Source organism: Shewanella sp. N2AIL (genome assembly GCF_022690845.1).
GTDB classification, from domain to species: Bacteria; Pseudomonadota; Gammaproteobacteria; order Enterobacterales; family Shewanellaceae; genus Shewanella; species Shewanella baltica.
Window position 1 is genome coordinate 173,015 of record NZ_JALBYT010000002.1, and the last position, 115,343, is coordinate 288,357.

Here is a 115,343-nt window from a genome sequence, read left to right on the forward strand (position 1 = left end):
TGGACTCATTTGCCAGACCATGACCAAAGCCCGTTGCCAGCAGTTAAATCTGCCCTTAATGGTGACGAATAACAACGCCCAGTTCTCGACTAACTTTACGGTTTCTATTGAAGCAGCCGAAGGCGTGACTACCGGTATTTCGGCCCACGACCGCGCGGTAACGGTAAAAGCGGCCGTGGCTAAAGAGGCTAAAGCGTCTGATTTAGTGCAACCTGGGCATATCTTCCCGTTAATGGCACAGGACGGCGGCGTATTAACCCGCGCAGGCCACACTGAAGCTGGTTGTGATTTAGCCCGTCTTGCGGGACTTGAGCCATCGGGCGTTATCGTTGAGATTTTGAACGAAGACGGCACTATGGCACGCCGCCCAGATTTAGAGATTTTCTCCGAGTTGCACGGTATCAAAATCGGCACTATCGCGGCATTGATCGAGTATCGCAACACTAAAGAAACCACGGTTGTGCGTGAAGCTAAATGCAAACTACCGACCCGTTTCGGCGAGTTCGATATGGTGACTTTCAGAGACACTATCGACAATCAACTGCATTTTGCCTTAGTCAAAGGTGAGGTGAAGAGTGATTGTTTGGTGCGCGTGCATCTGCAAAACACCTTCAACGATTTACTCCATTCAGAGCGCGATCAGCAACGCAGCTGGCCACTCGAAAAGGCGATGGAGCGTATTTCAGCAGAAGGTGGCGTATTGGTTTTACTAGGGAATCAAGAACATCCCTGTGAAATCCTCTCTAAGGTGAAAGCCTTTGAAGCCGAAGATCAAGGCCAAGCGCCTGCTTCTGCAAAATGGCAGGGAACGTCGCGCCGTGTGGGTGTGGGTTCGCAAATCCTCGCTAGCCTTGGCGTGACTAAGATGCGCCTGCTCAGCTCGCCTAAACGTTACCATTCACTTTCGGGCTTTGGCCTTGAAGTGACTGAGTATGTGGCGGACTAAAACCCAAAGTTACACTGAAGTAAAATTAACAATTTCTGATAATTTGCATAGGGCTCTGGGCAATTGGCTGTGATATCATGTCGCCACTTTTCGCCCCGAGCTGGGTGCTTTAGCTAAATTAGGTAAGATAATGAACGTAGTTCAAGGTAATATCGAAGCGAAAAATGCCAAAGTTGCGATTGTAATTTCGCGTTTCAACAGCTTTTTAGTTGAGAGCTTGCTTGAAGGTGCACTTGACACGCTGAAACGTTTTGGCCAAGTCAGCGACGACAATATCACTGTTGTCCGTGTACCAGGTGCGGTTGAGTTGCCGCTAGCTGCGCGTCGCGTAGCTGCCAGTGGTAAATTCGACGGTATTATCGCATTAGGTGCGGTGATCCGTGGTGGTACTCCTCATTTTGATTTTGTTGCAGGCGAATGTAATAAAGGTCTAGCTCAAGTTGCTTTAGAATTTGATCTGCCTGTTGCTTTCGGTGTTTTGACCACAGATACCATTGAACAAGCTATTGAACGTTCAGGTACCAAAGCGGGTAACAAAGGCGGCGAAGCTGCTTTAAGTCTGCTTGAAATGGTCAATGTTCTGCAAGAACTTGAACAACAGTTGTTATAGTAGGAAAAATAATGAAGCCTTCTGAGCGCCGCAAGGCCCGCCGTTTAGCCGTTCAAGCCATCTATTCATGGCAACTAAGCGGGAATAATATTGCCGATGTCGAGCATGAGTTTTTAACTGAACAAAGTCTCGACGGTGTTGATGTAGCTTATTTTCGTGAGCTATTTTCAGGCGTTGCAACGAAGAAAACCCAATTGGATGAGCTGATCATCCCGCATCTGGAACGCCCGATTGATGAAGTGTCTCCAGTAGAGAAAGCCATAGTTCGTTTAGCGACCTATGAGCTGACTTTCCGTAAAGATGTGCCATACAAGGTCGCGATTAATGAAGCGATTGAGTTGGCAAAAGCTTTCGGTGCGGACGAGAGTCATAAGTTTGTGAACGGACTGCTCGACAAACTGGTTGCACGCAAGTAATAAAGACAAACGGTATCTTAGGATACCGTTTTTCATTGCTAACAAAGGTGGCCGATGTAAGTCGTGCCAAACTGTACAGTGAAAGAATTCCAATTAATTGAATGTTATTTTAGCAACCGCGGCCCCACTCGCCGTGATGTGAAGCTTGGCATCGGTGACGATTGCGCTTTAGTGCAACCCGCAGAAAACAAGTCGATTGCTATCTCCTGTGACACCTTAGTCGAAAATGTCCATTTCTTCCCCGATATGCCTCCCGCTGCCTTAGGTTACAAAGCCTTAGCGGTAAATTTATCTGATCTGGCTGCCATGGGCGCTGAGCCCGCGTGGATGACGCTTGCCTTGACGCTACCTGAAGTCGATGAAACTTGGCTCAGTGGTTTTAGCGAAGGTTTATTTGAAGCGGCCGATTACTATGGCATCGCCTTAATTGGCGGCGATACGACTCGTGGCCCACGGGCGATTAATATCACAGTACACGGCCAAGTCCCACAGGGTAAGGCACTCACGCGTCATGGTGCTAAAGCCGGTGATTGGATTTATGTCACGGGCACGCTCGGAGATTCGGCCTTAGGTCTGGATATCATTCGCGGTGCGCAGCAAGCCAGAGCTGAGCACAAAGAATTCCTGATTAATCGTCATTATCGCCCAACACCAAGAGTCTTAGCGGGCCAAGCTTTGCGCTCGCTAGCCTCCAGTGCTATCGACCTTTCCGACGGGTTTATCTCGGATATCGGTCATGTCCTTAAGGCTTCGGCAGTTGGTGCGGTTGTAGATGTTAATTGCATCCCGCTTTCGCGTGCGATGCAAGATACCGTCAGCGAGGAGCATGCCTTAGGTTATGCACTGACAGGCGGCGAAGATTACGAATTGTTGTTCACCGTTCCTGAGGCGCAAAAAGGCGCGCTTGAGACAGCATTAAGCCATGCAGGAGCAAAGTTTGTTCGTGTTGGACAAATTTGTGCGGGCAGTAAGCTCAAGTTACAACTCAATGGTGAGCCGTTTACGCCGCCGTATCACGGTTTCGAGCACTTTTAAGCGAAGAGCATGTTAATGAAATGGTTGTCAAAGGATCAGGCGTTAACGCGCCTGTCATTAAAAAATCCTGTCCACTTTTTGGCACTCGGTTTCGGTAGCGGACTCGCCGCTAAAGCGCCCGGTACTTTCGGTACCATAGCTGCTATTCCCCTCTATTTACTGATGGCGCCATTACCACTTGCTTGGTATATCGGCTTAACTTTAGTCAGTGTATTTGCAGGATTTTATATCTGTGGTAAAGCGGCACATGACATGGGCGTACACGACCATGGCGCGATTGTGTGGGATGAAGTGGCTGGACTGTTGATCACTATGATAGCGGCACCTGCGGGCTGGATTTGGCTATTAGTGGGCTTTGGTTTATTTCGCTTTTTCGACATCATCAAACCTTGGCCAATCCGTTGGCTCGATGCCAAAGTCGAAGGTGGTTTTGGCATTATGATTGACGATGTCTTAGCGGGCGTATTTGCCTTTATCTGTCTGCAAGGGCTAGTCTGGTGTGTTAGCTAACATGGCATGATAGTTAACATGGCCAACAACTAACCCTTAGCTTTTGATTTCGCATTTTTCTGATTGAAGCTTGATTGAAGGGATTAGCTGAATATCCCTTATTCCTTTTCTGCTTGATTTTATTATTGCAGCAGTTCCCTTGCGTTTGCTAGGGTATTGCTGGTGATAGTATCGCCACCTAACAGTCTTGCAAGTTCTTGAATACGCTGCTCACGATCGAGCGACTTCATTGTAGTTTCTGTACTGCCCGCCTTATTAAACTTATCGACGAACATGTGTTGATGACCATTGCCCGCAACTTGCGGCAAGTGAGTCACGCACAGTACTTGGGTCGATTCCCCTAAGCTGCGTAGCATGCGGCCTACTACTGCGGCGGTGGGACCCGAAATCCCGACATCCACCTCATCGAAAATCAATGTTGGCGTGGCAACTTTCTTCGCGGTAATCACTTGGATCCCTAAGCCTATCCGTGAAAGCTCACCGCCAGACGCGACTTTCGAAATCGGTTGTAAGGGTTGGCCAGGGTTAGTGGTGACCATGAATTCGATGTTGTCACTGCCGTTGGCTGACATTTGTTCTGGGTGGAAATTGACTTCGATAGTAAATTTACCCTTAGGCATATTCAGTTCGTGGATTGACTGAGTCACCAGTTTGTCGAGTTCTTTGGCATATCTAGCGCGGCTTTGGCTGAGTTTTTGTGCGTTGCTAAGGTAAGCGGCTCTGCTGGCATCGACCTGTAGTTGAATTTCTTCGAGCTTGCTTTCGTCACTGTCTAAGGTGCTCAGCTCTGCCTTTAATGCCAAATGATGTTCGGCCAGTTTATTTGGGCTGACATGGTGCTTACGCGCCAGTTGCATGGCTTTTGATAGCCGTTCTTCTAAATAGGCAAAGTGGGTTGGATCGAGTTCAAGCTTACTCAAATAGTGCTGTAATTCGCCTGCGCTTTCTTGCACTTGGATTAAGGCATCATTGAGCATAGTGTTGATATTGCTTAATGCAGGATCGTAGCTTTGCAGATCTTCGGCGAGGGAAACGACTCGATTAAGCAGCGACTCTATATTGTTCTCTTCGCCTTCAGTGAGTATATCTAAGCTCGCCTGACAGGTATCAATCAACTCAGTGCCATTGGCAAGACGTTTGTGCTCTTGCTCAATTTCATCGAACTCATCGACTTTAAGATCAAACTCATCGAGTTCTTCTACTTGATATTGCACTAATTGCTTACGGGCAATACGTTCATGCTGGGAGGCTTCGAGTTGCTTTAGATCGGCCTCAATTTGTTTGCAGCGTTGAAAACTGGCGGCAACCGTATCGATAAGCAATCTGTGGTTGGCATAACTGTCGAGCAGGGTGAGTTGGTGTTCACTTTTTAACATCGCATGGTGCGCATGTTGGCCGTGAATACCGATGAGCAACTGACCCAGTAATTTGAGTTGCGTCAGCGGCACTGGATTACCATTGATATAGGCACGTGAACGGCCATCGCTACCAATAGTTCGACGTAGGATACACTCATCATCGAGTTCAAGATCGTTATCTTCTAACCAACGTTTTGCCAGTGGAATATCATCCAAGGAAAAGCGAGCGCTAACCTCGGTTTTATTGGCTCCGGGGCGAACACTGCTGGCATCGGCGCGATTGCCTAGGCACAGGCCTAGCGCATCGATGGCGATTGATTTACCCGCGCCGGTTTCACCTGTGATGCTGGTCATACCGGGGCGAAAATCCAGTTCTAAAAAACGGACGATTGCGAAGTTATTAATGCTGAGTTGGCAAAGCATAGTGAATTCCTGTCGAAAAACATACCAAACCACTGTATTGATAAACAGTATATACTGATTTTATATACAGTAAAGTGGCTTGGGTAAATAATCGGCATTATCGGCAGTAAATATTTTTAATTGACTGATTATGCATGGGTTCTTACTAAGCTTTCTAAGATAGGTAAACTGAAGAAAGTGACTAAGGTGCCAAATAGAATGCCCTGAGCACTGGTTGAAGCTTGAGTGTTATAGCGCTGGGCGAGCAAGTACACGCTAGCGGCTGTGGGCAATGCGCTCAAGATCACGCCCATGATCAGGTAGTCGCCGCTCACGCCAAAACGGCTAAGCATAAAGTAGACGAGTGCCGGTTGGACAACTAGCTTGAAGAGGTTAATAAGGCTCAGTTCGATAAAATTCTTGGGGCTAAATACGCTGCTATCTTTCTGGTATCGCATCGCTTTGGCGAGCACCATGCCGATGGCAAACAGCGCGCACGGGCTTGAGGTATTGCCAATTTGTTGGATCATTAGCGCCAGCCCTGAGGGCAGTTTTATCTCTAGCGCCGAAATGCCGACGCCAATCAAGCTACCAATAACGATAGGGTTTTTACCGACCGCCATCATCATTATGACTATGGCGTGGTGTTGTCTTTGGGTGTTTGTGGCCAGTTCCATCGAGACTAAGGCCACGGCAAACATCAGCACGGATAATAAGCTGGCAATCGCGGCGGCAACTAACGCACTTTGCTGCTGCGGGAATAAGATGATGAGCAGTGGAATACCAATAAATGCGGTATTACCAAAGGTGGCATTAAGGGCTCGAATGGCGGCAACCGCATGCTGTTTCGGGTTAGCAAGCAGCGAGAGCCCAAGGCAGACAAGATAAGTGATCACCATAGCCGTGCTGTAGCCCGCAATAAATCCCCATTGCAAAATCTCGCCAATTGGCTGCTGGGCGAGGGCGATAAGCATGATCGCAGGGAAAGCAATATAGTACACATACTGGTTTAGCACTTGATCCGTATCGACGGGCAAGAGTTTTAATTTTTGCACTAGTGTGCCGAGCAACATGATCCCGAAGACGGCAAACAGAGGGGTTAAAATGGTCATTTCCCTCACTCATCCTTACGATTAAATTTGAATAAACTCAGCCACCACCGTCATTTCTACTATCGCTATGATTTTAGGTGGGCGCTTGCCTTTTTTATGTCACGTTAGAACCAGAACTAGCGCCAGCGCAGTAAAACTCGCCACAAAATAACATATCATTTCAGTCTAAGGCTATTGCGCTATGGTCGTATAAGTGGATTAATTGATGTTTAAAACACAATGACTTAGCGTACGCTGTGATTGTTGATGACTTTATATAGTGCCTAAAGTGGGCAGCTAGAACAGAATTAGGACATGCAATGAGTGATGATTTAGGCGCTGAACTACAACTTGTCTATCTTTTTGTGCATTTAGTCAATGCGGGCAGTTTTTCACAGGCGGCGAAGGAGCTTGATATGCCCATTGCCACAGTGAGCCGCAAGTTAGCGAAGTTGGAAGACAAGCTCGATAAACAGCTCTTTATGCGCAGCACCCGCAAGTTACGATTGACGGAGGAAGGGTTGGCACTCTTTCAACGCTACCAGAGTGTGGTTGCCCAATTTGATGAACTGAGTGGTGCGGGCAGCGATAAACCCGAGGGCACCCTGCGCATCGCCGCGCCAATTTCGATTATTTCCATCGTGTTTATTCAAGCTTTGAATGAATTTGGCCGACTGTATCCCGATATCCGTTTGCACATTTCCCAGAGCAATGAGTTAGTCGATTTGATTGACAAGGGCATAGATGTGGCGATTGTCGGCGGGGCTCAGCCTGATTCTTCTTGGGTGTCGAGCACCTTAGGCGAGCTGGATTATTGCCTGTTTGCCACGCCAGAATACTTGGCTCAGGCACCTAAACTTGAGCATCCCGATGATCTCGAAGCCCATCAACTGATAAAAGTCTGGCCGCTGTTTAATTGGCATTTAAAGCATCCGAGCGGTGAGTCTTTTTATTTTAATGGCCCAACTAAGCTGACCCTCACGGATTTGCACGGTGCGATTCAGGCGACCTTAGGCCATGGCGGGATCTTGTATGGTCCCGAACTATTTGTAAAACAGCAGATTAAAGAAGGGAAACTTAAAGTATTACTGCCAGAATGGATTGGCGAGCAGAGGCGGATTTCGATTTTATATCATCAGCGCAGCCAGCAGCCGCTAAAGGTAAGAGTCTTTATTGAGTTTATGCAGTCAAAGGCGCCAGAGTTATTCTCTATGCGTTGATTTAACCGAGTTATTCTTTAATAAGGGAACTGATTTTTAGCGTCTTTTAGGTTTTACGGTGTTTTTGCTCATGGTGTTTTGCGTTTGTTTTGCGTCTTGCAGGCTGGAGCGTGTCGCGGGCAGTATGCCGAGTTCTAAGAAGTACCCCACTAAACGCCGCAGTTCGAATAAAGAACCGATACGCTGTTGATCTTTGATGGTCAGTTTCCAACTGTCGGTTCGTCCTTCGCTATTGGTTAAGACAAATCCTTGATAAACAATCTTTTTCATTGGAATAACTCAATATTGGCTGATGGAACTTGCTAGCTTTGGTTTTACTCGTTTTGGGCTTGCTTGAAAGTGATTGCAGTCGAGACTAGAGGCTTATTATTTATAAACATTGTTTAGAAATAAGGGTGCTTGAGTTACCCCAAGCACCCATCAATTAAGCGACGCTGATGCCGATATTTGATACGCCAGCTTCGATAATGTCTTTGCGTAAACCTTTAACCAGTTCCGCTGTGATCTTTGGATTTTCTTCGATAATTTCCAGCAGAGAATTTTGTAATTCTTTCTCTTCTTCCATAACTTCATGGGCAAAAACAAAATCATCTAATGCTTCATCGACTAAATCGACATCGCTGATGGCTTCGATATAGTTAGCCACTGTGCTCGATGACAGTTTGCTGATATTGACGATATCTTCTTCAATCTTGCCTTGAATCGCACCCAGTAAGGTCGATATGGCGACCACAGCGTCCATGGCTGGATAGACGCCATAGGCTTCAAAATCAGCGGGTTCTGGGGTGTTATCTTCAAGACGTTGCAGATGCACATCGATATTGAATTTAAGCTTAGGGTCGTACAGGGATTGCCAGAGTAGTTCTAACGCAGTACTCAACACTGCAGGGTCACCAAACTCACAGACTTCGGAAAACAGTTGATAGTTGGGCAACATGCGTTGGCAAAGTGCAGTGGCGAAGAGTTGTTTTTGTGGCAGTGTTAACGCCTTAAGACGTTTAAAGAAGCCCGTTTTTTTGGTCATCTGTTATTTCCGCTGATAGCTGTGATATCACTTGATTTGCCGCAGATTCTACCTTAGTTAACTCATCAAGTAACTCTAGTATTTCGGGTTCGAGATCTTCGACCGCTGTTTCACGTTTTAGTGCCGATTCAATTTCTTGGCATAATCTTTGGGTTGTAGGCACGCCGCAGTAACAACTGGCCCCATGCAACTTATGGATTGTACTGAGCATGACGGGGTGATCGTTTTGACTCAGCGCCGTCTGAATTGTTGTCACGGTTTGCGGTAAAGAGTCGAGCAACATTCTCAGCATATCTAAGGCAAGATCAGCCTTGTGATTAGCTTGGGTTAAGCATAAATCCCAGTTCAGCGTATGCAGGTCAAAATGGGTGAATTTAGGCCGAGTGATCCAGCGATGGATAACGTCTTTTAGCGCCGCTTCATCAATAGGTTTAGGCAAATATCCATCCATACCACTGCCTAAGATCAGCTCGCGTTCTTCGGCAATCGCATGGGCCGTCACGGCAATAATTGGCGTGTTACGGTTCATCGAGCCTTGGCGAATTTGCTTAGTGGCGCTGATGCCATCTGTGCCTGGCATCTGAATATCCATAAAAATCAAATCAAAGGTGCGCGTCTTTGCCTGTTTAACTGCTTCATCGCCACTGTTGACAGCAACTACCGTTGTCACTAACTCGCTGAGCAAGGTGTCGATTAGCTTTAAGTTGGCAAAGTTATCATCCACCGCCAGTACAGTTAATGATTGGCGCGCCGCCGGCGTGGCTATGGTCACTGGGGCTATGATGTCGTACTCCATCGGTGGATAGAGTAAGTTGCGGGCAAGCTGGTGCTCACTCACGGGCAGAGACAACACCACATCGGCATTCGGGCGGATAAACTGGGTTAAGGCGTCTTGTTCTTGGCAATCGTATAGCACCACAAGGCAATCGGTTTTGGTCTTTGCCAAGTTAAGTGTGCTTACCAGTTGTCCAGCATCGCTAAACCCATGGCAACTCAATAGAACATAGTCGTATGGCGCTTCGGCCGTGTTGAGTGTGGTGAGCAAGCTTGGGATATGCTGATGGTGAGTCACTTTGGTATCCCATTGATTCAATTGGCGACTCAAGACTGCATGAGTCAGCACTCTGGGCTCATAAAACAGTATGGTTTTGTCTTTGAGTTTTTCGAGCGGCAGTGAGTCACCGATTTGGAACTGACCTAAGCCGAGCGGCAAACTGAACCAGAAGTTTGAGCCTTTTTCTGGGGATGAAGTAAAGCCAATTTGGCCGCCCATTTGATTCACTAAACGCTTAGTGATCACTAAACCTAAGCCCGTGCCACCAAAGCGGCGTGAAATCGACGAATCGGCTTGGCCAAAGGCTTGGAATAAAAAGTCCTGCTGGCTTTCATCGATACCGATACCGGTGTCGACCACATCACAGCGCAGTACCACTTGTTCTTCCGACTGGCTTTGCAGTTCGATTTTGACCATCACACTGCCAGAGTCGGTGAATTTAATCGCGTTACCGACCAAGTTATTGATGATTTGGCACACGCGCATGGCATCGCCATTCACATTATCGGGCACGTTGGGGGCGATATCAACGACGAGTTCTAGGCCTTTGGCCTGGGCGCTGCCCGAGATTAGCGTGATGGTATCGCCTATGGTTTCCCTTAGACCGAAGGGCATGTTTTCCAACACCATTTTACCGGCTTCGAGTTTAGAAAAATCGAGAATATCGTTGATGATACCCAGCAGGTTAGTGGCGCTGCGCTCAATGGTTTTGATGTAATCCACTTGGCTCGAATGCAAAGGGGTTTTCACCAATTGCCGCGCAAAACCGATAACCCCATTGAGCGGCGTACGTAACTCGTGGGACATGTTGGCTAAGAATTCAGATTTAATTCGGCTGGCTTCTAGGGCGCGTTTTTTTGCTAAATCTAACTCGACGTTTTGGATTTCAATCTGCTCTAAGGTTTCCCGCAGATCCGAAGTGGCTTGGTCGATATTTTGCTGCATCTCATCATGGTATTCCGATAGCGACCCCGCCATGGCATTGATACCGCGTTTGAGTAAGTCGAGCTCACCAATCAAGTTGCCATCTAAGCGGGCGTCCAACTTACCTTCACGGATTTTAGCGACGACGCGCACCATTTCAGTAATGGGCTGAGTGACGTTTTTCACCAGCCGGAAAGTGAACAGCAGGTTCAACTGCACCCCGATCAACACGATTATAAAGGCGGCGACGGCGGCTCTATGCTGCTCGAGTAGGGCACGTTCTTTATTGATGATGATGGAGATATAACCTAACAGCTGACCATCGTCTGTTTGGATATCGTAATTAGCGGGAGCGGCGCTGGGCCCGGTGGAGAAAATCGGTGTCCGTAAAATCAGGCTGTCGCCCACATGCTCAATTTCGGTTTTATGCAGTGTGTTAAGCGCTTCTTTGTAGCGCATAATTTCAAAATCTTTGTGGTAATGCGAGGTCACAAAGAGCTGATTATTGGCATCGAAAATCGCGATGGATTTCACTAAGGTGGACTTGTTGAGCTGCGCCGCGGCGAGTAAGCGTTTGGTCGCCTCGCGATCATTGGCCACTAAACCGATTTCACTGGCAATCGACAGCGGCTCAATAATATTGCTGCCCTGTTCGACGAGCGTATCTTCGAGCTCATAAAAACGGTTTATGGTAAAGTAGCTGCCCAGAAGGATACCGACCAAGATTGTTGGCGCGAGCGCCAGTACAAGAACCCAAGAACGTAGGCTGTATTTGGTCATGTTGTTGACTGGGTTCATAGCAGCGGCGGTGTTTCCTGTGACAGAGACTAAGATAATTTTATAAGACTGCCAGAAAGAGGGCGGTCTTTGCCAGTATTTTATTGATTTAGAGGCCGAAATGGCGCAATTTTTTAAAGCAAAACCAAATAGTTCCAAACAGTTGTCGGCTAAGTTATCGCTGAGCGTGAATCAGCTCGATCACTTAGGGGCAGGTATAGCACAACATCAAGGTAAAGTCGTGTTTATCCCCGGCGCACTGCCCGATGAAACCGTGACGGTACAGTTCACCGAGCAAAAGAAAAATTATGCCCGCGCTAAGTTAATTAAAGTCGATACACCTAGCTCTGAGCGCGTCGAGCCTGAGTGTCCACACTATCACACCTGCGGCGGCTGCGACTTACAGCATATGTCATTATCGGGCCAGCGTGAGCATAAAGAAGCGGCGCTGCTGGATATTATGGCTAAGTTTGCCGGCGCCGAAGGCGGCACGTTATCGCCCGCATTAACGGGGGAAGGTTGGCATTATCGTCGCCGTGCCCGTCTTGCGACTTTATTTGATAAAAATACTAAACACTTAAGCTTAGGTTTTCGTGCCGCTAGTAGCAGCAATGTGGTGCCTATCAGTCAGTGTCAGGTGTTAGCTAAGCCGTTATCAGATTTGATCGTCCCCTTTGCTAAGTTGCTGAATCAATTAACGGCTAAAGCCAGCTTAGGTCACCTTGAGTTAATTGCCGCCGATAATGGTCACTTCGCTGTGCTGCGTATCACTAAGGCGCTCAACGATAAAGATCTCGCTAAGCTGTCAGCCTTTGCCGAGCAGCATCAAATTCACATTTGTCTGCAGGATAATGAAGGCCAATTCCAAGGCGTTGGCGCAGAGTTAGTGTTACCGGTTTATCAGCTGTTAGATGACAAAGCTGAGTCGGATGCGGTGAGTTTAAGCTTCACCCCAGGTAACTTTGTGCAGGTGAATGGACAAATTAACAAGGCCATGGTCGCTCAAGCGATGGATTGGTTAGCGCCAGCGCCTGATGAGCGCATTTTGGATTTGTTCTGCGGTATGGGGAATTTCAGTTTGCCCTTAGCGAAAATGGGCGCGGATGTGATTGGCGTCGAAGGGGTTGCCGAGATGGTAACTCAGGCACGGGTGAACGCGAAAGCTAACAATCTTGATAAACTGACCTTCTATCACGGCGACTTGAGTGCGGATTTATCCCTTGAGCCTTGGATGGGCAAAATTGATAAATTACTGCTCGATCCTGCCCGTGCAGGGGCGTTTGAAAGCTTGCAATGGCTGAAGAAAATGAAGCCGCGCAAAGTCGTGTATGTATCTTGTAATCCTGCGAGCTTGGCCCGCGATAGCGCTGTACTGTTAGAGCGCGGTTACCGATTACAGCAATTGGGACTTATCGACATGTTCCCACAAACACACCATATCGAAGCCATGGCACTGTTTGAATTAACCAAGTAATTTGCGCTGGCAAAGTAAGCAAAGCGTTTGAATAACGTAAAAAATGTGATTATTACGTCGGTTGGGTTTGACAAGTTCGCGCCAATGCTGAAGATAGGAGAGCTGAAGTGGTGCCCACTTTCTCTCTGAGCACGGATAAGGAAATAAATTAGATGGTCTCTGTTCGCGAAGCGCACTTTAATGATCCCGATTTTCACTTAGAAGATTGGGTGGCTCGCTATGTCGGTCATGCCGATGAAGCGCAGATGCTGCTCTCCTTGATAGGGCAGATTGACGCCTTACCCGCTAAGAGTCCTGCGGCGAAGAGAGAACTGCTCGAACGTGCTCGAGAGATGATCGAAATCCTCGCACCGCTGAACATGGACATTGAAACCCTGCAAGCAGCAATTTTGTTTGTGGTGTTCGATGCTGGGTTACTGACCGAAGAGGCCATCAAAGAGAAATTTGGTGAGCCGCTGGCGCGTTTAGTGGCGAGTGTCGTGACCATGAATGCCATCGGCGCCTTGAAAATCAATCCCAACAGCCGCTCAACCGAGCCGCAAATCGACAACATCCGCCGCATGTTACTGGCGATGGTTGAAGATGTGCGCGCTGTGGTCATCAAACTTGCTGAGCGTGTGTGCTTGCTGCGGGCGGTGAAAAATGCCGATGAAGAAACTCGCGTGCTACTGGCCCGCGAAATTGCCGATATTTATGCGCCGCTGGCCAACCGTTTAGGGATTGGACAATTGAAGTGGGAGCTGGAAGATATTTCTTTTCGCTACCTGCATCCAGATACCTATAAAGACATCGCTAAGCAGTTAGACGGCAAACGACTGGACCGTGAAGTCTTTATCGACAAGTTTGTCAGTCAGTTGCAACAAAGATTAGATGAAGATCAAATTCGCGCTAAGGTCTACGGCCGGCCGAAACATATCTACAGTATTTGGCGTAAAATGAAGGGCAAGCACCTCAAATTTGATGAGTTGTTTGACGTGCGCGCCGTGCGTATCGTGACTGAGCGTTTGCAGGATTGTTATGGTGCATTAGGCGTAGTGCATACGCTTTGGCACCATATTCCGCGGGAATTTGACGACTATGTCGCTAACCCTAAACCTAACGGTTATCAATCGATTCATACCGTAGTGGTGGGGCCTGAGGGCAAAACCGTTGAAATTCAAATTCGTACCCAAGACATGCATGAAGATGCAGAGCTGGGTGTCGCCGCGCACTGGAAATACAAAGAAGGCAATCATTCCGGTAAGCAAAGCGGCTACGAAGAAAAAATTAACTGGCTGCGTAAAATTCTGCAATGGCAGGAAGACGTGGTCGAAAGTGGCAACTTGGTCGAAGAAGTGCGCAGCCAAGTGTTTGAGGATAGAGTGTATGTGTTCACCCCAAGCGGTGAAGTCGTCGACTTGCCACTGGGCTCAACCGTGCTCGACTTTGCCTATTACATTCACTCCCAAGTGGGACATAAATGTATTGGCGCTAAGGTCGATGGCCGTATTGTGCCGTTCACCTATCAGGTTGAAACGGGCGAGCGTATCGAGATCATTACCTCGAAACAGCCCAATCCTAAGCGCGACTGGCTTAACCCTAACTTAGGTTATATCCGTACTTCGCGGGCACGTTCGAAAATCCAGCATTGGTTTAAGCAGCAGGACAGAGACAAGAATATTGTCGCCGGCAAAGAAATGCTCGAATCCGAATTGGCGCGGGTGAGCCTTAAAATTAAAGACGCCGCCATCGCGGTCGAGCGCTTTAATATGGCGAGCATGGATGACTTACTGGCGGCGATTGGCGGCGGTGATGTGCGTCTGCATCAAGTGGTTAACCATATTCAGAGCCGTTTGCGACTCGACGAAGTGTCAGAAGAAGATGCAGTCGAAGAATTAGTTAAGAAAGGCCAACATAAACCGACATCCAGTGGCCGTGGTCAGGTTGAAGTCAACGGTGTGGGTAACTTGCTTAACCATATCGCCCGTTGTTGTCAGCCAGTTCCCGGTGATGAAATCTTAGGTTTTATTACTAAAGGCCGTGGCATTTCTGTGCATCGCGCTGATTGTGAACAAGTTAAAGAGTTAATGCGGGTTCACCCAGAGCGCGGTGTCGATGTGGTCTGGGGCGAAAATTACTCCGGCGGTTATCGCATGCGTCTGCGGGTATTAGCCCACGATCGCAGCGGTTTATTGCGTGACTTAACCTCAGTGTTGGCTGCCGAAAAATCCAATGTATTAGCCATGAGTTCGTCATCGGATACCAAAAACCAGACCGCCGCGATTGAGTTGGAACTAGAGCTTTATAACCTCGATGGTTTATCGCGGGTGTTATCTAAACTGACCCAAGTCGATAGTGTGATAGAGGCAAGACGACTTTAGGTTTCGCAATGATTTTCGAAGCGATTAGCCTCGAAATTACTAGCAATATTAAAGATATAGAGAAGCCATCTAGAAGCAGAGATAAAGGATTGGGGCGGCAAGGCGAATTTCGCTGGCCGCCTTTTTTATTTGGTTTTTATGGGAATTGAGTAGGATGACCAGTGAATTTAGTCTTTTGTATGTTTAGCTGTTGCTGCAAGCCATTCATAATGGCTTGTGATGGCATTCACTCACCGACTCGCAGCCAGTCCGTGGATGCTCGACCGCCCCGTCCATGGGGCGGACGGTCGTCTCGCTAATCACCATGGCTCGCCTTTCGAGCGCATGCGTAACCTCTAGGTTTTAAAGACTAGATCTAATCTTAACGATTATAGGCACCACTCTTATTGGACAAAAACGTGCTATGTTTTGCGCGGAATTATCTTCATTTCGGATCAACAAAAATAATTCCAAGCGCTGAATCGTGGACAATAATGAACTTAAGGATGTAACGCTTGGCTTGAGGCTTTACCTTTACACCATTTGCCGCTGTTGTGCTGCTTTTTAAACTCGCACATGCTATCCCATCGACCACTTATGCCACTGTATTGACGTCGAAACTCTTTAGCTGAAGTGAGCCACGCATCGGGCGAAATTCCTAATTCATTGAGTAGTTTTGGCCGTTGATTATCGATATAGCCTTTTTTATCAAGGCGCATAGCTCGTCCCGTCCAATCTATCAACTCAAGATAATCTGCAAAATGAAACGGAATGCCTGTTTGCTGGCTCAGAAGTGTTGAACCATCAAATTTTGCGAGGGCTTTATGTCGTATTGGCTGTAGGTTATCTGCGGTAGTTTTGACCAGTTGGGGCGAGTTGATATGAGGATTAAGCGCATTCACGCGCTCCTGAATCGATGTAAAATCAGAGGATTGCACGGAGTCGGCAATCCCTGCTCGAATAGGATTTAAATCGACATACATCATGCACGCCAGCAGTGCTTGCTCATCTAACAACGCTTGTGACTTAAAACGGCCTTCCCAAAAAGCGCCTTTACACTCATCTTCACGATTGGCCTTACGGGCAATTTCTTCATTTAAACAGCGCATAAACCAAGAGATACTGCTCAGTCGCTCATGCCACTCGGCGAGTAATGCATCAAGTAACATTACTTCACCGTCGATTAAATCATAACCATTCATATACTTAGTGGCGACGGCATGGCCTTTAGTGATTTGACTCCAGCGACAAATAATATCTTTTTGCGTTAGCGATTTGGCCTTGTCGGCATCAATTTTAAGCACTAAATGATAGTGATTACTCATCACCGCATAGGCGCAAATATCAATGCAGAAAATCGCAGATAATGCCTTGATTTTATCAACAATCCAGACGCGACGATGCTCATAACTGCGACCTGACAGTTTATCTTCACCGCACAGAAAAGCCCTGCGAACACAGCGATTTATCACATGATAGAAAGGTGTCGCATTAGCATCAATTAACTGTCTTCTGGCCGATGTCATCACAGGCTCCATACAGAGAAAATCAAGGTAATATAAAGCCTAGTAGAGGAGTGCGCAAAATACAAAAGATTTGGCTGTCCTCTCAATCCCAATTAACTGTCTTCTGGCTGAGGTCATCACAAGCTCCACACAGACAAAATCAGGATAATTTAAAGCCTAGTAGAAGGAGCAGGAAAACACAAAAAGATATGGCTGTCCTCTTAATCGGCTAGTCATTCAGCCATACGCAAAGTTGATTGCCTAAGTCATTATCAGGGAGAAGTGATTTTGGTGATAATGGTATTGAAGCATTTCCAAAGTATTTGCTAACCTCGCCGACGGCTTGCATATAACGGAGTGTAATGGGTAAACCTTGCTCAATAAGACGTTGATCTATCTCTTCGAAAACTTCATTAATGATCACTTTTTTACGCAACTAAGACCTCCAAGATATAACGCTTTCTATAGGGCTTGTAGCCATTCCTCATCCTCCTATGATGCAACCTTTCGATCAGCAGTTCAATTAACAAATCAATAAGTTAATAAAACAACGGGATATTAGATTTCCAAATGGCGCATAATGTTAGAAAAGCTTACTTCCAAACTCTTTCAGATAACTTTACATAGGGCAAATCTAGTGAATGAAGAGTGGATGGGGTCTTTGTTCCAAATTGGAATGGGGCATCCACATTTTAGCGTTTACGAGGTTTAAAGCTTTTAAAAATAACTTTTGCATTATGAAAAGAATTTCTTAATGCTAGGAACAGCTGAACGGAACAAATTCCATATATAAATGCTACACCCAGTGTGTAGGCTAAACCATCTCTTATCCCATAACTGATTAGCAAAAGCGGAACGGTCGTTGAAACCGTGACAAGCGAATATAGGTTAGGATAATCTCTAACTGTATAGACAGTTATGTAGCCCGCAGCTATACAAGCCACAATCGAAATTAAAAGGCCATTTAGAGAATCGTCCACATCCAATAGTGAAATGAACGCTCCTAGAAGTAACCCTAGGATACTGCAGATAACTAATGGTTTCCCCATGAAATCCTCGTTTAGGTAGAACGAATGGCAATCAATACTAACTTTCACTCATTACTAAAGTTTGGTCAACAAACCTGTAGCTGGAGGAGCTAGTTAAAAGAGGCGAAACAAGCTTTGGGGCAATAGCTTTTTAGCTAAACGAACAGCAGAAGTGTTAATTAAGATTGGCATTGTTGCAACTGTGACCGTTGGCGGCATGGATGCCGTCGTCGAGCCCTCAGGGACGAGTTTATGGCGAGTCACAGGGGAAACAATGACAATTCATGCTGCAAACTGACAACAAAGTTATCTTGCTTTGGGGCAATAGCTTTTTAGCTGAACGAACAGCAGAAGTGTTAGTTAAGATTGGCATTGTTGCACCAGTGACCTTCTAAAATAGGATATGTTTTAGTAGAGCCCTCAGGGACGCTTTTTGTTAAACAAAGAGGTGGCGAGGCACTGGGGACACAATGACAATGAATATCGCGCAACAGGTAATACAACGAGCTTTGGGAAAATATGTGTAATCGGCTATTACAAGCCGGCTCTAGGAGAACTAACTCGAAAACATATTGCTGCTCCTGCTTTTCTGCTTTTCTGCTTTCCTGCTTTTCCCAATCCCGATTTCAGGTTAATCCACAACGCCATGCTAATTGATCATGAATATGGCTCATGTTGTATGTGAAATAAAACCGTTTTTGTTCATGTGTCGAACCACGTATAAATGACTCCAAGCGAAATATTAGACAAGCTTGAAGTTGCATCCTAGCTAAGCCATCAGGACTAAAGTCATCGGCACTTAAGTTAAAAGTAAGTCGCCCCTAAACGACTGTGAGACAACTGAGTAAGAACCTCAGGACAGAAACTCAGACAGAACACGAATAATGTCTATCAGAGTCGGGTCAGAAGCTAGAAGCGCAGGGCATAAACTCAGGTTTGAAATCAGGCAATGGGATACTGGATCACTATGAATAAGCATTTTACATTTACGATTAACAGCATTTGTCTTGATGAAAATTATCATCCCTCAGACAAGACGCGTATCACGACTAACTTTGCTAATTTGGCCAGAGGCAGCCATCGCCAAGCGAACTTACGCAACGCGTTAAAGATGATTGATAACAGCTTTAATGCCTTAGCGCATTGGGATAATCCTAAAGGCGATCGTTATAGCGTTGAGCTGGAAATTATCTCAGTTAATCTGGATATTGACGGCAGTGGTCAAACCTTCCCATCGATTGAAATTTTGAAAACCAATATTGTTGATCATAAAACCAATAAACGTATTGAAGGCATTGTAGGTAATAACTTTTCATCTTACGTACGCGATTATGACTTTAGCGTATTACTTGCAGAGCATAATAAGGGCCAAGCCAAATTTAGTATTCCAGATGATTTTGGTGGTCTACATGGCAAGCTATTTCAGTCTTTTGTTAATTCTGATGCTTACAAACAGAATTTTAATAAGCCACCGGTTATCTGTCTCAGTGTGTCGGATAATAAAACCTACCATAGAATTGAGAATCAGCATCCCGTATTAGGGGTTGAATATCAGCCAAATGAATCGTCTTTAACTGAGCAATATTTCAAAAAAATGGGCTTACAGGTGCGTTATTTTATGCCGCCCAATAGCGTGGCACCGTTAGCTTTTTATTTCTTTGGTGATTTACTCAATGATTACACTCACCTTGAGTTGATAAGCACCATCAGCACTATGGGAACTTTTCAAAAAATCTATCGCCCTGAGATTTATAACGCCAATGCTGTTGCAGGGAAATGCTATCAACCCAATTTGAAAAACTTGGATCATTCATTAACTCAAATTGTTTATGATCGAGCAGAACGTAGCCAATTGGCTAATGAGCAAGGAAAATTTGCCGCGGAGTACTTTATCAAACCCTACCAAAAGTTTTTTGAACAATGGTCTGCTAATTTCGTTTAGTCGCTCTGTGCCTAATCGTCACGCTCATTAATTAATCCAATACGGCATCATTATTATGACAACAAGACTTAATAAAACCCTGATTAACAACAGACTGTTACCGACTTCAACTGCGGGCAGTTTGCCTAAACCTTTATGGCTTGCAGAGCCTCAAACACTTTGGTCTCCATGGAAATTGCAAGGAGAGGAATTAATTGCAGGTAAACACGATGCACTGCGTTTGTCATTACAGGATCAACAGCTAGCAGGGATTGATATTGTCAGTGATGGCGAGCAAACGCGGCAACATTTTGTCACTACCTTTATTGAGCACCTCAACGGCGTTGATTTTTCAAAACGTAAAATCGTTAAAATTCGTGATCGCTATGATGCGAGCGTGCCCACGGTTGTCGGCCCAGTGAGCCGCCAAAAGTCGGTGTTTGTTGAAGATGCCAAATATTTACGCAAGCAAACTACGCAACCGATTAAATGGGCCCTACCTGGCCCTATGACCATGATAGATACGCTTTATGATGATCATTATAAAAGCCGCGAAAAGCTCGCTTGGGAATTTGCCAAAATTCTTAATGAGGAAGCCAAAGAATTAGAAGCTGCGGGTGTTGATATTATCCAATTTGATGAGCCTGCCTTTAATGTGTTTTTTGATGAGGTAAACGATTGGGGCATTGCCTGTTTAGAACGAGCCATTGAAGGGCTTAAATGCGAAACGGCGGTGCATATTTGTTATGGTTACGGCATTAAAGCCAATACAGATTGGAAAAAAACCTTGGGCTCAGAGTGGCGCCAATATGAAGAAGTGTTTCCTAAACTGCAAAAGTCTAATATCGATATTATCTCGCTAGAATGTCACAACTCCCATGTGCCAATGGAGCTACTTGAACTCATTCGCGGTAAGAAAGTCATGGTCGGCGCGATTGATGTCGCCTCCGACACGATTGAAACCGCTGAGGAAGTCGCCGACACCCTACGAAAAGCCCTTAAATTTGTCGATGCCGACAAGCTTTATCCTTGTACTAACTGCGGCATGACGCCTTTATCCCATCAAGTCGCAAGAGGGAAACTCAATGCTTTGAGTGCAGGCGCAGAGATCATCAGAAAAGAACTCTTGGCGTTAAGATAAGACGCGTTAAGTGTTGCTGTATGTTTTACTGCAGTATGTTTTATAGCGGCATAAGTCTAGCTTTGTTGAAAGGGTATCGGCGTCGGTATTAAAAAAACGGGATTGGCAAATAGATGCCAATCCCGTTTTCATTTCTAAGCTAATGCATTTAGTGCTTACTGTTAGTGCTTAGGTTTATGCATTGTCTTGGCGCTTATTCACCAAGCTTTGGCGTGCGTGGTGGGATCATGCGCCTGTCGCCTGTCGACTCAAATGCACCTGCAAATTTCAGCAGGTTATTATCGTCATAGGCACGGCCCGCGAAGGTTAACCCCACTGGCATGCCAATATCGGCCATCACGCCCATAGGCACAGTCACAGTCGGCACGCCTAAGTGGCGAATTGCTAGGTTACCGTTAGCGACCCAAACCCCGTTGCTCCAAGCGATATCGGCTGAGGCCGGATTCACATGGGCATCGGCGGGGCCGACATCGGCCACCGTTGGAAACAGCACGGCATCAAGCTTAAGCTCGTCCATCCAGTCTTCGAGATCTAGCTTACGCGTCTTCTCTAAGCCACGCAGACCATCGGGAATACTGTCGATCTGATCGAAGGATTTAAGACCACGCTTGGCCATGTTGACATACTCTTCCATGCCAGCCGCTAAATCACCCTCACGGTTTGGCAAGGTGCCGAGGTCATGGGGGAATATCAAATGTCCAACAACATCAGCAAGTTTGTTGAGTTTAGGGTCATTGTTCGCCCGCAGGAATTCATCGAATGCCCAACCCGAGAGTTCCCATAATTCATCATGGAGGAACTGAGGCGTCACTATGCCACGGTTAAACACGGTCGGCGCGCCGGGGCGGTCGCCTTCGCAATTTGACACCAGCGGAAAATCGACTTCAATCACTTCCGCACCAGCAGCTTCTAGTGCTTTACGCGCCGCTTCCCATAAATCGATAACCGATTGGCGAGTATGGATGCGTTGTCCCGTTGGGCCGCCAATGCCCGGATTTTCGCTGGTTCCTGCTAGTTCATCTTTGTTGATGTACATGCGCGGCACGCCAAAACGCTTACCCTTAAGCGTGTCGGCTTGAGCGGCAAGCGCCAGATAGGATTCTGGGCGAACGCTAGACGCTTTAGGAATTTGAACCCAAGGTTGCAGGCGCCAGAGGTCGCCACGGGTGATAGGATCATCGGCCACAATCACATCGAGCACTTCGAGCATATCCGCCATAGTGCGGGTATAAGGCACGACCACATCCATGGTTGGGGTTAATGGCCAGTTGCCACGCACGGAAATCACGCCGCGAGACGGCGTATAGGCACACAAACCGTTGTTGGACGCAGGGCCACGGCCACTCGACCAAGTTTCTTCAGCAAGACCGAAAGCAGAGTAACTTGCTGCCGTGCCCGTGCCCGCCCCATTGGAAGAGCCCGAAGCGAATGGTGCAGTAAGATACTCAGCGTTGTATGGGCTTTCGGCGCGGCCATAGTGACCACGCTGCATGCCGCCATTCGCCATCGGTGGCATATTGGTTTTGCCTAAGCAAATAGCACCCGCAGCGCGTAGGCGCTCGACGGCGAAGGCATCGTACTGGGCCACTAAATCTTTAAATGCTGGGCTGCCAGACGCCGCCGTCAGTCCCTTCACTAAATAGCTGTCCTTGGCGGTATACGTAATACCATCGAGCGGGCTTAAGGTTTCGCCACGGGCACGGCGCGCATCTGACGCCTCGGCTTCTTTGAGCGCATCGGGATTGTGAACCACTAACGCATTCAACTTAGTCTGAGTAGCAGGGCCATCGTAAGCCGCCACTCGAGCTAAATAGGATTTCACCAACTCAACCGCAGTCGTGCGGCCGGATTCGAGTGCTTCACGTAGCTCGGCAATGGAAACTTCAGTCACTTCAAACATCTTACGCCCTCCCGCAGAAAACCAATTGTGCTGCAATAACAGTGACATCAAGCGTCATACTGTTCTCCTTAGGTGTACTTACTTGCCAGAAGGGATTTGCTGGGTAATACAGTGGATATTGCCGCCACCTAATAAAATCTCCCGCGCGGGCACACCCACAATCTTGTGCTCTGGGAAAATGTCCTGCAGTTTTTGCGCAGCGATATCATCGATTGCAGGGTCAAGCAGTGGGAATACGATGCGGTCGTTAGTGATTAAAAAGTTCACATAAGAGCCCGCTAAGCGCTCGCCAGCAGTGCGTGGTACGCCAGTGCCTTCTGTCACGCCTTTTGATTCTTCTTCCGTGCAATACAGCGGACCCGGTTGTGGCAATAGATGGATTTTTAACTTGCGACCTTGGGCGTCTACAGTGTTTTGCAACACGTCCAGCGCGGCTTTCGAACGTGGGTATTGTGGATCGGTTTCATCGTCAGTCCAGTGCAAGACCACTTCGCCTGGGCGCGCGAAACAACACATGTTGTCGATATGACCATCGGTCTCATCCATGTACACGCCATCTTGTAACCAGATAAACTGCTTAACATTCAAATAGTCACGCAGTAAGTCTTCAATCTGTTCTTTTGTCAGTTCAGGGTTACGGTTGGCGTTGAGTAAACATTCGGCACTCGTCATACAGGTGCCTTCACCGTCAACATGGATAGAGCCACCTTCAAGGATCAGCGGCGCGCTGTAACGGGCAAATCCATGTTGTGCAAGCATTTGCTGCGCGACTTGCTCGTCTTTATCCCATGGGAAGTACAAACCACCGTTATGGCCGCCCCAAGCATTAAAGCCCCAGTCAACACCGCGGCATTCGCCCTCGGCATTAACGACCACAGTAGGTCCTGTATCACGAGCCCAGCAATCGTTACTGTCCATTTCGACCAAGGTGACGTGGGATGGCATTACCGTTTTAGCTTCAGCTAAAAAGGCTTTAGGAACACCCATATACACGGGCGTCGCTCCACCAATGGCATCGGCCACCTTAGCAAAGGTCGCTTGAGCATAAGCGCCTGCAGAGCGCCAGTTATCGGGACGATATGGCCAAATCATCCATACGGCTTGCTGCGCCGCCCATTCGGCGGGCATATAAAAACCATCTTGAGATGGCTTAGTCGTTAACGGCGTGGCATCCACATTCGCGTTTGTCATGAATTTTGTCTCCAGTAATGCTCAAATCTATAAGGGTGTACGCCCCATTTTGGGCGACAGAATAGAAATACACCTAACATAATCAAATAAATCGAATGACTGTATTCATCACGCTGCGCTCATCACGAGCATTTATTACATGCATCCATCACATATATAGTTAGGCCGAAATTGTTAGGTCTTTACTCAGTGAGTTTTAGCTTCATTGAAATATTGCTGCGTATCTTATCATTTAAGATGGCTTGCGCTAAATACTTGTATGCAGGACATAGATGAGAATTTGTTGAGTCGTTAAGTCGTCAGTTTATTGCTCTTTGGGTGAATTTCACTACTACATGGCGCGAATGCACTTTTAGTTAAAATAAGACCTATTAAATAAGAACCCTAAGCTCTGATCTCAGCATCAAAATAGCGCTTTTATGTGACCTCGCTTATCATCGCGTTATTATAGCCTTTCATTAACTAGCACTGTTGAGGCGTATTCTTTTTATTCATCCTCAGCACTAGCCCGTTTAAGTATTCATCTTTTAAGGATATCAGCATGACTTCCCACACAGAGCCATTAACTTCATTTTCGACCACGGAACCTTCTACTACGGGATTTTCTATAACAGATGTTGAGCCGCTACTTAAGATCATGGAAAAATTGCGCGACCCACAAACAGGTTGCCCGTGGGATAAAGCGCAAACGTTTCAAACCATAGTGCCTTTTACCTTAGAGGAAGCCTATGAGGTTGCCGATACCATAGAGCGCTTAGCCTGGGATGAGTTGCCCGATGAACTTGGGGATTTATTATTTCAAATCGTATTCTATTGTCAGCTCGGTAAAGAGCAGGGGCTGTTTGATTTTTCCACTGTGATTGAGAAAATTAGCGACAAGTTGACGCGCCGTCATCCCCATGTGTTTGGCGAGCAAAATCCGCAAATAGGCGATAGCGCCCAAGCAATGAAAGCTAATTGGGAGGCGATTAAAGCGACTGAACGTGAACAAAAGGCCCAGCAAGTCGCGGGTAAAACCCAAGCTGATACTGTGGTTTCTGCGTTAGACAATATTCCGCGTACCCAACCTGCGCTGTCACGCTCAATCAAAATTCAGCAGAGGGTGGCGCGAGTCGGTTTCGATTGGGCCGAACTTGAGCCCGTGGTCGCTAAAATCCACGAAGAAATCGATGAAGTTTTGCATGAAGTGAATCAAACTGAGCAAGACCAAGCGAAAGTGCAGTCCGAAATGGGCGACTTATTATTTGCCGTGGTGAATCTAGCTCGTCATCTTAAGGTCGACCCAGAGCAAGCGTTGCGCCAAGCTAACCTTAAATTTGAACGCCGTTTTCGCGGCGTAGAACAGTTGGCGAGTGAGAGCGGTAAAAGCATGCAAGAGCACACATTAATGGAGCTCGATGCCTATTGGGACCAAGTAAAAGCGACGGAGACGAGATAAACGGCAAATTATCCCGATTGGTGTTTGTCGAATCGCGCCGCCTTTGGTATACTACTGCCCCGTCCTAGTGCTTTCTTACAAGCACGTATTTTCAAACTCATTTTCTCAGGTTCAGCATGACTACAAGGTATATCTTCGTTACTGGTGGCGTTGTTTCATCACTAGGTAAAGGCATTGCAGCAGCATCATTAGCTGCAATTTTAGAGGCCCGCGGTCTCAATGTAACCATCATGAAACTGGACCCTTACATTAACGTTGATCCGGGTACCATGAGCCCAACCCAACATGGCGAAGTATTTGTTACTGAAGACGGTGCAGAAACAGATCTCGACTTGGGTCACTACGAGCGTTTCATCCGTACTAAGATGAATCGTCGTAACAACTTCACTACCGGTCGTATTTACGAAGAAGTATTACGTAAAGAACGTCGTGGCGATTATTTGGGCGCAACCATTCAGGTTATCCCACACATCACTAATGCGATTAAAGAAAAAGTATTAGCAGGTGGCGAAGGCCATGATGTTGCTATCGTCGAAATCGGCGGTACTGTGGGTGATATCGAATCCTTGCCGTTCCTAGAGTCTATCCGTCAGCTCGGTGTTGAGCTGGGTCGTGATCGTACTCTGTTCATGCATTTAACCTTAGTGCCTTTCTTAGGTGCTGCAGGCGAAGTGAAAACTAAGCCAACTCAACACTCAGTGAAAGAGCTGCGTTCTATCGGTATTGCACCAGATGTGCTGGTTTGCCGTGGTGACCGTGCGATTCCTGCTAATGAAAAAGCCAAAATTTCGCTGTTCTGTAACGTCGAAGAGCGTGCGGTTATTTCATTAAAAGATGTTGATAGTATTTATAAAATCCCAGCTTTGTTACGTTCGCAAGGTTTGGATGACTTAGTGGTTAAGCGTTTCGGTTTAGAATGCCGTGAAGCGGATCTGTCTGAGTGGGAAAATGTGATTTATCAAGAAGCTAATCCAAACGGCGAAGTCGTTATTGGTATGGTGGGTAAATACATTGAACTGCCAGATGCATATAAGTCAGTTAACGAAGCATTAAAACACGCTGGCCTTAAAAACCGCGTATCTGTGACCATCAAGTACATTGATTCACAAACCGTAGAAGCCAAAGGCGAAGAAGTCTTACAGGGCTTAGACGGTATCTTAGTACCAGGCGGTTTTGGCGAGCGTGGTGTTGAAGGTAAGATACTGGCGGCAAAATTTGCCCGTGAAAACAATCTACCGTATTTCGGTATTTGTTTAGGTATGCAAGTTGCCCTGATTGAATTTGCGCGTAATGTTGCTGGCATGGCTGATGCACATTCAACTGAATTCAATAAAGAAACACCATTCCCAGTCGTGGGTTTGATCACTGAATGGATTGACGAAGAAGGTAACGTCGAGCAGCGCCATGAAGCGTCTGACTTAGGTGGCACTATGCGTTTAGGCGCTCAATTGTGTCATTTACTCGATGGTTCTAAAGCGGCTCAAGCCTACAAAGGCAACAGCTGTGTAGAACGTCACCGTCACCGTTATGAAGTGAACAACAAATACAGAGAGCGTTTAGAACAAGCTGGCATGATCTTCAGCGGTTTGTCTTCTGATCGTAAGCTGGTGGAAATGATCGAATTAAAAGATCACCCATGGTTTGTTGCAGGTCAATTCCATCCTGAGTTCACCTCAACTCCGCGCGATGGTCACCCATTGTTCGAAGGGTTTATTGCTGCGGCAAGTGCGCATCAAAAACGTGATCTGAAGTAAGAATATTTGAGGCCGGACCCGCGACAGTGGGGCCGGCCTTTTGCTACACTCGTCGCTACTTGAAACATAAGAATTTAATACCTCTGGGTATAAACAGAATGCGTATCAGTTGCATCTGTATGGACGCAAACCGTAAATGGAATTTTGTTATTTTCTGCGGTATGTGACTTCCATTTATTCCCATAGGTATTGGTTTTTTCTTTTATCTTTAAACTTAAATCGAGGGTGTTATGGCTAAGATTATTAACGTGATTGGTCGCGAGATTATGGATTCTCGTGGTAACCCAACTGTTGAAGCCGAAGTGCATTTAGAAGGTGGTTTTGTGGGTATGGCTGCGGCGCCTTCTGGCGCATCTACCGGTAGCCGCGAAGCGTTAGAATTACGTGATGGCGATAAAAGCCGTTATTTAGGCAAAGGCGTATTAACGGCTGTTGCCAATGTAAACGATTTAATCCGCACTGCGTTATTAGGCAAAGATGCCACTGCACAAGCTGAGCTTGATCAAATCATGATCGACTTAGACGGCACAGAAAACAAAGACAAGTTAGGCGCAAACGCGATTCTGGCTGTGTCTTTAGCGGCTGCCAAAGCGGCTGCAGCATTTAAAGGTATTCCTTTATACGCGCACATCGCTGAATTGAACGGCACGCCAGGCCAATATTCTATGCCTGTGCCTATGATGAACATCTTAAACGGTGGCGAGCACGCGGATAACAACGTTGATATCCAAGAATTCATGGTGCAACCAGTTGGCGCGAAAACCTTCCGTGAAGCACTGCGCATGGGCGCTGAAATCTTCCATACGCTGAAAAAAGTATTGCACGACAAAGGTCTAAGCACTTCTGTAGGTGATGAAGGTGGTTTTGCACCTAACTTAGCGTCAAACGCTGATGCGTTAGCCATTATCAAAGAAGCGGTTGAACTGGCTGGCTACAAGTTAGGTACGGATGTGACCTTAGCGCTAGATTGCGCCGCATCTGAATTCTACAAAGACGGCAAATACGATTTAGCGGGCGAAGGCAAAGTATTCGACTCGAACGGTTTCTCTGATTTCTTAAAATCATTGGCTGACCAATATCCAATCGTGTCTATCGAAGACGGCTTAGACGAATCAGATTGGGATGGTTGGGCTTACCAAACTCAAATCATGGGCGACAAGATCCAATTAGTGGGCGACGATTTATTCGTAACTAACACTAAAATCTTAACCCGTGGTATCGAAAACGGTATTGCTAACTCAATCCTTATCAAGTTTAACCAAATCGGTTCATTGACTGAGACTTTAGCGGCCATTCGCATGGCGAAAGAAGCGGGTTACACAGCAGTGATTTCACACCGTAGTGGTGAAACTGAAGATTCAACCATTGCTGACTTAGCCGTAGGTACTGCTGCTGGCCAAATCAAAACCGGTTCACTGTGTCGTTCTGACCGTGTTGCTAAGTACAACCAATTGCTGCGCATCGAAGAGCAATTAGGTGAAAAAGCCCCATACCGTGGTTTGAAAGAGATCAAAGGTCAGGCGTAATTTAAACTTTGATGTAAAAAGGCCACCACTTGGTGGCCTTTTTTGTTGTACTATCTGCTGTATATTTTTTTAATCCAAGATACTGACGCTAATTCCTCCATGAAATTTTTTGTCATTGCACTCATAGTGCTACTCGGTTTACTGCAATTTCGTCTTTGGTCGGGAGATAATAGTCTTCCTGAATATTTCGTCCTGCAAAAACAAATTGCCGCGCAGCAAGAAGGTAACGCCAAACTTAATGAGCGTAACCAAGTGCTGAAGGAAGAAATCATCGATTTGAAAAGTGGTACCGAAGCCATAGAAGAACGTGCGCGTAACGAACTTGGCATGGTCAAAGAAGGTGAAACCTTCTATCGCGTCGTGGGTGGTGATCGCTCAGTATCGAGTCCATCCCAGTAATATGGAGTTAGGATGTCAGAGCTAGGACATTTAGATCTTGGATTAAGCGAACAATCCAATCCAGGCAGTCAATCTGAGCCGGTAATGCAAACTGAATTGCAGCGCCAAGCTGAGCATATCACTCAAGCTGTGGTGGCTATCGTTCCCGCAGCGGGCATTGGCAGCCGCATGGGCGCCGACAGACCTAAACAATATCTTGAAGTGTGCGGCCAGAGTATTCTCGGCCATACTTTAGATAAGCTGTTGTCTCACCCGCACATTTCCCACGTCATCGTCGCCTTACATCCGAATGATACTATTTTCAATACCCTGCCACAGGCAGCGCATCCCAAATTGACCACAGTGTTAGGCGGCGGTGAGCGCGCAGATTCTGTGTTGGCGGCGCTGCAAATTGCGCCCGAACATAGTTGGGCCTTAGTGCACGATGCGGCAAGACCTTGTTTGACCGCGACGGATATCGATAAATTACTCGCATCCAGAGTGCAATTTCCCCAAGGCGCTATTTTGGCCATGCCAGTGCGCGATACCATGAAGCGGGCGAATAAACAGGGCGAAATCAGCGCTACTGTGTGCCGAGATAATTTATGGCATGCATTGACGCCGCAGTTATTTCCGGCAGCGCAGCTAAAAGATTACCTCAATGCCGCTATGGCGGCAGGTGCGGTCGTGACAGATGAGGCTTCGGCGATGGAATGGGCGGGCATTTCACCCGGACTTGTTTCGGGCCGTGCTGACAATATAAAAGTGACGCATCCCGATGATTTGGGATTGGCCGAACTGTTTTTAATGCGTGCCGCAAAATAGTCATAATCAAAGTAAAATAATACGTTAGGAATATTAAATGAAAATCCGTATCGGCCATGGTTTCGATGTGCATAAATTTGGCGAAACACGCCCGTTAATTTTGTGTGGTGTGGAAGTGCCCTATGAAATCGGTCTCGTTGCTCACTCCGATGGTGATGTGGTATTGCATGCGATTTCCGATGCGATCCTCGGTGCGCTAGCGCTGGGCGATATAGGTAAACATTTCCCCGACACAGATGCCGCCTATAAAGGTGCTGATAGCCGCGTATTGCTGCGTCATTGCTATGCTTTAGCGAGGGCGAAAGGCTTTGTGCTGGGTAATCTTGACGTCACTATCATAGCGCAAGCCCCTAAAATGGCGCCGCACATTGAGGCAATGCGCCAAATATTGGCCGCAGATTTAACCTCGGAACTTGACGACATTAACGTCAAAGCGACCACGACTGAACAGCTAGGATTTACCGGGCGTAAAGAAGGTATTGCGGTAGAAGCCGTGGTATTGATGACCCGTAAACACGATTAACTTAAGAGTAAAAAAGTCCCATGAGCGAATTACATTATCTGTATGGCAAGCCTTTAGGTACAGCAGATTTAAGAACCCAAAATAGCGATTTTATCGTGAAAGAGATTTTACCTTTTAGCCCAACGGGTGAAGGTGAACATCACATGCTGCATGTACGCAAAGAAGGGCTAAATACAGTACAAGTCGCTGAAATGATCGCTAAGTTCGCTAAGGTGCATCCGAAGGAAGTGACCTACGCTGGGCAAAAAGATAAAAATGCCATCACAGAACAATGGTTCGGTGTGCGTATTCCGGGTAAAGAAACGCCGCTTTGGAAAGATCTCAATAGCGAGCGTTTGACCATATTGTCGAGCAGCCGTCACAGCAAAAAACTGCGAATTGGTGCTTTAGTCGGTAACCGTTTTATTCTTACCCTAAGAAATGTTACCCAAGTCGAAGACATTATCAGCCGTATCGAAAAGGTCGCTCAAGTGGGCGTGCCCAATTACTTTGGTGAGCAACGCTTTGGTCACGATGGCAAAAACTTAGTTTTTGGTCGCCAAATGATGGCGGGTAAAAAAGTCAAAGATAGAAATAAGCGCAGCATGTATTTGTCTGCGGTGCGCTCAAATCTGTTTAACACTGTAGTGTCGTATCGTTTAGCCAACCATGGCACTAAGCCGCTAGCGGGGGATTGTGTGATGTTGGCGGGCAGCAAAAGCTTCTTCGTTACGCCTGAATGGGATCTCATTGTGTTGAAACGTCTGATTGAAAAAGACATTCAACTATCAGCACCCTTATGGGGCCGTGGCATGATGCTGCCTCAAGGCGAAGCTGCTGCGGTGGAAACCTTGGCCATGAGTGAGTTGGCTGACGATTGCTATGGCCTTGAACATGCGGGATTAGAGCAAGAGCGTCGTCCGTTACTGCTTGAGCCTCAAGCCCTTAAATACGAACAAACCGCCGATGGTCTTGTGCTTGAGTTTGTGTTGCCTGCGGGCAGTTTTGCCACATCCTTGTTGAGAGAGTTAGTCAATTATCAAGATGTTAAAGAGCAGCAATGGCAAGCGACACTGGTGCAGGAGCCTGCACCAGAGGCAACGAATGCTAACGTTGCGGCTGATACAATTGAAACTAAGACTGAAGCTGCGCCTAACATTGAAGCAGAGTCATGATCCGCATCTTAGTGAGCAACGATGACGGGGTTAATGCACCGGGGATCAAAGCCTTAACTGAGGCCTTGACCGAAATTGCGACTGTGCTGACAGTGGGGCCAGATCGTAATTGTTCTGGTGCGAGCAATTCATTAACCTTGACTAATCCATTAAGAATTAATAGGTTAGATAACGGTTACATTTCTGTTCACGGTACACCGACCGATTGTGTGCATTTGGCTATCCGAGAATTGTACGATGGCGAACCCGATATGGTGGTGTCTGGCATCAATGCGGGCGCGAACATGGGCGATGATACCTTGTATTCGGGGACTGTTGCCGCCGCGATGGAAGGGCGCTTTTTAGGTTTTCCTGCTGTCGCGATTTCGCTCAATGGCCGCAAATTCGAACATTATCAATCGGCGGCGGTTTATGCTCGGCGGATAGTTCAAGGCTTGTTGGCCCAGCCTTTGGCAAAAGATCAGATTTTAAATGTGAATGTGCCGGACTTGCCGCTTGATCAAATCAAAGGCATTAAAGTGACTCGCCTTGGGGCTCGTCATAAGGCTGAAGGCATAGTACGAACGCAAGATCCCGCAGGACGCGAGATCTTCTGGCTCGGTCCACCAGGACAAGAGCAGGACGCCACTGAGGGCACTGATTTTCATGCTGTCGCCAATGGCTATGTGTCAATTACGCCTTTGACGGTTGATTTAACTGCCTACGGACAACTAACGGCATTGCAAAATTGGGTAGATAAAATATGACTCGAGTTGCCTTAACATCGGCGGTGAACTTAGCTAAAAAGCTTCATGATGCGGGGATCCGCAATCAAGCCGTGTTAAAGGCGATATCGCATACGCCGCGGGAAATGTTTCTCGATAATGCGCTAGCCCATAAAGCCTATGAAAATACCGCTTTACCGATTGGCCAAGGGCAAACCATCTCGCAGCCTTATATCGTCGCCCGTATGACCGAACTCTTACTGCATAAGATGCCCCAGCGCGTATTAGAAGTGGGCACAGGATCGGGTTATCAGGCGGCAATTTTGGCGCAATTAGTGCCGCAGCTTTGTACTATCGAGCGCATCAAAGGTTTGCAAATTCAAGCGAGACAGCGCTTAAAACGACTAGATTTACATAATGTGTCGTTTAAATATGGTGATGGCTGGTTAGGTTGGGCGAATCGTAGCCCGTTCGATGCCATTATGGTGACCGCTGCCGCTTCGACTATACCTGAGGCCTTACTGTCTCAATTAGCGGAGGGCGGAGTGTTAGTTCTGCCAGTCGGCGAAGATACCCAGCAATTGATGCGAATCACTCGTACTGCGGACCGCTTCAGTTCGGAAACAATTGAAACGGTTAAATTTGTCCCTTTGATTAATGGAGAGTTAGCTTAACCTTGTGTTGTGCTACTGTCCCCACTGAACAACTTGTCTTGCAACGAGGGCATTGTTTTCTCATCATAAACAGTAATACAGCCTCACCAAGGAGTTTTTATTGTTGAATGCGGGTTTAGTCTTAAACCTCTGCTTTATATTTCTGCTTGCAGGCTGTAGCTTTCAGGCCAGCCGACCCGCGCCCGTCGAAAATATTTCCCATAGCTACTCTAAAAACAACAAAGGCCACATTAAATCGAATTCATATAAAGTTAAGAAAGGCGACACGCTTTACTCTATTTCTTGGGGAGCAGGAAAGGATTTTTCTGAAATAGCTAAACTTAATCAATTAGATAACCCTTATACAATTTACCCCGGACAGATTTTATATTTAACGAATGCTAAGTCGAGTAGTCAGTCAAAATCTACGACTTTAGATGGAAATAAAACGAGCTCATCGGGTAATAATTCTAGTAAAAACGATATAAAACAAACAGATAATCAAGTTTCTCAAACCGGCGCTAAGTCAAGTAATGATCTGAAAAAAACACTTGATCAGAAAGCTAAGCCCGCGTACCTTGTAACAAGTTCCCAACAAAATGTTAACTCAATCATGGTTCCACCGACTTCGACACTACCAACCAGTGTGAGTCAGTGGGAGTGGCCAGTAAGAGGGAAGTTAATCGGGACTTACTCTGCCAATGAGCAGGGAAATAAAGGCATTAAGATCGCGGGGAATCGGGGAGATATCATCAAAGCTGCTGCAGATGGGCGGGTGGTATACGCAGGAAGTGCTCTTAGGGGTTACGGTAATTTAGTGATTATTAAACATAGTGACGATTACCTTAGTGCTTATGCTCATACGGACAAGATCTTAGTCAAAGAAAAGCAACATGTCCTCGCAGGGCAGACAGTTGCAAAAATGGGCAGTACAGGTGCCAATCGGGTAATGTTACATTTTGAAATTCGTTACCATGGACAGTCTGTAAACCCACTTACTTATTTACCCAAACAATGATTGCTTGGGGCCTTGTTGGCAAATGGAGGATAGGAAATTGCACTAATTCAGCAGTTTAATCAGGTTTGGGAGATTTAATCATGAGCCGCATAAAAAGCACTGCCGCAGAAGCACTAGTAGATTTATCCGTAGACACTGTTGACTTCGATCTTGAAAAAGAAGAAGTTGCATCCGATTTAGTTCAAGAGCTAGGAATAGAGCAACAGGTTCAAGATGACCTGCAAAAAAATCTTGATGCCACTCAACTTTACCTTGGTGAGATTGGTTTTTCCCCACTGCTTAGCGCAGAAGAAGAAGTTTACTTTTCCCGTAAAGCCTTAAAAGGCTGCGCAAAATCCCGTAATCGCATGATTGAAAGTAATTTACGTCTGGTCGTAAAGATTGCCCGTCGTTACAACAATCGTGGTTTAGCACTGCTTGATCTTATCGAAGAAGGCAACTTAGGTTTAATTCGTGCCGTTGAAAAGTTTGATCCAGAAAGAGGTTTCCGTTTTTCAACCTATGCGACTTGGTGGATTAGACAAACCATTGAGCGCGCTATTATGAATCAGACTCGTACGATTCGTTTGCCTATTCATGTTGTTAAAGAACTTAACGTTTACTTGCGTACCGCTCGCGAGTTAGCACAAAAACTCGATCACGAACCAACGGCCGAAGAAATTGCCGAAAAACTGCAAGTGTCGAGTGCTGATGTCAGCCGTATGCTTAAGCTGAATGAGAAAATCACCTCTGTCGATACGCCTTTGGGGGGCGATAATGACAAGGCGTTGCTGGATATTTTAGCCGATGACGATAACGTTGGCCCTGACTATAAAGTGCAAGATGAAGATATTTCTAATTCAGTGGTCAAATGGCTCAATGAGTTAAACACTAAACAAAGAGAAGTGTTAGCCCGCCGTTTTGGTCTGTTAGGTTATGAACCTTCTACACTCGAAGATGTGGGTGCTGAAATTGGTTTGACCCGCGAACGTGTACGTCAAATCCAAGTAGAAGCATTGAAACGTTTACGCGACTTATTAGGATCTCAAGGTTTATCTGTTGAAGCATTGTTTAGAAACTAATTATTTCGAAACTAATAAATGAGAAATTAAGATCAGTTGTTCGTTGATCTCTATGCCTAGCTCCTAGCTAAGGTCTAGTGATTTAGTCTAGTGCTTAGGTCTAGTCGATAAAAGTAAAACGCCCACTAAAGAGTGGGCGTTGTTGTTTCTAATCCTTTATTGCTTATCATATCGCTTGGCGAATATCACCCGTTCACAGAGCTTTAGCTCAGACGTTTCAGCTCATAGAGCAAATCAAGTGCCTGCTTTGGCGTTAAGTTATCGGGATTAATGCTACTTAACTTCGTTAACGCTGGATTCTCAACTGGTTCAGGTAACGCGAGTAAGCTTTGAATAGGCGTCCTCGTTCCTTCAGCTTGATGATCACGACTCTCCAATTGCTGCAACTTATGTTTAGCGGCTTTAATTACCTTATTTGGCACACCGGCAAGTGCCGCAACTTGTAAGCCGTAGCTTTTACTGGCGGCGCCTTCTTGCACTGCATGCATAAAGGCGATGGTATCGTCGTGTTCAATGGCATCAAGGTGCACATTGTAAACACCAGCCATTAATTCAGGTAACTGAGTTAATTCAAAATAATGGGTGGCGAATAGGGTCATAGCGCCGACTTGCTGGGCTAAATACTCTGCTGCCGACCAAGCGAGCGATAAACCATCATAGGTGGATGTGCCGCGGCCGATTTCATCCATTAACACTAAGCTACTGGCGGTGGCGTTGTGTAGAATGTTGGCGGTTTCTGTCATTTCGACCATAAAGGTTGAACGGCCAGAGGCCAGATCGTCAGAGGCGCCAATACGGGTAAAGATACGATCGATAGGGCCTATCAGTGCGCGATCTGCTGGCACAAAACAACCAATATGGGCCATCAGCGTGATCAAGGCGACTTGACGCATATAGGTAGATTTACCGCCCATGTTAGGTCCGGTGACAATCAACATACGTCTTTGATTGTGCAAGGTGACTGGGTTAGCGATAAACGGTGTTTGACTCACACGTTCCACGACTGGGTGGCGACCAGCCTCTATCTGTACGCCGATATCTTGGCTCAGCTCTGGGCAAGTGTAGCCCAAGGTTTCGGCGCGTTCGGCAAAGTTACTCAACACATCAAGCTCAGCCGCCGCTCGAGCAAAAGCTTGTAATTCATGCAATTTGGGCAGAATAAGATCGAATAACTGTTCCCATAATTGCTTTTCGAGTGCCAGCGCTTTACCTTGGCTCGAGAGCACTTTTTCTTCGTACTCCTTAAGTTCGGGCGTGATATAACGCTCCATATTCTTAAGGGTTTGACGTCGTTGGTAATTGAGTGGCACTTGCGAGGATTGCAAGCGACTCACTTCGATGTAATAGCCGTGTACACGGTTATAGCCGACTTTAAGTGTGTTGATACCAGTACGTTCTTTTTCTCTGGCTTCGAGTTGTACTAAGTAATCGCTCGCACCTTCGCTAAGACCGCGCCATTCATCTAATTCGCTGTTGTAGCCTTCACGGATCACTCCGCCATCGCGGATAAGCATGGGAGGATTATCGACTATCGCGCGCTCAAGCAAGGCTTGTTCAGCGGGGAACTCACCTAAGTGTTGCCGTAATTGAGTCGTATGCGGCGCGCTCAGTGTGCTTAAACTCTGTTGTAATTCAGGTAGTAAGCCCAGCGCTTGACGTAAACGGGCAAAGTCTCTTGGGCGAGCGGTACGCAGCGCGAGTCTTGCCATGATACGTTCAATATCGCCAAGTGCCTTTAACTGCTCATGCAGACCTTCGTGGGCGGTGGTATCGAGTAATTCAGTCACCGCCTGTTGGCGTGCTTTGATGTGTTTTGGATCTCGCAGCGGCTGATGGATCCAGCGTTGCAACATGCGGCTGCCCATAGGCGTTGCCGTGTTATCTAATACTGCGGCTAAGGTATTATCGCGGCCACCGGCAAGGTTTTGAGTGAGTTCTAGATTTCGGCGAGTTGCCGCATCGAGCACTATGCTATCGGTTTGATTGAAGCGGGTAATGGCATTGATATGGGGCAGGGCTGTGCGCTGTGTGTCTTTGACATATTGCATTAAGCAACCCGCAGCTTGCAGTGATAAACGTGCATCTGCAATACCAAAACCATGCAAGTCTTTCGTGCCAAACTGAGTCAGTAGTAACTTGATGCTAGTGTCGTAATCAAATTCCCATTCAGGGCGACGACGTTTACCTTTAAAACCGTTTAGTAGACCTAGTTCGCCAAAGTCTTCACTGTAGAGAATTTCAACGGGATTAGTGCGTTGCAATTCAGCTTCTAATGACTCTCGCGTCTCGAGCTCGGCAATCACAAAACGCCCGGATGAAACATCCAGAGTGGCATAACCAAAACCGATTTTACCTTGATAAACCGCTGCCAATAGATTGTCTTGGCGTTCCTGCAGCAGGGCTTCGTCGGTTAAGGTGCCAGGCGTGACGATACGCACCACTTTACGCTCAACTGGCCCTTTAGAGGTTGCTGGGTCGCCAATTTGTTCACATATCGCAACCGATTGACCAATTTGAACTAATTTCGCAAGATAGCCTTCCACAGCATGGTAAGGCAGTCCCGCCATAGGGATAGGATCGCCACCACTTTTACCGCGCGCCGTGAGTGAAATGCCTAACAGCTCAGAAGCACGTTTAGCATCGTCATAAAACAACTCGTAGAAGTCACCCATGCGATAAAACAGCAACATGTCGTGATGTTCTGCTTTCATGGTCAAGTACTGACGCATCATAGGAGTATGTTTTTCTAAATCATCGGTATCAATTACATTCATTAAATCGTTATCGTCCGTTGTGACTGCCGTGGTTATGTGGGATTAAGCGCTATGGAAGCAGAAGACTGCTGTACAATTTTTAGCTAAAAAGACCACGCAAAATTTGCTGCGCCAATCTTAGCAATAATTTACCGAAAATTGAGCCCTTGATGACGGATATTCGTCAAAGGGATGCAATATCCGATTTGATATTCGCTAAAACCTTAGCCATATTAAAAAATCCCATTAGCTAAAAATAATTCAGCCATAGGTCTTGATACTGTATGATTGTACAGTATACTAGTCAGCAGAATTAAGACAAAAAGCGCGGCTTTTTGAATTACCCGTTTGTAAATTGAATATTACTTTTGACAGCTTAAGGCTTGTCTTGATGAGGGAACTGGAATGAAGGTCGATCCAAATAAAGAGAAAGCACTTGCTGCGGTATTGATCCAAATTGAGAAACAATTTGGTAAAGGCTCCATCATGAAGCTGGGCGAAGATCGCTCTATGGATGTTGAGACCATTTCTACCGGTTCTCTGTCTCTGGACGTTGCTTTAGGTGCTGGCGGTTTGCCAATGGGTCGTATCGTTGAGATCTATGGTCCTGAATCATCAGGTAAAACGACACTGACTTTAGAAGTGATTGCCGCAGCGCAACGTGAAGGTAAAACCTGTGCCTTTATCGATGCAGAGCATGCACTCGACCCTATCTATGCTAAAAAATTGGGCGTAGATATTGATAACCTTCTGTGTTCACAACCAGATACCGGCGAGCAAGCGCTTGAGATTTGTGATGCATTAACTCGCTCAGGCGCTGTTGACGTTATCGTCGTCGACTCAGTGGCGGCATTAACGCCTAAAGCTGAAATCGAAGGCGAAATTGGTGATTCTCACATGGGCCTAGCGGCACGTATGATGAGCCAAGCTATGCGTAAACTTGCTGGTAACTTAAAGCAATCTAACACCTTACTTATCTTCATCAACCAAATCCGGATGAAGATTGGTGTGATGTTCGGTAACCCAGAAACGACAACCGGTGGTAACGCGCTGAAGTTCTATGCTTCTGTTCGTTTAGACATTCGTCGTACTGGTGCCATTAAAGACGGCGATGAAGTTGTCGGTAACGAAACTCGCGTTAAAGTGGTGAAAAACAAGGTTGCAGCACCGTTCAAGCAAGCCGAATTCCAAATCCTTTACGGCCAAGGTATTAACCGTACTGGTGAGTTAGTTGACTTAGGCGTAGCCCATAAGTTGATTGAAAAAGCGGGTGCTTGGTACAGTTATAAAGGTGATAAAATCGGTCAAGGTCGTGCTAATGCGGGTAAATATTTGACTGAAAACCCAGCCATTGCTACTGAAATTGACAAGACATTACGTGAGTTACTTTTGAGCAATCCTAGTGCACTGGCTGCTAAAGATGATGCTAGCACGGAAGATAATGTTGATTTAGAAACAGGCGAAGTATTCTGAGTCAGTCAGCCCGTCAAATTGCGGTCGCGCTGTTAGCGCGCCGCGATTATTCCCGCTTACAAATCCACGATAAATTGCTCGAAAAAGGTTTCGAACTGAATGATATCGAACCTGTGCTCGATGCATGTGAATCCTCCGGTTTTATCAATGATAATCGCTATGCTGAACTGTTGGTCCGTAGCCACATTAGTCGAGGTCACGGTGCCATCCGCATTCGCCAAGCGATAGCGCAAAAAGGCCTGTCTAAAGATTGCATTGAAGCGGCGATAACCAATAGTGATTGTGACTGGTTTGAGCTAGCAAAAGATAAAGCCACTAAAAAATATGGAATTCCCCGCGTAACAGAAGTGAAGGGCTCTAAAGCCCGGGATCTCATCGCGAAGGAAAAGGCCAAACGAGTGCGGTTTTTAATGGGCCAAGGCTTTAGCTACGATCAAATCACTTATGCGTTAGATTCAGATCCCAATGATCTCGACGACGATTATTAATCGCCTTAATTCATCGATTGCGATGTAACCTTAAGACTGCAAAAGCTTCTTTAACAAGTCCTCAGAAAATCTCCTCTAAAATGTCATCAAATGGGCTTTGTTGCTTTCGTTCCCGACACTTTACCCACTTGCTCAAATACTGTACTTTTTGCACCTAACCCGCAGAGTCTGTCATTGTCCTTTATTATTGCTGTTTGGCCTCTAGCCACTCTTATGTGGGCGATTCACGCTAAAATATTAAATTCCTGATGTGCATATCACCAATCAAGGCTGGTCGTCCTTCCTCAGTCTGCTTATAATGCTGGGCAAATAGAAATACGGCTAGCCTAAGGCGTAGCTGGTAATGCTTACCCAATTCAGGATGATTTCATGTATCAAACTACAGCAGAGCTTAGAAGCGCTTTCCTCGAATTTTTCCGCAGCAATGGTCATCAAGTTGTGGACAGTAGTTCATTAGTGCCAGGCAACGATCCCACACTTTTATTTACCAATGCAGGCATGAACCAGTTCAAGGACGTGTTTCTTGGCATGGACAAACGCAATTATACGCGTGCGACCACTGCTCAACGTTGTGTACGCGCCGGTGGTAAGCATAACGATTTAGATAACGTCGGTTATACAGCACGTCATCACACCTTTTTCGAAATGCTGGGTAACTTCAGTTTTGGTGATTATTTCAAAGAAGAAGCGATTCGTTTTGGCTGGACTTTCTTAACTGAAACTTTAAAGCTGCCGAAGGAACGTCTGTGCGTCACGATTTATCAAACAGATGATGAAGCCTTTGAAATCTGGAATAAAAAGATTGGTGTTGCTGCCGAGAACATTATCCGTATCGGCGACAACAAAGGTGCTGCTTATGCGTCAGATAACTTCTGGCAAATGGGTGATACCGGTCCTTGCGGCCCATGTTCTGAGATTTTCTATGATCATGGCGATCACATTTGGGGTGGCCGTCCTGGCAGTCCTGAAGAAGATGGCGATCGTTTCATCGAAATCTGGAACATAGTGTTCATGCAGTACAACCGTCAAGCATCGGGTGAAATGTTGCCTTTGCCTAAGCCATCGGTTGATACCGGCATGGGGATTGAGCGTATTGCCGCGATTATGCAAGGCGTACATTCTAACTACGAAATCGACATATTCCGTACGTTGATCGCTAAGGCGGCAGAAATCATCGGCGTAAGCGATTTAACCGAGAAGTCACTGCGCGTCATTGCCGACCATATCCGTTCATGTGCATTCCTTATTGCCGATGGTGTTATGCCGTCGAACGAAGGCCGCGGTTATGTGCTGCGCCGCATTATTCGTCGCGCCGTTCGCCATGGTAACAAGTTAGGCGCGACCGAAGCTTTCTTCTATAAGCTGGTTCCGTCTTTGATTGCGGTGATGGGCGATGCGGCCAAAGGGTTAGCTGAGACTCAAGCGATTGTTGAAAAAGCACTGAAAGCGGAAGAAGAGCAATTTGCCCGGACGCTTGAACGTGGTTTAGGCATTTTAGATGCGGCCTTAAACGAGTTAAAAGGTGACACCTTAGACGGTGAAACGGTATTTAAGCTGTATGACACCTATGGCTTCCCAATGGATTTAACTGCTGACGTGTGTCGTGAGCGCAACATCATTGTCGATGAAGCAGGTTTCGAAGTCGCCATGGCTGAACAACGTAGCCGCGCACAGGCTGCCGGTAACTTTGGTGCAGATTATAACGCGGCGCTGAAAATCGATGCTGAAACCGCATTCAGTGGTTACACCGAATTAGCGGGTCAAGCTAAGATCACTGCGATTTATCAAAACGGTGAGTCAGTGACGGCGATCAAAGCGGGTGATGAAGCGGTTGTCGTGCTCGATGTAACACCTTTCTACGCAGAATCTGGCGGTCAAGTGGGCGATAAAGGCCAACTGGTTGCGAACGGTGTTGAGTTTACGGTTAATGACACACAAAAGTATGGTCAAGCAACGGGCCATCAAGGTGTGTTAGCTACCGGTCATTTGAGTGTTGGCCAAGTTGTTGAAGCGAAAGTCGACAAAAAACTGCGTCACCGTACTCAGTTAAACCATTCTGTTACGCATTTACTGCATGCCGCACTGCGTCAAGTGCTCGGTACTCACGTTTCACAAAAAGGTTCTTTGGTTGATCCTGAGCGTTTGCGTTTTGACTTCTCCCATTTCGAAGGTGTAAAAGCCGCGGAATTAAAAGAAGTTGAAGAATTAGTTAACACTCAAATTCGTCGTAACCATGAGCTGAAAACCGCTGAAATGGGTATAGACGAAGCCAAAGAGAAAGGCGCAATGGCGCTCTTTGGTGAGAAATATGACTCACAAGTGCGTGTTGTGACTATGGGCGATTTCTCTATCGAATTGTGTGGTGGTACCCATGTGGGCCGCACGGGCGATATTGGCTTATTCAAAATCACCTCTGAAGCGGGTATTGCTGCGGGTGTTCGTCGTATCGAAGCCGTTACTGGCGCTGCGGCTATGGCCTATGTGGCGCAGCAACAAGCTGAACTGGAAGAAGCTGCAGCCTTATTGAAAGGCGATGCCAACTCAGTTGTCGCTAAGTTAAAAGCCCAGCTCGATAAGATGAAGCAACTCGAAAAAGAAATGGCGCAGTTGAAAGATAAACTCGCGGCTGCAGCCAGTGCTGATTTAGTGGGCGATGCCGTTGTGGTTAATGGCGTTAACGTACTGATCAAAAAGTTAGACGGCGTTGAGGCAAGCTCATTACGCGGTCTACAAGATGAATTAAAACAAAAATTGAAATCGGCCATTATCGTTCTTGGCACCGCGCAGGAAGGGAAAGTTAACCTGATCGCTGGTGTGAGTAACGATCTGATCGGCAAAGTCAAAGCGGGTGAGCTAGTCGCTATGGTCGCTGCGCAAGTGGGCGGTAAAGGCGGCGGTCGTCCTGATATGGCTCAAGCGGGCGGTAGCCAGCCAGAAAATCTGGATGCGGCATTGGCTCAAGTATTACCTTGGATTACTGAGCGTCTAGCTTAAGAGGTTGCTGTGCCCCAAAAACGAAAGCTTAGTGGTAGCAAGCTTTTTGTGAAAAAGTTCGGCGGCACTTCGGTGGGTTCTATTGAACGTATCGAAGCGGTCGCTGAGCAGATTACAAAGTCAGCTCACAATGGTGAGCAGCAAGTCTTAGTCTTATCTGCAATGGCGGGTGAGACTAATCGCCTATTTGCACTGGCAGCACAAATTAATCCGCGGGCCTCGGCGCGCGAATTAGACATGTTAGTGTCAACGGGTGAGCAAGTGAGCATTGCCTTGATGTCGATGGCGTTACAGCGCCGCGGTATTAAGGCGAAATCCCTTACGGGCGATCAGGTACAAATTCATACTAATAGTCAATTCGGCCGTGCCAGCATCGAGCGAGTGGATACTGAGTATTTGCAATCCCTGCTAGCCGATGGTGTTGTGCCGATCGTTGCAGGGTTTCAAGGCATCGATCCTCAAGGCGAAGTCACAACCTTAGGACGCGGTGGTTCAGATACCACTGCTGTAGCCTTAGCGGCGGCGTTAGAAGCCGATGAATGCCAGATTTTTACTGATGTGGCGGGCGTATTTACCACAGATCCGAATATTGATAGCAGTGCTCGTCGTCTCGATGTGATTGGGTTTGATGTGATGCTCGAAATGGCAAAGTTAGGCGCTAAAGTACTGCATCCCGATTCAGTCGAATACGCCGAGCGTTTTCGCGTGCCATTGCGAGTCCTGTCGAGTTTTGAAGCTGGGCAGGGGACGTTAATCCAATTTGGCGATGAGTCTGAACTCACTATTGCCTCGTTAGTCCAAGGTATTGCGATTAATAAGGCGCTGGCAACGCTGACGATTGAAGGGCTGTTTACCACCAGTGAACGCTATCAAGCGCTGTTAGGCTGTTTAACGCGATTGGAAATCGATGTGGAATTTATTTCCCCATTGAGGATCCACGAGGATGATCCTTCGGGTCGAGTCAGTTTTATGCTCGCTGAAGCTAAGGTTGATACTCTGCTTAATGAGCTCGAAGGCTTAAGCGAAAGCCTTGCTCTCGGACCATTGATTATCGAACGGCAACGTGCAAAAGTATCTTTAGTTGGCAAAGGTTTACAGGCAAAAATGGGATTATTGACTAAGATGTTAGAAGTCTTGGGTAATGAAACTATTCATGCTAAGTTACTCACGACGTCAGAGAGTAAATTGTCAACCGTTATCGATGAAAGGGACTTACACAAGGCGGTTCGGGCGTTACATCACGCTTTCGAGCTAAATAAGGTGTAATTAAATAACCGTTTGAGTATTGAATACTATTAATTTGTACTAAGCTGACCTTATAATAAGCCCATCTACCGGATGAGTGCCGTGTGTAAGCTGAATTAAGAAATAAAGGAGCTATCGAATGCTGATTTTGACTCGTCGTGTTGGCGAAACACTGATGATTGGTGATGAAGTCACAGTTACAGTGCTAGGGGTAAAAGGCAATCAAGTGCGTATTGGTGTGAATGCACCAAAAGAGGTTTCTGTTCACCGTGAAGAAATCTACCAACGCATTCAATCTGAAAAATCAGGTACACCATCGGAAGGTGGTAACTTTTAGTACCTTGTTTTGGCAAGAGTATTACGGCAACAGAAGAGTCAGTTTTTTAACTGGCTTTTTTATTTTTTAGAGCGAAAGATTGGCGCAAATCAATACATTGGCTTGATATAACAGCAATGTGATTAAAAACAGTTCAAATGGAATCTGTTTCGGAAAAAGGGTTTGACTTATTTTCGTCAAACAGTAATATGTGCGCCAAGAAAACGGAGAGGTGGCCGAGTGGCCGAAGGCGCTCCCCTGCTAAGGGAGTATGGGCTTTAACTCCCATCGAGGGTTCGAATCCCTCCTTCTCCGCCATTTCTTACCGATAAAAAACAGTGCGCGTGTAGCTCAGCTGGATAGAGTACCTGGCTACGAACCAGGCGGTCGGAGGTTCGACTCCTTCCACGCGCACCACTTTTTATTGAAAAAGTAAATTTAGATACAAGTCGCGCGTGTAGCTCAGCTGGATAGAGTACCTGGCTACGAACCAGGCGGTCGGAGGTTCGACTCCTTCCACGCGCACCATCTCTGCATTAGTTAATCTTTAACTCATCAGTTTTGAATTTCAGTTAGAAATTTTGTAGATAATTGCTTATAGCAAAATGTTAAAATGCGCGTGTAGCTCAGCTGGATAGAGTACCTGGCTACGAACCAGGCGGTCGGAGGTTCGACTCCTTCCACGCGCACCAATTTAGATTAATATGATTTTGGTCGTATTAATGCTTACCGTTTTAAATGCGCGTGTAGCTCAGCTGGATAGAGTACCTGGCTACGAACCAGGCGGTCGGAGGTTCGACTCCTTCCACGCGCACCAATTTAAGCTAATATGATTGCGATTGTTTCAATTAAATTAGTGTTTTACCGTTTAACATGCGCGTGTAGCTCAGCTGGATAGAGTACCTGGCTACGAACCAGGCGGTCGGAGGTTCGACTCCTTCCACGCGCACCAATATAGTTAACGAGACACGTCTTGTTGATTTAAAGCGTTAAACGCGGAGAGGTGGCCGAGTGGCCGAAGGCGCTCCCCTGCTAAGGGAGTATGGGCTTTAACTCCCATCGAGGGTTCGAATCCCTCCTTCTCCGCCATTCTATTCTCTTAGTCGAGGGGAATAGAATAAAGCTGGGAGATAAAAGTGCTTATCCTAGACTCAATCATGATTGGATCTGTTAGAAGTACAAAAACGAGTTTGCGCGTGTAGCTCAGCTGGATAGAGTACCTGGCTACGAACCAGGCGGTCGGAGGTTCGACTCCTTCCACGCGCACCATATAGATAAGCCCTGCAAGCAATTGCAGGGCTTTTTTATTTTTAAATCTGTGGCGGTTTGACCCGTTTTGGCTTTCTCCGCTTCTGTCTAATTCTCTTGGTATCACCATCTTTTGCTTTATACCAATCACATGAAGTATTTAATCAGTTCAGAGCCTCACAGGCATCTCAATCCAAGGCGCATTGGCGTAGAAATGGAAGTCAATGCAACAGGGGAGTGGGATGTCTATGAGGCCTCCTAAGGGCGCAGATGTTAACGGCATGGAAACGCGCCTCATGCTGCGTTCAAGGTTTTCGACAGAGACCACTATGCTTTCAGCCTTCGCCTTGTCTAAAGCGCGTTGAGCTCCCACTGAATGAATAGATATTTAATATTATTGGTGTTAGATATGCGTGTAGGTGTCACAGTGTCAGTATTGAGCGTCTAAGCTGTGGTTTAGTATCTGTTTGAGGAGAGCAATCAAGTAGACCGTGCTGGAGTTAAATCTGTTAGACTGCCAATGTAATGCTTGAACAGTACTTATGAGGGTTATTATGCGAGCAAACTGGGATCTAGTATTAGAAAAGATTTTGAGCCACAGCAATTATGAAGATCTTTCTGTGTTGTTTCATTTACTGTTAACCGAAGAAGAGCGTAGTGCCGTTGCTGGACGCTTAAAGGTATTTCAGTTGTTATTGGATGGGGATATGAGCCAAAGGCACATAGCTGCAGAATATGAAGTGAGTATTGCGACGATCACCCGTTGCTCTAATTACTTGAAAAATATGTCTCCCGACCATAGAGCGAAAGTTCAAAAATTGATTGGTTAGTACTCTTATGAAAACAAGCCCTGTGGACATCATTTGTGCTTGTTTTGGTAACAGCCTTAAGGCGTGATGGGCAGCTTATGGCGACGATAGAGTGAACGACGCACCAGAATATATAGGCCATAACTAAGTAAGCAGATGGCCAGAATTGGGTAAAGGTCTTTGGGAAGGAATTTAAAGATAGCCAATGCCGCTATGAGATAGATAAAAGGTAAGAAGTTATAAATCATCTCGGGAAGATAGCCCGACTTACGACGTCTTACCGAGTCAGTTCGACGGTTTTGAGAACGCATAACATAGATCCTCGCACCTAAGACGAACACTACTGTAGCCGCAACTAGGGCATAGTCGATGTCGAGTGCAATAAAACTCGAACTGCCGAGCGCCATGTAGCCAAAAGGCAAAATCTCGTAAAGGGGTTTGGTTAACATAAGCACTCCGTCGCTTAACTCAGGTTGATATCAATATCTAATTGAAAATATTCATATAAAATTTGAATACTTCAATTTACCAGTCACTTATTTATCTATTACGAATAGTATAAACGCTTGCGTATAAAAAATGCACGACCTTAAATTAAGGGCGCGCATCTTCAAAGGTTAAACTATGGCAGTTCAATCGCTTAGGGATGAGCTATTTCTAGCTCACCTTGAGCATCAATCTGTATCTAGCCGCGGCAACCACAGCCGCCATTGCCGTCACAACCTGTTTTAGGTGTGTCACAGGCTTCGTGATCTTCATGGTGATGTCCATGATCGTGGTCAGAACCACCACCACAACAGCCGCCAGCTTCTTCTTTGCCTGAACCGCCACAGCATCCACCGCCGTGATCGTGATCATGTCCATGGCTTCCACAACCGCCTTGGGCATGAATGTGGCCATGGGCGATTTCTTCGGCAGAGGCTTCGCGAACGTCAACGATTTCGACGCTGAAATTGAGTGATTGGCCCGCTAAAGGATGGTTGCCATCGACGATAACCACATCGTCTTTCACTTCCATGACTTGAACTGGGCGCTGACCCATTTCAGTTTCAGCGATGAAGCGCATACCTGGGACGATATCTTCGATATCACCAAAGGCTTCTAATGGCACTGCTTGACGTAGGCCATCGTGATAAGGGCCATAGGCTTCTTCGGCACTAATAGTGACATCGAGTTTTTCGCCTTTGCTTTTACCATCTAATGCGGCTTCTAAACCTGGGATCAGGTTTTCAGTGCCGTGTAGATATAGCATAGGTTCAGAGTCGAAAGAGTCTTCTAATAGTCTGCCTTCTTGATCTGATAAACGGTAATGAATGGTTACCGCGCTGTGTTGAGTGATCTTCATATCGCCTCCAATTCGTAATGTGCGCGCATAATAACGTGCTTTTTTAGTGCTGGCGATAATTTGAAGTGGCTTATGTTAGATATCGCACAGGTTTTTTTTAGGCAAATTTGTCGGTGCTTTACGGTAGAAAGGATGAGTAATGTGTTTTTTGCTCGTTAGCCTGTTAATTTAGCCTGAGTGATGAGGTAGAACAAATAACGCATTATTTTAAAATGCATTATAAATAATCAGATGTAAAACAAGTGATTATCTAATGTTTTTCGTGCCACATTACGTTGACGTTAACAGTTATTTATTGCGTAAATCGCATTTTTACCCCTAGAAAACTTCATATTAACGAATCTTGATGCCGTATTTTATCGAGCGTTAATATTTGCCTATAAATAATCCATTTTAGGGGTTGACAAGCGCGGGTAAAAAAAGCAATTCTGTTTATCAAGAAATTAACATGGATTAGCCCAAACACATGCATAGCCTAGGTTTCGTAGTAACTACCATTATTACAACCACCACTACAACAACAGTGGGGGCGGGCTGATACACCCTAAAGAATTTTAACGATGAGCCCGCTTCCCACAAAGAAGCGGGCTTTTTTGTTTCTAGCTCTTATTTCTAAGTCGGGCGCGGTACAGGAGAACAAGATGAAAGTAATGAAATTTGGTGGTACCTCGCTTGCAAATTGGCAGCGATTCTCGATGGCGGCGGATATCGTTGCTAAGTCATCTAAGCTTGAACCCATAGCCACAGTGCTATCGGCCCCGGCGACTGTGACAAATGCGTTACTAGAAATGGTTGATGTAGCCGTTAAAGGTGAAGATTATTCGTCTGTGCTGCAGCATGTTGAGCGGGTATTTACCTCGCTATACCAAGATGCTGTTACTTCAATGTTGTCGAGTGAGCAGAGTGAACAGCTCTTTTCTGGACTTAATGCACAGCTGGTGATTTGGCAGGATAGATTACGTGGCATTAGCTTACTGCAAGAATGTCCTGATGGCATACGTGCTGAAATCGTGGTGGCAGGTGAGCGTTTATCTGCAGCCTTGATGGAACAAGTGATGCTATCTAAGGGGATCACATCTGCTCAACTCGATCCGCGCGCCTTGTTTCTAGGTCGTGGTCGGCCGTTAGAATCCGTGGTCGATATCGCTGTGAGTAAGCCAAGGTTTCGTGCGTTGGCATTAGGTGAAAAGCGCGTATGGGTAATGCCGGGATTCACCGCCGCCGATGAACAGGGCAAAGTGGTGACGTTAGGCCGTAATGGTTCTGACTATTCTGCTGCCGTGCTCGCCGCCTGTTTAGATGCTTCGAGCTGTGAAATCTGGACCGATGTTGACGGTGTTTATAATACCGATCCCCGTGTGGTTGCCGATGCTAAGCTGTTATCACAACTCAGCTATCAAGAGGCGATGGAACTCTCCTATTTTGGCGCTAAGGTGTTGCATCCTAAGACGATTGCGCCTATCGCCCAGTTCCATATTCCCTGTTATATCAAAAACAGTTTTAACCCCGATGCGCCCGGCACTCTGGTATCAAACCAAGCCGATGAAACCGGCTTGCAGGTTAAAGCTATCTCCAATTTAGATAACCAGACCATGTTCGATATATCAGGCCCTGGCATGAAAGGCATGGTTGGCATGGCGAGCCGTACTCTCGCGGCGATTTCCCGCAGCGGCGTGTCTGTGTCTTTAATCACCCAAAGCTCCTCTGAATACAGTATTAGCTTCTGTGTGGCGACGTCTGACTCGGCCAAAGTGAAATGGGCCTTAGAGCAAGAGTTTGAATTAGAAATAAAAAGTGACTTGCTTGAACCTATTGCTATGCGTCATGAGCTGGCAATTGTGTCTTTGATTGGTGATGGCATGCGCACTCACAAAGGGGTTGCAGCGCGTTTCTTCCAAGCGTTAGCGCAGGCGAGCGTGAACATTATCGCCATCGCCCAAGGTTCGTCCGAGCGCTCGATTTCGACTGTGATCGAGCAGCGTAAGACTAAGCACGCGGTGGCGGCTTGTCATCAAGGCTTTTTCGATGTGCAGCAGTATTTAGATGTGTTTTTAGTGGGTTGCGGCAATGTGGGGGCAGGCCTGCTCGAGCAGATAAAACAACAGTCTGCCATGCTCAAAGAGCAGCACATCAGTATCCGTGTATGCGGCATAGTGAATTCGAACAAGATGTTACTCGACAGTGCGGGTATCGACTTAAGCAATTGGTCTAGCTTGCTTGCCGATAGTCAGCAAGCCTGCGATATTCCTGCATTACTCGCATGGGCGAAAGAGCAACAATTGCTTAATCCAGTGCTCGTGGATTGCACCTCGAGCGAGCAAGTATCGGATCTGTATTTGGATGTGATGAACTCAGGTTTGCATGTGGTCACGCCGAACAAAAAGTCGAACACTCGCGATTATGCTTATTATCAAGCACTGCGCCAAACAGCCTTAAAACAGCGTCGCCAATTCTTATATGAAACTACAGTCGGTGCGGGTTTGCCTGTGATCGATAACCTGAAAAAACTGTTATTTGCGGGTGACAAACTGCATAAGTTTAACGGTATTTTATCGGGCTCTTTATCCTTTATCTTCGGCATGCTGGATGAAGGCATGACACTTTCTGAAGCGACAGGTCTTGCGCGGGAAAAATGTTTTACTGAGCCCGATCCCCGTGATGATTTGAGTGGTATGGATGTGGCGCGTAAAGTGCTCATTCTTGCCCGTGAAGTGGGACTAAAGTTAGAGCTCAGTGATGTGCAGGTTGAATCTGTATTGCCAGCCGAGTTTGATGATTCAGGTGATGTTGAAAGCTTTATGGCACGATTACCGCAAGTTGATGCTGCAATTGCCGCAAAAGTGGCGCAGGCCAAAGCCCAAGGTAAAGTGCTGCGTTATGTTGGGCAAATTGAGGATGGTGTGTGCCGTGTGCGTATCGCCGAAGTGGATGCACAGGATCCGCTTTATAGCGTTAAAGGCGGTGAAAATGCCTTGGCGTTCTATAGCCGCTATTATCAGCCCATTCCGTTTGTGCTACGCGGCTATGGCGCAGGGACTGAAGTGACCGCCGCTGGCGCCTTTGCCGATGTATTAAGAACCTTGAATTGGACTCGTGAGGTGAGTGTATGAGTCTGACCGTTTACGCTCCAGCCTCTATGGGTAACGTGGGAGTCGGATTTGATTTACTGGGCGCCGCTTTGGCGCCTATCGATGGCAGTTTACTCGGCGACAGAGTGACTATCGCGGCGGCAGAATCGGGTGTGAGTCTGGCGCAAACCGGTGCTTGGGCCCATAAACTGCCTGAAAATCCGCAAGACAATATAGTGTACCAATGTGCCGAATTCTTCTTAGCCGCCCTGAGTAAGGAGTATTTAGAAGCGATTGGTAAAGCAGATGAAGGCGTAGCGCTGACACTGGAAAAGAACCTGCCCGTCGGCAGTGGTTTAGGTTCGAGTGCAAGCTCAGTCGTGGCGGCGTTATATGCCTTGAATGAACATTTTGACAGACCTTATAACGAGCAAGCCCTGCTGGAACTGATGGGCGAGTTTGAAGGTAAGATCAGCGGCAGTGTGCACTATGACAACGTCGCCCCCTGTTATTTGGGCGGCATGCAATTGATGCTCAATGTGCCGGGCACAGTATGTGAAGCCATACCGAGTTTTAAAGAATGGTATTGGGTTGTGGCCTATCCTGGGATTTCACTTTCGACGGCGATGATGCGTAAACTCATGCCTGATCAATACGATAAAAGTGTCACTATCGATTTTGGGCGTTATTTAAGTGCCTTTGTACATGCCTCTTATCAGCAGAATGCCAAGCTTGCGATCAGCGTATTAAAAGATGTGTTAGCCGAGCCTTATCGCGCAGCTGCGATTCCGGGTTACGACAATGCCAGAGTCGCTTTAGCCGCTTTAGGCATGTTGACTACGGGGATTTCCGGCAGTGGCCCAACGCTGTTTTCGATTACCGATGATTTAGCCACGGCAAATACCGCTAAAGCCTGGTTAGAACAGCATTATTTAACCGAGGTGGGTGGCTTTGCCCACGTGTGTCGCCTCGATGAGCAAGGCACGCGTAGAGTCGATTAATTCTTATTTTTAGTATCAAGACTAAGCATTAAGGCTAAATATCCATCTTATGCATAAAGAGCATGCATCAAGAATTAGCATTTAAGGCTTAGCATCAAAAGGTCGAGTGAGCATGGAACTATATAATTTAAAACACCCTTCGCAGAAAGTGAGCTTTAAAGAAGCAGTGCAATTAGGTTTAGGTCAGGACAGAGGTTTGTTCTTTCCCACCCAAATTCCGCTATTAGACGATATTGAAGGGCTGCTGGCGCTGCCATTTGTTGAGCGCAGTAAAAAAGTGCTCGGTGCATGGCTTGCCTCTGAACTAGGGCAAGATGCGGTTGATGACCTGGTTGAACGTGCCTTTAACTTCGATTTACCTTTGGTTGCCGTCGATGAGCAGCGCGCTTGCCTCGAATTGTTCCACGGTCCTACTCTGGCATTTAAAGATTTTGGTGCACGTTTTATGGCGCAATGCGTCAATGCCTTTGTCGGCGACACACGCTTAACCATTCTGACTGCGACTTCGGGAGACACCGGCGCCGCGGTTGCCGATGCCTTCTATGGACTTGAGAAAGTCAATGTGGTGGTGCTCTATCCTAAGGGTAAGATCAGTGAGCTACAGGAAAAGATGTTCACGACGTTGGGCAAAAACATCCACACAGTTGCCGTATCGTCCGATTTTGATGCCTGCCAAGATCTGGTTAAACGCGCCTTTGATGATCCAGAAGTCCGCGAGGGTTTGAGCTTAAACTCGGCGAACTCTATTAATATCAGCCGCTTACTTGCGCAAATTTGTTATTACTTTGAAGCCGTTGCCCAGTCTAAACAACGCCACTACGCCGATCCTGTGATTTCAGTGCCAAGTGGGAATTTTGGTAACCTGACGGCGGGTTTATTCGCCAAAGCCATGGGGTTACCGGTTAAACGCTTTATCGCCGCAACCAATGCGAATGATACTGTGCCGCGCTATTTAGAAAACGGCCAATGGCAGCCCAATCAAACCCAAGCGACCATGTCTAATGCGATGGATGTGAGTGAGCCAAGTAACTGGCCGCGAGTGGAAGCCATTTGTGAGAAATTAGCTTGGCCACTGAGTAACTTAGTGGGCATGCGTTTATCTGAAGAGCAAACTTCACTGGCATTAGCTGAGTTGCATGCACAAGGTTATGTGTCTGAGCCCCATGCGGCGATTGCAGCTAAAGCCTTGTTTTTAACTTTAGTGCCTGACGAAGTGGGTATATTCTTAGGTACAGCGCATCCCGCTAAATTTAAGGATGTGGTCGATAGAGAGCTAAATCTTAACTTACCACTGCCGGTTGAACTTGAGGTCGTTGCTCATAAACCTATTTTATCGGCTGAATTACCCGCTGATTTTACGGCATTGAAAGCGCACTTATTCAAGATCTTAACCTAAGCTGCTTGTACTTAAAGTATTGGCCTAGCGGTGAGATAACATAGCGTTAAAGAAGAGAAGGGAGCTTAGCTCCCTTTTTTATCAGCACAATTTTGGACAAGTACACTTTTTACAGATGTAAGCAAAATAACGATAAATTGATGAAACTGTGTTGCAGGTAAGCATAAAAGAACTTTTATTTAACTACATGATATTTAATTAATATTTGTAACTTATTGTATTGTCTTTGGTAATAAAAATGTGATCAAGTTCACAATTTTATTGGTTTTAATTGTTTATGTTCACCCGCGTGTTTACTCAGTGGGTTGATTGATTTGTCTAGATTTTTTCTATTAAGTGTCTGTTTTTGCGTCTTAGCCTCAGGGTGTGCAACCGATCAACGAGAGTTATATCGGCGCATAAATGTGGCCTACGATTTTGAAGTGACCCATTGCGACAGTTTTGCCATCGTCACTGGGGTGAGCCGCCGCGAGAATAATCTAGATGAAGCCAAAGAGTCTGCCATAGCTCAGGGAGAGCAATTGGGCGGCACGCACATCGTTTGGTTACAGACAGATATGGGTGATCCCACCAAGGTTGTTGCTGTTATTTATAAGTGTCAGATTTAGTGAGCTTAACCTTCAACTTGATTTCGTTTACTCAGGCGGAGTTTTTATGGCAAGTGCATTAAGTCGGCAACACTAAACGCGTTAAACTAGCTACTGTCCTTTTTTGTTGTTATTCTCCGCGCCCTATTTCGGTTAATTACTATGATCTGACTGGTGTTTATGGCGCGCTGTCTAAGTGGCAACTACGCTTATTTAGGTATTAAAACACCGCGAAAGTCTGACGTTGAACCGTTTTGCTTCATCTTCATCTGGAGAGGATCACCAACTTAAGGGGCAAGTAACTTAGCCTATGTCATTGTTTAAATACGTTCCTGTCTTATTGCTGCTTTTTTTAGCCTTGCCCGCCAAAAGTGCGTTGCAGGTTAATAGTCCTTTACCCTGTCAAAAAACCATTAAAGTCGGTTATAACGACTGGCCTCCCTATGCTTGGCAAGATCCCCAAGGAGAAGCCCAAGGTTTAGATGTGGATCTGATGCGGGCATTTGCCGTGTATCTCGGCTGCGAAATCAATTTTATCAATGTGCCCGCGAAGCGATCGCATCAGATGCTGAAAACTGGACAGTTAGATGTGTTGATGGGAGCGACAATGACGGATGAACGTCAGGCTTATGCGCATTTTTCCAGTTATTATCGAGACGAAGAGCTGCGCTTATTCGTGCTCGATGAGCAAAAAGATCAGATTAATGTCGATAAGTGGGAGGACATTTTTACTAAAAAGTTACGCCTGCTTGTGCCTTCAAGCGGTTGGTATGGCGCCGATTATCAAGAGTCTCAATATCGATTAGAGCAGGAGCATTTATTGGTGTTAAGCCCTGACTCAGATAAGTCGGTACAAATGCTCACCTATGGTCGCGGGGATATGATCGTCGGCGATACTATGGCCATGCCTTATATTGCCAGTCAGCATCAACATATTAAGCTAGTGCCACTCAAATTAGTGTTAGATCAAAACCATATCCATTTAATGCTCAGTAAAGCGAGTATGACGCCAAGCCAGTTAGAGCAGTTTAATCATGCGATTAAGGCCTTAATGGATAACGGTGAAATTGCACGCGTGATCAATAAATGGCAACAAATGTCACTGGCGAAACAATCCAAGATGAGTCGCTTAAATAGTCCGCTAAAGACGCTGTACGTCAGCCCGTAATCAGGTCTTAACGCTAGCCCTTAATATTAGTTCTTAATATTAGTCGTAAACACTAGCCCTTCACGTTAGCTAATCCTGTCTTACTCCTGATGATTTTTATCGTGATGCAACAGGGTAACGCTATGATCTTTGGTGTTTTCCGCTAAAGAATATTGTTTTTGACTCAGTTGTTTTTCCGCGATTTAAGATGTGACACATTTGCTAAAACTTCTCTGGCTCGAAGTTACTGAACTCTCTATTAAATTCTGCTAGCTTGGTGGGCTAAATTATCATGCTTTGGGCTTGATTGCGTTTTTTCGCAAAAGTCTCTGGCAAGAATATCTTCGCTAAATCTGCTAGCAAAATCTCGTAGTCAAAGAGTCCATTGCTAAAAATAACAATAGGATAGAGGTCATACATGAAACTTCGCCATTCTGTCGCCTGCTGCATGCTTGCCCTAGGCTCGTTCACTGCGGCCCAAGCCATCGCTGCCGATGCGGTGAGCAATCAAGGATATTACCGCGCGCCAGCCCTGCACGATCAAACCTTAGTTTTTACCGCTGAAGGGGATTTATGGACTCAGACCTTAGGTCAAAAAGCGGCGACTCGCTTAACGAGTTTACCCGCAGAGGAGCTAGGTGCGACCATTTCCGCCGATGGCAAGTGGGTGGCTTACGTGGCCAATTATGAAGGCGCGAGCGAAGTGTATGTGATCCCGGTTGCCGGCGGTGTGGCCAAACGGGTGAGTTTTGAGAATAGCCGTGTGCGGGTTCAAGGTTGGACCGCCAAAGGCGAGATTTTATATTCTACCGACAGTGGTTTTGGCCCCGCGAATAATTGGATGCTACGCAGTGTCGATCCTAAAACTCTTATGACCACAGATTTACCCTTAGCCGATGCGGTCGAAGGTGTGATTGATGAGCGCAACGAATATGTGTATTTCACACGCTTTGGCCTGCAAGTCACTGGCGATAATGCCAAAGTGTACCGTGGCGGCGCAAAGGGCGAATTATGGCGCTTCAAACTGGGTAGCAAAACCGAAGCCCAGTTGCTCAGCGGCCAGCACGATGGTTCAGTGCGTCAACCTATGCTATGGCAAGACAGACTCTATTTTATCAGCGACAGCGATGGTAACGACAACCTCTGGTCGATGGCGCTCGATGGTTCAGACGCAAAACAGTTGACCCAATTTAAAGATTGGCAAGTCCGCGGCGCGCAGATGGATCAAGGCAAAGTGGTCTTCCAGCAGGGTGCTGATATCCATGTATTTGATATCGCGGCCGCAAAAGACGCATTAGTCAATATTGAACTCACGTCCGATTTTGCCCAGCGCCGTGAGCACTGGGTGAAAGATCCTATGGATTACGCATCCTCTACCGATTTGGCCCTTGCTGGCGATAAAGTGGTGATCACCGCCCGCAGCCATGTGGCAATCGCGGGTGTTGATGGCTCGCGCTTAGTGCAAGTTGCGCTGCCAGGGACTTATCGCGTGAGAGAAGCGATATTGAGCCAAGATGGCAAGTCTGTTTATGCGATTAGCGACATGACAGGTCAGCAGGAAATTTGGCAATTCCCTGCCGATGGCAGCAGTGGCGCTAAGCAGCTGACGAAAGACGGTCATACCTTAAGAATGAGCCTGAATCTGTCCAGTGACGGTCGATTTATCGCCCACGACGATAACGATGGCAACGTTTGGCTGCTCGACTTAAAGAAAAATACCAATCAAAAAATCATCACTAACGGTGAGGGACTTGGGCCTTATGCTGATATCCGCTGGTCCGGTGACAGTCGTTTTATTGCATTAACTAAGTCTGAAATCGGTAAACAAAGACCGCAAATCGTCCTTTACTCTGTGGATGAAAATAAGGCCGAGACGCTCACCAGCGATAAGTACGAATCCTATTCGCCAACTTTTAGCAGTGACGGCCAGTGGTTATATTTCCTGTCAAATCGCCAATTCAGCGCCACGCCAAGTTCACCTTGGGGCGATAGAAACATGGGCCCAGTGTTTGATAAACGCAGCCAAATTTTTGCCATCGCCTTAGTTAACAATGCCAAATTCCCCTTTAGTAAACCCAATGAACTCAGCGTTAACCAAGCTGACAAAACAGATGCCAAGGATAAACCGAATCCGGTGAAAATCGATTGGTCTGGTATTTCGCAGCGCCTATGGCAAGTGCCTATCGATTCAGGCAATTACAGTGAACTGCGCGCCGTCGATGGCAGGCTATATGTGCTCGACCAAGCGATGGGTGATGATGCTGAACCGAGTCTGATGACCATCAAGTTTGATCCTTTGAGTCCGAAAGCCGAGGTTTTTGCCGAGGATATTGGCCATTATGCGGTTTCTGCCGATGGCAAAAAGCTGATGCTGCGTAAGTTCAGCAATGACAAGGCGCTAATGATTGTTGATGGTGGTGATAAGCTAGGCGATACCGACAATGCCAAAGTGCAAACGGATCAATGGCAATTAGCGATTTCTCCCCAGCTTGAATGGCAACAAATGTTTGAAGATGCTTGGTTGATGCACAGAGAATCTTTCTTCGATAAGAAGATGCGCGGTCTCGATTGGCAAGCGACCAAAGCTAAGTATCAACCTTTGCTTGACCGCCTGACTGACCGTAACGAACTGAACGATATCTTCATGCAAATGATGGGCGAATTAGATTCATTGCACTCACAGGTACGCGGCGGTGATTTACCCAAAGATCCCGATGCGGCTAAAGCAGCTAGCCTAGGTGCGCGCCTACAGCAAACTGCAGATGGCGTTAAAATTGCGCATATTTACAGTAACGATCCTGAGTTGCCAGCTAACGCTTCACCGTTAAATCGTATCGAAGTCGATGCCAAAGAAGGCGATGTGCTGCTGGCCATCAATGGCACGCCAGTGGCGAACGTGGCTGATGTCACGCGGCTGTTGCGCAATCAACAGGACAAGCAAGTATTATTGCAACTTAAGCGTGGCAGCCAAACCCATAAAACCATCGTTATGCCCGTCAGCGCTATGGTTGATGGCCAATTACGTTATTTAGATTGGGTGAGCCATAACGCGACTGTGGTCGAGGATGCGAGTAAGGGCAAGATTGGTTATTTGCACTTATATGCCATGGGCGGCGGCGATATTGAAAGTTTCGCCCGTGAGTTTTATACCAATTACGATAAAGACGGTTTGATTATCGACGTTCGCCGTAATCGCGGCGGCAATATCGACAGTTGGATTATCGAGAAGTTATTGCGCCGCGCTTGGGCGTTTTGGCAACCGACTCATGGCACACCAAACACCAATATGCAGCAAACCTTCCGTGGCCATTTAGTAGTGTTAACCGATGAACTGACCTATTCCGACGGTGAAACCTTCTCAGCGGGAATTAAAGCGCTGGGTATTGCACCGCTAATTGGTAAACAAACGGCAGGGGCGGGCGTGTGGTTATCTGGGCGAAATTCGCTGACCGATAAAGGTATGGCGCGAGTGGCCGAGTATCCACAGTATGCAATGGATGGTCGCTGGGTGCTGGAAGGGCATGGCGTAACGCCGGATATCGAAGTCGATAACTTACCTTTCGCCACCTTTAACGGTAAAGATGCGCAGCTTGAGACAGCGATAAGCTATTTGAAGGATGAATTAGTTAAGCAGCCCGTTCCAGCTTTAAAAGCGCAACCTCTGCCAGTAAAAGGAATGGCGCAGGATATAAAAGCTAAGTAATTGATATTTAAATTCAGTATTTAACTAAAATTTAAGGTATCTCAGTTAGCATAGTCGCGTACAAAGTTAGGGTGTTGTCTCTTAGTTCCCGAGACAACACCCATTTTTATGCCCATTCATTAATGTTCTTACTCGTTTCTACGTAGTTCTGCATAGTGTTCACTTGCTGTTGTTGGGCAAGGTGATTAACTGTCATCGCTCTTGCGTCTTCATTATGGCTTAGGTAATAGGCCGTTGGCGCTGAAATCCCTTGGCTTGTTCCTGTCGCTATATTGGTTGAATTTGCATCTTTTAACTCCAGCAGTTGGCACTAAGTTAGCCATCGTACGGTTTAAAAGCTGGACATGAGCTAAACCATGGAGAAATTTCGGGGGTGCGAATGGGTAGGACTCTGTGGAGGGCCGGCGGAGATTTGGTGATGGTAATGAGTCCGACTGGTAATGATCTGCGGTGCGGCAATAAAAAAGCCCGCTTAGGAATCCATTAGCGGGCCGTAGACATCAGCACAAATCTTAAAATTTGATATGGATATCTGTCGCTAAACTATTGGCGATAAAGCAATTTACATGTGCTTTTTCATGAATTTTCTCAAGGGTTTCTTGGCTGACTTCAACCCCTTCAGCGAAAATGACCTTAGGATTGAGCACCATCTTAGTGACGGCCAACTTGCCCGCGTCGTTTTTACCCAGCTCTGCAGTGGCATTGTCCACATAGGACGTGACAGGTAAGCGCTTAAGATGTGCAATCGCGAGAAAGGTTAACATATGGCATGAGGATAACGCCGCTAGCAGGCTTTCCTCTGGGTTTACATTCTGCCCATTGCCTTTATATTCCGGTGCCGACGAGGCTTGAATCGTCTGGCCGCTGCCAAATGTAATACTGTGGTCTCGACAAAATTCGCCTTCTTCGGCGGGCGAGGTTTGCCAGTTAACCGTTAAGTTAAAGCCCATTATTTTCTCCTATCTGAAGGACATCAGGGCACTATAGCCTAGCGGTGCGCACTTAGCCATGACCTGTGGCTCAGTGCGGCAGGAAGTTATAGATTAGTGCGGAGAAGTTATAGCCCAGCACTCAGTAATAGACTGCTTGTGAGTACGCTACCAGCGACGATACCAATCGGTAAATGGCGTGGACTGTAGCTTAACGTCAGTATGACCAGCATGGCCGCGAGGGAAATGATCCCCATAAACAAAATGCTACCGTAGGCCCAGCCTTGATCGCTCGCGCAGGCACTTAAGCTAAATGCCAGTAATAACCAAGCAAACAAGGTGAGCAAATGGCTTTGCCATTGTGCTGGTGGACGGTTAAACACATCCTTAAAATGGCCAAACTTAGCTAAGGCGAATAGGGCAAGGGAGAGATAACTTAAGCCTAAGATCCCAAGTACAGGGATAAATTCTGGCATCATGATTTGGCTTCCTCCAATGAAGACGGCGAGGTAAGTTCGTTGGCGAGGGATGTTTTTGGCTCACTGCGGCGCGCCTTATTCGCCTTGGCATTCGGCGCATTGAATGCGGGTCTTGTTGGGCGCTTAGCGGGAGCTTTGGCAATCAAAGTTAATCTTTTACTGGCAAATAGCATAGCGCCGCCAAGTAGAATGGCGAGCACATCAAATCCGACTAAAGGCCATTGATGGGATTGAATATTATCGATGAGATTGCTCGGCGATGTGAAGGCATTAAGCACGGGCAGTGCACAGCACAAACTGCCTGTGAGTATTAATGCTGCTTGCCACTGGCGACGTGAACTGCCAAAGAAAGCCCAGACTCCCATTGCCGCTAACGCGATAAAGAAGCAGTGAACTTCCCATTCGGAGCGGCCTGCAAAACTTGTTGATAGCAGACGATTTGCGTAAAAGAAGCTAACAGCGCCTAAGGGTAATCCTAAGATAAACATGAAGTTTAACCCTTCGACCAAACGTAATCCCAAGCTTGGTTTCTCGCCTTTATCTATGGCTTTCTGTTGTTTTTGACGTAGACGAATGGCCCACATCAAGGTGCCTGTTGCGACCATAGCGCAACCCAATAAGCCGCAGAAAAAGAACAATATGCGTAATAGCGGTGCGGCAAAACGCGCCGTGTGTAGCGACATCATAGTGTCGTAGGTGGCTGATGCTCCCGAGGCCTCATGTGGGCTAGCATATTTAAGCTCGCCATTAACACCGTTAAATATCAAGATGTTGGCCTCATCGGTCACATCTTTACCTGTGTTTTGGTAAAAGGTCACTTGGCTATTTTGATCGTTAGGATATGACACTATCACTTGCTTAATTGGCGCATCGCCCCAAGCGGTTTGCACCTGCGGCAGTAATTGACTCAGTTGCACTTGTGGCGCGCTAATCCCCGCGGCCTTCTCGGTTTGTCTAGCGGGATTCAGCTCTTTTAAGAAGGCTTGGTTGTCACCCGAATAGGCGGTATCCACCGTCCACGGAATATAGATCAACATCAGGGTGATAAGCCCGGTATAAGTGATCATCAGATGGTAGGGCAGGGCGATGACAGAGCTCACATTGTGCGCATCTAACCAAGAGCGGGCGCCCTTGTCGCGTCTAAAGCTGAACATATCCTTGAAGATCCGCTTGTGGATCACTATGCCGCTGATAAGGGCAATTAGCATAAACATAGTGCAAACACCGACGATATATCGGGCCGTAATTGCGGACATATAATGCAAGTCAAAGTGCAGACGATAGAAGAAATCGCCGCCACGACTCTCGCGCACTTCTGAGATCATGCCGCTGCCATCGGCGAGGGCGACATGTTCTTCAGTCTTGCCGCGACGTTGACCTTTTTCTGGCGGTAGTTGCCAACTCACACTTTGAAAGGGTTTACGTTCGGTCGGAAAACCTATCATCCAACGCTGCGCCGATTCGGGCGAATGCGCTGCGATATAATCTTGGCCTTTATCCAGCTGATTTGCGAGCGTATCGGCTTGATAGTCTTGATAAACCCCTTGGTGCAACTCGGGTTCGTTCCACAGGCTGATCTCATGGCGGAAATAGCTCAAGCTACCCGCAAAAAAGATCAACAATAACACCCAACACACGAGCAAACCTGCCCAAGTATGTAGCCAAGATAAGGTTCTAAAAAATGTCTCTTTCATCTTACTGTCCACACACCTGAAGCAAACCAAAACATAACAAAATCACTAGGCCTAAATCTCGCCATGCATGCCATGTTTTACGTACACAAAAGGCGTAAATAATGGCGATGGCATAAAACAGAAAAGCCAACATATTGGCCGTTATTGTGCTTTCGAAGCGGGGCATAGGTAGCACGACTGTCAGCAGGCAAGCCAAGGTAGCCGCCGCAATATAACCCGCCAGCAGTGCGGCGCTCGCGCGGGCAAAGACTTTGAAGGCAAACTGCGATTGCTCTTGCTTAAACCATCGCGCAATTTGCACAATCCCCCTTGAAATCAGTGAGAAAGAGCGCGTTTGCACTGCAGAGGATTGCGTTGACGTTTCAAACGCGGGTGTATTAGACATAAGTGCCACTTCTCATTTCGAGCCAATATGGGTCTGTTATGGCTATCCGTTACGGTTAATTCTGCAACATGTGCTTAAGCTTTCTGGTTTAACGGCAGAAGACTCGGCTTAACGGTGAATGCATTTCTATTAACAGGGGATAGCTAACCGCGAGAAGTATAACTTAGTTAATTCAAATGATAAACGATATCATTTAGATTCGAATGTAAATATGTGATCTTGGACTAACGGAGGTGCAGATTGTTACTAGGTTGTGTTTTTGTATTTTTTAGCTTTGAATATAAATCTTTTAAATCAAAGGCTAAAAATTTATGGTTAATATATTGTGAATGATAAGTTATGAATACGTGTGCATCCCATTGAGGCGAAAAACGCTACACCGTTAGTATGACACTTTGATTGCCCTATGTTTCTTGGATTGATGTGGTGAATAGAACATCGGGTTAAAACAAGTCGTTATGACATAGGGGAATGCCAAATGCGTCATTGTAAACTCAGCGTCTTGACCATGGCTCTCGCGACAGCAGGCTTTAGTGCGGTGTATACACCGCAGTTAGCCTTTGCAGCAGAGACTACGCCAACTCAACAGGAGGCCAAACAAGCTCAAGACGACAATATAGAAAACGATACCAACACGAATACCAAGAGTGTCGAAACCAACAAAAAAGTCAGCGATGAAGCGGCAAATATCGAACGGATTGAGGTTAAAGGTTACAGCAAAAGTCTGATTGATTCTCTCGATGCTAAGCGTTACGGCGACACAGTTTCTGAGCAATTATCGGCCGATGATCTTGGCGCCTTACCCGATGTATCAATGGCGGATGCACTGACCCGCTTACCCGGTATTTCAGCGGTACGTACCGGCGGACAAGCGGCAGAAATTAACATTCGCGGTATGTCGGGCGGTTTTGTTTTTTCAACCTTAAATGGCCGTGAACAGGTATCGACGAGTGGCACTCGCAGTATCGAGTTCGATCAATACCCGTCTGAACTGATTTCATCCGCCGCTGTGTACAAATCCCCTAAAGCCTCACTCATTGAAGGCGGCGTTGCAGGCACAGTGGAACTGCAAACAGTCAGCCCGCTGCAATCCGATAAAGACCATAGCTTTCTGGTCAATGCCCGTGGTATGTACAACGACAGAGCCAGTGAAGTGTACGGTGCTGACGAGTATGGCCACAGGTTGAGTATTTCTTATCAGGGTAAGTTCTTCGACGATACCGTAGGCGTGGCGTTAGGTTATGCCCGTCTAAAACAACCCAGTGTTGCGACCCAATTTATCGGTTTGGCTTATAACGACAGCAAAGAAGTTGATGGACTGGCTAATGATACCAACGGTCCTATTGATGCCCCTGCGAATGAGTACATCAGCGAGGGTTTTGAGCTACAACACCTTGGTGGCGTTGAAATTCGTAACGGTTATATGGGCGCGATTGAGTGGGCTCCTAGGGATAATTTTAAGCTCAAGGCCGATGCATTTTTATCGCGTTTCGATAGCGAATCGTTTGCCCGAGGATTCAGGGTTAAGTTTGGTGGCTCAGGCGCTGCGATTGCCAATCCTGTACTCGATGGCAATTCTGTTATTGGCGGAACTTTTAATCGCACCTCAAAGAGCTACACCAGAGTTGAGACTGTCAACGACGATAACCAAGATTTTGATGAAGTGAATAGCTTTGGTTTAAATGCTGACTGGCAAGTGACAGACAGACTGAATGTCGCCGCCGATATTTCCTATTCCTCAGCCAAAAGTAACTTTAGGAATGGCCTGTTATGGGCGAACGTTGCTGTCGATGCTAATGCCGACACCCCAGTTTTCGATGATAATGTCTCGATTAGTTATCAACTTAACGGGCTTAATCTGCCCGATGTGGGCTTTAATCAAGCCGATGCTTTCACCGATCTGGATCGGGTAATGGTGAGTAAGTACGGCATCTATCCCTATGAGAATGAAGATGCGGTAAAGGCTTATCGCCTTGATTTTAAATATGACCTTGAGAATGATTACATCAGCTCAGTAGAGTTTGGTGTACGTTACTCTGATCGCAATTACTCCAATCGCCGCTCGGTATTTGAATATGGCAATGATGGCGCTTTCTCTAGCGCTGAGCCACCACTCAAGCTGACGTCTGATATGGCCTCGGTCGTCGATTGGCAGGGTGAGTTCAGTTATTTCCCCTCTTATCTCGCCATTGATCTCGACGCTGCGCTAGCGGCTTGGTTCCCTGAAGGTATCCCACAACCAGTACAAACTTGGGGAAATGCCGATGGTGTACTCGATGCTAAGGGCTATACCACGGACTATTCTTGGACCGTACAGCAAAGTGGTGAGGTGTTCGAAAAGGTGTTTGCGGCGTATGCCATGGTTAATTTTGATACCGAGATTGGCGGTATTCCCGTTACGGGCAATCTCGGTTTACGCCGTGTTGATACCGACCAATCCGCAACTGTATTAGAGAATGTCAGAGCTGATCCCCAGCTTGGCGCCCAGTATATCGTCGATGATTTAGGCATAGTGAATAACTACTATGCACCTAAAATCAAAGGGATAGATTATGTCGATTATCTACCTTCCCTTAACCTCAGTTTTAAGATCACTGAAGATTCTCAAATCCGTTTAGCGGCCGCTAAAGTGATGTCGCGTCCGCCCATTAACCGCTTGGCGGGGGATGCGAGCGCAACGGCAAATAACGATGGGATTATCAATGGATCTAGCACTAATAATCCCTATTTAAAGCCTTTCTATGCGGATCAATATGATATTTCCTACGAAAAATACTTTGATGAAGGCGCCTTTGTCGCGGCGCTATTCTACAAAAATATTGATTCCTTTATTGATACTGTGGCTATCACCAATTTCGATTTTAAGGGAAATGGCTTCAACGTGCCGGATTACATTGTTGCTCCTTCTGGGGTGCAAACCGCAACAAGTAATGGCACTTACACTACTGCAATGAACAATGCCGAGGGTGGATACATTCGCGGTTTAGAGCTGGCTTACACCCAAGTGTTTGCCTCCTTGCCCGATATGTTTTCCGGTTTAGGTTTTAACGCCAGTTATTCCTATACCGAGAGTGAGGTGCAGTCCATTACCAGCCTAGGCGGTGACAGTGTGACTCAATCTTTACCGGGTTTATCGAATAATGTGCTCAGTGCTACCTTGTTTTATGGCTATGAGGGCTTTGAAACCCGTATCAGCGCTCGTTACCGTGATGCTTTTGTCTCTGAACAGGTGGCGATTAACGATCAAGTGGTGAACTTCGATTCCGAAACCGTGATGGACTATCAAGCCTCCTACCAAGTAACGGACGGTTTAAACGTACTGTTCCAAGTGAATAACCTCACAGATGAACCGACTAAGAGTTACTTCGGCACCGAGCAGAAAACCGGCACCCTACAGTACTTTGGCCGCGAATTTTTCTTGGGGTTCACCTATGCCCTGTAATCCATTGCATCAGTTAGTGTGCTTAGACGCACAGAGCCTAAATCCATTACATGTTGCGCCATTTTGCTTCACGGCGTCTTATTCGCAAATTGGGAGAAACCACTCATGTTGAGTATCTCTAATCTTATTAAACTGTCGGCCTTAGCTCTGAGTATGACCTTACTCTCGGCCTGTGGCGGCAGTGATTCATCTGAACCGGGTAAAGTGCTATTAACTTGCGATGTGCCTATGGTGCCCGATGCCACGGGCACAAGCTGCGTTGCACCAACGCCTATCAGTTGTAAGGCGCCTAAATTCCCTGATCCTAAAAACGAGAGTTGTATAAACGGTTTAGATCCCTCGTTACCCGCGCCAAGCGTATTCCCGCAAGCCAATCAAGCAGTGCTTTACTACAATCGCATTAAAGATAAAAACAATACTGCGAGTAACGCTGAATATCCTAAGTACAAATTACATACTTGGAACGATGAAAAGTGTGATGCCTATGCTGCTCCTTTTGATACCAGCGACTGGAGCAACGGCCATCCCTTCGATGGTATTGACCCTAATTATGGCGCCTATTGGATCCTTAATCTGAAGGAAGGTTATGGTGCCTGCGGCAACTTTATTGTGCATGCCGGTACGGATGATGCGGGTAAAGCCTTAGGTAAAAACAACTTAACCATGTCCCTGGTACAGGACGATGCAACGTATGTTCGCGTGAATTTCACCATTCACGGTGAGTCGGATGTGTATGAGTATCCGATTCTAGAGACAGGTTTCTCTATTTCAGGTATGAGTGCCCACTGGTTAGATCGCAATACCTTTGTGTGGAATCAAGATCCACAGGGGGTAACAAGCGTGAAATTGCATTATTCAGCTAAGGCTGATATCGCCGCCGATGATAATAATGTGATCAGTGGCACTCAAGTGATCTTAACGCCAGCGACCTTAAGCGATGCACAAAAAGCGTTATCGCCAGTGCTGGCAGATTGGCCTGCTTATACTGCTAATTTTACTGCGGATGAAGCCAAAGCCATTGCAAAAGATCAATTAGTATTAGTCGCTTACGATGCCGATGACAAACCTGTTGGCGCAACCTATGTGCAAGCGGCTAAGGTGCTTGATGATCTTTACACACAGGGCGACCAAGATGCTGATGAGGCTACGCTCGGTGTGGTTTACGATGGAGCGAACATTATTGCTTCAGTGTGGGCACCGACGGCCCAAGACGTAAAACTGAAAGTCTATGATGCCAATAAAACACTTAAAAGCACAGAGAATATGACCTTAGATAGCCTCACTGGTATCTGGTCCTATCGCGGTGATGCTAGCCTTAATCGCCTCTATTATCGTTATGCGCTCAATGTGTACCATCCAACGACTAAAAAACTTGAGTCGTTAGAAAGCACTGACCCTTATTCTTTGAATGTGTCGAGTAACGGCCGTTTTAGCCAGTTTATTAATTTGGACGATGCAGACCTTAAACCTGACGGCTGGGATAACCAAACCGTTGCTGCGATTGCTCACCCAGAAGATGCGGTGATCTATGAGGGGCATATTCGAGACTTTAGTATTCGAGATCAGAGCACCAGTGCCGCCCACCGTGGTAAATATTTGGCCTTTACCGAGCAAGGCTCTGCGCCAGTTGAACATCTTAAAAAGCTGGTTGATAATGGCTTAACTCACTTCCATGTGTTGCCCGCCACCGATATGGCAACGGTTAATGAAAATGCCAGTGAACGCATCGAAATGACCGACACTTTGGCCAAGTTATGCAGCAAAATCAATGATGCGGCCGATGCTTGTAAAACCCAAAACAAGTCAGCAACTATAGAAAATATTCTGGCGAATAGCTTACCCGGCTCAAGTGATGCGCAGGCATTAGTGGATGCTATGCGTGGTTTAGATGGCTTTAACTGGGGTTACGATCCGCAGCATTTTTTTGCACCTGAAGGCAGTTATGCCACAGTGGCTGAGGGTACGGAGCGAGTGCTTGAACTGCGCGAAATGAACCAAGCCTTGCATAATATTGGTCTCAGAGTCGTATTGGATGTTGTGTATAACCACACGAGCGCTTCTGGCGTGAATGCTAACGCTGTGCTTGATAAGGTCGTTCCTGGTTATTACCACAGATATGACCCTGTATCTGGCGCGATGGAACAGTCAACCTGTTGTGAAAATACCGCCACTGAACATCGAATGATGGGCAAACTCGTCACTGATTCTTTAGTCTTGCTTGCCAAAGAATATGGCTATGACGGCTTCCGTTTTGATGTGATGGGGCACATGCCTAAGCAAGGTATTCTCGATGCGAGAACCGCTGTTCAGGCCGTCGATCCAGACACTTACTTCTACGGTGAAGGATGGAACTTTGGTGAAGTTGCCGATAATCGTTTATTCGAACAGGCAACCCAAGCCAATATGGCAGGCTCCGAAGTGGGCACCTTTAATGACAGAATACGCGAGGCGGTGCGTGGTGGCGCATTGTTTGCGACTGAGTCAAAGGATGACTACCTGCGGGATCAAGATACCTTACGCTTATCATTGGCGGGTAACTTACAAAACTATGTACTAAAAGACTTTAATGGCAATTCGGCTAAGGGCAGTAGCTTTAGCTGGAACTCACAACCGAGTGCTTACGCTCTCGATCCTGCCGACAGTATTAACTATGTTTCTAAGCACGATAACGAAACCCTGTGGGATATCCTGCAATATAAACATGCCATTGGTTTGAGTATTGAAAATCGTGTGCGAGTCCAAAACATGGCCGCCAGTATTCCACTCTTGAGCCAAGGGGTGCCGTTCCTGCAAATGGGCGGTGATTTACTGCGCTCAAAATCGATGGACAGAAACAGCTATGACTCGGGTGACTGGTTTAACTATGTCGACTTTACCTACAACACCAATAACTGGAATGTAGGTTTACCACTCGCGCAGGATAACAGCAGCAAATGGACGCAGATTGCGGGTATTTCTGCTAACCCAAATGCGGCGGCTTCCATGTCGGATATCGAATTGGCTTCGGGGGTATTTAACGAGTTTTTACGTATACGCCATCAGAGCCCATTATTCCGCTTGACCGATGAGCAGACCATTATTGAGCGTGTGGGATTCCATAACGTCGGTAAGCGTCAGCAACAGGGTGTCATCGTAATGAGTCTGGACGACGGCGTTGGTCTTAGCGATCTCGACCCGGCAGTCGATGCCATCGTCGTGATGATCAACGGCAGCGCAACGGAGCAGTCTCACACAGTGCCAACTGCAGCAGGCTTTAGCTTACACGAAGTACAAGCAAACTCTGTTGATGCCAAAATCCGCGGTGCAAGCTTTAGTGAGGGTGCGAATGAAGGCACATTTACGGTTCCGGCCTACAGCACGGCTGTATTTGTGAAAAAACAAAGCGGTGCGCAGGGCGTGGGTCTCTCGGCAAACGCTACAGTTGGTGCACCCGATGTTGTGCCCTATGGCAGTACCGATGTATTTGTCCGTGGCGGCATGAATAGCTGGGGTGAGGTTGATAAATTCGCCTACGTCGGCGCTGGTGAATACCGTATTGCCATCAAACTGAATGCCGGTGACTATGATTTCAAAATTGCCTCGGTAGATTGGAATACCGTTGATTTTGGTGCCATAAGTGCTGATGTCGCGCAAGTTGATGAAGGCGTGGCCGAAGCGCTAGCAGCGAAGGGCGGGAATCTGCATTTTTCCGCGGGGATAACGGCAACCTATGTGTTCTCCCTTGATGCATCGGATAAGGACCATCCCGTATTAAGCGTTTATAACGAAGAGCCATTTGTAGGAACGCCAGTGTATCTGCGTGGTGATATGAATGGTTGGGGGACTGATAACGAAGTCAAGTATATGGGCGGTGGGATATATCGCGTTGATCTCGCCATCACGGCAGGTACTAAAGGCTTTAAACTCGCGTCCAGTGATTGGTCTACCGTAGATTATGGTACCGGTGAGGCCGATGGTGTCGTCGTGCTCAATCAAGAGAAATTGCTGGCGGTCAAAGGCGGCAATATGAGCATCACCTTCGACAGCGATGATACCTACAGCTTTGTGTTTGATGCGTCAAATCGTAATGAACCTAAACTCAGCGTGTATAAAACGGCGATGTTTGGTGCGAACACGGTTTACATTCGTGGCGGCATGAATGGCTGGGGCACAGTGGACACGTTAGCCTATCAAGGCGCTTCGGTTTACAGTGTCGATATCGCGTTAATCGCAGGTGATAACGAGTTCAAAATTGCTTCATCAGATTGGTCTAGTGTCGATTTTGGTGCTGTGGTGGGGGATGAGGCTGTGACGCTTGATGGGTTAAAAGTCTTGGCTTCAAAGGGGGCAAATATGCATTTTAATGCGCCAGTGGATGCAACTTATCGCTTTACTGTGACAGGTCCAGATCCTAAATCGCCAACCTTAACTGTGACTCAAGTTAATTAGGCTAACGCAGCGAGCCGCGGTTAACTCACCATGGATTCGCTGTGAATTTAAAACCACCTTAAGTGCGAACTTAAGGTGGTTTTTTTATTCCCCTGAGCGGGAGAGGTACAGATATTTAACCGATACGGAGGCAAGGCTTAAAACTGTGAGCGAAACAAGATATGGATTTTCTGACTTGCTGGCTTTGTCACAATTGTTTGTTTTTATTTGCTTAGGTGTGTCTAGTGGTTACTGCTTGTTTAGCGTTAGGTTAATTTTTATGCTGCCAATGTGAGCTTTATCAATTTTGATGTACTGAGGTTTTGGCAGAATGCTCGTTATCTTTTTTACCGAGACCTAGCCTGATAACCCTATGCATAAAAACTCTAAGAATGGTGAAACACACCTGTCAGATAATGCGATTTTACTCTCCACGACGGATTTGAAGGGAAACATCAAATATGTGAATCAGACTTTTTCGCAGATTAGCGAGTTTAGTGCTGCTGAGTTGCAAGGGAATCCCCATAACATAGTGCGTCATCAAGATATGCCCGCAGCTGCGTTTAAGATCCTTTGGGAACGAATTAAGCAGGGTAAACCTTGGATGGGTATCGTTAAAAATCGCACTAAAAATGGCGGTTATTACTGGGTAAATGCCTATGTCGCACCTGTGTATGAAGACGGTAAAATTCACGAATATCAATCTGTTCGCCGTCAAGCGACCCCTGAGCAGATTAAAGCTGCCGAGCGTATTTACAGCGATATAAATCAGGGCAAGCAACCTAAAGCATTGCGCAAAGATAGGCTAGGTTTCAGTGGTAAGATACTGCTGGCCATGCTGATTTCGATTATGACTACGACGATGATTGCCAGTTATTCTCCCATTGTTGCTGCGATTGCGGGGGTGACGGTAGCGTGCCTAGCATGGTATTACCTGATGCAGCCGCTGCAAAAGCTCGTTTCTATGGCGACCAACATTATTGACGATCCTGTGGCGACGGGCGTGTATACCGGCCGCCAAGATGAGATTGGAAAATTGGATCTTGCTCTGCGCTTTTTGATCACCGAAATTGGTGGCGTTGTCGGCCGCATGGCGGATTCTGCCAGTGAAATCCAATCTCAAAGTGTCAATCTTAAACAAACCATTACCAACACTTGGGAGCACGCCGATAGCCAGAGTGAGCAAACTACGCAGGCTGCAACAGCGATGGAGCAGATGAGCGCCAGTTTTGCCGAAGTGACGGGCAATATTCACCGCACCGCCTCTGAAATGGTGTCGAGCCACGAGGCGGCTCAACGCGGTCATTCACGTTTAGAAACAGTCATAGAGGCGATTCATCAGTTGAGTGTGCAAGTGAGTCACTTTTCCGATGTGGTTCAAACGATTGAAGAAGATAGCCGTGCAATTCACCAAGTGCTTGAGGTGATACGTGCCATTGCCGATCAAACTAATCTGTTAGCTTTAAATGCGGCAATTGAAGCGGCGCGGGCAGGGGACAGTGGCCGCGGTTTTGCCGTGGTGGCCGATGAAGTCAGACAATTATCGAGTCGTACTAGCCAATCCACCTCGCAAATCGAATTAATTGTTAGCCGCTTTAGGGAAAGTACTCAAAGGGCGACTTCGACTATGATGGCGGGACAAGAGCAGGTTAAACGTTCGGTCGGCTTAGCGCAGGAAGCCAGTGTTGCTTTTGGCGAGTTGCTTTCATCTATATCAAGGATTAACTCCTTAAGTGATGATAATGCCGCTGCGATGACCCAGCAGACTTCTGTGGCCGCTGAAATTAGCCGTGCTATCCATGTGATCAGCGATTTGGCTCAACAGAGTTTAGAGCAGACGCTCGATGCGGCGGCGCGGGGCGATCAAGTGTCGCGTTTATCGACCAAGACGCATCATCTGTCCCAGCAGTTTTGGCAGCAGAGCGTGCAACGTAAATATTAAGCGTATTTACCTTATGTCGTATTGGATTTTGTGATTGATTTATTATTAATGCCTGTTTATAAATCAATCACTTAATCGCATTTTTCTGGCGGTTTTATTTTCAACTTCTTGATGGCGGTCACATTTAGGAGATGCTAATACCTGAGTTGATCGAAATATTTGCCAATTCCCCTTGTGTTTTATCCTGCATGCCCCAAGCTCTATTAGTGAAGCAAAAATAAAAGTAATGACATTAAAAGGGACAACCTATGAAAATAAATATTTCTGGTCACCACGTCGATGTTACTGATTCTATTAGAGAAGATGTTAACGAGAAATTTGCTAAGATCGCCACTCATTTTCCCTCTCTGATCGCACTGGATATCATTATTGCGAAAGAGCATGGCGAGTATCAGGTTGAAATTCGAACCAATTATGAAGGCAGCCGCATTTCCGCTTCGGGTACCGATGAGGTGATGTACCCAGCTATCAAGGCCGCATCGAAAAAATTAGATGCAGCACTTAAGCACCGTAAAGGTCAATTAAAAGCAGATTTACATGAAACCCCGAGCTGCACAACGCCAGCCATTGCCCATGAAATTATCCAAGAGATGGAGCTTCGTTAGGTTTTAATCATTACTCACCGCCTTAGGTGAGCACAAAAAGGGCCTTAACTGGCCCTTTTTGTTGGCTATGATTTTTTCCAGAATGCTAATGGGTTAAATCAACGCCAGTTGTAAGCCCTTGAGTACAGCTTGGGTGCGGTCTCGGCAATCGAGTTTAGTGAGTATGTTAGAGACATGATTTTTCACTGTGCCCTCGGCTAAAAATACCGCATTGGCGATTTCCTTGTTGGAGAATCCGCCCGCCATAAAACTGAGGATTTCCCGCTCCCGTTCCGACAATAATTCATTTCTAGTTACCCCAACGCTAGGTGCAGGTTTAGGCTCACTCATCTGTTTGAGTACCGAAGGCTCTATCAAGTAGCCGCCTTTGGCGACGGTTTCGATGGCGTGCAGTAACTTATCGAGTGACACGTCCTTGAGCAAAAAGCCGTTGGCTCCCGCCTGCAAACTATTGAGGAATAACTCACTGTCGTCGAAGGTGGTCAACATGATGACAGGTAAGCTATTGGCACTCTGGCGTATCTGTTTGAGCATGGCGATGCCATCAAGGTTTGGCATGCGGATATCACTGAGCAGCACATCGACAGGATTATTGGCGAGTTGGCTGAGTGCATCTTGGCCGTTTTCGGCCTGCCACACCACGCGAATGTTGTCGGAAATGGCGAGCAGGCTAGCGATACCTTGGCGAACCAATTGTTGATCTTCTACTAAGCCGACACTGATGATGTTGTTTTGCGTATCCATATAAATTCCAAAGAGTTTCCAATAAAAAGTTAAGCGAGTGCTGGGAGTGTGAGGGTGAGTTGGCAGCCGGGCGCCGAGTCATTCGCCCTTAGCTGCACCTTGCCATTAAAAGGTTGCAGTCTTTCCTGCATGCCGCCGAGCCCTGTACCGAACTGTCCTGTAGCGTTTAGCCCTGTACCGCTTTTAGCTGATGCGTTTCGCGCGGCTACCCGTGTTAGCCCCACGCCGTTGTCGCTCAGTTGCAATACCAGTGCGCTTTGGGAGTCTTCCATGCTCAGTTGCAGTTGATTCGCCTTGCCGTGGCGCACGGCGTTGCTGATGCCTTCTTGCAGGACTAACAGCAGGGCTTGAGTCAGTTCGGCTGATTGTAGTGGTTTCATCGCATTGCAGGTGAGAGTGACGCTGGGTAAGCGGGTCATCAACGCCTCTAGAGGGGGGACTAAATCCAATCCGACTTGCACTCTTTGCGCCCTTACGACGGCGCGAATACTTTCAAGTAGCTCTTTGGCTAAGGATTTACTTTGGTTAACTTGAGGTTTGAGGTCTTCGGGCGCTTTATGACTCAGTACTTCTAATTGCAGAGAGAGTGCTGTGAGCTGGTGGCCGAGAATGTCGTGCAAATCGCGGGAGATCCTTAATCTTTCTTGCTGTTCGCTGGCTTGGCTAAGTAGGGCGCGAGTGGCGATAAGCTGTTGGTTTAGCTGTTCTTGTATCAAGCGTGATTTACGCTCGGAGAGCCTTGCTTGGCTGCTGCTGTAGGCAAAAAATTGAAAGCCAAGATAGATCAAAATATTGAACACATTGCTTTGTTCATGCAAATGCCATTGTAGCAGCGCGTAATAAACAAGGTTGGCTAACAGTAACTGCGAAATGGCTTGGCGGCGATTAAAAAACTCAGGTAATAGTGACGCCCAAATAACGAAGAGGATCGGCAGCAATGCATGGTTTGCTGTGAGCAATAAGCTCAACACAATCAACGGCATTGCTAGTGTGGCAAGGCGGCGAAACAGAATATTGTTATGCGCAACTTTATCGGTAGCTATCAGTATAAATTGCACTAAATACAGCCCATAAAGTGTGGCATTGAGCATGCCTTGCCATGTATGCAATGCGGCTTGGTTTATCCCAACCCAAGCCACTAATGCCCAAGTGAGCACTCCTGCGGCAATTAACATGCTCTCTTCTTTTGCTAATCGATTTTCTAGCACGAATGACGATTCCTTAATCCAATTCTGCCGACCATTCTAAGGTATCAGCGTCAGATGTCACTATGCCAAAAGTCATCTTGTTAAATTCTTGTTTCATGACTTTTGGCACCTGTTTTTAGTCCTGTGATTTTTTAAGCTAACTCCATCGCAGTTACTTATCAGCGCAAATAACAGGAGTAAGACATGAAACACGTGAACTTAACGATGACAACAACTCAGATTCGCCGAGCCAATATGACCAAAAGGACGTTATCAGCGATTTGGGGCGCAGGCTTAGCTTGCTTGCTCTTGTCGGCAGGAAGTGTATCGGCAGGAACCATGTCCACAGGCAGCCAGACACATACCCTGACTGTGGATATCGATAATATTCAAGTACAAACCGGCGCCTTAATGGTTGAGCTTTATGCCAATGCCGAGGATTACGCCGCAGGCCACAATCCTAGCGCTTCTATGATAAAGCCCGTCACTAAGACAGAGCATAGGCTGGTATTTAGCGATCTAGCCGATGGTCAATATGCGGTCAAGGTTTTTCACGATGAAAACAACAATCACAAATTAGATACCAATATGTTAGGTGTGCCGAGTGAAGGCTATGGTTTTAGCAATAACGCCGGCAGTTTTGGACCTGCGAGCTTTAAAGACGCCAGCTTTAGTTTGCAGGCCGATGCGCAAATCACGATACATATTCGCTAAGGGAGGGCTGCACCATGGATAGACGTCAATTTCTAGCAGGCTCTGCCGCCCTAATGACGACTGCTGTTTGGGCGAGTTCAGTGGATAAATTACTGGCACTGGATAACGCACAAGCGGTCGCACGTGAGCCATGGACCATGGGTTTTAACGGGGCAGAAGGCGACTATCCGCCGCTCACTATGCAGGTTTCGGGCGAATGGCCAGCGCAATTGAGCGGTAATTTATATCGTAATGGGCCAGCGAAAATGTCTCGGGCAGGTAAGGCATATCAGCATTGGTTCGATGGCGATGGCATGGTGCAGCAGTTTAGTGTGGCTAATGGGCAAATTCAGCATCAGGCTAAGTTTATCCAAACAAAGAAGTTTAAAGTGGAGGAGGCCGCTGGCGCGTTTAAGTACACCACCGCAGGCACAGTGATCCCCAATGCTTTACCTATTCGCAATAACGATGACTTGAATGTGGCTAACACCAGTTTATTACCGCGCCACGGCGAGTTGCTCGCGTTATGGGAAGCGGGTTCACCCTATCGACTCGATGCGCAGACCTTAACTACGCTCGGTGTTAAAAGCTTTGGCGATAAGTTTAAGGGCTTACCCTTTTCCGCCCATCCACTCGATGACAGACAAGGTGGACTGTGGAATTTTGGCGTCTGGTATGTCGGCGGCGAGAAGCAATTACTTGTGTATCAAGTGGCAGCCGATGACAGCATTGCCAGAATGGAAGTGATTGAATTACCGCAGGCGAGTTATTTACATGCCTTCGCGCAGAGTGAGAATAAGCTGGTGTTTTATATTTCATCCTGCGTGTATGAAGAGGGCGAAACTTATATCGATGCTTTTAAATGGCGACCCGAATTGCCATCGCAATTACTGGTTATCGACAAAGCCGACTTTAAAGCGCGCCAGTTACACCAACTGCCCGCAGGATTTGTGTTTCACTTTGGCCAAGCCATTGAGAAGAATGGCGAACTGTCAGTCCAGCTTTGTCTCTATCCCAATTCGGCGATTTTAACTCAAGGGATGAAGGGGTTACTGACGGGCGCCCGTAAAGCAAAAACACCCCATTCCGAGTTAGTGACGATCACAGTACCGCTGACGGCACCACTTACAACAGCTAGCAAAACGCAGTTTGCGGGGACGTTATCTCCCTCTGCACGTATTAACCGCAGCGGCGTGATGATGGAGTTTCCCCAGTTTGCGCAGCACACTATGAGTAATAAAGAGCTTGCTGAGAAAACGGGCGGGGAATCAGAGTTTGTCCCGCTATTTGGCGTCGGAGCAAGATCAGACTCTGCTGCTAATTCTGGTGCTAATTCTAACTTTAAATATGAAGCCGAATCTGAATCAGGGCTAAGTAATACTCTGTATTGTATTCATAATGCAAAAGATAGCAGCCAGCACGGTGTGGATACACTTGGCGACGCGAGCTATAGCGCGTTTTATCTTGGCAAAGGCAAGATTGCCGAAGAGCCGCTCTATATCCCCGCCACTGAGCAGCATGAAGCCTATTTATTGATGACTTGGCTCGATTACCACAATGCACAGTCTGGCTTGTCTTTGTTTCGTGCCAGTGACATCAGTGCGGGCCCCATCGCTTCGGCTCAGATGAACAGGGTATTGCCGTTAGGGTTTCACGGTTGTTTCATTAACGCTTAATATATTGACCTATAAACAAAAAACGCAGCCAAGGGCTGCGTTTTTATTTCAGGCGAAAGCAGTGTTTAGTCTTCAATTTCCGCATTGTGATAGACGTTTTGTACGTCGTCACAATCTTCTAAAGCGGCGATAAACTTTTCAAACATGGCCACATCTTCACCTTCAACCTTAGTCATGTCCTGCGGTACGAAGGTAATGTTATCGAATTCGAAGTTAACTTCTGGCATCGCTTCGGTCAGTGCAGTTTTAACTTTAAAGTACTCAGTGTGCGGCGCGTAAACTGTGATTAAGCCATCTTCCAGCTCTACATCGCTCACATCAACGTCAGCCATCATCAGCAGTTCTAAAATCGCATCTTCGTCATCACCGGCAAACACGAACACGGCTTGATGATCAAACATGTGGCCAACAGTGCCTGGGCCGCCGAGTTTGGCATCGTTTTTCACGAAGGCTTGACGCACTTCGGTGAAGGTACGTTTTACGTTATCGGTTAAGCAGTCAACAATGACCATGCAGTTGCCAGGACCAAAACCTTCGTAACGGGCGGTATCGTAATCTTCACCACCGCCGCCTTTGGCTTTTTCAATTGCGCGTTCAATAACATGCGCAGGCACTTGGTCTTTCTTAGCGCGTTCAATCAAGCGACGCAGTGATAAGTTTCCATCGGGCTCAACGCCGCCTTGTTTAGCGACAACGTAAATCTCTTTACCGTAGCGTGAATAAATGCGGGTTTTTTGACCGGCTGTTTTCGCCATGGATTCTTTCTTGTTTTGATATGCTCTGCCCATCTTGATCTCGTTAGCTCAAAAAAATTGCGCCGATATTAGCAGTTTTCTTGGCATAAGTGCAGTCGTCCATGTGGGATTTATTACCTAGAAGGCGACGGGGCACGCATTTCAGGGCAAAGTTGGCTTTTTCATGCGAGGTTATCTTGAGAATGGACTAAGACTAAATCACGCGAAATTAATACTAATGTCTAATGCCATACACACGTGAGACTGTTGATGATAGTTGACTGCTACTTTGTTTATCTAGCGAGATAAATTATCTAGCTTATTCAGAGAAATAGACTAAAACTATAAATCTTGAGCGCTATCATAGTTAGCCCTTCTTAGTCAGCTGTAATTTATAGCTGCAGAACGAGGGCTAATGATTCGACTCTTAGCATTTCCCTTTCATTTTTACCTTGCGCAGTTACGGGAAGTATATGGAAATACAGCACAAAGTTTTAATTTTTATCAGTTTCACGCTGGTCACTCTGGGGAGTTTATTGCTTGCTGGGCTGCATCTTCCGAGCATTGTGCAGGCGCTGATCTTGGGCGCAATCACCTCTGGCTTAGTGGTGTGGGTGTGTTTGCGCGCAACTAAGGCCAAGCTCGACACCGATGAGGCAAATACTAAGGCATTAAAAGATCAAAGCCTTCCCGCCCATGATATCAGTGTGCAAACCAGTAAAATTGCTATCGGTTCGGCAGAAGTGTCGCATTTTATTGATTTACTGAATAAATCCATTGAATCAAATGGCGAGCATGCCAGCGCTATTGCCGTTGCCGCGGGGCAATTGAGTCATACCACGGCCCAACTTGGCGATAATGCCGCCGATATTTTAGGTCAGGCACAAGAGGCCGAGCGCGTTAGCGTGCAGGGGCGTAGCCAAGCTCAAAAAGGTGTGGCGGCTATTCGCTCACTGAGTACGGATATTGATACCGCCGCCGAGCAAGTACAGGCGCTTAAGTCGCGAGCCGAAGAAATCCAAAAAATCACCGAAGTGATTAACTCTGTTGCCGAACAAACGAATCTTTTGGCGTTAAATGCGGCCATTGAAGCGGCTCGTGCGGGAGAGCAGGGCCGAGGTTTTGCGGTTGTCGCAGACGAAGTTCGCAGCCTTGCGGGTAAAACCGCGGGTGCAACCCAAGATATCGGTAAGATGTTATTAGAAATCCGCAGCGAAACCGATAAAACCTCTGGACTGATGGAAAGGGTCGTAACGCAAACCGCCGATGTGGTCACCGCCATGGGTGAGTTAGATGCGCACTTCACTGAGATTTCGGCCTCAGTGACCCAATCGGCCCATGCCTTAGGTGATATGGAAGATTCACTCAAACAATATAACAATACCACTAACGACATTAGCCGCTCGGTGACTCAAATCCGTGATTCGTTAAATTCGACGGGTAAACAGAGTCATAGCGTATCCGAGCAGGCCTTTACCTTATCTTTGACCACTGAGGGGATTTTTAAAGCGCTGTCTAACTGGGATACACAAACCTTCGATCAGCAAGTTTTGCAATTGGCGAATGCCGCCGCTAAAGCGTGCGGTGACAAGTTAGCACAAGGTTTAGCCAGCGGCAGTTTTAGTGAGGCGGATTTGTTTAATCCTAAATACCAACCTATTGCCAATACTCAGCCACAAAAATACAGCACAGCTTTCGATCGTTATACCGATCAGCATTTTCCAACGATTCAAGAACCCATTCTGGCAAAACACAGCGAAATAATCTATGCGGGAGCCGTTGATAAAAAAGGTTATTTCCCGACTCATAACAAACGCTTTAGCCAAGCACTGACGGGTAAGGTCGAAGTTGATATGGTGCATAATCGAACCAAACGTTTGTTTAATGATCCGACAGGCATCCGCTGCGGCGCTCATACCGAGCCTGTATTACTGCAAACCTACAAGCGGGATACGGGCGAAGTGATGCACGACTTGTCAGTGCCCATTTTTGTGAATGGTAAACATTGGGGCGGATTTAGGGTGGGATTTAAGGCTAAGTAAATAATAGATAATCAAATTTAGGTTATTTACTCTAAAAAATGCATAAAAACGCACCTTGTCATGTGTTGTACTTGTGATCCGTGGTGGGTAATTGATTAACATAATAGAAATAGATTGGCATCTTTTTGCTGAAGTGCTTAAATAGCTCAAGGTGCACAGTTTGATACAGTTCTGTACGCCATAATAAAAATATAAAATTTGAATAAGACCTTAATTAGTTGATTTAAAAATGGTTAAAATATCTTTGGGGATATTTTAAGATGTAGAGGACAGGGAGCTCTCTTGCGACGTAAATATAACGCAGCAGACGCTGCTTAATGTGAGTTAAATGTGATGCAAGCAAATCAAGCGACTGTTACTGTTTTATATTATGACGCGCCCGTAGGGTTAATTATGCACAATTCTGTGCTAGCTAATTTGCCTGTGAGTGAAGCTGGGCGTGTGATGATACCAGCAAGTTTTCGTAAGGGAAAATCGATCATTGCCGTACTTGAAGGTGAATGTAAGATACTGAACTCATTGGGCGAGCGGGTATTTGCTCAGGCTAATATAGGTTGAAATTAGCTTATAATTTCAAAATGTTATAATTAAAAAATTAACATTCAATAGATTAATATTTCAAAAAATACTCACCTTTGGGACGCATAATCGCCTTGTTGAATTATCGTCTCGACTTTCTCTGCAATACTTCTTTTAATCTTATTTAATAATGTACAGAACGTATTTACTGCGCTTTATCGGCTTGAATTCAAGGAGAAAGTGACGCTTATATCGACTTGAATAACATCACCTTCCATAACGTCAAACTTAATTTCCGATCTTCAATAACTCAACACTCAACAACATCTGAGCGATTACCAGCCGTACAGCTGCATTCATTAGTCACTATCGATTTAGTCGCCCAGGTATTCGTCATTGTACAGATTAAAACGCTTTTAATGGCAGACCTCAGTCAGCAATCGATCGGCAAGATGTTGAAGGGTTTCGGCATTTGGATGGGTGTGAGCGAAGGTTCTTAAACCATAAATTCCCATCATAAAATATTGGGCTCTTTGCTCGTCGCTGCGATGACCTTCTAGCAGTCCTTGCTCGGCTGCGCTGGTAAACTGCTGCGTTAGCGCTTGTTGCCAAGATTGCAGATACTGATTGATGATATCTCTAATCTCAACATCTTGCTCAGCCACTTCATTTAATGCCTTCGTCAATAAACAAGCTTGGGCGCTATCACAACTTAGGCATTCGGCAACAATATGATCTAAATAAGTTTTTAAGTTCGTTAGTACATTTTCGCTATTAACGAACAGGCTGTTGAACTGCGCATTTCTGTCGAGTTGATATTGCTCAATGGCTGCGATTAGTAATCCGCGTTTATTGGTAAAAGCGCAGTAAATCGACCCCGGATGTAATCCCGTGGCTTGAGTTAGATCTTGCATGCTCGTTTTGGTGTAACCCTTGTGCATGAAGGCGGCCATAGCGCCGCGAAGTACCTGTTCTCGGTCGAACTCTGCATTACGCATCGAATTTAATTCACTTGTATAGAAACGCTTAGGCCGAATTCTACCTAATTTTGAACGAACATTCAAAAATTAACTTGAATGATCGTTCAAATAATAATATCTTGAATGCATATTCAAGAATGGGACTGAGAAAATGACCACACAAACCACGCCAAATTCCTTGGCAAATCTGTTCGAAACCTACTCGCTTAATGACACTATTACCTTAAACAATCGTTTCTTAATGGCGCCTTTGACCCGTTGTATGGCCGATGCCGACTTAGTGCCGACCGATGACATGGTTGCCTATTATGCACGCCGTGCCGAAGCGGGTTTGATCATCACAGAGGCGACCATTATTCGTCCCGATGCCCAAGGTTACCCAAATACCCCTGGTATTTTTACTCAAGCGCAAATTGCTGGCTGGCGCAAAGTGACTGATGCGGTACATGCCAAAGGCGGTAAGATTTTTGTGCAGTTATGGCATACGGGCCGTGTTGCACATCCACACTTTTTCGGTGGTGGCGATGTGCTTGCTGCATCAGCACAGAAGATTGAAGGCAGCGTGCCAAGAATGCGTGAGCTAACTTATGTCACGCCAAAACCAGCCACATTCGAGGATATTCAAGGCCTAGTGCGTGATTACGCCAAAGCGGCGGAAAATGCCATTGAAGCTGGTTTTGATGGCGTTGAAATCCACGGTGCAAATGGTTATTTAATTGATACTTTCTTACACCATGACAGCAATCGCCGCACCGATGAATACGGTGGCACTCCTGCCAATATGTCCCGTTTTGCGCTTGAAGTTGTCGACGCAGTAGTGGCTCGTATCGGCAAAGACAGAACCGGTCTGCGGATTTCACCTGGGGCTTATTTCAATATGGCGGCTGATAGCCGTGACCGGGAAGTGTTCGATTACTTCTTGCCGGCACTAGAGTCACGCGATATCGCCTTTGTGCATATTGGGATTTTCGATGACAGCATGGAATTTGATTATCTTGGCGGCAGAGCTTCAAGCTATGTGCGCGCACACTATGGCAAAACCTTAGTGGGAGTTGGAAGCTACAGCGCAGAAACTGCCAGTGAAGCGATTGCAGCGAATAAGTTCGACTTGATTGCTATCGGTCGTCCATTCATTGCTAACCCTGACTATGTTGCTCGCGTGCGTGATGGCGTTGAACTTGTACCTTACAGTGACGAAATGCTAGCAAGCTTAGTGTAATTTTACTTAATAGCCGAATAAAGAAAGGGTTAGCATTGGCTAACCCTTTTTGTTTGTCTTTCTCGCGTTTTTATTTAATCCGCTTTAACTAAAGATCTAAGTGCGGTGAGCTTTTGCTGGGCGATGCCGAAAATGCTCTCGGGAGAATATTGCCCTTGGCTAGGTGCAGCCGTTTGCGACAAGCTACCCGCGGTTTTACCAAGCAGCAACTCCATGGCTTGAGTCACATGGGTAATGGCCCAAATGTGGAACTCACCTTGCGCCACTGCATCGACAATGTCTTTACGTAGCATAAGGTTAACCATGTTCGAAGCAGGAATAATCACCCCTTGATCTGACGTACGGCCTTTAATTTTGCAGACATCAAAGAAGCCTTCAATCTTCTCATTCACACCGCCAATGGGCTGAGCCTCACCAAACTGGTTCATCGAACCTGTGATGGCAATATCTTGCCTTAGTGCTTGCTCGCTAATGGCCGAGATAATGGCGCAACATTCGGCCATTGAGGCGCTATCGCCGTCCACGCCGCTGTAAGATTGCTCGAAGGTGAGGTAAGTGGTGAGCGGGATTTGCGCTGTTTTACCTAACACTGAGGCTAAATAAGCGGTTAAGATCAACACGCCCTTAGAGTGAATTCGCCCCCCTAGTTTGACTCTGTGTTCGATATCCATCACTTCACCTTTACCAAAGGCAGTGGTTGCTGTGATGCGATTGGGCATACCAAACTGATGATCAGAGGTCGAGATGACGGATAAGGCATTGATTTGCCCAACCACTTTGCCCTGAGTGCTAATCAAGGTGGTGCCGTTGGTAAAGCTCTGCATTATGTTGTCATGCAGACGCGAGACCCTTTGTTCTTGATTTCGCAGTGCTTGCTCAACGTGCGGCACTAAAATTTGCTGACTGCCTGCCGATTTAGCGCAGTAGTTTGATTCCCGCAGCAGGTTGGCAATATTGGCCGAGTGTAGCGACAGTTTTTGCTGATCTTCGGCTTCCCGCGAGCTGTATTCGATGATGCGCGCTATGGCGGCGCGATCGCAGTGCAGCATGTTGTTGTCGTGGACTATGCTCGAAATAAAGCGGGCATAGTGCGCCTCAGAGGCGGCGGTTCTGTCCATCACATCTTCAAAATCGGCGGTAACGCGGAATAACTCACTAAAATCAGGATCATAGTGCTGTAACAGCTGATAGGTTTCATGATCGCCAAACAGAATAATTTTCACATCTAAGGGGATAGGCTCAGGCGCCAAGGAAATCGTGCCCGATAGAGACACTTCCCGTTCGAGTGAGCTTAAATCCAGTTTGCGTGAACGCAGGGCGCGCTTTAGTCCGTCCCACACGTAAGGGCGCTCTAATACTTTAACGGCATCCATCAATAACACGCCGCCATTCGCCTTGTGCAGGCTGCCGGGACGGATAAGCGAGAAGTCGGTGAACACTGTGCCTCTAAATGTGGCGTTCTCCACATAGCCAAATAGGCTGTGATAACTCGGGCTTTCTTCGACGACTATGGGGAATTTTTGAGTGCCTTGGCCGACCAAAACGTTAACTTGGTAGCGACGGGGCATTTTCTTTTCTAGGGAAGCGTAGGCTAGGCCCAATTGTTCTTCGCTTTCTTCTAAGAAAATATCTAGATTATCTAAGATATCCGCCTGCATACCGGTTAAGAAAGTGCGCGCTTCTGGCTGATGCTTGAACTTATCTTTAAGTGGCTTAATAAAATGGATTAACACTTCTTTGGCGACTTGCTCGTCATGCTCTTGCTGCTTGTCGCTAAATTCTTCTTCCCATTCTGTGATTTGGCGAATAATCCCGCGCAGTTTCACTTCTAGGCCATTGATATTGCTTTCAAATTGGCTGCGTTCAGCATCGGTCAAGGCTTCGAATGAGGCTTCGTCGTGGGGCTCTTCACCATTGAGGGCTAACATTTGATAGTCGCCCTGCATAGTTAAACTGAGGCTGATGCCTTTTTGTTTTGCTTCTTCGGTTAATTCTGTGAGTGCGACTTCTTGTTTCTGCGATAGCTGGCTTTTGAGCTTTTCTGTGCGGGCATAATACATTTCATTATCAAAGGCTAAAGGTAAAGCTTTGACAAGTTTTAGCATTAACTTTTCGACGGCTTTTTTGAATTCAAGCCCAGTCCCCGCGCTCAGTTTGAGCACTTTAGGGCAACGGGTATCATCGAAATTAACCACGTAACACCAGTCGTACAGCGTATGATCGCTTGGCTCGTGACGACTTAAATAACGCAGCATCATAGTGCGTTTGCCAAGGCCGTTCTGGCCGATGGCATAAATGTTATAACCCTTTTCTTTAATCCCCATCGCAAACTCTACCGCTTGCTGGGCACGTTCTTGGCCGACAATATCATCAAGTGGAGTGAGCTCGGCTGTGGACTGGCAATCTGTGCTTAATTGGTCGAGTTCGCAAATGCGATACAGTTGTTTACTGTCGAGTAGGGTGGCTTGGCTTGATACGACGTCAGTGGGCATAAATATCCTTGGTTTTTCAGCCTTATTATTTCCATTGTAGACAATAAGATAGCATTTTTGTCAATCAAAACTCTGTTATTGCTGATTTATGCCTTTAGGGATAGTTATCTGCTGCTCACAAAGTGCTTTAGCACTGCGGTAAGGCTTAATCGGTTAAGTCTAACTAATTGTTACGCAATAAACTTATCCCAATACTGACTCGAAAATTTTGTGCTAAAGTAGCAAAGGCAATGTCACGGCACTTAACTGTGTTAAGACACGTTAAGTAGGCTAGAAAGAGTCGGCTAAAAACATCTCTCTAACCTTGATGGTTTGACCTCTCCAGCCTTAAAAGGTGGTTATGATGAGGACGGTTTGCGATTTAAGATTAACGCCAACGGATATGTAGTGGATTGATGTTAAACGTAAAATTTTATGAAGTTTTACCCCTTGGTTAATGCTTTCCCTCTGGGGCTAATGTGAGCATGCGTTTGGGGTCTTACGGTATTCTCGCCGTGGGTCGATTGAGTCGTAACTAAGTATTAGTTGGCAAGATGATGATAGATTTACCTATTTCGCAGCAAGAGCTGGATAACTGGTTGAGGGACGTAAACTTAGTCGCCGAGATATCAAACAGTAAAGCAATATTAATAGCATGGAATGCTGCGGGTGAACTTAGCAGCATGTTAAGTTCAGATTCTGCGGCTGAAAGCGAAATACAGGCAATACTCTGTCAATTAAGCGGTAATCATTCGGCGAAAACCCTGCCTATCGCAACATTATCAGCTACTACGTCATCAACCGCTACACAGTCCAAAGCTGCTCCATCAACAGCCACTCCATCAAAAACGACGACATCAGAACTCACTTCCAGTCCTTCAGATGCTGTTGAAACTTCCGTTGATGCCCAATTAGCCCAAGAGAAGTTGGTCAGCCCAACCGAGCCGATTTCGGTATTGCCGCGATTAGGCCACCATCAAATCACCTCGTTATTATCTGTGTCAGAGTTAACTGAGCTGGTCAGTCAGTCCCAATTGATCATAGATACTCGGCAGCACTCAGATTGGCGCACTTGTAGCGCAATCGGCAGCGTGATTTGTTTATCCCTCGCTTGGCCATCTGGGGCAAATTTTGGCTTTTTATGTTTTTATCACAACGAGGCGCACGGCGTAGATTCGAAAACGCTGCAGCTTGCAAAGCTTATCAGCGATAGCATTCAACGTCAGTTAGGCGAGATATTGAGCCAACACAGTGCGGCTGAAGCATTAAGCCGAGGTACGCCAAGGTGTGTCGATACGGTCGATTTACAAACATTTATTGATAGTTTTGAAGAACATATTTGGATGAAAAATGCCGCTGGCATTTATACACTCTGTAATCGCAGCGTCGAGAAAGCATGGGAAATGCCCCGCAGTGAGATTGTCGGTAAATCCGATGTCGAACTCTTTGGTGAAGATATTGCGGATATTTTCCTAGAGGGGGATAGGCTCGCTATCGAGTCTGGTATGCCAATTATTGTCGCTGAGTGTTTAGACGGCAATGAAGCTAAAAATCATCTTTGGTTAGAAACGCTCAAACTCCCAACCTTAAATACCCAAGGTGAGTTTGTGGGCGTTATCGGTATGACTCGCAATATTTCCAAGCATAAAGCGGTTGAAGAACAACTGACACTGGCGACCAATGTATTTAAAAACTCGGTCGAAGGCGTGGTTGTGACCGACAGACACGGCAATATCACCGACGTAAATGGCGCATTTTTTGAGATCACAGGTTATGTGAGGGAAGAGCTGCTCGGTCAGAATCCACGGATTTTTAGCTCGGGTCGCCATGATAAAGCATTCTTCGACAAACTGTGGAATGCCCTGTTGGCTAACGGTAAGTGGAATGGTGAAATCTGGAATCGGCGTAAAAACGGTACTATTTTCCCGCAAAATATCACCATAAGTACGATTTATGATGAAGTCGGTGATGTGCGTTATTTTGTCGCTGTGTTTGCCGATATTTCTGCCCAAAAAGAGAATGAAGCGCAACTCACGCACTTAGCGTATTTCGACCCGCTAACGCATTTGCCTAATCGCATGAAGTTTATGATGCAGCTCAAACAAGAAGTACGGCAAGCTAAGCGGCTGAATTTGCAGTTAGCGACTGTGATGATAGATGTCGATTTGTTTAAGCATATCAACGACAGTTTTGGCCATAGCATAGGTGATGAAATGCTGGTTGAGCTTGCCAAGCGTTTACGCAGCCAAGTCGGCGATCAGGATGTGTTATCGCGGATTGGTGGCGATGAGTTTGTGGCGTTAATTTCGGGGATCGATAATAACGAAGATGCCACGGTTGCCATTAATCAATTGCGCCAAGTGTTTGAACAACCTTTTATTGTGAGCACGGGCGATCACTTACGTTTGACCGCGAGCATGGGCGTTTCTTTGTATCCAAGTGATGGAACCGATGCGGACACTTTACTGCGTAACGCCGATGCGGCCATGTATCGCGCTAAAAATGATGGCCGCAATAATTATGCTTTTTATACTGAGTCCTTAACGCAACAGTCTTTTGAACATCTTAAGCTGCAAAGTGCCCTCTATGGCGCGATTGAGCAAAATGCCTTGTACTTGATGTACCAGCCAAAACTCGACTTAGTGTCTCGAAAAACCGTGGGATTTGAAGCGCTGCTGCGTTGGCACGATCCTCAACTGGGTTTGATTTCTCCCGCGGTATTTATACCCGTGGCAGAAAAAATTGGTCTTATCCATGAGATAGGTTTATGGGTGCTAGAAACCGCCTGTCGTCAGGGCATGCGTTGGCTTAGTGAAGGTAAACATTTTGGCCGCATTGCGGTGAACGTGGCCGGACAACAGTTACAGCGCAGCTCCTTTGTGGATGATGTAAAACGTGTCTTAGCTGAAACGGGCTTTCCCGCCAAACACTTAGAGCTTGAAGTGACCGAAAGTGTGATGATGCAAAATCCCGATCTTGCAATCCGTGACTTAAAGCTCCTTGGCGATTTGGGCATCGAATTATCGGTCGATGACTTTGGCACTGGTTATTCATCGCTGAATTATTTGAAAAAACTGCCCATCCATAAACTGAAGATTGACCAATCCTTCGTGCGGGATATTCCCTTCGATACTAACAATACCGCGATTGCTAAGGCTGTGATTGCGCTTGGACATGCGTTGAAGCTCGACATTATCGCCGAAGGAGTGGAAACCAAAGAACAAGCCGATTTTCTGCAACAAAATCAGTGCGATCAAGCCCAAGGTTATCTCTTTAGTCGTCCGCAACTACCAGAAGATCTCGACGCATTTCTATCGTGATGCTGGCGTATTGCGAGACTGACTATCGTGAAATTGATTTAGTTTCGCTCGATAGAACCACAGGGCTAGCGCTATGGCGCTAGTCGCTTGGAGTTGTGTCTGCTAAAATTCTGGCCATTATTTTCAGTGGTTAACCGCAATGTCCTTTAGTGCCTTATCCTTAAACTCCACCTTAGTGAATACCTTAGCGGAACTTGGCTATGAGTCGCCAACGCCCATCCAGCTAGAAGCGATCCCTGCCATCTTGGCTAAACGGGATGTGATGGCTGGCGCCCAAACGGGTACAGGCAAAACCGCGGCGTTCGCCTTGCCAATCTTGCATCATTTGTTGGCACTCAGCCCTTTGCAAGAGTTAACGGCGGTGAGACCTGTACGTGCATTAGTCTTAGTGCCGACACGTGAGCTGGCAGTCCAGGTACAACAGAGTTTTGTTAAGTACGCTAAAGGGACAGATATCCGTGTCGGTATCGCCTACGGCGGCGTGAGTATCGATGCGCAGGTTGCCGTGTTTAATGCAGGGATTGATGTGTTAATCGCAACACCGGGTCGCTTACTCGATCACCTCAGGCAAGGCGCATTAAGTCTTAAACAATTGAGTGTGCTTGTGTTTGATGAAGCCGACCGTATGCTCGACATGGGCTTTATGGATGAAATTCAAGCCGTACTCAAGCAAGTGCCGAGTGACAGACAAACACTGTTATTTTCTGCCACCTTAGATGCCGCCATCTTCAGCTTAAGTAAAACTTTACTGCGCGATCCCAAGTTGATTGAAGTTGCTAAGCGCAACACGACCGCTGCCGAAATTGAACAAGTGGTTTATGCCGTCGATGCCGACCGTAAAACCGAACTCGTCAGCCATCTGGTGCGCAGTAAAAACTGGCACCAAGTGCTGATTTTTAGCCGGACTAAGCAAGGCGTCGACAAACTGGTTCAGCAACTCAATAAAGCCGATATTATCACTCAGGCGTTTCACGGTGACTTGTCCCAAGGTGCGCGCGAGAAAGTCTTGCAGGAATTTAAACAAGGCAAAATTCAAGTGCTAGTGGCTACGGATGTTGCCGCCCGAGGCCTAGATATCGTCGAGCTAAAGTACGTGATTAATTTTGAGCTGCCTTTTATCGCCGAAGATTACATTCATCGTATTGGCCGCACAGGTCGAGCGGGCAGTGCAGGGCTTGCCATCACCCTTTTTAGCCAAGAGGACGCCCTGTTACTGGAAGAAGTCGAAGTCGTATTAGACAAGCGTTTACCACAACAATGGTTGCCCGGTTTTGAACCCGACTTTAATAAAATGGACGCCGAACCAAGACGTAACGGTAAAGCGGCCCAAAAACAACGTGCCAAAAAGCGCGCTCTGGGCGGTAAGAAGCGTTAATTTTTTATAGGAGTTTGTGTAGCGGTGTAAAGTTAATCATGTTTATCGTTTCACCGTCAGTTAGCGTTTTAATATGATTCGGCCTTTTTGAATTTTTTGGATGTTGTATGAAGCGATTGATGCTGTTTTTGGTTTTTATCTTGTCTATTCCTTCCGTGATCATCGCTGCATTTGTCTTTGAGGATATAGGAGGACATATTTTATTCTCTTGGTTCTCATTTACCCTTGGTCTCATCGGGATTGGTGGAATATTGAGATTTAGAGGGGATCAATTTTTAACATACGATATCGTTGAAGGGACTATTATTTCACTGGATGAAAATACCAGATACTGCCCAGAACATGAGCACTTAAGGTACCAACAAATTTTCATTAATCCGGTTGTAGAATATTTTTGGCAAGGAAAGCGTTATACAAGAGGAACTCTGATTAATTATGACGAACAAGCTTACACTCGGTTTGGACCTCAAATCGGTGACAAGATCAGTTTATGTGTTCCAATCAATTGCCCTGAAGAAGCGATTGAAAACAAATTCCTATCTAGATATATACATTTAATCATTGGTCTAATTTCTATTTCGATTTCAATCGCACTTGCTGTATTACTCTTCTCGTACTGATTTTTGCCGTTTTTTATAGGGTTTAGTTGTTATCTTGTATAGGCGGAGCCAATCGTTAGCAGCAATGCGTATGTCTTAGGTGGTCAAGTCCAAGCTGGTGATCTGAGTTATATATCTCATTCTCAAACTACCCAAGCTAGAAAATCTCGCTAGCAAAGCTTAATTGTGAAAATAAAATCTCAAACCGCGTTCCATGAGCAGAGCAAACAAAAAGGGCTTAACCTTGCGGTTAAGCCCTTCTGGTAAAATTGGTGGAGGCGGCGGGACTTGAACCCGCGTCCAGAACACCTACATCCAAGGCACTACATGCTTAGTCTCTCTTTTAATTAACCCGAATAAACTCCGAAAGACAGGATTTCATCGGGCGAGTCCGGTACTATTTCGCGGTTCACCCCCGGACGGAGTTCCCTCGCTATCAAATGTAGGATGACCATCTGTATACACTGCCCATTTGAGAGACCTGTGTCAGATGGCTAGCTAGCCTAAGCTGCTAGAGAGTAGTTAGAGTCGTTTGCAACTATAACGGTGCGGCTTTTTACGAGGCCAACCGCCCCTCGGCATGCTCCCAGGGTTTCGTGAATCCTGTCGAATCCAGAATCGCCCCCAAGAATTTGATTGTAACCCGTAGCATAATGATTACCTAGCATCATTTGCTTCAAGTTCAATCGTTTGTTCATTATCCGTGCGTTTTTTCTTTTTTCATCACACGGGCTTTTTCAACTTCCCATTCACGCGCTTTAGTATCTTCGCGCTTATCGTGATCTTTCTTACCTTTACCTAGGCCAATTTCCACTTTTACCCATGCACCTTTACGCCAGTACATTGAGATAGGAATGATAGAGTAGCCTTGGCGCTCGACTAAGCCTGCCAGCTTATCGAGCTCTTTACGGCTGAGTAGCAGTTTTTTCAAACGCAGGGGATCGCAGACAACGTGTGTCGAGGCCGTATTCAAGGGAATAATGGTGCAGCCATGCATAAAGGCTTCGCCATTTTTCAGGAATACGTAACAGTCAGACAAGTTGACCTTACCCATACGGATAGATTTAACTTCCCATCCCATGAGGGATAGGCCAGCTTCCATTTTTTCTTCGAAACGGTATTCGAAGGTTGCGCGCTTATTACGTGCGATAGTCGCAGGTGCGGCTTTGCTTGATTTTTTCTTTACCATAGTGGCGCCATTATACGCACGGTTAATCAATTTGGTATTGATATAAGGGTTTATTTAGCTAATTTCAAGCCTCTATCGCGTTGTTGCTGTTTTTTTGAACGCGATTAGGCTGTTGAGTATCAACCTAAGTGCACAAGGGGTGCGTTTTTTACGTATCGTGATAAAATCCGTGCAAATTTTGATTGCTTGCCTAAGTTGTTCATCTTGCGTGCGTTCTTTTTGTGCGTACGAGTTTGTTTAGGTCGCTGTGAAGTCGTTAATGAAGAGTGCTAAGTCCTATGCCGCAAATTTCTCGAAGTGTGTTAGTCCGTTTTAGTGCGATGCAAATGTATGACTTAGTGAATGATGTCGAGTCGTATAAAGAGTTTTTACCCGGTTGTGTGGGTGGCAAAGTCTTAGAATTTGACGGCAAAACTATGCTGGCATCTGTGGATGTGAGTAAAGCGGGGATCCGTAAGACCTTTACGACTCGCAACCAAGTGGTTCCTGGTAAGAGTATTGATTTAACATTGGAAAATGGACCCTTTAAGCATTTATTGGGGCAGTGGCGTTTTACTGAGCTGACTGAAGAAGCCTGCAAGGTAGAATTCGAGCTGAGTTTTGAGTTTTCAAGCTCGTTAGCCGATATGGCCTTTGGTAAAGTGTTTAATGATCTTATGGTATCAATGGTGACGGCATTTACGAGTCGCGCTAAGGTAATTTACAGTGACAAATGAGACAGATAAGTTTGTAGTTGATGTGGTTTACGCCTTACCTACACAGCAAAAAGTGATTTCGGTGAATGTGAATCCTGGCACGTCAGCGATAGAGGTGGTGCGTTTAAGTAACATAGTGAGCTTTTTCCCTGAAATCGATTTAGAGACGGTTAAGCTCGGTGTGTTTAGTAATGTGGTCAAACATGACCAAGTGATTTTACCAGGCCAAAGGGTTGAGATTTATCGTCCTTTGATTGCTGATCCTAAGGATGTGCGTCGCCGCCGTGCGGATAAAGCTAAAGATGAAGGCCGAGCGAATAAAGTGACGGGTGGACGAGCTTAATACGATTGGTATTAAGACTGATATCAGTTTGCCATCATTGCTCAATAAAAAAGCGCCCTTAGGCGCTTTTTGCATTTCATTTGACTGAGAAGAGCATAAGCAAAGTTTAGGATATTACTTAATTGGTTTTTGAACCTGCGCTTCTGCTTGGTTTTCTTTTATTAAGGGCTTGGCATCGGGACGCTGTACAGGAATTTGCGGCACTAGCTCAGTTTTATTCCCCGTAGGTAAACTACTTTGCTCAAGTGGCGTATCAAATTCTTTGCTTAGCTCATAATCGCCATTTACTGCGGTCAGTTTATCACCCGTAAAGTGCAAAATGAGTTCTTTATGCGTAATGCTGGCATCGCGTCCACTCTTGTAGTGATACACATAGTACCAAGTATCGTCGGCGAAACTATCGCGTAATACTGGACGGCCGAGAATGTATTCGGCTTGTTCTTTGGTCATGTCAATGCGCAACTTTTCGACTTGTTGCGGTTCCATGTAGTTACCCTGTGGAATGTCGGGCTTATAAATCAACCAATCGAACACACTACAAGCACTGAGCGAAACAGAGAGCGCCACAGCGCTCAGCAGGGTAAGACTTTGCTTTTTATTGATCATTGTATGCGCTACTTCTGAAAATCTGGCGGCCATAATACCCAAGCATTCCCCCTCATGACAAGGGCAATCGGGCTTTGCTGCCGTCATAGATCGAATTGTGTGACTTTTCGACCCGCGATGTTGGCTTTAGTTCTCAATCTTTAAGGATATTTATTCGCTAAAGTCATATGGGGCTATGAGTATGATTTTCGGCTTCTAGAGCCGTACAGGTTTACTGTTGGCTGGATTGGGAAAAGAGTAAATGTGAGCGATTTCTTCTTTAAAGCCAAGCAATTAGTTAGTAAGTCGATAGACAGTATGTGTGGCGATAAACATAGTAATCTCATTAAAATCAGATTAAAGTTACCGATATGTTTTTATTGTGTTCTTGTACTGTGGCTTTTTTGCCGTAAGTTTGCAGTGTTCGAAATAAAATAGTGGGATAGATGCATTGGGTTCTTTAGTTTGCGTAGGTACGGGTTTACAACTGGCCGGACAGATCAGTGTGATGAGTCGTAGTTATATTGAGCACGCTGATGTCGTGTTTTCACTCTTGCCCGATGGTTTTTCGCAGCGTTGGATCCAGAACATTAATCCCAATGTCATCAATTTACAGCCGTTTTATGCACAAAATGGTGAAGTTAAAAATCGCCGAGAAACCTACGAACAAATGGTTAATTCTATATTGGAGGCCGTAAGGGCTGGCAAAAAAACCGTTTGTGCGCTCTATGGTCATCCTGGAGTCTTTGCCTGTGTTTCCCATATGGCGATTACACGGGCGAGGGCAGAAGGGTTTTCAGCGAAGATGGAGCCGGGGATTTCGGCCGAGGCGTGTTTATGGGCTGATCTGGGTATTGACCCCGGCAGCTCTGGGCATCAAAGCTTTGAAGCTAGCCAGTTTATGTTTTTTAATCATGTGCCCGATCCGACAACCCATTTATTGTTATGGCAAATTGCGATTGCTGGTGAACATACCTTAACTCAGTTTCATACTACGAGTGACAGGCTGCAGATTTTGGTTGAACAACTGAATCAATGGTATCCGCGAGATCATCAAGTGGTGATCTACGAAGCTGCTAATCTGCCAGTTCAAGCCCCTAGAATTGAGTATTTGCCGTTGAGTAAGCTGCCCGAGGCAAACTTGTCTCCGATCAGTACTTTACTGATCCCGCCAGCAAAAAAACTCGAATACAACTATGCTATTTTAACTAAATTAGGCATTAGACCTGAAGATTTAGGCTAATTGTGAGTGCTGTACTTCTGAGCTGAATTCGGGAGTCATCATATAAATAAGGAAAGGTATGTCTGCATTATCGGATTTTTTTACCCAGTTAGGTCAAGATGCACAACTGATGGAAGCGTATCAACAGGACCCGGAGGCCGTAATGCGCGCCCATGGGTTAACTGATGAAGAAATTGCAGCCGTCATGTCGGGAGACATGGGAAAGCTGAAAAGCTTGAGTGGCGATGGTGATTATCAGTCCTACTTAGTTATTTCCCATGGTAACGGTGAGTAATTGAAACTCCTGCGCGCTTTTTTGTGGTTATGTTCGGGCATATTTTGTATGCCCTTAATGGCTGCAACTATCAATTTTGATGAGGCGTTAGCAGAGCTGGAGCAACTACAACATACCGATCTACCCAGTGCTATTACTAAGCTCCATGAACTTGAAGCTGATTTCGAGCATATGACGCGTTTTCAACAAGGGCGCTTATTAGTATTTAAAGGGACTTCATTTATTTATTCAGGTCAATATCAAGAAGCCCTAGATAATTTAATTCAATCAGAAAATTTAGTTCAAAATAGCGATTATTTATTTTCTGCCTATAGCTATGAGGCAACGGCTTACATAGCCTTACGGAATTTTAAAAATGCATTCATGGTAATGAGTAAGAGCCTAGCCTTAATCAATAGGATAGAAAGCATTGATATTAAGCGAGCCTCATATTTGCGTTTAGCCAGTTTATATAGTGCTATGAGTGTTACGGATGAGGTTGGTACTTATGCAAGTAAAGCTTTGTCTCTCGCTTCCACACATGACGTAAAAGATATTTGTACCGCAAAATTATATTTATCAGTTTATCAGTTAGAGCTTGAAGCATATGACAAAGCGTTTGATGCTTTTCAATCCACTCGTCTTTTTTGTGAGGCCAATGGATACCCATTGATTTCATTCATAGCATTGAAAGGGATGGGGGAGTCTAAGTTAAGATTACAGGAGTACTCTACTTCAGTCCCTTTGCTCTTGAGTGCTTTAAAGGGATACGAGTCTTTTAATTTCCAACTTGAGATTAATAGTACGCATGCTTTATTAGCTGAAACATATTTAGCGCTGAAAAGTTATGCTAAGACCACTGAACATGCACAATATGTTGCGAACTTGCCTGATGATACAAGTTATACCGCTCTTAAACATGCTGTATTTAAAGTACTTGCAGAGCAAAGTGCGGAAAATGCTCAATTTGAACAAGCCTATAAATATTCGAAAAAAGAGCAGTATTACAATCAGCTGATGTTTGATGAAGCGAAAATGAAAACGTTAGCGTATCAGGCGGCAAAGTTTAATGCTGATGAACAGTCACGTGAAATTAATTTATTGAATAAGGAGCGTGAACTGTATGTCGCTCAGCAAACGGTAAAAGAGCGCGAATACACCAATATGCTGATGTTTGTCACTATTCTAGTAGGCGGACTGTTCTTCCTCGGGATTTTGTTAGCTGTAGGCCAGATGCAGAAACGCAAGTTTATGCGTATGGCGAGAATGGATGCATTAACAGGCATCTTGAATCGCGGTGCAGGGCAAGAGTTAGGGGAAAACCTTTTTGTGCAAGCCACGGCCCGCGGTGGGGATTTCTGTGTCATTTTATTTGATTTGGATTTCTTCAAACGGATCAACGATTCTTTTGGCCATGGAACTGGCGATTGGGCGCTTAAAAAGGTGGTTGATTCCCTTAAATCTCATATCCGAAATGGTGATGTTTTTGCTCGTATCGGCGGTGAGGAGTTTGCGCTTTTATTACCCTATGCCGATGAAGAGAAAGGTATGGAAGTGGCAGAGCAATGTCGAGCCCGTATTGAGGCCATTGATACCCAACATTCAGGGCATAAGTTCGTCATTACGGCGAGTTTTGGTGTGAGTGGTTTAATGGCTGATGATCTGAGTTTGGATCCATTATTCCACCGAGCCGACATGGCGCTTTATGCCGCTAAGGCCAATGGCCGCAATGCCGTAGTACGCTATTCTGACATATTAAAATGTGACAAGCAGGCAACTGATTTACGGCGTCATATCGCATCGCCCTCGGTGTAATGTAAGCCGATGAGCTTGTAGTCTCATCTTGAGTTGGCAAAGTCCTTACTGGTTTTTATCGTTGCTTCATTTGTTTCTCGTTTTGGGTTTTGCCGCCACTAACAAAATGCGATAACAGTCTAAGGCGTCTCTGAACGCTCTTTTACTCAGCTTTGTTGCTCCAGTTGATTTCCCCCACGCTTAAGTGTTTTTCGTATCAAAAATTTCTCATTTTTAATGAATTGCCTTGACCTTGTTAATAAATAAATGGGATATCATAGTTGCTAATTCGCCTAGCTGCGGCTGGGCTATTATATGGAACACTGCGCATTCCTTTTTCCGTTGGAGCCTTCATGGAACAGTCGAGTTTACTCACGTCGGTGCTGCTATTTTTATTGGCGGCGGTTATTTTTGTTCCTTTGGGTAAACGTTTTGGCGCTGGCCCGATCCTTTCCTATCTAGCTGCTGGCATCATTTTAGGCCCTGGTGGCATGGCCTTAGTTTCTGATCCTGCTGCTGTGTTGCATTTTGCCGAGTTAGGTGTGGTGCTCATGTTGTTTGTGCTGGGTCTCGAATTGAATCCAAGTAAATTATGGGAACTTCGCAGTGCTATCTTTGGTTTAGGCAGTGGTCAGCTGTTGTTGTCATGGGCTGCGATTGGAGGTTTGGCTTGGGGCTTTGGCTTGTCTATTGAGGCGGCTTTAGTGGTTGGCGCCGCGCTATCTTTATCATCGACAGCCTTTGCCGTGCAGTTAATGAGTGAGCATAGGTTGCTCACAACCCCACTTGGACGTGATGCTTTTGGGGTCTTGTTAATGCAAGATCTTGCCGTTATCCCCATGTTGCTACTGACGGCATATTTGGCGCCTAATTCGGCGCAGATTGAGCATCATGCCGTGCCTTGGTATTGGACCTGTCTTGCCCTGATAGGGTTTGTGTTAGTGGGCAAATACTTACTGCCAAAACTCCTTAAGTTAGTCGCAAGTAGCGGGGTGCGTGAAGTACTCACCGCCTTTGCGTTACTGCTCGTGATGGGCAGCGCTGAGTTAATGGAGTGGCTTGGACTCTCTGCGGGTATGGGGGCATTTTTGGCGGGTATTATGCTCGCAAACTCAAGTTATCGACATCAACTCGAAACCGACATCGAACCCTTTAAAGGCTTATTGCTTGGGCTGTTTTTCATGGCGGTCGGTATGAGTATGGATTTGAAATTATTGATATCAGATCCGTTACTTATCTTAGGTATTTTAATGGCGATGTTGCTGATTAAAACGTTTGTGCTGATGGTGCTGGGCCGCATTCGGCACCACAAATGGCGACCGAGTATTGCATTGGGGTTGATCCTTGCCGAAGGCGGTGAATTTGCCTTTGTGCTGTTATCCCAGGCGCAGTTATCTGGCATTGTCGGCGATAAAATTGCGCAAGTGCTAGTGCTGGCGATTGGTTTGTCTATGGCGGTGACGCCGATATTGTTTACCCTGTTTCGCGCGACTAAGGCCAAGGTGGTGGACACTCGCCTGCCAGATACGATTAATGTCACTGAATCGGAAGTAGTGATTGCCGGCTTTGGCCGTGTAGGCCAGATCACCGGGCGTATTTTGGCTTCCTCTGGGATCCCTTTTGTCGCGTTGGATAAGGATGCGAGCCATGTGGATGTTATTCGCAAATATGGGGGTGAGGTCTATTTTGGTGATGCCAGACGCTTAGACATGTTGATGTCGGCGGGGATCGCGCGCTCGCGTTTGTTATTGCTGGCTGTTGACAGTGTTGAGGATTCCATCGAAATCGCCCAGCAAGTGAAGACCCATTTTCCCCATATCCACATAGTCGCGCGGGCAAGGGATCGTAACCATGCTTATCGTTTGATGAGCCTTGGGGTGACAGATGTCTTTCGTGAGACCTTTGGCTCGGCGCTCTCGGCCAGTGAGAAGATCCTCCAAGGTTTAGGTCTATCTCAGGTACAAGCCAACGAGCGGGTAAAAATCTTTGCTGAGCATGATAAGAAACTGGTGATTGCGAGCGCAGCTCATCAAAATGATTTAGCGACGTTAATCAATCTATCGAATAAGGGTAAGGCAGAGTTGGAATCCCTTATGCGCGGCGATAGGGAGAATGTGAGCTAATGTTGTCACTTTGATTTGGATATAAAAAGAGAGCATAAATGCTCTCTTTTTATTGGTTTAAAACATCAAATTTAACGCTGATGTTTAGGTGTTAAAAGCTATAGCTGTATTGCAGTTTGACGTTGCGTTCTTCACCCGGCATACCACCGAGGAACATGGCTTTACTGTAATAGTCTTTATTGAAAAGGTTATTGATGTTCAGCTGGATTTTCCAAGAATCCGCGTTGTAGCTTACTGCCGAGTCAACGACGGTATAGCTAGGCACGTAACCGTCTGGAATACCAAATGAGCTTGAGTGCGTACTGCGATCATCGACAAATTTTGCACCAAGGCTCAGCTCGATTGGGCTTGATAATCTAAACCAATCCGCGCCATAGGTAACCCAAGCACTGGCGGTGACATAAGGCACACCTTTTTGACGGCTATTGTAGGTTAAACTACTTGGATTTTGTTTATCCCTTGCATCTTGGTACATGCCGTTAAGGTTGATACGCCAGCTGTCGTTTAAGTGGGCATTGAGATCGAGTTCAACCCCTTGGGTATCTTCACTTCCGTCGTAAAAATACACGGGTACTTCTGGTCCTGATACGCCTATTTTATATTCTTCATTCGTATAGGGCACATTGGTGCGCGAGCTCTTAAAGAGCACCAATGATGCGAGCATTTGATCATCAAAGGCTTTAAAGCGCATACCCAGATCATTGCTTACCGATTCTGAATCTTCACGGTCAGTATTTTTGCCAGTCACAGTGCCTAATATACTGTAAGCAGTCCGCCCCTTAGAGTGGTTCAAAAAGAAAGATAAGTCGTCCGTCGGCATATAGGTTAAACCTAGATTATAGGTGATGCCGTTATCCGTAGTGTCCTCTTCCTGCGTCGCAGCAGCTTGACTTGCACTATAGCGTTCATCGACACCTAAGTGTTCATAACTTTGTTTTATCTCGTTAAATGCGACACCTACACGTGTGGTGAAGCCATGTCCTAAATATCCCACGTGTTGTACGCCTAAACCCCAAGCGCTGACCTTTTTGTCATAGTTCGCGGTCTTGAGTGGGTCATAGTCTTCAAACTTACCTGTGCCCCAATTAGGATTACGGATGTCGTAAATATAAGGCAGGGAACCTTGATAAGTGATGTCTCCATCCTTATTTTTATAGATTTGATCGGCATCGAAGATAGAATATTGCTGGAAACGAATATTACGGTCTTCATAGTTGGCATTGACCAATAATTCATTGTCTATATTGCCAATTTGGAAGTCATAACGTAGATCGGCAAAGTACTGCCACGAAGTCTCGTCGGCATCGACTTTACGGTATTCCTGACGTCTTGCAGCAAAAGGATAAAGTACGCCATTTTCAACTAAAGGCGATCTAGGCTCTTCGTTAATCACGTCGGTAAGAACGTTTTTAATCTTGATGTTACGCTTCCAATAGACATAGTTATAGGCACCAGTTTGGCGGGCGAAACCTGACGTGTAGTCGCGATACTGCAATTGTTGATTGAGGAACAAATTGTCAGTGAAATAGATATTATGGGTCAGTTTAAATCTTAACTCTTCACCCTCATTGTCCTTCGCCATGGGTGAAATCAGCCCTGCATCACCAAACGAATAGGGTGTTAAGCCGTCAGCGCCCGACAACGAGGCCGCTAACTGCTGACGCTGTGCATCGGTGAGTTGTAGACCATTACCGTTGGGATCATTAACCAGATCTTGCCATGTGACCTCGCCCGCGCTCTTACCGCCGACAGATTCTGCATTGTAAATCCGAATCGGGTGACCAATAGAATCAACGGCAATAGCATCTTTTATGTAAGCACCTGAAAGCATTAAATCTTGGCTATCACTTAATGCCCATTTTAAGGCGCCATAGATTTCGTCTCTGTCTGTACCTATATCGCGATACCCATCACTGCGGCCAGATTTGGCCACTAAACGGTAGGCGACATCATCACTCAGGCCGCCCGTGCTATCCAGAGCAAGGGAGTAGGTGTCCCATTGGCCCATTTCGGCGCTGAACTTATGCTTTGACTCAAACTGCGGTTTCTTTTCAATCAGATTGATAACGCCGCCAGCACTTCCCATGCCATAGAGTCCAGTCGCTGGGCCTTTTAATACTTCAACGGATTCAACGTTGGTTAAAGAGCGCGTGGGGTTGAAGGTATTACCTAGGCCTGCACCGCCATACATACCGTCATAGGTGTAATTTGCGCCTAAACCACGGATGACTATGTTGTCACCAATGCCATAGTTATTTCCCGCTTGAGTTACGCCACTGATGTTACGGATCAAGTCCTGCAGATTATCTGTACCTTGGGTTTCGATCAGCTCTTGGTCAACAATCACTACAGCTGCTGGGGTTTCCATAAGAGACATGTCGGATTTAGTCGCCAGCCCTGAATTCTTCACTACTGAGTTCTGTCTGCCATAAACCGTGATGCGCTCAACGTTGGCTTCAGCATTTGCTGATGTCGAGTTGACTTCGGCGTGTGCGGTTTGTGATAAAACAGAAAGGCAGGCGAGTGCAGTTAGCGACAAACGAAATGGTTTCATTAATGGTTCCCCCAAATAAATAGGTTGCGAATAGTAATGATTTGCATTTAAGTTGGCAACAAATGTTTCAGTTCTTATTGTCAAAATGTGCAGTGCTGCCAATAAATGCTGCAAAAAGCATCTTTGTGAGCAAACCAGTAATGGGTTCTAGCAAGAGAGAAGCGTCATAAAAGGGCGGTTTTACGCTCCATCCCGTTGTAATTTCAAATTTGTTTCATTTTTTTTATAAAAAAGTGATTTATTTTTTGAGTTAACCATCACATCCCACCTTGTTGATCGGGAAACGCAACCTAGTGCTTAGCTGGTATTACACTCGGCCGTAATTTCGTTTACGTAAACGTCAAAATAAAACGGTCGTTTTAATTTGTGGTGATGGTGGCAGTCATTATCATTATGATTTATATAGATTTAGCTTGCTTCCCTCTAGGTTAGTTCAAAACATTGGGTATTTTCTACTTAGGTCTAATAGGGTGAAAATGATGTATTTATATATTTACTATAAGTAATTTAATTACGTAAATAATTACTTGGCATGGAGGTTGGTAAAGTTGTCTGACAAGTTTCATTTAATTCAAATTTTCCAATGTAATTAAAATGTTTAATGTGATTTATATCATTATCTTAAATTGTTTTTTATTACTTGGTCAGACCAATTTTAGCATGGTTTTTACTTAGGTTAATGCCCGTTTTTGTCAATCTTGGACTGTTGCAAATACAAACGTTTGTCGGTAAGTTTTAGTTCGAAACAAACATTTGATGGTTTTTTGGTGAGTTTATAAGCAGCGGTGATTGGGGATGCTACTGCTTTATATGTCAGCGTTAAGCCTGTGATAGTGGAGCCTCTTGGGAGGGCATCAAGATGACGGAACACACTTTGAGTGAACAGCAATTGAATTCGACACTGGGTAAAGCTACAGCAAACGCCACGCTTAATATTGTGGGTCGTGACATTCCAGGCCAAGAAGTCATCTTTACCGAAGGGGCTGTCGCCTTGCTCGAATCCCTTTGTCGTGAGTTTGCCGACGAAGTACCTGCCTTACTCGCTAAACGTAAAGATAAACAAGCACGTATCGATAAAGGAACATTACCTGACTTTCTGCCTGAAACCCGCGCTATCCGTGATGGTGCATGGCAAATTCGCGGTATTCCCGATGACTTGCTTGACCGCCGCGTAGAAATCACAGGTCCCGTTGAACGTAAGATGGTGATTAACGCGCTCAACGCCAATGCCAAAGTGTTTATGGCCGACTTTGAAGATTCTTTAGCACCAAGCTGGGAAAAAGTCGTCGAAGGTCAAATCAACCTACGCGATGCCGTGCGTGGTGATATTGAGTACACAGCGCCGGACACGGGTAAGCACTATAAATTAGGGCCAAATCCTGCAGTGCTTATTTGCCGCGTTCGTGGTCTGCATCTTAAAGAAAAACACGTGCAGTTTAACGGCAAAGCGATTCCTGGCTCACTGTTTGATTTCGCACTGTATTTCTACCACAACTATCGCCAACTTTTGGCCAAGGGCAGTGGTCCATACTTTTATATTCCTAAGTTAGAAAGTCATGTTGAAGCGCGCTGGTGGGCAAAAGTATTTGCTTTTGTTGAGGAAAGGTTTTGTCTGCAAGCGGGCACGATTAAATGTACTTGCTTGATTGAGACTTTGCCTGCCGTGTTCGAAATGGACGAAATTCTCTACGAGCTGCGTTCCAATATCGTCGCACTGAACTGTGGTCGTTGGGATTACATCTTCAGCTATATCAAAACATTAAAACGTCATAGCGACCGAGTCTTACCGGATCGCCAAGCCGTCACTATGGATACGCCTTTCTTAAGCGCTTATTCAAGACTCTTGATTAAGACCTGCCACAAACGCGGTGCCTTAGCGATGGGCGGCATGGCAGCCTTTATTCCTGCTAAAGATCCTGCTCAGAACGAAGCGGTATTGCAGCGAGTTCGTCGAGATAAAGAGCTTGAGGCGCGTAACGGTCACGATGGCACTTGGGTAGCGCACCCTGGCCTTGCTGACACCGCTATGGGGATTTTCAACGAATACATAGGCCAAGATCACTGTAATCAATTACATATTACCCGTGATGTAGATGCGCCGATCCTTGCCAGCGAGTTACTTAAAACCTGCGACGGTGAGCGCACTGAACAAGGGATGCGTCTGAACATTCGTATCGCCCTGCAGTATTTAGAGGCGTGGATCAGCGGCAACGGTTGCGTACCTATTTACGGCTTAATGGAAGATGCGGCTACGGCTGAGATTTCTAGAGCCTCAATTTGGCAATGGATCCAACACGGTAAGTCGCTATCAAACGGCAAACTCGTGACCAAGCAACTTTTTAAAGACATGTTGGTTGAAGAGCTGTCAAACGTGAAAAAAGAAGTGGGTAGCGACAGATTCACCCATGGCAAATTCACCCAAGCGGCGGTGTTGCTCGAAGAGATTACCACCTCCGACGAGCTGGTCGATTTCTTAACCTTACCCGGTTACGAAATGCTGACAGCCTAGGATGAACCCATTTGCTTGAACCGTTTTATATCAATCAGATTTAGCTGTGGCGGGGCTACCGCCAACCAAACAATTTAGCAGAGTGAAACTGGGGGGCAGTTTCATGATAGCTACAACATCAAAGAGAAAGGAGCGACACTATGACTAAGGCAACGACTCAGACTTCACGTCAAGAGCAGATTGATGCAATCAAGAGAGATTGGGCAGAAAACCCACGTTGGAAAAACGTGCGTCGTCCTTACACCGCGGAAGAAGTGGTTGCACTTCGCGGTTCAATCGTGCCTGAGAATACTATCGCTAAGCGTGGTGCGGCTAAGTTATGGGAACTGGTTAACGGCGGCGCTAAAAAAGGCTATGTGAATTCGCTCGGTGCGTTAACGGGCGGTCAAGCGGTACAACAGGCGAAAGCGGGTATCGAAGCGATTTACCTTTCTGGTTGGCAAGTGGCTGCCGATGCTAACTTAGCCGGCACTATGTACCCAGATCAATCTTTATACCCAGCGAACTCAGTGCCAGCTGTGGTATCCCGTATCAATAACTCTTTCCGTCGTGCTGACCAAATTCAGTGGGGCAATGGCGTTAATCCAGAAGATGAAAAATTTGTTGATTACTTTCTGCCAATCATTGCTGATGCAGAAGCGGGTTTTGGCGGCGTATTAAATGCCTTCGAACTGATGAAGTCGATGATCGACGCGGGCGCTGCCGGTGTTCACTTTGAAGATCAGTTAGCTTCAGTGAAGAAATGTGGTCACATGGGCGGCAAAGTATTAGTGCCAACCCAAGAAGCGGTACAAAAGCTGGTTGCTGCACGTTTAGCGGCGGACGTGAGCGGTGTCGATACACTGGTTATCGCCCGTACCGATGCTAACGCGGCCGATTTGTTAACTTCAGATTGCGACCCATACGACCGTGATTTCGTGACTGGCGAGCGCACCAATGAAGGTTTCTACCGTGTTAAAGCGGGTCTTGACCAAGCGATTTCTCGCGGTCTAGCTTACGCCCCGTATGCAGATTTGATTTGGTGTGAAACCGCTAAACCGGATCTTGAAGAAGCGCGTGTTTTTGCTGAAGCGATTCATGCTCAGTACCCAGATCAATTGTTGGCGTATAACTGTTCGCCTTCGTTCAACTGGAAGAAAAATCTGGACGACGCCACTATCGCACGCTTCCAACAAGCGTTGTCAGACATGGGCTACAAGTACCAGTTCATCACTTTAGCTGGCATTCACAACATGTGGTACAACATGTTCGACCTCGCTTACGACTATGCTCGTGGCGAAGGCATGAAGCATTATGTTGAAAAAGTTCAAGAAGTTGAGTTTGCTGCTGCGAAGAAAGGTTACACCTTCGTTGCGCATCAACAGGAAGTGGGCACAGGTTATTTCGACCAAGTGACTACGGTTATTCAAGGTGGCCATTCATCAGTGACCGCACTGACAGGTTCTACCGAAGAAGAGCAGTTTTAAGCAGTAAGCAGCGCTTAGGATGATCCATTGTGATTGTGGATCACTCCTTAGCACGCCTTATGCTGATGTATCTGGTGAGGCGTGGTTAAAAACTCGAAATAGAGGGCAAGGGCGGACTGTGATGAGTTACCGACCTTGCAGCCTAAATCTCGAGTCGAGAATGAAAGAGTGTTACCCGTAAGCCTGTGTTTAGCTGCTTTGCAGCTGTTATCCCCGTGCAGTTCGCCTACATGTGTTGTGCGGGTTTTTAAGTCAAATCTTGTGACTTAACTTCCTACCCAGTAAGTTTTTGCTTGCCTTAGCTTGGCGACTCTATGAGTCGCTATTTTTTTGCTTATTGGTTCACTATTGCGCTGATTAATATGGTGCAACTCTGATACGACTTGGTGCAATAATCGGATTATTTTACAGCAGCTTATTGCTATCTCATTGTTATTTAATGGCTATCAATTGTGGCCTGAAAAATGCTCTGAATACAGTGGGAAGTTATAGCGCATTAAAGCTGATTGTTGGCATTCACATTGAGGTCACCGCCATGAAATATTACAGTCGCCGTTTAGTTAAGCCTGAACATTTAAATCCAGCAAATACATTGTTTGGCGGTCAGTTGCTCAGCTGGATAGACGAGGAGGCCGCTATTTTTGCTGCCTGCCAGATGAAGAGCACCAGCCATGTGACTAAGCTGATTTCAGAAATCAACTTTATGACGCCAGCGCATCAAGGAGATGTGATCGAGTTTGGTCTGGAGCTGGTGAGCCTCGGCCATAGTTCGATTACCGTAAGCTGCCAAGTGCGCAATAAGATGACGCAGGCACCAGTGGTGAGCATAGATAAGATGGTGTTTGTGCATGTGAATGCCCAAGGATTGCCTGTGCCCCACGGTATTCGGGCGAATGCGGCTTAGTGGGTGTGGCGCTTGAAATGCGTGACGTTTGAATAGATAAGATACTTAAAACAGACAGTGACGCCTAGGCGTCACTGTGATTAGTCTTTGGTTAAATCTTCTTTTACCGACTTGACGGCATCCCGCGAGGCATGACCTATGGCTTTAGTGGTGTCTCGGGTCGCGTGGCCTATCTCAGTGGTGACATCTTTAGTGGTTGTGCCGATGGCACGGCCTGCGTCCTTTAAATCCGCACAGGCGGATGTAGCGAGTAATAAAGGAATAATAATGAGCGTCGCTTTATTCATTGTGATGCTAATCCTCAATTTAAGTTCGTAACTCAATTTACTGGGCCCTGCCATTTCTACAGTGCCAAATAACATTCGGGACAATATAACAGATCTTGAGCTGAATCACGCTATGGCACCATTATCTGCCGAGTCGCTGTTGTAATGTCTTTAGGCAAGTTTGAGCAAAAGGTGTGGAGCGGATAGGGCGAAATGACGTCGGAGTTTAAGTTTTATGAATTCAGCAAATAAAAACGCCAGTGGCGTTTTGCGCACTAGCGTCTAAGGTCGCTAAATAATACTGCAAAGATTATTCGAGTTTGGCTAAGCGTTGTTGATAGTCTTCAATCAGGTGCTGCATGATTTCTTCCGGTGCAGCATCGTCACAGCAATCATCTAAAAAGATTTTAAAGGTGACTAGGGCATGGCCGTCATTTTTGAGTCTGTCACTCTGCATCGAGAAGTAGGCATCTTCATTTTCGGCTTTACGAACCACAAACTTATTTGTTTCGAAGGACTTATCCCCAGAAAGCTCGTGCCACTTAGTGATGCGATTTAACGCGATTTCACAGGACTGGTTCATTTCAATATGATTTAACCAAGTAACGGGATGTTCAGGATCTTTGTAATGTGGACATCTAACTGTGTAGTTATATACATGGGTGATTGCAGTCATAGCGTACCTACCTGTTCGAGGATATTGTTGCCATCATAGGCATCGTTTTTGAATTCGGTCAATCATTAATTAAGTCTATTTAGCCTTGATGTTTTTTGACGGAGAAGGATAGTTACTGCATGAAAATTAACCATTTACTTAATCTGTCATGTCTCTATTTAGCATGAGTTTTATGCCAATAACTTTGTGCTAGATCTCAGTTTTGGGTGAAGTTTCGCTTTTGCTGAATTACTGATTAATAAAGCAACAACTTGGTCGTCAGTAAGTCTTATTGAGTGTAAGTGATAAAAAGAGTGAACAGCGGAGTAAATAGGTTAATTAGGCTTTGGTGGGCGTAATACGATTAAGTGGCAGTATAAGTTGTCGCAGAGGAAACGCAGAAGGCAGAATGGACAGAGGCCCATTCGTTAGAACGGGCCTCTCAGCTGGCTTCATCTTTTGCAGGGAAAAAGCGAACTGGGGCCATCTTATCGGATCTGTAACAGTCTGTAACCCACAGAGATCACGTTTTTTATATCATTTTGCTATGAATATTTGAGGTTCAGATCCTTTCTACTTGAATATGCAGATTTGTGAGTGTTTTGTCAGTGCAAAGGTGCATAGACACTGAGTTTTATGTTGGTTTTTGTTACTCAATTTTTAAGATAGCAACCTTGTCGATACCAGTATAAAAAAGGCCCCAATAGTACAGCGATATTCTGTGCACTATTGGAGCCCAAAACGCATTCATTGGAGGATGAAGTCGTGTTTACGCACTAGCAGGACAATCAGTCGTTATCCAGCAAGTTAGCGCAAGATTGCTGTGCGATAACTTGCGATTGATAAAGTATGGCGATTACAGCGCGCAACTACAGCGCATTGGTGAAGATCTGACAGATCTCCGCATGGGTCGCTTGTTTTGGATTGGTGAATCCACAGGCATCTTTTAACGCGTTATCCGCAAGTGTTGGAATATCTTCCGCTTTTACGCCTAACAAGGTCAGGTTTTCGGGGATCTTAACCGCAACAGACAGCTTTTTGATTACCGCTATCGCCGCACTGGCACCTTGCTCATCGGTCATGCTGGACACATCCACACCCATAGCCTTGGCAATGTCTTTCAAGCGAGCAGGGACGACCTGGGCGTTGTATTCCTGTACATGGGGCAGCAGCAGAGCGTTACACACACCGTGGGGCAGATCGTAGAAACCGCCTAACTGGTGCGCCATCGCATGCACATAACCTAAGCTGGCATTGTTAAAGGCCATACCCGCTAAGAACTGGGCGTAGGCCATTTGTTCACGGGCGTTGATGTCTTGACCGTTTTCAACCGCGTTGACTAAGTTAGCCTGAATCAATTCCATGGCCTTGATCGCGCAGGCGTCGGTGATCGGGTTGGCAGCAATAGACACATAGGCTTCAACCGCGTGAGTCAGTGCATCCATACCGGTTGCGGCCGTGAGGCTCGCAGGCTTTTTCAGCATGAGCTCAGGGTCATTGACCGACAGCAAAGGCGTCGTGTGCTTATCGACAATCGCCATTTTAATGTGGCGGGCTTCGTCGGTAATGATACAGAAGCGCGTCATTTCACTGGCAGTACCTGCCGTCGTATTAATGGCCACTAATGGCAACTGTGGTTTTGCGGATTGATCTAACCCTTCGTAATCCTTAATGCTGCCGCCATTGGTGGCAACAAGGGCGATACCCTTAGCGCAATCATGGGGTGAGCCGCCACCGAGTGAAATCACAAAGTCACACTTGTTGGCTTTTAACAGGGCTAAACCGGCTTCGACGTTCGTCACGGTTGGGTTAGGTTGTACGCCATCATAGATGGTGGAGGTAATGCAATTTTGACCGAGTTTTTCGGCCACTTCACCGACTAAGCCAATTTTGACTAAGGGTTTGTCTGTCACTATGAGTGCGTGTTTAAAGCCTAAGGTTTTGATGTCACCGATAGCGTCATCCACTGCGCCTTGGCCTAACACGTTGACAGAAGGAATAAAAAATTTAGCAGCCATAAAATCCACCTATTTGCTTGTAAAGATTAAGTTGTGTTCTTTTCTGGTGATCAAGCTACCAATTTGGAGGTAGTGAAAGTGTGAGCTCGATCGAGTTCGGCGCTTATCTGGGGGCAATTTCCCACTAAAGTTGGAACTCGGTAACTAAACTTCGGACTTTTATGACGGGTATTAGTGTTGGCGTACGATATGGTTTTTCTGGGGGGGCGCCCGTGGCGAGGCATCATTTCTGTGTGTTTTTTACTGGTCTTGTTATCTCACTTTTCATCCCACTTTTTAGCTAACATTTGACGGCTCAATTGTTAAATCTAACAGAGGTTAAACCTCAATAATACTCTCATTCGTAGCATTAACTCCAATTAATTAGTTTGATATCTAATATTAATTTATGCGTACTGCTATGGTTGTGGTAGGGCCGCAAGTCAAAGAAATCTATACATTTATCTTGTTTTTACACATTAATTCTTTTTTGCATAACTAACTTGTGAGTTTTGTCACTGTGCTATTTTAGGTTGATAGTTACATCACTAATCATTATCATGATTGTTAATTGAACGTTCAATTAACGTCGTTCAGAGTATTGAGAGAGTGGTTATTACTTGAGTATTTATGCCTAAAGCCGCAATGAAATTGATACGCAGACAGCAGCTTATCGATGCGACATTAGCATCGGTTGCCTTGCATGGATTGCAGCACACGACTATCAACAGCATTAGTCAGTTGGCGGGGATGTCGTCGGGGATCATCAGTCATTATTTCAGTGGTAAGCAGGGCTTGATCCAAGCGACGCTACGCCACTTGCTCGAGCAGTTAAAGCAGGCGTTGCTCAATCGAATCCAAGGACAAGTGTTGGCGCCAACAGAGCGCTTAATGATGATAGTTGAAGCGAATTTTACCGAGTTACAGCGCTCACGAAATGTCACTCACACTTGGCTGAGTTTTTGGGCACAGGCCGTCCACGATCCCCAGTTAGCCCGTTTGCAGAATATCAATAGTCGCCGCTTATACAGCAATTTACATTTTTCCTTTCGGCACGTGTTGCCCAAAGAGTTTGCCCTGATGGCTGCTGAGCAAACGGCGGCGATGATCGATGGATTTTGGTTACGCAGCGCTTTAAGTGAAACCCCTGAGCAGGATTTTGTTCAGGCCGAAAAATTATGCAAAACCTTTATCCACAATGTGATAAAGCAGCATGGAGTCAAAACATGTCAGTAGAAGTACAGTACAACTTTATTGCGGGTCAGTTGCTCGCTAACGATAGCGGCGAAACCTTCGACGTCGTCAATCCTGCCACTGGGCAATTGGCGTACCGAGTGCAAGTGGCCGATGAAAAAATTCAGCAAGCGGCCATCGAGAGCGCCAAAAAAGGCTTTGCGATTTGGTCTGCCATGAGTGCCACTGAACGCAGTCGTATTCTGTTAAACGCGGTTGCGTTATTGCGTGCTCGTAATGATGAACTCGCGGCAATCGAAGTGCGCGACACAGGTAAACCTTGGCAAGAAGCCTCAGTGGTTGATGTGGTCACAGGCGCAGATGCTATCGAGTTTTTCGCCCATATTGCTCCAGGGCTTGAAGGCGCGCAGCAGCAAGTCGGTGGGGATTTTTATTACACCCGCCGTGAGCCTTTAGGCATTTGTGCTGGTATTGGCGCCTGGAATTACCCATTACAAATCGCCTGTTGGAAGGCCGCGCCTGCCTTAGCTAGCGGCAATGTGATGATTTTTAAACCTTCGGAAGAAACGCCGCTTGGCGCACTGAAATTAGCGCAACTCTTAAGTGAGGCGGGTTTGCCCGATGGCGTATTTAACGTCGTGATGGGCGATGGCAAGGTTGGCGCTTGGTTAACGGGACATCCGGATATTGCCAAAGTGTCCTTCACTGGCGAAGTTGGTACTGGCAAGAAAGTCATGGCCGCAGCGGCAAGTTCATTAAAAGACGTCACTATGGAACTCGGCGGTAAATCACCACTTATCGTGTTTGACGATGCTGATATCGACAATGCGGTTTCAGGTGCCATGCTCGGTAACTTCTACACCCAAGGTGAAGTCTGCACCAATGGGACGCGAGTGTTTGTCCATGAGTCGGTTTATCAAGACTTTATTGAGAAGCTACTCGCCCGTACCCAAGCCAATATTGTGGTGGGCGATCCTATGGCGCCAGAGACTAACTTTGGCGCGTTAATTTCCAAAGACCACCAGCAAAAAGTGCTCGATTATATTCAGCAAGGTATCGACGACGGCGCAACTTTGCTCACTGGTGGCACTGCGTTAACGCCAGATAATGCACCCAATGGTTACTTTGTCGCCCCAACCATTTTTACCGATTGCACCGACGAGATGCGCATCTGCCAAGAGGAAATCTTTGGCCCTGTGATGTCGGTACTCACCTTTAAAGATGAAGCCGAAGTGATTGCTCGGGCAAATAATACCGCCATGGGCTTAGCCGCTGGGGTGTTCACTCAAGATATCAGCCGTGCCCATCGGGTTATTCATCAGTTACAAGCAGGTATTTGCTGGATCAATGCCTATGGTGCATCGCCAGCCGAAATGCCAGTAGGTGGGTATAAGTTGTCGGGTATTGGCCGTGAAAACGGTAGCGAGACACTCAAGCATTACACCCAAGTTAAAGCCGTTTACGTGGGTCTACAGCCCTTAGAAAGCCCATTTTAAGGAGGCATTTTGACCCATTCACTCCAGCAAAAATATTATAACTACATCATAGTCGGCGCCGGTTCTGCAGGGTGTGTGCTCGCTAATCGTCTGTCTAAGGATCCTAAAAACGAAGTACTGTTATTAGAAACCGGTGGCAGCGATAAGAGCATCTTTATTCAGATGCCGACGGCGTTATCGATTCCGATGAACAGCCCTAAATATGCTTGGCAGTTTGAGACGCAGCCTGAGCCGCATTTAGATAATCGCAAGATGCATTGTCCTCGGGGTAAAGTGCTTGGCGGTTCATCGTCGATCAATGGCATGGTGTATGTCCGTGGTCATGCCAGAGACTTTGATGAGTGGCAGGCGCAAGGGGCGACCAACTGGGATTACAGCCATTGCTTACCGTACTTTAAAAAGGCAGAAACCTGGGCCTTTGGTGGCGATGAGTATCGCGGCGAGTCTGGACCGTTAGGTGTGAATAACGGTAACCAGATGCAAAATCCCTTATACCAAGCCTTTGTGGATGCGGGCATTGCGGCGGGGTATTTATCGACCGCCGATTATAATGCCGCGCAGCAAGAAGGTTTTGGCCCTATGCATATGACGGTCAAAAAAGGCGTGCGTTGGTCTACCGCTAATGCCTATTTACGCCCAGCGATGGCCAGACGTAACCTTACTGTGTTGACCCACACTTTAGTGCATAAAGTGTTATTGGAAGGGCAAGCGGCCGTTGGCGTTCGCATTGAGCACAAAGGCAAAGTTGAAGATATTCGTTGTAATAAAGAAGTGATTTTAGCTGCTGGCTCAATAGGTTCGCCGCATTTGCTGCAATTATCAGGCATTGGCGATCCCCAAGTATTGGCCGATGCTGGGGTAGAGTTACAACATGAGTTGCCCGGTGTTGGTCAGAATTTACAGGATCATTTAGAGTTTTATTTCCAATTCAAATGCCTTAAACCGATTTCACTCAATGGCAAGCTAGATCCTTTCAGCAAGTTCTTAATCGGTGCTCGTTGGATTTTAGATAAGTCTGGCCTAGGGGCCACGAATCACTTTGAATCCTGTGGTTTTATTCGCTCAAAAGCGGGGCTCGAGTGGCCAGATTTGCAGTACCACTTTTTACCTGCGGCTATGCGCTACGATGGTAAAGAAGCCTTTGCGGGGCATGGTTTTCAGGTGCATGTAGGCCATAACAAGCCTAAAAGCCGTGGTGCCGTGACCTTAGTGTCGGCAGATCCTAAAGCGCCACCTAAGATCCAGTTCAATTATTTACAGCATCCCGATGATATTGAAGGCTTTAGAGCCTGTGTGCGTTTGACCCGTGAGATCATCAATCAAGCGCCATTCGATGAGTATCGCGGCGAGGAAATTCAACCCGGCACACAAGTGCAAACCGATGAGCAAATCGATGCCTTTGTGCGTCAATCGGTTGAGAGTGCTTATCATCCTTCTTGTTCATGCAAGATGGGCACTGATGCGATGGCCGTAGTGGATCCCGAAACCCGCGTGCATGGATTGCAGAATTTACGAGTGGTGGATTCTTCTATTTTCCCGACTATCCCGAACGGTAATTTGAACGCGCCGACCATCATGTTGGCTGAGCGCGCCGCGGATATGATTTTAGAGGCTGAGATGTTAGCGCCAGCAGATTCCGCCGTTGTGGTTGCCGACGCTTGGCAAACCACACAAAGAAGCACTGCGACAAGTTAACGCCATAAGTGCACAACATGCCTGCTCGGTCCGTCTTATCGATGGACTGGCGGCTTCAATTTTAAGTGACTCATTAATTGATGACTCAAAACTCATTAATTGATTACTCAAAATAAGGGTCATGATTCATTTTATCTAAAGGGTCGGTCAGCCCGCAGTGAGTGTGCAAATGATCACTTTCACGACTGAACATCTATCAGGGTTTAACTATCGCAGAGTGCTTTTTAAGTAGCGATATTTAAGGCTTGAGGGCAGAGCGCTGCCTTTAAAAATGATTCAGTTTTTTATTATTAAATAAAAACATGGAGTTACATTTTATGGATTCATATCCTCATGCCTACTTATATCCAGTATCGACTGGGACGGAGTGCATCCTATGACCTGGTTATTATCCGCAGGGATACTGTTCACTTTTGCCGCGATTGCGTTTGTTATTTATCGTTGGGGTAACATTCGCTGTATCGGTGTGACGCCTGTGCGTACGTTTACCTTTATCGCGATTCTGTTCACCTCTGGCCTTGATGTCGGCTTGATCATGTTTCCACTGACCGAGTTTGCCGGTTATGCCAATGTGGCGGCAAGTCCCGAGTACGGCTTTACTAATCCGTTGGCGATTGAGTTTGGCTTTTGGGCCTTCTTGATTTGGGGTTTCTACTTTTTAACCTGCTTCTATTTTTGTGTGATCGAACCTAGGGTGAAGTTCTTCGACATTCCTTTGGTCAAGTTCATCAATAATATCGTGATTATTGGTACCTGTGCCTTTACCGCCTATTTGTTATTAAGCAATTTGCCCTGGTACTTACCCGAATTAGGTGATGGCGAAACCATAGTCGGTAGCTTTTATTTAATCGTATTTATGGTGATTGCCGCGGCGGTATATTCCAGCACTAGCATACGTTATGTGCGTATTTTGAGCTTAGCCAGCACTTGGTTATTTTTAGGCTTGATTGCCATGATGTGGGCCAGTGCATTTTTATCGGCTGACTCAAGTGTGGGCGAGTTCTTTACGACATTTGCCATGCTGGGCGACTACTTCGGCAATATTCAACATTTTGTGTTACCCATCAACGACTACCATGAGTTTTATCTGTTCTGGTGGTTTGCGTGGAGCATTATGATTGGTCAATTTACCTCGCGCTTTGTCGGCGGGATGAAAACCTATCAAGTGTTGCTGGCCATGATGGTGTTTCCGTCTATCCCCATCGCTATCTGGTTCACTGTGCTTTATTACTACAGCGCCAATGGGTTAGATACCTCGGGCTTCTATAATCTGGCGATGGTAATTGTAGGGGTAACCTTTGTGATTAACTCACTCGACTCACTGGTACGCCTGTATACCGACAATCTTAATCTGACGATTGAGCGTTTAGGCAAGCTTAAATATGTCAGCTTTAACTTAGTGTTGCTCTGCAGTCTGACATTACTCTTTCAATTAGACTTTCTTCAAATTCAATGGGTTGGTGCAATCGCACTGGGCCTGATCTTTAGCTGTTTTGGTTACATCATGATGACGCAATTGCAAACAGTTCGTGCCATTGAGCGCTCGCCAAAAGAGAACAAAATCGACTTTACTAAAATTGAGCTAGCTAACTAATGGAAAAATTAATAATGAAATCAAAATGTTTTTATCTTGTCGCCGGCGGATTGTTATTGATGTCGACTGCGGCGAATGCCGGATTATCGGCTACTGTGACGGCGACGTCGGATTACACTTTTAACGGTGTCAGCCAAACGGACAACGGCCCAGCACTGCAAGGCAGTCTGGATTACGGTTTTGATTCGGGCTGGTACGTGGGCGGCTTTACCTCGAACGTCGACTTTGGTGGCAGCGATGACACTTGGTTAGAGCTCGATGCCTATGCGGGTAAGTATTATCAGCTGAACAAGCAACTGAGTCTCGATGTTGGGCTGGCCTATTACACCTACCACGGCGATTCCTTCTCTGATGAGTACAACTATCCTGAGCTGTATAGCAAGCTAGGTTACGACACTTCCCTTGGCCACTCTGAAGCTAAGTTAACCTACACATGGGACTACTTTGGTTTAGGCGGCGGACATTACACTATGTTGCTCGGCCATACGATTAGCGTTGCCGAAGGCCATGATATTCGCTTCAGTGTTGACCGCTCGACGTCACTCGATGAAGACAAATGGTCATGGGATGGCGGTAAATCCTTTAATCACTTCCGCGTTGCCTATATGACCAGCTGGAGCGGCTTTGATTTCAGCCTTGCCGCTGAAGATACCAGCATGAACTTAGATACCAGTGACGAGCGCCTGGTGTTGTCGGTATCGCGCCAATTCATGTTGTAATGTAAGGAACTTTTACCATAAAAGTGCCTCCTCTTGGTGAGTTCAGTCGCGCTTTCTGGTAAGGTGCACTGGACAACTGGGACGGGACATTATGGAAAAGTACGAACAACTGCTCATTTCGCTGCGTCGAGTGATACGCGCTATCGACATTCAT

The 115,343-nt window shown here is 46.3% G+C and carries 88 protein-coding genes, 8 tRNA genes, 1 other RNA gene and 1 pseudogene (2 of these 98 running past the window's edge); 69 read left to right on the forward strand and 29 right to left on the reverse strand.

Annotation, left to right across the window (positions count from 1 at the left end; all coding sequences use genetic code 11):
- The 5 genes from ribBA to MO387_RS02480 all read left to right on the forward strand — a co-directional run.
- On the forward strand, nt 1–946 hold the 3' portion of the coding sequence (gene ribBA, locus MO387_RS02460) for a bifunctional 3,4-dihydroxy-2-butanone-4-phosphate synthase/GTP cyclohydrolase II (RefSeq protein ID WP_006082640.1). It extends 158 nt beyond the left edge of the window; the window shows 946 of its 1,104 coding nt (coding positions 159–1,104); its start codon lies off the left edge, out of view; it ends in the stop codon at nt 944–946.
- 130 nt (nt 947–1,076) lie between these two features.
- Nucleotides 1,077–1,556, forward strand: a complete 480-nt coding sequence (gene ribE / locus MO387_RS02465; RefSeq protein ID WP_006082639.1) for a 6,7-dimethyl-8-ribityllumazine synthase — start codon at nt 1,077–1,079, stop codon at nt 1,554–1,556.
- Between the two features lie 11 nt (nt 1,557–1,567).
- Nucleotides 1,568–1,972 carry a transcription antitermination factor NusB gene (gene nusB, locus MO387_RS02470; RefSeq protein ID WP_006082638.1) on the forward strand — a complete coding sequence of 135 codons (405 nt, stop codon included), beginning with the start codon at nt 1,568–1,570 and terminating at the stop codon, nt 1,970–1,972.
- A 78-nt stretch (nt 1,973–2,050) separates the two neighbouring features.
- Complete coding sequence (gene thiL / locus MO387_RS02475; protein ID WP_037392620.1) at nt 2,051–3,007, forward strand: thiamine-phosphate kinase; 957 nt, start codon at nt 2,051–2,053, stop codon at nt 3,005–3,007.
- Nucleotides 3,008–3,022: 15 nt separating this feature from the next.
- Nucleotides 3,023–3,517, forward strand: a complete 495-nt coding sequence (locus MO387_RS02480; RefSeq protein ID WP_006082636.1) for a phosphatidylglycerophosphatase A — start codon at nt 3,023–3,025, stop codon at nt 3,515–3,517.
- Nucleotides 3,518–3,639: 122 nt separating this feature from the next.
- Here MO387_RS02480 and recN read toward each other — a convergent pair whose 3' ends face one another.
- Together recN and MO387_RS02490 are read right to left on the reverse strand one after the other, a co-directional pair.
- On the reverse strand, nt 3,640–5,298 hold the full coding sequence (recN, locus tag MO387_RS02485; RefSeq protein WP_006086873.1) for a DNA repair protein RecN: 1,659 nt from the start codon (nt 5,296–5,298) through the stop codon (nt 3,640–3,642).
- A 128-nt stretch (nt 5,299–5,426) separates the two neighbouring features.
- Nucleotides 5,427–6,389, reverse strand: a complete 963-nt coding sequence (locus tag MO387_RS02490) for an AEC family transporter (RefSeq protein WP_107948634.1) — start codon at nt 6,387–6,389, stop codon at nt 5,427–5,429.
- Between the two features lie 299 nt (nt 6,390–6,688).
- On the opposite strand from MO387_RS02490, the gene MO387_RS02495 reads away from it, so the two are divergent.
- Nucleotides 6,689–7,588: a LysR family transcriptional regulator gene (locus tag MO387_RS02495; protein WP_071938345.1), complete on the forward strand. Its 900-nt coding sequence runs from the start codon at nt 6,689–6,691 to the stop codon at nt 7,586–7,588.
- Nucleotides 7,589–7,624: 36 nt separating this feature from the next.
- On the opposite strand, the gene MO387_RS02500 is transcribed toward MO387_RS02495, so the two are convergent.
- The 3 genes from MO387_RS02500 to barA all read right to left on the reverse strand — a co-directional run bounded on the left by MO387_RS02500 (nt 7,625) and on the right by barA (nt 11,388).
- Complete coding sequence (locus MO387_RS02500) at nt 7,625–7,858, reverse strand: DUF3319 domain-containing protein (protein WP_006082632.1); 234 nt, start codon at nt 7,856–7,858, stop codon at nt 7,625–7,627.
- A 154-nt stretch (nt 7,859–8,012) separates the two neighbouring features.
- Nucleotides 8,013–8,612 (reverse strand): YjaG family protein, encoded by a 600-nt coding sequence (locus tag MO387_RS02505; RefSeq protein ID WP_006082631.1) that lies wholly within the window; start codon nt 8,610–8,612, stop codon nt 8,013–8,015.
- A complete protein-coding gene (gene barA / locus MO387_RS02510) occupies nt 8,587–11,388 on the reverse strand; it encodes a two-component sensor histidine kinase BarA (RefSeq protein ID WP_107948631.1) in 2,802 nt (933 codons plus the stop codon). Before barA ends, MO387_RS02505 begins: the two co-directional genes overlap by 26 nt.
- Nucleotides 11,389–11,488: 100 nt before the next feature.
- Between barA and rlmD the strand changes: the two genes are divergently transcribed.
- Nucleotides 11,489–12,841 (forward strand): 23S rRNA (uracil(1939)-C(5))-methyltransferase RlmD, encoded by a 1,353-nt coding sequence (rlmD, locus tag MO387_RS02515; protein WP_242325970.1) that lies wholly within the window; start codon nt 11,489–11,491, stop codon nt 12,839–12,841.
- A 152-nt stretch (nt 12,842–12,993) separates the two neighbouring features.
- Entirely contained in the window at nt 12,994–15,201 is a 2,208-nt protein-coding gene (gene relA / locus MO387_RS02520; RefSeq protein ID WP_242325971.1) for a GTP diphosphokinase, read from the forward strand.
- Between the two features lie 479 nt (nt 15,202–15,680).
- On the opposite strand, the gene MO387_RS02525 is transcribed toward relA, so the two are convergent.
- Nucleotides 15,681–16,706 (reverse strand): transposase, encoded by a 1,026-nt coding sequence (locus MO387_RS02525; protein ID WP_242325972.1) that lies wholly within the window; start codon nt 16,704–16,706, stop codon nt 15,681–15,683.
- Nucleotides 16,707–16,914: 208 nt separating this feature from the next.
- Nucleotides 16,915–17,121 (reverse strand): hypothetical protein, encoded by a 207-nt coding sequence (locus tag MO387_RS02530; RefSeq protein ID WP_242325974.1) that lies wholly within the window; start codon nt 17,119–17,121, stop codon nt 16,915–16,917.
- A 764-nt stretch (nt 17,122–17,885) separates the two neighbouring features.
- Here MO387_RS02530 and MO387_RS21165 point away from each other — a divergent pair.
- From MO387_RS21165 to MO387_RS02540, 3 genes are all read left to right on the forward strand, one after another.
- Nucleotides 17,886–18,011: a hypothetical protein gene (locus tag MO387_RS21165; protein WP_012089862.1), complete on the forward strand. Its 126-nt coding sequence runs from the start codon at nt 17,886–17,888 to the stop codon at nt 18,009–18,011.
- A gap of 669 nt (nt 18,012–18,680) precedes the next feature.
- A complete protein-coding gene (locus tag MO387_RS02535; protein ID WP_107948626.1) occupies nt 18,681–19,655 on the forward strand; it encodes a DUF1852 domain-containing protein in 975 nt (324 codons plus the stop codon).
- 55 nt (nt 19,656–19,710) lie between these two features.
- Nucleotides 19,711–20,775, forward strand: a complete 1,065-nt coding sequence (locus MO387_RS02540; RefSeq protein WP_242325975.1) for a methionine synthase — start codon at nt 19,711–19,713, stop codon at nt 20,773–20,775.
- Nucleotides 20,776–20,968: 193 nt separating this feature from the next.
- On the opposite strand, the gene MO387_RS02545 is transcribed toward MO387_RS02540, so the two are convergent.
- Together MO387_RS02545 and aguA are read right to left on the reverse strand one after the other, a co-directional pair.
- Nucleotides 20,969–22,675 carry an amidase gene (locus MO387_RS02545; protein ID WP_242325991.1) on the reverse strand — a complete coding sequence of 569 codons (1,707 nt, stop codon included), beginning with the start codon at nt 22,673–22,675 and terminating at the stop codon, nt 20,969–20,971.
- Nucleotides 22,676–22,753: 78 nt separating this feature from the next.
- A complete protein-coding gene (aguA, locus tag MO387_RS02550; protein WP_107948622.1) occupies nt 22,754–23,866 on the reverse strand; it encodes an agmatine deiminase in 1,113 nt (370 codons plus the stop codon).
- Nucleotides 23,867–24,407: 541 nt separating this feature from the next.
- Between aguA and mazG the strand changes: the two genes are divergently transcribed.
- The 11 genes from mazG (at nt 24,408) to rpoS (ending at nt 34,900) form a co-directional block, all read left to right on the forward strand.
- Nucleotides 24,408–25,304 carry a nucleoside triphosphate pyrophosphohydrolase gene (gene mazG / locus MO387_RS02555; RefSeq protein WP_107948620.1) on the forward strand — a complete coding sequence of 299 codons (897 nt, stop codon included), beginning with the start codon at nt 24,408–24,410 and terminating at the stop codon, nt 25,302–25,304.
- A 116-nt stretch (nt 25,305–25,420) separates the two neighbouring features.
- Nucleotides 25,421–27,058: a CTP synthase gene (locus MO387_RS02560; RefSeq protein WP_006082617.1), complete on the forward strand. Its 1,638-nt coding sequence runs from the start codon at nt 25,421–25,423 to the stop codon at nt 27,056–27,058.
- Nucleotides 27,059–27,288: 230 nt separating this feature from the next.
- Nucleotides 27,289–28,584 carry a phosphopyruvate hydratase gene (gene eno / locus MO387_RS02565; RefSeq protein ID WP_006082616.1) on the forward strand — a complete coding sequence of 432 codons (1,296 nt, stop codon included), beginning with the start codon at nt 27,289–27,291 and terminating at the stop codon, nt 28,582–28,584.
- 99 nt (nt 28,585–28,683) lie between these two features.
- Entirely contained in the window at nt 28,684–28,983 is a 300-nt protein-coding gene (gene ftsB / locus MO387_RS02570) for a cell division protein FtsB (RefSeq protein ID WP_086010657.1), read from the forward strand.
- A gap of 12 nt (nt 28,984–28,995) precedes the next feature.
- Entirely contained in the window at nt 28,996–29,787 is a 792-nt protein-coding gene (ispD, locus tag MO387_RS02575) for a 2-C-methyl-D-erythritol 4-phosphate cytidylyltransferase (protein WP_107948618.1), read from the forward strand.
- 37 nt (nt 29,788–29,824) lie between these two features.
- Nucleotides 29,825–30,310, forward strand: a complete 486-nt coding sequence (gene ispF / locus MO387_RS02580) for a 2-C-methyl-D-erythritol 2,4-cyclodiphosphate synthase (protein WP_107948616.1) — start codon at nt 29,825–29,827, stop codon at nt 30,308–30,310.
- 20 nt (nt 30,311–30,330) lie between these two features.
- A complete protein-coding gene (locus tag MO387_RS02585) occupies nt 30,331–31,464 on the forward strand; it encodes a tRNA pseudouridine(13) synthase TruD (RefSeq protein WP_011847436.1) in 1,134 nt (377 codons plus the stop codon).
- Nucleotides 31,461–32,210, forward strand: a complete 750-nt coding sequence (surE, locus tag MO387_RS02590; RefSeq protein ID WP_107948613.1) for a 5'/3'-nucleotidase SurE — start codon at nt 31,461–31,463, stop codon at nt 32,208–32,210. The genes MO387_RS02585 and surE overlap by 4 nt, the downstream gene beginning before the upstream one ends.
- On the forward strand, nt 32,207–32,842 hold the full coding sequence (locus MO387_RS02595; RefSeq protein ID WP_006082610.1) for a protein-L-isoaspartate(D-aspartate) O-methyltransferase: 636 nt from the start codon (nt 32,207–32,209) through the stop codon (nt 32,840–32,842). Before surE ends, MO387_RS02595 begins: the two co-directional genes overlap by 4 nt.
- 100 nt (nt 32,843–32,942) lie before the next feature.
- Complete coding sequence (locus MO387_RS02600) at nt 32,943–33,839, forward strand: peptidoglycan DD-metalloendopeptidase family protein (protein ID WP_107948611.1); 897 nt, start codon at nt 32,943–32,945, stop codon at nt 33,837–33,839.
- 80 nt (nt 33,840–33,919) lie between these two features.
- Complete coding sequence (gene rpoS, locus MO387_RS02605; protein ID WP_006086853.1) at nt 33,920–34,900, forward strand: RNA polymerase sigma factor RpoS; 981 nt, start codon at nt 33,920–33,922, stop codon at nt 34,898–34,900.
- A gap of 203 nt (nt 34,901–35,103) precedes the next feature.
- On the opposite strand, the gene mutS is transcribed toward rpoS, so the two are convergent.
- Nucleotides 35,104–37,674, reverse strand: a complete 2,571-nt coding sequence (mutS, locus tag MO387_RS02610) for a DNA mismatch repair protein MutS (RefSeq protein WP_107948609.1) — start codon at nt 37,672–37,674, stop codon at nt 35,104–35,106.
- Nucleotides 37,675–38,058: 384 nt separating this feature from the next.
- On the opposite strand from mutS, the gene recA reads away from it, so the two are divergent.
- The 14 genes from recA to trpR all read left to right on the forward strand — a co-directional run bounded on the left by recA (nt 38,059) and on the right by trpR (nt 46,247).
- The gene (gene recA, locus MO387_RS02615; protein WP_006082606.1) at nt 38,059–39,126 is read left to right on the forward strand and encodes a recombinase RecA; all 1,068 of its coding nucleotides are present in this window, start codon (nt 38,059–38,061) and stop codon (nt 39,124–39,126) included.
- A 74-nt stretch (nt 39,127–39,200) separates the two neighbouring features.
- Nucleotides 39,201–39,614, forward strand: coding sequence for a regulatory protein RecX (locus tag MO387_RS02620; protein ID WP_006082605.1), 414 nt, complete (start codon nt 39,201–39,203; stop codon nt 39,612–39,614).
- Between the two features lie 369 nt (nt 39,615–39,983).
- Nucleotides 39,984–42,608, forward strand: coding sequence for an alanine--tRNA ligase (alaS, locus tag MO387_RS02625; protein WP_107948607.1), 2,625 nt, complete (start codon nt 39,984–39,986; stop codon nt 42,606–42,608).
- Nucleotides 42,609–42,617: 9 nt separating this feature from the next.
- Nucleotides 42,618–43,874 (forward strand): aspartate kinase, encoded by a 1,257-nt coding sequence (locus tag MO387_RS02630; RefSeq protein WP_006082603.1) that lies wholly within the window; start codon nt 42,618–42,620, stop codon nt 43,872–43,874.
- A gap of 118 nt (nt 43,875–43,992) precedes the next feature.
- Nucleotides 43,993–44,190 (forward strand): carbon storage regulator CsrA, encoded by a 198-nt coding sequence (gene csrA, locus MO387_RS02635; RefSeq protein WP_006082602.1) that lies wholly within the window; start codon nt 43,993–43,995, stop codon nt 44,188–44,190.
- A 205-nt stretch (nt 44,191–44,395) separates the two neighbouring features.
- Nucleotides 44,396–44,487, forward strand: a tRNA-Ser gene (locus MO387_RS02640).
- A gap of 22 nt (nt 44,488–44,509) precedes the next feature.
- A tRNA-Arg gene (locus tag MO387_RS02645) sits at nt 44,510–44,586 on the forward strand.
- Between the two features lie 34 nt (nt 44,587–44,620).
- A tRNA-Arg gene (locus tag MO387_RS02650) sits at nt 44,621–44,697 on the forward strand.
- An 87-nt stretch (nt 44,698–44,784) separates the two neighbouring features.
- Nucleotides 44,785–44,861: transfer RNA gene (locus MO387_RS02655), tRNA-Arg, on the forward strand.
- A gap of 48 nt (nt 44,862–44,909) precedes the next feature.
- Nucleotides 44,910–44,986: transfer RNA gene (locus tag MO387_RS02660), tRNA-Arg, on the forward strand.
- A 58-nt stretch (nt 44,987–45,044) separates the two neighbouring features.
- Nucleotides 45,045–45,121: transfer RNA gene (locus tag MO387_RS02665), tRNA-Arg, on the forward strand.
- A gap of 45 nt (nt 45,122–45,166) precedes the next feature.
- Nucleotides 45,167–45,258, forward strand: a tRNA-Ser gene (locus MO387_RS02670).
- A gap of 103 nt (nt 45,259–45,361) precedes the next feature.
- A tRNA-Arg gene (locus tag MO387_RS02675) sits at nt 45,362–45,438 on the forward strand.
- A 533-nt stretch (nt 45,439–45,971) separates the two neighbouring features.
- The gene (gene trpR, locus MO387_RS02680; protein ID WP_063882757.1) at nt 45,972–46,247 is read left to right on the forward strand and encodes a trp operon repressor; all 276 of its coding nucleotides are present in this window, start codon (nt 45,972–45,974) and stop codon (nt 46,245–46,247) included.
- Nucleotides 46,248–46,303: 56 nt separating this feature from the next.
- Here trpR and MO387_RS02685 read toward each other — a convergent pair whose 3' ends face one another.
- Nucleotides 46,304–46,675 (reverse strand): hypothetical protein, encoded by a 372-nt coding sequence (locus MO387_RS02685; RefSeq protein WP_107948605.1) that lies wholly within the window; start codon nt 46,673–46,675, stop codon nt 46,304–46,306.
- Nucleotides 46,676–46,911: 236 nt separating this feature from the next.
- A complete protein-coding gene (gene slyD, locus MO387_RS02690) occupies nt 46,912–47,571 on the reverse strand; it encodes a peptidylprolyl isomerase (RefSeq protein ID WP_107948603.1) in 660 nt (219 codons plus the stop codon).
- A 641-nt stretch (nt 47,572–48,212) separates the two neighbouring features.
- On the opposite strand from slyD, the gene thrA reads away from it, so the two are divergent.
- The 6 genes from thrA to MO387_RS02720 all read left to right on the forward strand — a co-directional run bounded on the left by thrA (nt 48,213) and on the right by MO387_RS02720 (nt 58,473).
- Nucleotides 48,213–50,681, forward strand: a complete 2,469-nt coding sequence (thrA, locus tag MO387_RS02695; RefSeq protein ID WP_107948601.1) for a bifunctional aspartate kinase/homoserine dehydrogenase I — start codon at nt 48,213–48,215, stop codon at nt 50,679–50,681.
- The gene (thrB, locus tag MO387_RS02700) at nt 50,678–51,640 is read left to right on the forward strand and encodes a homoserine kinase (protein ID WP_107948599.1); all 963 of its coding nucleotides are present in this window, start codon (nt 50,678–50,680) and stop codon (nt 51,638–51,640) included. The genes thrA and thrB overlap by 4 nt, the downstream gene beginning before the upstream one ends.
- Nucleotides 51,641–51,752: 112 nt before the next feature.
- Entirely contained in the window at nt 51,753–53,036 is a 1,284-nt protein-coding gene (gene thrC / locus MO387_RS02705; protein WP_107948597.1) for a threonine synthase, read from the forward strand.
- 305 nt (nt 53,037–53,341) lie between these two features.
- Nucleotides 53,342–53,644 carry a hypothetical protein gene (locus MO387_RS02710; protein WP_014620644.1) on the forward strand — a complete coding sequence of 101 codons (303 nt, stop codon included), beginning with the start codon at nt 53,342–53,344 and terminating at the stop codon, nt 53,642–53,644.
- A 289-nt stretch (nt 53,645–53,933) separates the two neighbouring features.
- Nucleotides 53,934–54,791: a transporter substrate-binding domain-containing protein gene (locus tag MO387_RS02715; protein ID WP_107948594.1), complete on the forward strand. Its 858-nt coding sequence runs from the start codon at nt 53,934–53,936 to the stop codon at nt 54,789–54,791.
- Between the two features lie 397 nt (nt 54,792–55,188).
- Nucleotides 55,189–58,473 (forward strand): S41 family peptidase, encoded by a 3,285-nt coding sequence (locus tag MO387_RS02720; RefSeq protein WP_107948592.1) that lies wholly within the window; start codon nt 55,189–55,191, stop codon nt 58,471–58,473.
- A 106-nt stretch (nt 58,474–58,579) separates the two neighbouring features.
- Here the strand turns inward: MO387_RS02720 and MO387_RS02725 are convergent.
- The 5 genes and pseudogenes from MO387_RS02725 to MO387_RS02745 all read right to left on the reverse strand — a co-directional run.
- Nucleotides 58,580–58,759, reverse strand: a pseudogene (locus tag MO387_RS02725) (hypothetical protein); the annotation flags it as partial.
- 226 nt (nt 58,760–58,985) lie between these two features.
- Complete coding sequence (locus MO387_RS02730; RefSeq protein ID WP_106651204.1) at nt 58,986–59,423, reverse strand: OsmC family protein; 438 nt, start codon at nt 59,421–59,423, stop codon at nt 58,986–58,988.
- A 107-nt stretch (nt 59,424–59,530) separates the two neighbouring features.
- Nucleotides 59,531–59,881, reverse strand: a complete 351-nt coding sequence (locus MO387_RS02735) for a DUF3325 domain-containing protein (RefSeq protein WP_006080813.1) — start codon at nt 59,879–59,881, stop codon at nt 59,531–59,533.
- A complete protein-coding gene (locus tag MO387_RS02740; RefSeq protein ID WP_107948590.1) occupies nt 59,878–61,575 on the reverse strand; it encodes a PepSY-associated TM helix domain-containing protein in 1,698 nt (565 codons plus the stop codon). The genes MO387_RS02735 and MO387_RS02740 overlap by 4 nt, the downstream gene beginning before the upstream one ends.
- A gap of 1 nt (nt 61,576) precedes the next feature.
- Nucleotides 61,577–61,960 (reverse strand): DUF3649 domain-containing protein, encoded by a 384-nt coding sequence (locus MO387_RS02745; protein WP_199908739.1) that lies wholly within the window; start codon nt 61,958–61,960, stop codon nt 61,577–61,579.
- Between the two features lie 478 nt (nt 61,961–62,438).
- Here MO387_RS02745 and MO387_RS02750 point away from each other — a divergent pair, with 478 nt between their 5' ends.
- The 4 genes from MO387_RS02750 (at nt 62,439) to raiA (ending at nt 72,356) form a co-directional block, all read left to right on the forward strand.
- Nucleotides 62,439–65,402 (forward strand): TonB-dependent receptor, encoded by a 2,964-nt coding sequence (locus MO387_RS02750; RefSeq protein WP_107948588.1) that lies wholly within the window; start codon nt 62,439–62,441, stop codon nt 65,400–65,402.
- A 105-nt stretch (nt 65,403–65,507) separates the two neighbouring features.
- Complete coding sequence (locus MO387_RS02755) at nt 65,508–69,830, forward strand: alpha-1,6-glucosidase domain-containing protein (protein ID WP_107948586.1); 4,323 nt, start codon at nt 65,508–65,510, stop codon at nt 69,828–69,830.
- Between the two features lie 352 nt (nt 69,831–70,182).
- Nucleotides 70,183–71,751, forward strand: a complete 1,569-nt coding sequence (locus MO387_RS02760; protein WP_107948584.1) for a PAS domain-containing methyl-accepting chemotaxis protein — start codon at nt 70,183–70,185, stop codon at nt 71,749–71,751.
- Between the two features lie 248 nt (nt 71,752–71,999).
- Complete coding sequence (gene raiA, locus MO387_RS02765; protein ID WP_006080817.1) at nt 72,000–72,356, forward strand: ribosome-associated translation inhibitor RaiA; 357 nt, start codon at nt 72,000–72,002, stop codon at nt 72,354–72,356.
- A 93-nt stretch (nt 72,357–72,449) separates the two neighbouring features.
- Here the strand turns inward: raiA and MO387_RS02770 are convergent, their stop codons facing one another.
- Together MO387_RS02770 and MO387_RS02775 are read right to left on the reverse strand one after the other, a co-directional pair.
- Nucleotides 72,450–73,100 (reverse strand): response regulator transcription factor, encoded by a 651-nt coding sequence (locus tag MO387_RS02770; RefSeq protein ID WP_107948582.1) that lies wholly within the window; start codon nt 73,098–73,100, stop codon nt 72,450–72,452.
- 29 nt (nt 73,101–73,129) lie between these two features.
- Nucleotides 73,130–74,308 carry a histidine kinase gene (locus tag MO387_RS02775; RefSeq protein ID WP_107948580.1) on the reverse strand — a complete coding sequence of 393 codons (1,179 nt, stop codon included), beginning with the start codon at nt 74,306–74,308 and terminating at the stop codon, nt 73,130–73,132.
- A gap of 183 nt (nt 74,309–74,491) precedes the next feature.
- Here MO387_RS02775 and MO387_RS02780 point away from each other — a divergent pair, with 183 nt between their 5' ends.
- Nucleotides 74,492–75,001, forward strand: a complete 510-nt coding sequence (locus tag MO387_RS02780; RefSeq protein WP_006085101.1) for a DUF2141 domain-containing protein — start codon at nt 74,492–74,494, stop codon at nt 74,999–75,001.
- 14 nt (nt 75,002–75,015) lie between these two features.
- The gene (locus MO387_RS02785) at nt 75,016–76,656 is read left to right on the forward strand and encodes a carotenoid oxygenase family protein (RefSeq protein WP_107948578.1); all 1,641 of its coding nucleotides are present in this window, start codon (nt 75,016–75,018) and stop codon (nt 76,654–76,656) included.
- A 65-nt stretch (nt 76,657–76,721) separates the two neighbouring features.
- On the opposite strand, the gene MO387_RS02790 is transcribed toward MO387_RS02785, so the two are convergent.
- Nucleotides 76,722–77,444, reverse strand: coding sequence for a YebC/PmpR family DNA-binding transcriptional regulator (locus tag MO387_RS02790; RefSeq protein ID WP_006085103.1), 723 nt, complete (start codon nt 77,442–77,444; stop codon nt 76,722–76,724).
- A 419-nt stretch (nt 77,445–77,863) separates the two neighbouring features.
- On the opposite strand from MO387_RS02790, the gene MO387_RS02795 reads away from it, so the two are divergent.
- Nucleotides 77,864–79,432: a methyl-accepting chemotaxis protein gene (locus MO387_RS02795; protein ID WP_107948576.1), complete on the forward strand. Its 1,569-nt coding sequence runs from the start codon at nt 77,864–77,866 to the stop codon at nt 79,430–79,432.
- Nucleotides 79,433–79,765: 333 nt separating this feature from the next.
- A complete protein-coding gene (locus MO387_RS02800) occupies nt 79,766–79,990 on the forward strand; it encodes a TIGR02922 family protein (protein ID WP_006080825.1) in 225 nt (74 codons plus the stop codon).
- A gap of 377 nt (nt 79,991–80,367) precedes the next feature.
- On the opposite strand, the gene MO387_RS02805 is transcribed toward MO387_RS02800, so the two are convergent.
- Nucleotides 80,368–80,949 (reverse strand): TetR/AcrR family transcriptional regulator, encoded by a 582-nt coding sequence (locus MO387_RS02805; protein WP_107948574.1) that lies wholly within the window; start codon nt 80,947–80,949, stop codon nt 80,368–80,370.
- A 133-nt stretch (nt 80,950–81,082) separates the two neighbouring features.
- Between MO387_RS02805 and MO387_RS02810 the strand changes: the two genes are divergently transcribed.
- A complete protein-coding gene (locus tag MO387_RS02810) occupies nt 81,083–82,150 on the forward strand; it encodes an alkene reductase (RefSeq protein WP_107948572.1) in 1,068 nt (355 codons plus the stop codon).
- A gap of 74 nt (nt 82,151–82,224) precedes the next feature.
- Here MO387_RS02810 and MO387_RS02815 read toward each other — a convergent pair whose 3' ends face one another.
- The gene (locus tag MO387_RS02815; protein WP_107948569.1) at nt 82,225–84,642 is read right to left on the reverse strand and encodes an ATP-binding protein; all 2,418 of its coding nucleotides are present in this window, start codon (nt 84,640–84,642) and stop codon (nt 82,225–82,227) included.
- A 533-nt stretch (nt 84,643–85,175) separates the two neighbouring features.
- On the opposite strand from MO387_RS02815, the gene MO387_RS02820 reads away from it, so the two are divergent.
- The 3 genes from MO387_RS02820 to MO387_RS02830 all read left to right on the forward strand — a co-directional run bounded on the left by MO387_RS02820 (nt 85,176) and on the right by MO387_RS02830 (nt 89,936).
- Complete coding sequence (locus MO387_RS02820) at nt 85,176–87,941, forward strand: EAL domain-containing protein (protein WP_107948567.1); 2,766 nt, start codon at nt 85,176–85,178, stop codon at nt 87,939–87,941.
- A gap of 139 nt (nt 87,942–88,080) precedes the next feature.
- Nucleotides 88,081–89,316 carry a DEAD/DEAH box helicase gene (locus MO387_RS02825; RefSeq protein ID WP_107948565.1) on the forward strand — a complete coding sequence of 412 codons (1,236 nt, stop codon included), beginning with the start codon at nt 88,081–88,083 and terminating at the stop codon, nt 89,314–89,316.
- 107 nt (nt 89,317–89,423) lie between these two features.
- Nucleotides 89,424–89,936 carry a hypothetical protein gene (locus MO387_RS02830; protein ID WP_199908738.1) on the forward strand — a complete coding sequence of 171 codons (513 nt, stop codon included), beginning with the start codon at nt 89,424–89,426 and terminating at the stop codon, nt 89,934–89,936.
- A 249-nt stretch (nt 89,937–90,185) separates the two neighbouring features.
- Here MO387_RS02830 and ssrA read toward each other — a convergent pair.
- Nucleotides 90,186–90,541, reverse strand: a transfer-messenger RNA (tmRNA) gene (gene ssrA / locus MO387_RS02835).
- Nucleotides 90,542–90,612: 71 nt separating this feature from the next.
- Nucleotides 90,613–91,104, reverse strand: coding sequence for an SsrA-binding protein SmpB (smpB, locus tag MO387_RS02840; RefSeq protein WP_011790147.1), 492 nt, complete (start codon nt 91,102–91,104; stop codon nt 90,613–90,615).
- Nucleotides 91,105–91,382: 278 nt separating this feature from the next.
- Between smpB and MO387_RS02845 the strand changes: the two genes are divergently transcribed.
- Nucleotides 91,383–91,820: a type II toxin-antitoxin system RatA family toxin gene (locus tag MO387_RS02845; RefSeq protein ID WP_028760728.1), complete on the forward strand. Its 438-nt coding sequence runs from the start codon at nt 91,383–91,385 to the stop codon at nt 91,818–91,820.
- The gene (locus tag MO387_RS02850) at nt 91,810–92,142 is read left to right on the forward strand and encodes an RnfH family protein (RefSeq protein ID WP_106651167.1); all 333 of its coding nucleotides are present in this window, start codon (nt 91,810–91,812) and stop codon (nt 92,140–92,142) included. The genes MO387_RS02845 and MO387_RS02850 overlap by 11 nt, the downstream gene beginning before the upstream one ends.
- Before the next feature lie 114 nt (nt 92,143–92,256).
- On the opposite strand, the gene bamE is transcribed toward MO387_RS02850, so the two are convergent.
- Nucleotides 92,257–92,748, reverse strand: a complete 492-nt coding sequence (gene bamE, locus MO387_RS02855; RefSeq protein ID WP_107950269.1) for an outer membrane protein assembly factor BamE — start codon at nt 92,746–92,748, stop codon at nt 92,257–92,259.
- Nucleotides 92,749–93,178: 430 nt separating this feature from the next.
- Here bamE and MO387_RS02860 point away from each other — a divergent pair, with 430 nt between their 5' ends.
- The 4 genes from MO387_RS02860 (at nt 93,179) to MO387_RS02875 (ending at nt 98,140) form a co-directional block, all read left to right on the forward strand.
- Nucleotides 93,179–93,970 carry an SAM-dependent methyltransferase gene (locus MO387_RS02860; protein WP_028760726.1) on the forward strand — a complete coding sequence of 264 codons (792 nt, stop codon included), beginning with the start codon at nt 93,179–93,181 and terminating at the stop codon, nt 93,968–93,970.
- Nucleotides 93,971–94,028: 58 nt separating this feature from the next.
- Nucleotides 94,029–94,244 carry a hypothetical protein gene (locus MO387_RS02865; protein ID WP_107948563.1) on the forward strand — a complete coding sequence of 72 codons (216 nt, stop codon included), beginning with the start codon at nt 94,029–94,031 and terminating at the stop codon, nt 94,242–94,244.
- A 48-nt stretch (nt 94,245–94,292) separates the two neighbouring features.
- Nucleotides 94,293–96,038, forward strand: coding sequence for a GGDEF domain-containing protein (locus MO387_RS02870; protein WP_107948561.1), 1,746 nt, complete (start codon nt 94,293–94,295; stop codon nt 96,036–96,038).
- A gap of 332 nt (nt 96,039–96,370) precedes the next feature.
- On the forward strand, nt 96,371–98,140 hold the full coding sequence (locus tag MO387_RS02875) for a monovalent cation:proton antiporter-2 (CPA2) family protein (protein WP_107948559.1): 1,770 nt from the start codon (nt 96,371–96,373) through the stop codon (nt 98,138–98,140).
- A gap of 91 nt (nt 98,141–98,231) precedes the next feature.
- Here the strand turns inward: MO387_RS02875 and MO387_RS02880 are convergent, their stop codons facing one another.
- A complete protein-coding gene (locus MO387_RS02880; RefSeq protein WP_107948557.1) occupies nt 98,232–100,694 on the reverse strand; it encodes a TonB-dependent receptor in 2,463 nt (820 codons plus the stop codon).
- 859 nt (nt 100,695–101,553) lie between these two features.
- Between MO387_RS02880 and aceB the strand changes: the two genes are divergently transcribed.
- The 3 genes from aceB to MO387_RS02895 all read left to right on the forward strand — a co-directional run bounded on the left by aceB (nt 101,554) and on the right by MO387_RS02895 (nt 105,573).
- A complete protein-coding gene (gene aceB, locus MO387_RS02885) occupies nt 101,554–103,203 on the forward strand; it encodes a malate synthase A (protein ID WP_242325977.1) in 1,650 nt (549 codons plus the stop codon).
- Between the two features lie 140 nt (nt 103,204–103,343).
- Entirely contained in the window at nt 103,344–104,669 is a 1,326-nt protein-coding gene (aceA, locus tag MO387_RS02890) for an isocitrate lyase (protein ID WP_006080842.1), read from the forward strand.
- 535 nt (nt 104,670–105,204) lie between these two features.
- Nucleotides 105,205–105,573 (forward strand): hotdog domain-containing protein, encoded by a 369-nt coding sequence (locus MO387_RS02895; RefSeq protein ID WP_006080843.1) that lies wholly within the window; start codon nt 105,205–105,207, stop codon nt 105,571–105,573.
- 80 nt (nt 105,574–105,653) lie between these two features.
- Here the strand turns inward: MO387_RS02895 and MO387_RS02900 are convergent, their stop codons facing one another.
- The 3 genes from MO387_RS02900 to yiaY all read right to left on the reverse strand — a co-directional run bounded on the left by MO387_RS02900 (nt 105,654) and on the right by yiaY (nt 108,512).
- Nucleotides 105,654–105,860 carry a hypothetical protein gene (locus MO387_RS02900; protein WP_006080844.1) on the reverse strand — a complete coding sequence of 69 codons (207 nt, stop codon included), beginning with the start codon at nt 105,858–105,860 and terminating at the stop codon, nt 105,654–105,656.
- Nucleotides 105,861–106,149: 289 nt separating this feature from the next.
- Nucleotides 106,150–106,515, reverse strand: a complete 366-nt coding sequence (locus MO387_RS02905; protein WP_006080845.1) for a hypothetical protein — start codon at nt 106,513–106,515, stop codon at nt 106,150–106,152.
- Nucleotides 106,516–107,363: 848 nt separating this feature from the next.
- Nucleotides 107,364–108,512, reverse strand: coding sequence for an L-threonine dehydrogenase (gene yiaY, locus MO387_RS02910; RefSeq protein WP_242325978.1), 1,149 nt, complete (start codon nt 108,510–108,512; stop codon nt 107,364–107,366).
- Between the two features lie 609 nt (nt 108,513–109,121).
- On the opposite strand from yiaY, the gene betI reads away from it, so the two are divergent.
- The 6 genes from betI to MO387_RS02940 form a co-directional block, all read left to right on the forward strand.
- Nucleotides 109,122–109,727 (forward strand): transcriptional regulator BetI, encoded by a 606-nt coding sequence (gene betI / locus MO387_RS02915; protein WP_006080847.1) that lies wholly within the window; start codon nt 109,122–109,124, stop codon nt 109,725–109,727.
- Complete coding sequence (gene betB / locus MO387_RS02920; RefSeq protein ID WP_063882694.1) at nt 109,718–111,181, forward strand: betaine-aldehyde dehydrogenase; 1,464 nt, start codon at nt 109,718–109,720, stop codon at nt 111,179–111,181. Before betI ends, betB begins: the two co-directional genes overlap by 10 nt.
- 9 nt (nt 111,182–111,190) lie before the next feature.
- A complete protein-coding gene (betA, locus tag MO387_RS02925; RefSeq protein ID WP_006080849.1) occupies nt 111,191–112,876 on the forward strand; it encodes a choline dehydrogenase in 1,686 nt (561 codons plus the stop codon).
- 376 nt (nt 112,877–113,252) lie between these two features.
- Nucleotides 113,253–114,470 carry a choline transporter gene (locus MO387_RS02930; RefSeq protein WP_006080850.1) on the forward strand — a complete coding sequence of 406 codons (1,218 nt, stop codon included), beginning with the start codon at nt 113,253–113,255 and terminating at the stop codon, nt 114,468–114,470.
- A 14-nt stretch (nt 114,471–114,484) separates the two neighbouring features.
- Complete coding sequence (locus tag MO387_RS02935; RefSeq protein ID WP_006080851.1) at nt 114,485–115,189, forward strand: TorF family putative porin; 705 nt, start codon at nt 114,485–114,487, stop codon at nt 115,187–115,189.
- A gap of 91 nt (nt 115,190–115,280) precedes the next feature.
- A protein-coding gene (locus tag MO387_RS02940) for a MarR family transcriptional regulator (RefSeq protein WP_006080852.1) crosses the window boundary here: on the forward strand, nt 115,281–115,343 show its start. Its footprint extends 414 nt past the window's final position; only the first 63 of its 477 coding nucleotides appear in the window; it begins with the start codon at nt 115,281–115,283; the stop codon falls past the right edge of the window.

Coding starts and splice junctions, on each gene's coding strand:
- alaS (WP_107948607.1), top strand. CDS start 39,984: ATGTATCAAACTACAGCAGAGCTTAGAAGCGCTTTCCTCGAATTTTTC.
- MO387_RS02495 (WP_071938345.1), top strand. CDS start 6,689: ATGAGTGATGATTTAGGCGCTGAACTACAACTTGTCTATCTTTTTGTG.
- MO387_RS02880 (WP_107948557.1), bottom strand. CDS start 100,694: ATGAAACCATTTCGTTTGTCGCTAACTGCACTCGCCTGCCTTTCTGTT.
- MO387_RS02505 (WP_006082631.1), bottom strand. CDS start 8,612: ATGACCAAAAAAACGGGCTTCTTTAAACGTCTTAAGGCGTTAACACTG.
- MO387_RS02895 (WP_006080843.1), top strand. CDS start 105,205: ATGAAATATTACAGTCGCCGTTTAGTTAAGCCTGAACATTTAAATCCA.
- MO387_RS02930 (WP_006080850.1), top strand. CDS start 113,253: ATGACCTGGTTATTATCCGCAGGGATACTGTTCACTTTTGCCGCGATT.
- recN (WP_006086873.1), bottom strand. CDS start 5,298: ATGCTTTGCCAACTCAGCATTAATAACTTCGCAATCGTCCGTTTTTTA.
- MO387_RS02740 (WP_107948590.1), bottom strand. CDS start 61,575: ATGAAAGAGACATTTTTTAGAACCTTATCTTGGCTACATACTTGGGCA.
- MO387_RS02780 (WP_006085101.1), top strand. CDS start 74,492: ATGAAACACGTGAACTTAACGATGACAACAACTCAGATTCGCCGAGCC.
- yiaY (WP_242325978.1), bottom strand. CDS start 108,512: ATGGCTGCTAAATTTTTTATTCCTTCTGTCAACGTGTTAGGCCAAGGC.
- ribE (WP_006082639.1), top strand. CDS start 1,077: ATGAACGTAGTTCAAGGTAATATCGAAGCGAAAAATGCCAAAGTTGCG.
- MO387_RS02715 (WP_107948594.1), top strand. CDS start 53,934: ATGTCATTGTTTAAATACGTTCCTGTCTTATTGCTGCTTTTTTTAGCC.
- aceB (WP_242325977.1), top strand. CDS start 101,554: ATGACGGAACACACTTTGAGTGAACAGCAATTGAATTCGACACTGGGT.
- ispD (WP_107948618.1), top strand. CDS start 28,996: ATGTCAGAGCTAGGACATTTAGATCTTGGATTAAGCGAACAATCCAAT.
- MO387_RS02755 (WP_107948586.1), top strand. CDS start 65,508: ATGTTGAGTATCTCTAATCTTATTAAACTGTCGGCCTTAGCTCTGAGT.
- MO387_RS02480 (WP_006082636.1), top strand. CDS start 3,023: ATGAAATGGTTGTCAAAGGATCAGGCGTTAACGCGCCTGTCATTAAAA.
- aceA (WP_006080842.1), top strand. CDS start 103,344: ATGACTAAGGCAACGACTCAGACTTCACGTCAAGAGCAGATTGATGCA.
- MO387_RS02770 (WP_107948582.1), bottom strand. CDS start 73,100: ATGGATACGCAAAACAACATCATCAGTGTCGGCTTAGTAGAAGATCAA.
- trpR (WP_063882757.1), top strand. CDS start 45,972: ATGCGAGCAAACTGGGATCTAGTATTAGAAAAGATTTTGAGCCACAGC.
- rpoS (WP_006086853.1), top strand. CDS start 33,920: ATGAGCCGCATAAAAAGCACTGCCGCAGAAGCACTAGTAGATTTATCC.
- MO387_RS02800 (WP_006080825.1), top strand. CDS start 79,766: ATGCAAGCAAATCAAGCGACTGTTACTGTTTTATATTATGACGCGCCC.
- MO387_RS02560 (WP_006082617.1), top strand. CDS start 25,421: ATGACTACAAGGTATATCTTCGTTACTGGTGGCGTTGTTTCATCACTA.
- MO387_RS02720 (WP_107948592.1), top strand. CDS start 55,189: ATGAAACTTCGCCATTCTGTCGCCTGCTGCATGCTTGCCCTAGGCTCG.
- MO387_RS02525 (WP_242325972.1), bottom strand. CDS start 16,706: ATGACATCGGCCAGAAGACAGTTAATTGATGCTAATGCGACACCTTTC.
- MO387_RS02500 (WP_006082632.1), bottom strand. CDS start 7,858: ATGAAAAAGATTGTTTATCAAGGATTTGTCTTAACCAATAGCGAAGGA.
- relA (WP_242325971.1), top strand. CDS start 12,994: ATGGTCTCTGTTCGCGAAGCGCACTTTAATGATCCCGATTTTCACTTA.
- MO387_RS02825 (WP_107948565.1), top strand. CDS start 88,081: ATGTCCTTTAGTGCCTTATCCTTAAACTCCACCTTAGTGAATACCTTA.
- MO387_RS02735 (WP_006080813.1), bottom strand. CDS start 59,881: ATGATGCCAGAATTTATCCCTGTACTTGGGATCTTAGGCTTAAGTTAT.
- MO387_RS02585 (WP_011847436.1), top strand. CDS start 30,331: ATGAGCGAATTACATTATCTGTATGGCAAGCCTTTAGGTACAGCAGAT.
- betB (WP_063882694.1), top strand. CDS start 109,718: ATGTCAGTAGAAGTACAGTACAACTTTATTGCGGGTCAGTTGCTCGCT.
- MO387_RS02785 (WP_107948578.1), top strand. CDS start 75,016: ATGGATAGACGTCAATTTCTAGCAGGCTCTGCCGCCCTAATGACGACT.
- MO387_RS02935 (WP_006080851.1), top strand. CDS start 114,485: ATGAAATCAAAATGTTTTTATCTTGTCGCCGGCGGATTGTTATTGATG.
- nusB (WP_006082638.1), top strand. CDS start 1,568: ATGAAGCCTTCTGAGCGCCGCAAGGCCCGCCGTTTAGCCGTTCAAGCC.
- MO387_RS02845 (WP_028760728.1), top strand. CDS start 91,383: ATGCCGCAAATTTCTCGAAGTGTGTTAGTCCGTTTTAGTGCGATGCAA.
- MO387_RS02805 (WP_107948574.1), bottom strand. CDS start 80,949: ATGCGTAATGCAGAGTTCGACCGAGAACAGGTACTTCGCGGCGCTATG.
- rlmD (WP_242325970.1), top strand. CDS start 11,489: ATGGCGCAATTTTTTAAAGCAAAACCAAATAGTTCCAAACAGTTGTCG.
- smpB (WP_011790147.1), bottom strand. CDS start 91,104: ATGGTAAAGAAAAAATCAAGCAAAGCCGCACCTGCGACTATCGCACGT.
- MO387_RS02810 (WP_107948572.1), top strand. CDS start 81,083: ATGACCACACAAACCACGCCAAATTCCTTGGCAAATCTGTTCGAAACC.
- csrA (WP_006082602.1), top strand. CDS start 43,993: ATGCTGATTTTGACTCGTCGTGTTGGCGAAACACTGATGATTGGTGAT.
- ftsB (WP_086010657.1), top strand. CDS start 28,684: ATGAAATTTTTTGTCATTGCACTCATAGTGCTACTCGGTTTACTGCAA.
- thrA (WP_107948601.1), top strand. CDS start 48,213: ATGAAAGTAATGAAATTTGGTGGTACCTCGCTTGCAAATTGGCAGCGA.
- MO387_RS02545 (WP_242325991.1), bottom strand. CDS start 22,675: ATGTTTGAAGTGACTGAAGTTTCCATTGCCGAGCTACGTGAAGCACTC.
- thrB (WP_107948599.1), top strand. CDS start 50,678: ATGAGTCTGACCGTTTACGCTCCAGCCTCTATGGGTAACGTGGGAGTC.
- MO387_RS02795 (WP_107948576.1), top strand. CDS start 77,864: ATGGAAATACAGCACAAAGTTTTAATTTTTATCAGTTTCACGCTGGTC.
- MO387_RS02820 (WP_107948567.1), top strand. CDS start 85,176: ATGATGATAGATTTACCTATTTCGCAGCAAGAGCTGGATAACTGGTTG.
- recA (WP_006082606.1), top strand. CDS start 38,059: ATGAAGGTCGATCCAAATAAAGAGAAAGCACTTGCTGCGGTATTGATC.
- MO387_RS02790 (WP_006085103.1), bottom strand. CDS start 77,444: ATGGGCAGAGCATATCAAAACAAGAAAGAATCCATGGCGAAAACAGCC.
- MO387_RS02745 (WP_199908739.1), bottom strand. CDS start 61,960: ATGTCTAATACACCCGCGTTTGAAACGTCAACGCAATCCTCTGCAGTG.
- MO387_RS02815 (WP_107948569.1), bottom strand. CDS start 84,642: ATGCCCACTGACGTCGTATCAAGCCAAGCCACCCTACTCGACAGTAAA.
- mutS (WP_107948609.1), bottom strand. CDS start 37,674: ATGAATGTAATTGATACCGATGATTTAGAAAAACATACTCCTATGATG.
- slyD (WP_107948603.1), bottom strand. CDS start 47,571: ATGAAGATCACTCAACACAGCGCGGTAACCATTCATTACCGTTTATCA.
- surE (WP_107948613.1), top strand. CDS start 31,461: ATGATCCGCATCTTAGTGAGCAACGATGACGGGGTTAATGCACCGGGG.
- MO387_RS02900 (WP_006080844.1), bottom strand. CDS start 105,860: ATGAATAAAGCGACGCTCATTATTATTCCTTTATTACTCGCTACATCC.
- MO387_RS02535 (WP_107948626.1), top strand. CDS start 18,681: ATGAATAAGCATTTTACATTTACGATTAACAGCATTTGTCTTGATGAA.
- MO387_RS02760 (WP_107948584.1), top strand. CDS start 70,183: ATGCATAAAAACTCTAAGAATGGTGAAACACACCTGTCAGATAATGCG.
- aguA (WP_107948622.1), bottom strand. CDS start 23,866: ATGACAAACGCGAATGTGGATGCCACGCCGTTAACGACTAAGCCATCT.
- thrC (WP_107948597.1), top strand. CDS start 51,753: ATGGAACTATATAATTTAAAACACCCTTCGCAGAAAGTGAGCTTTAAA.
- MO387_RS02830 (WP_199908738.1), top strand. CDS start 89,424: ATGAAGCGATTGATGCTGTTTTTGGTTTTTATCTTGTCTATTCCTTCC.
- MO387_RS02905 (WP_006080845.1), bottom strand. CDS start 106,515: ATGACTGCAATCACCCATGTATATAACTACACAGTTAGATGTCCACAT.
- bamE (WP_107950269.1), bottom strand. CDS start 92,748: ATGATCAATAAAAAGCAAAGTCTTACCCTGCTGAGCGCTGTGGCGCTC.
- MO387_RS02750 (WP_107948588.1), top strand. CDS start 62,439: ATGCGTCATTGTAAACTCAGCGTCTTGACCATGGCTCTCGCGACAGCA.
- eno (WP_006082616.1), top strand. CDS start 27,289: ATGGCTAAGATTATTAACGTGATTGGTCGCGAGATTATGGATTCTCGT.
- ispF (WP_107948616.1), top strand. CDS start 29,825: ATGAAAATCCGTATCGGCCATGGTTTCGATGTGCATAAATTTGGCGAA.
- mazG (WP_107948620.1), top strand. CDS start 24,408: ATGACTTCCCACACAGAGCCATTAACTTCATTTTCGACCACGGAACCT.
- MO387_RS02685 (WP_107948605.1), bottom strand. CDS start 46,675: ATGTTAACCAAACCCCTTTACGAGATTTTGCCTTTTGGCTACATGGCG.
- barA (WP_107948631.1), bottom strand. CDS start 11,388: ATGAACCCAGTCAACAACATGACCAAATACAGCCTACGTTCTTGGGTT.
- MO387_RS02540 (WP_242325975.1), top strand. CDS start 19,711: ATGACAACAAGACTTAATAAAACCCTGATTAACAACAGACTGTTACCG.
- MO387_RS02730 (WP_106651204.1), bottom strand. CDS start 59,423: ATGGGCTTTAACTTAACGGTTAACTGGCAAACCTCGCCCGCCGAAGAA.
- MO387_RS02490 (WP_107948634.1), bottom strand. CDS start 6,389: ATGACCATTTTAACCCCTCTGTTTGCCGTCTTCGGGATCATGTTGCTC.
- MO387_RS02865 (WP_107948563.1), top strand. CDS start 94,029: ATGTCTGCATTATCGGATTTTTTTACCCAGTTAGGTCAAGATGCACAA.
- MO387_RS02870 (WP_107948561.1), top strand. CDS start 94,293: ATGCCCTTAATGGCTGCAACTATCAATTTTGATGAGGCGTTAGCAGAG.
- MO387_RS02875 (WP_107948559.1), top strand. CDS start 96,371: ATGGAACAGTCGAGTTTACTCACGTCGGTGCTGCTATTTTTATTGGCG.
- betI (WP_006080847.1), top strand. CDS start 109,122: ATGCCTAAAGCCGCAATGAAATTGATACGCAGACAGCAGCTTATCGAT.
- MO387_RS02595 (WP_006082610.1), top strand. CDS start 32,207: ATGACTCGAGTTGCCTTAACATCGGCGGTGAACTTAGCTAAAAAGCTT.
- raiA (WP_006080817.1), top strand. CDS start 72,000: ATGAAAATAAATATTTCTGGTCACCACGTCGATGTTACTGATTCTATT.